Raw genomic sequence first — 113073 nt, 5'->3', positions numbered from 1 at the left:
TCCCAATCGTGCGGATGGGGCATTCCAAGAGGTTCCATGGTTCTTTTCTTAGCTGGATATGCAACCGAGCCAGGAGAAATCTCAGGCTTGGTGTCCATCCAGTTCTGACTTGGCATATCGTAGCTGATTTTAATCAGCTCTTCTGGTGAAGGTACTTTGGCCATAACTGCTCCTTATTCTTCCGGCTGCTTTACGACCGGGAGTCCTGCCTCAACCATAGGTACCCTGAATTCATCTTCATATGCTTCGTACGTGCGGTAAACTTTTTCCGGGTTCCATGGGTTAACGTGCAGCTTCATACGGCTGTCGTTTGCCATGTTACGAGTCGGGCTAAAGAATACGCCAGCAGCATGCATAAGCTTACTGAACGGGAAGTACATAAGGAGTACTACAAGGAAGAACATGTGCACGTAGAAAATGCTGCCGATTTTTGCAAGAGCAGCTGTGTCCGGTGCGAAATGGAGCAAGCTCAATACAAAGATTTTTACAGTAGCAATGTCAACTTTCCAGAAGTAGCGCATTGCGATGCCGGTAGCACACAGGCCGAAAATCAAGAAAAGTGGGAAGTAATCGCTCAAAAGAGAGATGTAACGCACTTTCTGACTAAAGATACGGCGGCCGATCAGGTATGCCAACGCTATGAGAATTAGTGGACCAGTCATAAACAGACGTGGTGCACCAATCTGCAGAATGCCGTCGAACATTTCGATAGCATTCACAAAGAATGGTACCGGCTCAGCAAAGAACCTGAAATGACGCACAAAAATAATAAGGAAAGAGTAGTGGAAGATGAGCGCGAAAAGCCACAGGAACTTAGAGGACCAGTAGACCACGCGGTCGCCTTCAATTGAAACGTTAGTGTTGCGGAACAGGGAGCGAAACAAAAGTACTTCAAGGATCATGCGTCCCCAAACACCCGCCATATTGGTCGGGTTGTCGAGAGTGGCAGGCTTGATCCAGGGAAGAGACTTCTGTTGGCCACCTGTGGTAGGAATGCTGAACGGAACCGGGCGCTTTGCCCAGTCAATTATCCGCCATGCGAAACCTACAAGGAATACGGTTATTGCTGTGTAGGGTAAACAAACTGCCAGAACATATTGGAATCCCATCATTGATCCCATCCAGGCCAGTATACCCAAGGCGATAACCGCGAGAAGTGAAATTATCATTCCGTTACCTCGCTGCTAGGCTATTGGTTGTTACGATTCCGATTCCCCAACCGGTTTCTCCAATATACGTTCTGCTCTTTTCAAGAGCTGAAAGTGCTTCCTTTTGAATTCATCAACGCGCATTCTCTGAACCTTATCGCGACATTCCGAATAAATACGGAATCCCACAAGAGCCAGAGAATCTATCTTTGATTCTAGTTCCAGAAGATCAGCAAATTCTTCGGACTTAGAAAGTTTGGGGACAGTGTGTTTTCGGATGATGTTTTTTAAAACGAAGAGAACAGACATTGCCTGATCGGCTTCGAATTTTTGAATAGCGCGTACCTGAATCAGTTCATTAACTGCAGGAGTTACAACATCGCTGTCCAAATTATCATCCACGAGTGCATCGATAAGAATAGCAGTTGCTTTTTTTGTCTTGTTCCCTACCGGGTTAGCAAAAGCATTATCCTGACTGCGCAGGAATCCTACTGTATCGATCTCGTAGGTACCGAATATGGCTGAAACCCATTCTTCGGTAATTTTTTGTTTATGTTCAGATAAAATAGCTTGTAACTGGTGTCGCATAGACTTACTTCGCTTGGTCTAAAAGGATTCCAGCGGGAGACCCTATAAAGCGTTTTTCACTATTTGTCCAAGAAAATTGCCATAAAAAAGTGTGACAACAAGAGGCAATAGTGCGCGCCCGCCGGTCCTCGGTTTCAAATGATTTTTTTCACATAATGTGATTATATGGTTGCGTCAACACATTCAATCAAATTGGTTGGACAACCAGCCTGCCAAAAAAAGAAAATAACTAGAGAATGTTACCTACTCACAAGGCTCTGTGCTGTCGTCTGTACAGCCGGAAAAGTCGTCGTTAAAATCTAGTTCATCCCCCTTGGTTCCTTGCTTTTCTTCGTTAGAAAGCAAAGAGCTTGGTACACCGTTGGTGATGAGAACTGGAATGCGTGTAACTCCCATGGAGGCGAGTTTTGACTTGTTTCTAAAAAGATTCCACTGAAGTTGCAAACGAGTCCTGAGCGGCACCGAAATTGAATCTGCTGTGCCGCGAATGGCACGATTGAACGCAACGTACATAGAACTTTCGTCATTGATTGCGTTCTGCATCAGAAAGATTCTTTCTATGTCTTCATCGGTTTCAGCAATTGGATAGTAGGCAATATTGCCGGAATCTTTTTTGGATAGTTTCGGAATAAGGCTTTTGCAGGCAGTACAGCTTGGAGAAAAGAAGACTTGAACATCTGCTTGCTGGTTGCCATAAATAGCCCATGTGCCTATTTGTTCGTTTATAGTTGAAAAAATATTCGGCGTGAAAAGTAATGTCCAAATTATTAAAATAGGCAGAACTAATATGGCAGGGCGTTTGAGCACGGAGCATTGCATGAAGAATAGTACAAAAAGAATAGCTGCAAATGCGAGGCAAGGAACGCAGGGTGCTGTGAAGATCATTAAGAGTAAGAACCCTAAATCTATGATAACAGCGCTTAAAGCAAGTAGCAGGGCAGTTTTTTGATAGTTCAAGAGGTTCAGTAGAGCGAGGGTGAGAAACAACGCTGTTCCAAACCACCATAACGAAATTCCAAATACCGAAATGTCTTTGAAGATTTCGCAGCCTGTTGTTATGCAGATTACGTCTAGATTTTGTGTGGCATTAAGTGCGCAAAAAATTGCTCCAGCAAAGGCAAATAAGGCAGTGCCATATGCAGATCGCTTTGAAAGGGACATGCAAGAAACTCCAGTGGGTTGCAGTCGATCGTTGTCTTGGGCTGGCAAGCTGCATAGATAGCTTGGTGAGGCTGTGAACCTGATTAGCCGCCAGTTTTTCGGAGACTGTACTGTGATTGCAAATGCGGGTAAAGGGGTTAGCTCGATTTTTATGTTTAAGGAGTTCCAGTTTTGATTTTTAAAGATGATGGCACTATCGAATATACACTTACTCGCAGTAAGCGAGCCAAATATGTCCGTTTAAAAATTACGCGGACAAAAGGACTTGAGGTTGTGGTGCCGCAGACATTTAAAAAGGCGTGGCTTCCTCCAATTTTGAAAAAGCGTACAGAATGGATTCGCAAGGCAGCAAAGCGGCTGGAACTTCCAGCAAAAGTCGACGACCTGCCAGCTTTGATTCCTGATAAAATTGTATTGTCTGCTATTGATCGCGAGTATTCTGTTCAAAAAGTCGCGGCTGCTAGTATTGCAGCGAAGTTGATTGAAGCTGAAAAAATTATACGCACCGCGTCCGGATTGCTCTCTATTGAAATTGACGGCGAAATATTGCTGCCGGATGATGTGACTGAAGAGGAACAAGCTGAGCTGTTGTCCTGCTGGCTTGTGCGATGCGGGAAAGAGTATTTGCCTGAATTTTTGGAAGAGGCATCGCAAGAAGTTGGGATTCCCTATAAAAAAGTCCAAATTCGTCTTCAAAAAAGTCGGTGGGGTAGTTGTTCAGGCCATGGAACAATCTCCTTGAATGCACGTTTATTGCTTTTGCCTGTAGAATCTTTGCACTATATTTTACTACACGAATTGGCACATGTACGGCACCCCAATCATTCGGCTTCTTACTGGAATTTTTTGATAACGCTGGATGCCAAAGCGCTGGAGCACGATGTTGCGATGCAGGATGCGTGGAAACACATTCCCTTTTGTTTCTCTATGTAATTGTCTGATTTTACAATGAGTATTTCGGTGCTTAGAACGTATATATACAGCAGCTACCTATATATAATGTTTATGAACGTAAGAGCTCTTTTAAATAAAAAAAAGGGGATCGGTTACCCGATCCCCTTTTATAATCTGCGTAGCTAAAATTACATGGAATCGCCGGAAGCAGCGTTCTGCATTTTAACTTCAACTTTTTCGGTAAGACCTTCGTAGTATTCGCGAAGGATAACGAGAACTTCGTCACGACCGAAGTGATCAGGTACATCAGCGCCGTCAGACAAAGCTTTACGGAGTTTTGTACCGGAAAGGATAACACGATCTTCTTTGCTGTGTGGGCAAGTACGCAGGGAAGCCATACCGTCACACTTGTAGCAGTAGAAGGTCCAGTCAATTTTCATTGGCTTACAAAGCAGTGCTTTGCCTTCATCTGCTGGAGTAGGGATACGATCAAAGATTTCCTGTGCTTCAAATAAACCGTAGAAATCACCAACGCCAGCGTGGTCACGACCGATGAGCATGTTGTTTACGCCGTAGTTCTGGCGGAAAGTTGCGTGGAGCAGACCTTCACGTGGACCAGCGTAACGCATGTCAAGTGGGTAGCCAGCCTGAATTACGTTGTCGTTTACAAAGTAGTGTTCAACAAGTGCATCGATAGCTTTTACGCGAACGTCTGCAGGAATGTCTCCTGGCTTGAGGTTACCGATGAGAGAGTGAATGAGTACGCCGTCGCAAACTTCGATAGCGATTTTTGCAAGGAATTCGTGGGAACGGTGCATTGGGTTACGCAACTGCAGTGCAGCAACTTCAGACCAACCACGTTCTTCGAACATTGCACGAACTTCTGCAGGGCGGAGATAAACACCTTCGTATTCTGATGGGTATTCGCCTTCAGAGAGAACCTTAACTGGACCAGCAAGGTTAACTTCTTTCTGAGCCATAACCATTTTTACGCCTGGGTGATCTTCAAGGGCGATCTTCCAGAATACGTCATCAGCAGACTCTTCGCCTTCGCCTTTGAATACTTTTTCGCATTCCCATTTTTTGTCAGCTTCGGTCATTTCGAATTTTTCTTCTATTTTCATAGTAGCAAATACGATACCGTTGCGAACGAGAGCGATTTCTTCACCAACTGCGATTGCGCCAGCTTCTTCTTTGGAAGCGTCAAGAGTAACTGGTACTGGCCAGAAAGTGCCGTCTGCAAGAGTTAAGTTCTCACATACGCTCTTCCAGTCTTTTTTGCCCATGAAACCGTTCAGTGGGGAGAAGCCACCGATACCCATCATGATAAGGTCGCCTTTTGCGCGGCCGGAAATGTCGAGCTTTTTCAGGCCTTCAGCTTTTTTAATTTCAGCTTCGAGTTCTGCGCCTTCGAGCAGGCAACAAACGAGACCTTTACCACCATGTGGGGCTACCAGTTTAGACATAACTTCCTTCCTCCGGAATATAAAAGTTTGTAACTTGTGAATTACCGATTTGGTTTTTCATAAAGCCAATCTTGTAATCGCACTAAATAGAGAGACGATTGCGCTTGTGTCTGTAAAAAAACTATTTAGTGCTTGAGAATGGTTTGTGAAAAATTAGACAAAAAGTCAAGGGCAAATAATTACCTTTTTTTAGTTAGTAAAAACAATAGATTACGTAGGTGTCTTCATGTCAAGCAAAATTAAAATAACAGGCAAAATGCCACCGCTTGAGAATAATAGTACAAATGAAGACAGAATTTTGGGTGTTTTGGGGTAGTTGGGTGATTAGAATCTTTGTGAAAAAGAGTACAAGTATGGTTGAAGAGTAAAAAATAGATATTTGATCAGTTAGTAACATTATTATATTTGAGAAAAATATCAAAAATCACTTGTACCCTCTGAAAAAAAAGACGTAAGTAGCTGATTCGAAATTTCACGGGTCTGACTGACGATGCCGAGCGGGCTGCTGGGCTGCATCGGGTCCCCGTTTGGAATAGATGAGCTGCCAACCAGCCTTTAGTTCTCCACTAAATGTCGGATGGTACTTTGTTGTGATTTGAGTTGCACCTCAGACCGGGGCCGCTCATCCTGTACTAAGCGAACGACTTTGATAAATTCCTTTGGAGGAAAAATGCCCACTATCAACCAACTTATCCGCAAGGAACGTAAGAAGGTTGTAAAACGTAAGAAAACACCAGCGCTGCAGGCTTGCCCACAGCGTCGTGGCGTTTGTACTCGTGTTTACACCACTACACCTAAGAAACCTAACTCCGCGCTGCGTAAAGTAGCTCGTGTACGCCTCACCAACGGCATCGAAGTAACTGCCTACATCCCTGGTGAAGGTCATAACTTGCAGGAACACTCCGTAGTTATGATTCGTGGCGGTCGTGTAAAAGATTTACCAGGTGTACGTTATCATATCGTACGTGGTACCCTCGACACCGCTGGTGTTGCAGATCGTCGCCAGGGCCGTTCCAAATACGGCGCTAAGCGTCCTAAGTAAGCAGTTAATGGAGTAATATAGATATGCCTCGTAAAGGACCCGTACCTAAGCGTGAGATTTTGCCAGATCCAGTATATGGAAGCCGTCTGGCAGCTCGTTTTGTAAACCGTCTTATGCTTGACGGTAAAAAGAGCACCGCAGAAAAAATCTTCTACAAAGCACTCGATGTACTCGCTGAAAAAACCAGCGAAGATGCAATCCGCGCTTTCGAAAAAGCTATTGAAAATGTAAAACCTCATCTGGAAGTTAAGTCTCGCCGCGTTGGTGGTGCAACTTACCAGGTTCCAGTTGAAGTTCGTCCAGACCGTCAGGTTTCTCTCTCTATCCGTTGGATCATCACCTACGCTCGCGGTCGCGGTGAGCAGGGTATGGTTGCACGTCTGTCCGGCGAATTGCTTGACGCGTTCAACAGTCGTGGTGGTGCCGTTAAGAAGAAAGAAGACACCCATCGTATGGCAGAAGCTAACAAAGCTTTTGCTCATTTCCGTTGGTAATCTGAGGAGCTTGCTGTGTCTGCTAAAATATCTGTAGATAAACAGAGAAACATCGGTATTATGGCCCACATTGATGCGGGTAAAACTACTACTACTGAACGTATTCTCTACTACACTGGTGTATCTCACAAAATTGGTGAGACTCATACCGGTGAGTCCACAATGGACTGGATGGAGCAGGAAAAAGAGCGTGGTATTACTATTACCTCTGCTGCAACTACCTGTTTCTGGAAAGATTACCGCGTTAACATCATTGATACACCGGGCCACGTTGACTTCACTATGGAAGTTGAACGTTCCCTTCGTGTTCTTGATGGTACCGTGTGTGTATTTGATGCTGTTGCTGGTGTTGAGCCTCAGTCTGAGACTGTATGGCGTCAGGCAGACCGTTACGGTGTGCCTCGCATCTGCTTCATCAACAAAATGGACCGTATCGGTTCCGACTACTGGCGTGCAGTAGGCATGATCTCCGATCGTCTCGGTGCTAAGCCTATTTCTCTCCAGATTCCAATCGGTGCTGAAGATCATTTTGAAGGCATTATCGACCTCGTATCCGGCGAAGCTATCTACTATGATAAAGCTACCAAAGGTGCTGAGTTCGAAATCAAAGCTGTTCCTGCAGATCTGCAGGACCTCTTCGATGAAAAACGCCTTGAAATGATGGAAGCTGCAGCAGAAGAAGACGAAGCTCTCTTCGAAAAATACCTCGGTGGCGAAGAACTCTCCGCTGAAGAGATTAAAGCTGCATTGCGTAAAGCTACAATCGCACGTTCAATCGTGCCTGTATTCTGTGGCTCCGCATTCCGTAACATGGGTGTTCAGCCTTTGCTTGACGCGGTAATTGATTACCTCCCAAGCCCGGTTGATATCCCAGCAATGGAAGGTTCTGATCCTGATAACGAAGAAGTGAAAATTCCTTGTCCATGTGATGACAAAGAACCTTTCTCCGCTCTCGTATTCAAGCTCGCTTCTGACCCATACATCGGTCACCTTTCCTTCAGCCGCATCTACTCCGGTAAAATTGAAACTGGCATGACCATTTTCAACGCAACTACCGGCAAAAAAGAGCGTGTTGGTCGTCTTCTTAAGATGCATGCTAACAAGCGTGAGGATATTAAAGAAGCATTTGCTGGCGACATCGTAGCTGTTGTTGGTCTGAAAAACGTATCTACTGGTGACACCATCTGCGCGTTGGATCGTCCAGTAATTCTCGAGTCTCTCGATATTCCAGACCCAGTTATCGAAGTTGCTATTGAGCCTAAAACAAAAGCTGACCGTGACGCTCTGTCCGCAGCTCTTGCTAAGCTCGCTAAAGAAGATCCATCCTTCCGTGTAAAAGGTGATGACGAAACTGGTCAGACCCTTATTTCCGGTATGGGTGAACTTCACCTCGACATCATTGTTGACCGTCTTACCCGCGAATTTAGCGTTAACGCTAACGTTGGTAAGCCTCAGGTAGCCTACCGTGAAACTATCACGAAGGTTGCTAAAGAAGATCACAAGTACGCTAAGCAGTCTGGTGGTCGTGGTCAGTATGGTCATGTTGTTATTGAAATCGAACCTAACCCAGAGAAAGGTTACGAATTCGCTAACTCCATTAGTGGTGGTGTTATTCCTAGAGAATACATCCCAGCTGTTGACAAAGGTATTCAGGAAGCACTCAAAAGTGGTGTTTATGCTGGATTCCCAACAGTTGACGTTAAGGTAAAACTCATTTGGGGTTCTTACCATGACGTTGACTCCTCTGAACAGGCATTCTACATCGCTGGTTCTATGGCGATTAAAGCTGCTTGTAAGAAAGCTGGTCCTCAGATCCTCGAACCTATCATGGGTGTAGAGGTTGTAACTCCTGAGGAATACCTTGGCGACGTAATGGGTGACCTTAACGGTCGTCGTGGTCGCGTACAGGGTATGGACACCCGTGCTAACGCTCAGGTTATTGATGCAATGGTTCCGCTTTCCGAAATGTTCGGTTACGCAACAGACCTTCGCTCAAAAACCCAGGGTCGTGCGAACTTCACTATGCAGTTCGATCACTACGAGCCTGTACCTAACTCTATTGCTGAAGAAATTGTAAGCAGTAAAGGTTAGTTCCTGAGTTATCAGGTGATATAATGCTCCGGTCATCGTAAGATGGCCGGAGCTTTTCCGGGTAGAAAGGGTAGAGTAAGTATAATTCAACACATCGTAAAAAAAATACGAAAAAGGTGTTGACGTTAGAGCTTGTCTCACATATAAGTCTTTCTCGCTTGAGACGAACAACTGTTTGCTCACAAGCACAAAAACTCCTCCTCACAAATTTGGAGGTTAAGAATGGGTCGAGCCCATTCTGCTGTTTTTTGACATTTGCAGGCGTTTCTAGATGCTGCATTATGTCGTGCCGTTCCAGTAAGGACCATGTTTTACTGTAAGGTGCACATACAAATTTAAGTGTTAATCACTTGCATCTTTGAACCCCTGCGGGCCCCCTGCGTATATTGTGTCTATACAATAATACTCAGGCTAGGCTGACGACATTTGGGCGTTCTTCGCAAGTAGTGGAGTAGAGGCTTTATTGATGTTGTCAGGCATGGCTGGTTTGTCACACATCACATTTCCCTCTCATATATTCTCCATTATTTACGAAAAACAACTTTGGAACTCATCTTGAGTTCACCTGCCTCTGTCGTTACTAGGGCAAGATGCATCTGTTCAGCCGTTACTTTACAGAGATTTCATCTTGTACCGTCGTGAGGAAATTTCTGCTTATTGCAGTTTGGATCATTCCCCTCACGGAATGATCACAGGTAAGGGTCTCGTATCCCTAATATGGAGTAATAAACTATGACAACTGTTAGCAGTGATCGTATCAGAATAAAGCTTAAAGCTTACGATTACCGCATCCTTGATAAGGCTGTGGCAGAGATCGTTGATACGGCGCGCAACACGGGCGCCGGGGTTGCTGGTCCAATCCCACTCCCGACAAACATTCACAAGTTCACGGTCAACCGTTCCGTACACGTAGACAAAAAGTCTCGTGAACAGTTCGAAATGCGCATCCACAAGCGTCTTATGGATATCCTCGAGCCTACTCAACAAACTGTTGATGCTCTTGGAAAGCTCAGTCTACCCGCTGGCGTGGACGTTGAGATTAAACTCTAGCGAGAGGTAATCATGACTGAGAAATTAGGAATCTTGGGCCGCAAAGTTGGCATGACCCGTATCTTCGCTAACGATGGTTCTGCTGTTGCAGTTACCGTTATCGAAGCAGGTCCGTGTCCTGTTATCCAGAAAAAAGATGCAGCTACTGACGGATATAATGCAGTACAGATTGCATTTGGTGAAGCTAAAGAAAAGCACGTAACCAAAGCAATGCGTGGTCATTTTGCAAAAGCTGACCGCGGTTTGTTCCGCAATACTTGCGAAATTCGTCTCGAGGAAGCACCAACACTGGAAGTCGGACAGGAACTTTCTGCAGAGATCTTTGCTGCAGGCGAAAAAGTTCGTGTTACAGGCACTACAATTGGTAAAGGTTTCCAGGGCGTAATGAAGCGCTGGAACTTCGCTGGTATGCCTGCATCCCATGGTCACGAAAAAGTGCACCGTGCGCCGGGCTCCATTGGTCACGCAACATTCCCTGGTAAAGTGTTCAAAGGCAAGAAAATGCCTGGTCACATGGGTAATGTTCGCCAGACTACATCTAACCTCGAAGTCGTCGCTATTCGCGCCGATGAGAACCTCATCCTGGTTAAGGGTGCAGTACCTGGTCCTAAGAACGGCCTTGTACTGGTACGTAAGCAGTAAAGGGGTACTACAGTGGCTGTTGTAAAATTATACGATCAGAACAAAGCAGAAGCTGGTGAAATCACCTTGGCTCCTGAAGTGTTCGAGGTCGAGGTAAAACCCGAGATCCTGAACCTTGTTGTACGCGCTCAGCGTGCAGCTAAGCGTGCAGGCACCCACTCTGTTAAGGGCCGCTCCGATATTCGTGGCGGTGGCGCTAAACCTTGGCGCCAGAAGGGTACTGGCCGTGCACGTGCTGGTTCTTCCCGTTCCCCAATTTGGCGTGGTGGTGCTGTGACCTTTGGTCCGCAGCCCCGTGACTATGGGTTTAAGGTAAATAAAAAGGTTCGTCGCCTTGCTATTAAAATGGCTTTGTCTTCCCGCCTTTCCGGTGAGAATCTCATGGTTGTTAATGGCATCGAACTTCCTGAAGTAAAGACTAAGCTCATGGCTGGTGTTACTGAGGCGCTCGGTTTGAACAAAGCACTCATCGTGGCAAAAGACCTCGAAGAAAAGCTCGTTCTTTCCGCACGTAACCTCCCAGGTATCACAGTACAGTCTGTAGAGCAGCTGAACGTATACGATGTGCTCCGTCACAAGCAGCTTGTTCTGCTTGAAGGTGCTGTTGAATCCGTTCAGGAACGACTGAAGTAGAGGTAGGGTCACATGAATTATACAAAGATCCTCATCAAGCCGCTTGTATCTGAAAAAGCTACCTTCCTTAAGGAAGCAGCACAGCAGGTTACATTTTTTGTAGCACCATCTGCTAATAAAATTGAGATCAAGAAGGCTGTAGAAGAAGCCTACAATGTAAAAGTTGCAGGTGTTAACGTAGTGAAACGTCGCCCACAAGCAAGAGTCCGTAATGGCCGCACTGTCGGTCAGATTCCTGGCTTCAAAAAGGCGTACGTTACTCTGGCCGCTGGCGAAAAAATCGAATTCTTCGAGGGAGTGTAAGCAATGGCTGTTCGTAAGCTTAAGCCTACTTCTCCGGGTCGTCGCTCCCAGACTATTTCCCTCTTCGAGGAAATCACTCGTAGCACCCCAGAGAAGTCTTTGACTGAAGGCCTGTCCAAAAAAGCAGGTCGCAACAACTACGGTCGTATTACTCAGCGTCGTCGTGGCGGTGGACACAAACGTCTTTACCGTATAATCGATTTTAAGCGTAATAAGTTCGATATCCCGGCAACTATTGCTCATATCGAATACGACCCGAACCGTTCCGCTCGTATCGCTCTTCTGCATTACGTAGATGGCGAGAAGCGTTACATTATTGCTCCAGTTGGCGTAAAACAGGGTGATGTTCTTATCGCAGGTGAAACTGCTGACATCAAACCTGGTAACGCTCTTCCTATGAGCAAAATTCCGGTTGGTACCATCATTCACAACATCGAGCTTGCTCCAGGCCGTGGCGGACAGTTCTGTCGTGCTGCTGGCGCATACGCACAGCTCGTTGCTAAAGAAGGCAAATACGCATTGTTGCGCATGCCTTCCGGTGAAGTTCGTAAGGTTCTTTTGACCTGTATCGCAACAGTTGGTCAGGTTGGTAACGTAACTCATGAAAAAATTCGCATCGGTAAAGCTGGCCGTAATCGCTGGCTCGGTAACCGTCCGAAAGTTCGTGGTGTTGCAATGAACCCTATCGATCACCCATTGGGTGGTGGTGAAGGTCGTAGCTCTGGTGGTCGCCATCCGGTTACCCCTTGGGGCGTCCCTACCAAAGGCTACAAGACTCGCGACAAGAAGAAAGCTTCCAGTAAGCTTATCGTCAAGCGTCGCGGTCAGAAGTAGGAGTAGAAAATGCCTAGGTCTCTTAAAAAAGGTCCTTTTGTCGACGACCATCTTCTCCGAAAAGTTGAGAAGGCTCAGGAAAGTGGCGATCGCCGCGTAATCAAGACTTGGTCCCGCCGGTCCATGATTCTTCCTGAAATGGTAGGCCTTACCTTTGCGGTTCATAACGGTAAGAAATTCATCCCAGTATTCGTGACCGAGAACATGGTTGGTCACAAATTCGGTGAATTCTCTCCGACCCGCACCTATTACGGCCATGCTGCCGACAAAAAGAGCAAGGCTAAACGCTAGGGCAGGTGAATTAATATGCAAGCTCAAGCTACCGCTAAGTTCGTACGCGTTTCTACACGCAAAACCCGTCTTGTTGCTAAAAACATCGTGGGTCTGCCAGTAGAAGACGCTGTAAATATCCTGAAGTTCACCCCGAACAAAGGTGCAGCAGTTATTTTTAAAGTGCTGCACTCTGCAATCGCCAACGCCGAACAGGTGCCTGGCTCTGATGTGGATGCTCTCGTGGTGAAACAGGTTATAGTCAACGAGGGTCCAACCTGGAAACGTTTTATGCCTCGTGCACAGGGTCGCGCAACTCGCATCCTGAAACGTACCAGCCATATCACTGTCATTCTCGAAGAAAGTTAGGATACAGTTATGGGACAAAAAGTACATCCATATGGTTTCCGTCTTGGTTTTAACAAGAACTGGAGATCTCGCTGGTTCAGCAAAAAAGATTATCCTGCCTTTGTATTCGAAGATAGCAAAATTCGTAAGTACGTAAAAAAGGCCCTGTTTCATGCAGGTATTGCTGACATTGAAATCGAACGTGCAGGCGGGAAAGTTCGTCTTATCCTTAGCACAGCACGTCCGGGTATCGTCATCGGCCGTAAGGGCGTAGAAATCGAAAAGCTTCGTGCTGAACTCCGTGGTCAATTCCAGCGTGAATTCTCCATCGAAGTTAACGAAATCCGTCGCCCTGAAACCAATGCACAGCTTGTAGCTGAAAACATTGCGATGCAGTTGGAACGCCGAGTTGCTTTCCGCCGCGCTATGAAACGTACTGTTTCTATGGCACGCAAGTTTGGCGCAGAAGGTATTAAAGTATCTTGTGCCGGTCGTTTAGCGGGCGCTGAAATCGCACGTAACGAATGGTACCGCGAAGGTCGCGTTCCGCTTCAGACTTTGCGCGCTGATATCGACTACGGTTTTGCAGAAGCTTCCACCACTTACGGTATTATCGGTGTTAAAGTCTGGATCTATAAAGGTGAAATCCTTGACAGTGAGGTAGGGCAGTAATGCTTCAGCCTAGAAAGACTAAATACCGCAAGCAACAGACTGGCCGCCTTAAAGGCAAAGCCACTCGTGGTAATACCATTGCTTTCGGTGACATCGGTTTGAAAGCACTCGAACATGGCAAACTCACCAGTCAGCAGATTGAATCTGCTCGTATTGCGATGATTCGTCACATTCGACGTGGTGGTCAGGTTTGGATCCGTATTTTTCCGGATCGTGTGAAAACCTCTAAGCCTCTTGAAGTTCGTCAGGGTAAAGGTAAAGGCGCCCCTTGTGGTTGGTTCGCACCTGTAAAGCCTGGCCGCATCTTGTACGAAATCAAGGGTGTTGATATCGAGCTTGCAAAAGAAGCACTGAAACGCGCATCTTACAAGCTTCCTATCAAGACCACTATTGTGGTTAAGGAGGGGCTCTAGAATGAAAGCCGCAGAACTAAAAAAACTTAGTGTTGAAGAACTCAACGCTAAGCTGGAAGAAACACGCAAGGAACTTTTTGACCTGCGTTTCAAGCATGCAACTGCACAGCTTGATAATACTTCCGGTATTCCTGCTACAAAACGTGCTATTGCACGTATTATGACCATTTTGAAGGAAAAGGGAGCGTAAAATGTCCGAAGCTATTGAACAGCGGAAGGGTCGCGCGCTCGTTGGTACTGTTGTGAGTGACAAGAACGACAAAACTATTGTTGTTCGCGTCGAGACACTCGTTAAACACCCGCTTCTTAAGAAGTACATTCGTCGTCGTAAGAAATTCACAGCTCACGACCCAAACAACGAATGCGCAATGGGTGATAAAGTGAAAATTATCGAGTTTCGTCCACTCAGTCGCAACAAACGCTGGCATCTCGTTTCTGTTTTGGAAAAAGCCGTTTAGGGGTTTGCTATGATTCAGGTAGAATCTACTCTTGAAGTAGCGGACAACTCCGGTGCCAAAAAAGTTGCTTGTATTAAAGTACTCGGCGGTTCAAAACGCCGTTATGCTTCTGTAGGCGACATCATCGTAGTATCCGTGAAAGAGGCTATGCCTCATTCTAAGGTGAAAAAAGGTGACGTGATGAAAGCTGTTGTTGTGCGCACGAAGAAAGAAATTCGTCGCGTAGATGGCACTTACATCAAGTTCGACAGTAACGCAGCCGTAGTGCTGAACAAACAGGGCGAACCAGTAGGTACACGTATCTTTGGTCCAGTTGCACGCGAACTCCGCGGCAAAGGGTTCATGAAGATCGTATCTCTCGCACCTGAGGTATTGTAGGAGTAACCATGAAACAGTATCGTATCCATAAAGACGACAAGGTCATGGTTACCTCCGGTAAGGACAAAGGCAAAATCGGCAAAGTTACAAAGATTCTTCGTAAGAAAGATCGCGTAGTTGTCGAGGGTGCTAATATGGTTAAACGCCACACTAAGGCGAATCCATATGCACAGCAGCCTGGTGGAATCGTCGAAAAAGAGATGCCTATTCACGTTTCTAACGTGATGGTCATGTGCGGTGCATGTGCTGAACCTACTCGCGTAGGCTATCGCCACACCGAAGACGGTAAAAAAGTGCGCTTCTGCAAGAAGTGTAACGAAATCCTTGGGTAGGGTGAAAGACGATGACCCGTCTGAATAAGATCTATAATGAAAACGTGGTGCCGGCCTTGCAGAAAGAGTTCCAGTACAAAGGACCTATGCAGGTTCCCGGGCTGGAAAAGATCTCCCTCAATATCGGCCTTGGTGAAGCAAGCACAAACAACAAGATCCTCGAAGATGCTGTTGTAGCGCTTACCGCCATTGCTGGTCAGAAGGCCGTTGTTACTCGTGCTAAGAAGTCTATCGCTGCATTCAAACTGCGTGAAGGTATGCCAATTGGCTGCCGAGTAACACTTCGCGGTGCGGTAATGTGGGATTTCCTCGATAAGCTCGTTAACTTTGCACTGCCTCGTGTACGTGACTTCCGCGGTATCCCTGATCGTGGTTTTGATGGTCGTGGTAACTTTACCCTTGGTATTAAAGAACACACCATCTTCCCTGAAATGGAAGCTGATCGTGTTGATAATGCCTTTGGTATGAACATCACCATCGTTACTACCGCTTCCTCTGACAAAGAAGGCAAATTCCTGCTTGATCAGCTCGGAATGCCTTTCAAGAAGTAAGGAGAACCAAAGATGTCTCGTAAATCTCTAGAAGTTAAAGCCGCGCGTAAACCTAAGTTTAGCGCGCGTGCATACAATCGTTGTCCAATTTGTGGACGCCCACGCGCTTTCATGCGTCGTTTCGGCATTTGCCGTATTTGCTTCCGCCAGATGTCTCTGCGCGGTGAGCTCCCAGGCGTTCGTAAATCGAGCTGGTAAGTCAACAAGGAGTTTTAGATGCTGACTGATCCTATTGCTGACATGCTTACACGTGTCCGCAACGCGCACTTGGCCCTTCATAAGGAAGTGAGTGTGCCGCGCTCGAAGATGAAGGAATCCATTGCCTCCATCCTCAAGGCTGAGGGTTACGTAAACGACTTCTCCGTAGAAGATCGTGAAATCAAGATCACTTTGAAATACGTAAAAGGTAAAGCTGTAATCGCTGGCCTCAAACGTATCTCTAAGCCGGGTCGTCGTGTTTACGTAGGTGCACAGGACGTTCCGGCCGTACAAAACGGTCTTGGTATATGTATCCTGTCCACATCCCGTGGTGTACTAGAAGGAATCGCAGCCAAAGCAGCTAATGCTGGCGGCGAAATCCTCTGCGAAATCTGGTAGCGGGTGCAGTCATGTCACGTATTGGTAAGCAGCCTGTAGCAATCCCTTCTGGTATTGAAGTTAAGATTGCGGGCGAAGTTATTAATGTAAAGGGCCCTAAGGGCAGTATTTCTACTCCGGTAGAAGCTACTCTCAATTACGAAATTGCTGATGGCAACGTAGTAATTACCCGCAAAGATGAGTCCCGCGTAGCACGTGCACAGCACGGCCTGCGTCGTACTCTCGTTGCTAACTGCATCGAAGGTGTAAGCAAAGGCTTCTCCAAGACTCTCGAAGTCAACGGTGTTGGTTACAAAGTTGCGGTAAAGGGAAAAAATGTTGAACTTGCAGTTGGGTTCTCCCACCCAGTAGTTATGCCTCTTCCGGAAGGAATCGAGGCAAAAGCTGAGGGTAACAAGCTGACAGTAAACGGCATCGATAAGCAGCTCGTAGGCGAGTTTGCAGCTACCGTTCGCCGTGTACGTCCGCCGGAACCTTACAAAGGCAAGGGCATTAAATATGATAATGAGCAGATCCGCCGCAAAGCCGGTAAATCTGCAGGTAAATAGGCAGGTCTAGACAGATGAAGTCCAAGAACGAAAAAAGGTTGCGTCGTAAAGTTCGCATCCGGAAAAAGATTTCAGGCTCTGCTGAATGTCCGCGTCTCGTTGTCTTCAGGTCTAACCTGCATATCTACGCTCAGCTTGTAGACGACTGCGAAGGTTCTACCATCGTAGCCGCTTCTACACTGACTCTTAGCAAAGACGGCGAAGCTCTTAAATCCAACAAGGCTTCTGCAGCCAAGGTTGGCACAGAAATCGCTCGCCTTGCTAAGGAACAGAAGATCGAGCGCGTAGTGTTCGACCGTAATGGCTACATCTATCACGGCCGCATTCAAGCTATCGCTGATGCTGCTCGTGAAGCAGGCCTGAAATTTTAACAGGTATGGGTATAGTCATGGAACAAAACGAACTCGGTTTGATTGAAAAGATTGTCTATCTCAACCGCGTAGCGAAAGTTGTAAAGGGCGGTCGCCGTTTCAGCTTTTCAGCATTGGTTGTTGTTGGCGACGGTCAGGGCAACGTAGGCTTCGGCCTCGGTAAAGCTCAGGAAGTTCCTGAAGCTTTACGTAAAGCCTCTGAGCGTGCTAAAAGAGACATGGTTCAGATCTCATTGGTTGACGGTACATTACCTTATGAGGTATTAGGTCGTTTCGGCGCTGGTCGTGTAGTTTTGAAGCCTGCTTCAAAAGGTACTGGTATCATCGCTGGTGGCCCGGTACGTGCGATCATGGAAGCTGTTGGTGTTACTGATATTCTTGCAAAAGCTATCGGCACTAACAACCCACATAACGTACTCCGTGCAACCATGGCTGGTCTGACATCCCTGCGCAGTGCTGACTATGTCGGTTCATTGCGTGGTAAGAAGCTCGAAGCTCCTAGGAAGTAGGTATAGCCATGATCAAGATTAAACTTGTACGTAGCCGGATCGGCACTCTCCCTAAACAGCGTGCAGTATTGGACGCATTAGGTTTGAGAAAGATCCGTCAGGAAAAACAGTTTAAGGACAATGCTGCAGTACGCGGTATGATTGCTAAAGTTTCTCATATGGTGGAGGTTACGGAGTAATGCAACTTCATGAACTTTACCCATTCCCAGAGGAACGTAAGCAACGTCGTCGTATCGGTCGTGGCTCCGGCTCAGGCTGGGGTAAGACTGCAGCGAAAGGTCATAAAGGCCAGAATGCTCGCTCAGGCGGCGGCGTTCGTCCAGGTTTTGAAGGTGGCCAGATGCCTCTGGCCCGTCGTTTGCCTAAGCGTGGGTTCTCCAACGCTAAGTTTAAAGCAGTATACGACGTGATCAACCTTGATCGCCTTGCAGAATCATTCGAGGGACAGAGTAACATCACCCTTGAGGACATCTACGCACGCGGTCTCGCTAAGAACGGTGCAGCTGTTAAAATTCTCGGACGTGGCGAAATTTCCGCTGCGCTGACTATTGAAGCTCACAAGTTCACTGCTTCTGCACTTGAAAAAATCCAAAACGCCGGCGGCGAAGCCAAGGCGCTTGAAGGGTAGGTAAAACGTGGCGCTCAGTGGTGTTGATAATCTGGCGAAACAGCCAGAACTGAAAAAGAAATTGTTGTGGACCTTCTTCCTACTCGCTGTATACCGTATCGGTATTCATGTACCTGTTCCAGGTGTTGACACGGCAGCGTTGTCTGATTTCTTTGCCAGCGTTCAAAACACCCTGTTCGGCCTGTTTGACATGTTTTCCGGGGGCGGACTTCGTAATTTGTCGATCTTCGCCCTCGGTATCATGCCCTATATTTCTGCCTCTATTATCGTACAGCTTTTGCAGGTAGTTTCACCTGATCTTAAGCGTATGGCAAAAGAGGAGGGGGCTTCTGGTCGTCAGAAGATTACCCAGTACACTCGTTATGGTACTGTTCTCATTACCATCATTCAGGGTCTGGGTATTGCTGTTGGTCTGGAAAGTATGACCAGTCCAATTGGCGCACCAGTTGTACTAACAGCCGGATGGGCTTTCCGACTCACCACTATCATTACGCTTACCGCAGGTACCGTTTTGATTATGTGGATAGGCGAGCAAATTACTGAAAAGGGTGTAGGAAATGGTATTTCCTTAATCATCTTTGCCGGTATTATTGCTGGTCTTCCGGGTGCCCTTTTTAGATCCTTTAACCTTGTTGGCGCGGGTGAACTCAGCATTTTTGTTGGTCTTCTCATCCTCGTCGTCATGGCAGCAGTTTTAGCATTCATTGTCTTCATGGAGCGTGGTCAACGCCGTATCCCTATTCATTACGCTAAGCGTCAAATGGGTAGAAAAATGGTTGGCGGACAGACTACACACCTTCCACTGCGAATTAACACAGCTGGTGTTATTCCTCCAATTTTTGCATCTTCTTTGCTCATGTTCCCGGCTACAATCGGCACATTTGCACCAGATGTAGAGTGGATTCAGCAGTTCTCAGCATGGTTTGCTCCTCAGACAATTGTATATAACATCATTTTCATCGCTCTCATTGTATTCTTCTGTTTCTTCTACACTGCTATTGTCTTTGATCCAAAAGACATTGCAGAGAATCTGAAGAACTCAGGCGGCTTTATTCCTGGTATTCGGCCAGGCATGAAGACGAAAGAGTACATTGATAAAGTACTTTCCAGGATTACTCTCTGGGGTGCTTTTTACATCGCAGCTATCTGTGTTCTTCCCATGCTTCTCATTGCAAAGCTTAACGTTCCGTTCTATTTTGGCGGAACAAGCCTCTTGATTATCGTTGGGGTAGCAATGGACTTTATGTCACAGGTAGAGTCTCACATGATCTCTCGCCAGTATGAAGGACTTATGAATAAGTCTAAAAAAAGGTAGAAAGCTGAAGTGAAAAAATACCGCGGTGTATTTTTAAAAAATGAGAAAGAAATTGGCCTCCTTCGGGAGGCCAATCGAATTGGTGCTATCATTCTTGACGTTCTGGGTGAACACGTTCGCCCAGGCGTTAAGACTATATTTTTCCATGAGCTGACAATGAACTTGTGTAAACAGTTCAATGTTAAACCAGCGTTCCTTGGTCTCTATGGATTCCCGTATTCTTTATGCTGTTCGATTAACGAAGAAATCGTTCACGGTTTCCCGTCAGATCGCGAGCTTAAAGAGGGCGATATAGTTTCTTTTGATGTTGGGGTCCTATTTGAAGGTTTTTATGGTGACAACGCCAGGACTTTTGCTGTAGGTAGTGTATCGGAAAAAGCTCAAAAGCTTATCGATGTTACTCGTGAGTCTCTCATGAAAGGTATCGAGCAAGCTTGCCCAGGGAATAATCTTAATGATGTTTCCAGAGCAATTCAGGAACATGCTGAATCTCATGGATTTGGTATTGTCCGTCGTTTCGTAGGACACGGCATCGGCCGTAAACTTCATGAAAAGCCGGAAGTTCCTAACTTTGTTCCGCAGGGTAATGCGGGACTCCCACTGAAAGCTGGGATGGCAATAGCTATTGAGCCTATGGTCACTGAAGGGTCCTTTGAAGTCGATATTCTCGACGACCAATGGACTGCAGTAACCAAAGACAGAAAGCTTTCTGCTCATTTTGAGCATTCTATTGCTATTACATCAGATGGACCAGTTATTCTGAGTTTGTCTGATTAATTGAGTCAATACATGTTATTTGTATTGACTTCTTGTGGAACTTGGTGTTACTGACCTCAGTTCTGGGCTTATTCAGCTCAGTTTTTGTTGTGTCAGAAGATCCAGACTATGGAGTCAAAGATGAAAGTCAGGCCTTCAGTTAAGAAAATGTGCTCTAAGTGCAAGGTTATCCGGCGCAAGGGCATCCTGAGAGTCATTTGCGAAAATCCCCGACATAAACAGCGTCAGGGCTAAGCATACCAGGAGTAAATTGTGGCTCGAATTGCAGGTGTAGATCTCCCAAGAGGTAAGCGTGCTGATATCGCCCTTACCTACATTTTCGGCATTGGTCGTCATACCGCTCTCCAGATCCTCGACACCGTAGGTGTTGACTGGACACGTAATATTGACGATGTCACTGCGGAAGAAGTTAACGAGATCCGTAAAGTTATTGAGCAGGACTACAAGGTAGAGGGCGACCTCCGCCGCGAAGTATCTTCCAACATCAAACGTCTTATGGACTCCGGTTGTTACCGTGGTCTGCGTCACCGTCGCGGTCTTCCTGTGAACGGTCAGCGTACTAAGACAAACGCACGTACCCGTAAAGGTCCACGTCGCGCTGTTGTTGGTAAGAAGAAGAAGTAAGTCCATCCTCATGTAGGATCAGGCGTGGAATCTCTCCCGAGCCTAAGGATGCTTTCATATGATGCAACTCCTTAGACCCGGCGTATCACGGCTTAGTCGTACTAAGCTCGTATGAGGTTCCCAACCCCATCTATCAATTAATCTAGTTGAGAGAGTATAGTTATGGCTAGACCCAAGCGTACGGGCAAGAAGAAAGAAAGAAAGAATATTCCCGTAGGGATCGCCCATATCCAGGCTACCTTCAACAATACCATTATTACCTTTACCGACACTCGTGGTAACGCAGTAAGTTGGGGATCCGCAGGCCAGGCTGGCTTTAAGGGTTCCCGTAAGTCTACTCCGTTTGCTGCTCAGGTTGCAGCTGATGCTGCTGCCAAGAAAGCACAAGACAACGGAATGCGTACTGTCGGTATCTACGTCAAAGGTCCAGGTACCGGTCGCGAAGCCGCCATGCGTGCTATCAACGCTGCTGGATTTAAGGTTGCGTTCATTCGTGACGTTACCCCGATCCCTCACAATGGCTGCCGTCCACCTAAGAGACGTCGCGTCTAATACAAGAGGAGATTGTTTTGGCTAAATATAATGGTGCTAAGTGTCGCATTTGTCGACGCGAAGGTTCAAAGTTATTCCTGAAAGGCGATCGCTGTTACACTGATAAATGCGCGTTCGACCGCCGTCCATACGCACCTGGACAGGCAGGCCGTTCCCGCAAAAAAGTAAGCGATTACGCAGTTATGTTGCGCGAAAAACAGAAAGTTCGTCGTATGTACGGCATTCTTGAAAAACAGTTCCGCAGCTACTTTAAAAAAGGCTGACATGCAGAAAGGCGTTACTGGTGAAAACCTGCTCGCACTTCTCGAACGTCGCCTCGATAACGCGGTGTTCCGTCTCGGCTTTGCTAACTCACGTCAGCAAGCTCGTCAGATGGTTCGTCACGGCGTATTTACACTCAACAACCGTCAGGCAAACATTCCTTCTATGCAGGTGAAAGTTGGCGACGAGATCGTTGTTGTAGAAAAACATCGTAAAGATCCAGTTCTGGCGGAAGCTCAGGAAGTTATCGCTCGACGCGGTTGTCCAAATTGGCTGGAAGTTGACGCCCCTAACTTCAAGGGTTCCGTTAAGGCTCTGCCTCAACGCGAAGACATTCAGTTCCCAATCAACGAACAGCTGATTGTCGAGCTCTACTCCAAATAAGCGGGTTTAAAGCATGCTCATCAAACAAGGCGACAGAACTATTAATACTCGCAACTGGTCTGAGTTGGTTAAACCGGACACCATTGCGCGTATCGGCGAAGGCAACACGCAGTACGGTAAGTTTGTATGCGAGCCTCTTGAACGTGGATATGGTAACACCATCGGCAACTCGTTGCGTCGCGTGTTACTTGCCTCCCTTCAGGGTGCTGCCGCTGTTGCAGTAAAAATGTCAGATGTACATCACGAGTTCACCACTATTGAGGGCGTTCTTGAGGATGTTACTGATATTGTACTGAATCTTAAGTCAGTACGTTTTGCTATGGACACGGAAGAACCTCAACGTATTGAGTTCACCGCGAACAAGCAGGGCGCTGTAACTGCCGAAGCCATTAAAGGCAACCAGCACGTGATGGTTCTTAATCCGGACCAGCCGTTATTCACTCTGACCGAGGACAAAGAAGTCACTTTTGAACTCGAGATCAGAATGGGTAAAGGTTACGTGCCAGCAGACACGCATGAAGGACTTAGCGATGAGATTGGTCTTATCAAGCTTGACGCAAGTTTTTCACCAGTTCGCAAGGTTGCCTACACTGTTGAGCAGGCCCGTGTTGGCCAGATGACCAACTATGACAAGCTCATCCTTGAAGTGTGGACTGATGGTTCAGTTTCACCAGAGGATGCCATTGCCTACAGTGCAAAGATCATTAAAGAACAGATCTCTGTTTTCATCAACTTTGACGAACGCATCTCTGAAGAAGAAAACGAACAGGCGTCTGCTGATAGCGGCCTGAACGAAAATCTCTTCAAAGGTATCGATGAACTCGAACTTTCAGTTCGTGCTACTAACTGCCTTAAGAGTGCAAATGTTGCATTAGTTGGTGAACTTGTTCAGCGTACTGAATCTGAAATGCTTAAAACCAAGAACTTTGGCCGTAAGTCACTCGACGAAATTCGTCGCGTGCTTGGCGAAATGGAACTTGATTTTGGCATGCAAGTTGATGGCTTTGAGAAGAAATACCAGGACTGGTTGAAGAGGAAGCAGCAAAATGAGGCATAGAAAATCTGGAAAGAAATTCAGCAGAACACCTTCACATCGTAAGGCTATGTTTCGCAACATGGCGAAGTCTCTGCTGACTCATTACTCTCTTCGTACCACCGTGGTTAAAGCTAAAAGCCTGCGTGGCGTTATTGAGCCGCTGATTACTCTTGCTAAACGCAATGATCTTCACGCTCGCCGTCAGGCTTACAAAGTTCTTGGTTCTCACCAGCTCGTTAAGTTTTTGTTCGATGAAATCGGACCGCTTTTCGAAGGTGTACCAGGCGGCTACTCACGTGTTATCAAGCTCTCTACTCCACGTAAGGGCGATAACGCACCAATGGCTGTGATTGAACTTATCCGCAAGCCCGGTGTAGAAGAATCTGACTCCGCTGCTCCTATGAGCAAGGATCAGAAAGACGAAGCAGTTAAACAGGCTGTAGAAGCTGCTAACGCAGCTGAATAGTCGATTTACCTGTCTCGCACTATGCATATTAAGGCCGTTGTTTTTACAACGGCCTTTTTTTGTGTCTATTGCAGTATTTCATTTTTCGATGTATTCAATAGATATGATTGATTACAGAAAGTTAGAAGCGTTTTGCAAGGTCTATGAGTTACAAAGTTTTTCCCGAGCAGGGAAAGATCTTTTTTTATCGCAACCGACCATCAGCGCACATGTTTCCGCGCTTGAGTCAGAGTTAACCGTCCCACTTCTTGATAGAATGGGGCGCATTGTTTTGCCTACAGAAGCAGGTACAATTCTGTATAAATATGCCAAAAAAGCTTTTTCATCTATTAATGCAGCGAAAGCAGAAATAGCGCAGCTGCATGATGAAATTGCCGGTGAAATAGTCATAGGTGGCAGTACGATTCCCGCCCATTATCTACTCCCCCGTGTGATGGCCAAGTACATGTTAAAAAACACGAATGTGGATGTTTCACTGAAAGTAGCAGATTCAGAAGCAATTATTCAAAAATTATCTGATGGTGATCTTTCGATTGGTGTTGTTGGCGCATTCGAAAATGATCCAGAACTGACATTTATTCCTATTGTTGACGATGAATTGGTGGTTATTGCTCCCCCTTCATATGCTTCAATGAAGGAGCCATTGTCAGCTGAAACTCTTGCGGAGCACAGCTGGGTAATGCGTGAGCGAGGCTCCGGTACACGTAAGTCTTTCGCCAATGCACTTGCGGAGCAGAATGTCGATATCCGCTCCCTTCCGTCTGTTGTGCAGGTTGAATCTACCAATGCAGTTATTCAATTTGTTAAAGCTGGTATGGGGCTTTCAATTACATCCAGACTTGCAGTTTCAGCAGAAGTTGAACGCGGTGAGCTTGTAATTCTTCCTGTCTCAAATATGAAACTGAGTAGACAGTTCTTCTGTGTGTATCACAACCGTCGTCACTATTTTCCAGCTATTCATAGCTTTATTCAATTTTTAAAGGATGAAACTCGTTCAATGCGGGTTAATGCAGGTATTGTGCATGAGTAAGCCTACAATTAAAATGGTGGATACTGTTAAGGCGGCTGGTTGAGCTGCTAAAATTGCTCCAGGGGACCTGGAGGAGATTTTACAGTCACTGCCACGGGCTACAGAGAGAGAGCAGGGCAGAGTGCTTACCGGTACGACTAATAATGAAGATGCAGCAATCTTGTCTTTTCCGGCAGGTAAGGCCATTGTGCAGACTCTTGATTTTTTCACGCCTATTGTGAACGATCCATATCGGTTCGGGCAAATTGCTGCCGCGAATTCGTTATCTGATGTGTACGCAATGGGGGGCACTCCGTGGTGCGCTATGAATATTGTTTGTTTTCCCGTTAAAAGCATGCCTAAAAGTATGTTGAGTGAAATTATTCGAGGCGGGTACGATAAGATCGTCGAGGCAGGCGCGGTGCTGGCTGGCGGACATAGTGTTGAAGATGCGGAAATAAAATACGGCCTTTCTGTGACAGGGTACGTTGAGCCGGACGGGTATGCCTCTAATGCTGGTTTGCAGCAGGGCGATGTCCTGATTCTCACAAAGCCGGTTGGTACCGGTGTGCTTGCTACTGGTGTTAAAGCCAGCTGGGATGGCTGTGAGGAAATGGAAGAACTATTATATAGATGGTCAGCTCGGTTAAATAATATTGGGGCTGAGCTTATTCGTCAATTTAAACTGAAAGCCGCTACAGATGTTACCGGATTCGGACTTGGCGGACATATTTTAGAGATGGCACAGGCATCAAAAGCACTCGTTGCTATTGACTCCGAGGCCGTACCTGTGCTTGATAAGGCGCTGGAGTTGGCAAGTATGGGATTAGTGCCTGAGGGCAGCCATGCAAACAAGCTTCACTGTAAAAACGCAACAGAAGTTGCTGAGGGTGTTGACTCTTTGCGGGTTGATCTTATATTTGACGCTCAGACATCAGGCGGGCTTGTCTTGGCTGTGCCTGAAGCACGTGTCGAAGAGGCTGTTTCCTTCCTTTCAGAAAGGGGCGAGATGGCTGTTGTGATCGGAGAAGTACTAAAAAGCGGTACAGAGTGCGGAACATTGCTTATTCGTTAGTAATAGTGACGTAAAAATGTTTGTAAGTAGCTTCGTCTACTTAGAGCTTTTTTTCACAAGAAATGTAATTTAATTGCATTTTAATGCTTGAACTCTGTGCGTAGCAATGGTAAATGTCTGCGCCTTCGACATGTTACCAAGTAAGCAAGCAAGGACATATAAATCCTTATTGCGGTAACAGTCGTACATATGAATGAATGCGAGAGTGGCGGAATTGGTAGACGCACCAGATTTAGGATCTGGCGGTTAATCCCGTGAGAGTTCGAGTCTCTCCTTTCGCACCATATATTTCTATCCGGTACTTCACTTTATTGATGGCCGGAGAATTTTTCTAATTTTCCACTGGACAAGAAGGAGCGTGAGCCATGGAATATAAAGTAGAAGATCTGTCTCCGGTTAAGAAGCAGATTAATATTACTGTTCCTGTGGACGAGGTTAATGCTGCACTTGCTGCAACAATCGCAATGTACCGTACCAACGTAGACCTCAAAGGTTTCCGTAAAGGTAAAGTACCTACCAGCGTAATCGAAGGTCGCTTTAAGAAAGAAGTTTATTCTGAAGCAACTCAGGACCTCGTTAACGTTCACATCAACGAAGTAATCGGCGAAGGTGAACTTTCCCCGGTTTCTCGTATCGACTTTGACGGCGGCGAACTCGTTCGTGACGAAGAGTTCACCTACTCTATCTCCTTCGAAGTTATGCCAGCTTTTGACCTTCCAAACTACGAAGGCATCGAAGTTGAAGAAGAAAAAGTTGTTGTAGACGAAAAAGAAGTTGACGAAGTACTCGACCGCATCCGTGGTAACATGGCTGAAAACGTAGTAATCGCGGAAAACCGCGCTGCTAAAGACGGTGAGATTGCTGTAATCGACTTTGCTGCTTACGAAAATGGTGAGCCTCTTGAAGGTGTATCCGCTGAAAACTTCCAGATGACTCTTGGTGACAAGCAGGCTCTCGAAGATTTCGAAACACTCGTAAAATCAATCACTGTTGGCGAAGCTGGCGAAGGCGAAGTTACCTTCCCTGAAGACTTCATCAACCCTGAGTTCGCAGGTAAAACTGTGACCATGAAAGTGACTGTACACGGCATTCAGGAGAAAAAACTTCCTGAACTCAACGACGAACTCGCTAAGAAAGCTGGCGGTTTCGATTCCATTGAGAAAATGCGTGAAGCAGTTGTAGAATCCTACAAAAGCAGCCGCCTGCAGCTTAACAAATCTCAGGCTCAGAAAACCATGCTTGATTCCCTTCTGAAAACTGTCGACTTCCCGATCCCAGCCACTATGGTTGACGGTCACGTAGACAGCCTCATTCAGGAACGTATCGAACGTCTCGAGCGTCAGGGCAAGTCTGTTGAATCTCTTGGTAAGACTCCGGAAGAGCTTCAGGCAGAAGTTCGTCCAGAAGCAGAAGAGATCGCAAAAACTCAGGTTTTCCTTATTGCAGTAGCTAAGAAAGAAGGCGTTGAAGTAGCTGATCAGGAAGTTGATATGCAGCTTCACCAGATTGCACAGCGTGCAGGTCAGGAATTCAACGTTGTTAAAGAATACTACTCCAAAAACAATCTTCTCTTTAGCCTTCGTGACCGTCTCCTTGCTGATAAAGCAATGGACGCAATCTACGAAAAAGCTAACGTTACTGAAGTTGAGCCAAAGAAAGAAGAAGAAAAAGAAGACTAAGTTCTCTTTTACTTTCTTCAGATTAGACAATATAAACGGGGCGGCATAAATGCTAGCCCCGTTTTTTTGCTTTATATTGTAAGTTATCACAAATAGAGTCTCTTTGCTTCTTGAGCAGTTGGGTAAACTTCTGCTAGGTTGCTATAAGTCCGTTTGTAAGAACGGGTAGTGCACATCTGTTATATTTGATGCGTACATTCGCTGCCCTTTTTTTTTCAAGCCTACAAAATATACTTTTTTACCACTGTTAGGAGTGCGTTATGGCAGTGCCTATTGTTATCGAAACCACCGGTCGGTCTGAACGTGCCTACGATATTTACTCCCGTTTGCTTAAAGACCGGATTATTCTCCTCGGAACTCCAATTGATGATCAGATCGCTTCATTGATTTGTGCACAGCTTTTGTTCCTGGAATCAGAGAATCCTGAAAAAGAAATTTACATGTATATCAACTCTCCTGGCGGATCAGTTACCGCAGGGATGGCAATTTATGATACCATGCAGTATATTTCTTCTCCTGTTGCGACGCTGTGCATGGGACAAGCTGCAAGCATGGGTGCGTTATTGCTGGCTGCCGGTGCCGAAGGTAAACGTTTCTCTTTGCCTCACAGCCGTATTATGATTCATCAGCCGCTTGGTGGAATTCAGGGGCAGGCTACGGATATTGAAATCCACGCCAAAGAAATTCTGCGGTTAAAAGATTCCTTGAACGGTATTCTTGCACATCACTCAGGGAAACCGATTAAAACTGTTGTTGAACACACAGAACGTGATTACTTCATGGGTGCGGAGCAAGCAAAGGACTTTGGCCTTATCGACGAAATCCTCGTATCCCGTAATGACATTCTCAAAACAGAGAAGTAGTGGAATACCATATGGATAAAAACTCTATCGAACAAAACGAAGAGCTCAATTGTACTTTCTGCGGTAAAGGACAGGAGCAGGTTGCTCGTCTTATCGCAGGTCCAGAAGTCTACATTTGTGACGAGTGTATCGCTCTTTGTAACGAGATTATCGCGCAGGAAAGTGTTGAAGCCATAGAAGATGGCGATCAGCTTCTTACACCTGAGGAAATTAAAAGTAAGCTCGACGAGTATGTTATCGGTCAGCATCAGGCTAAAAAGATTTTGTCTGTTGCTGTACACAACCACTACAAGCGTGTGTTCTTTGAGCACAAGCTTGGTGATGTTGAGCTTGAAAAAAGCAACATTCTTCTTGCCGGTCCTTCCGGTAGCGGTAAAACCCTGCTGGCAAAAACTCTTGCACGCGTTCTTAACGTTCCGTTTGCTATTGCAGATGCGACAACCCTCACTGAAGCAGGGTATGTTGGTGAAGACGTAGAGAACATTCTTGTGCAGCTTTTGCAGAATGCTGATTACGACATCGAATCCGCTGCAAAAGGTATTATCTACATCGATGAGATTGATAAAATCTCCCGCAAAGGTGACGGCCCGTCCATCACCCGTGACGTGTCCGGTGAAGGTGTACAGCAGGCACTTCTTAAAATTATTGAAGGTACTGTAGCTAACATTCCACCTAAAGGTGGCCGTAAGCATCCTCAGCAAGAGTTTATCCGCATGGATACCTCTAACATCCTGTTTATTGTCGGCGGCGCGTTCATTGGTCTTGATAAGATCATTGAAACACGTATGAGCGGCAAGGCAATGGGCTTTGGTGCAAAAATTACGGTTAAGGAAGAGATGTCCCTCTCCTCCTTGTTGTCACAAGTACAGCCTAACGACCTTGTAAAGTTTGGTCTTATTCCTGAATTTATCGGGCGTATTCCTGTCATTACTTGTGTTGAAGAGCTTGGCGAAGACGACCTTGTACGTATTCTTTCTGAGCCTAAAAACGCGCTTGTACGTCAGTACCAGAAGCTTTTTGAATTCGACAAAGTTTCATTACGTATTACCACTAACGCCCTTAAAGCGATTGCCCGTCAGGCCATTGAACGCAAGACTGGTGCCAGGGGACTGCGTAACGTAATGGAATCTATCATGCTTGAAATTATGTACCATCTTCCTTCCCTTAAGGGTGTTAAGGAGTGCGTAGTCAACAGAGCGGTAGTTGAAGAAGGAAAAGAGCCTATGCTTATTTATGAGAATGAGGCAAAGACTGCTTCTTAATTAGATAGTTATCAAAATGCATCACATGAATGTGTGATGCATTTTGAGTATATTCAGCTGAAGCAATTGACAATTCGGCACCGAGACTTAAATATCTCGTTGTGCCTCTTGTCTTCCTTGCGGAAGAGTGCACGGCACGAAACGAGGAGGATATATGACTGAGATTGGAACAAGCGACGAAAAGCGTCTTGCTACCATTCAACTCCCACTGATGTCCCTGCGGGAAGTAGTAATGTTTCCGCGTTCGATTATTCCTTTGTTTGTTGGTCGTGAGGCCTCCATCAAAGCTATCGAGCATGCTATTGCTGATAGCAGTAAAGAGATTTTTCTTGTTGCCCAACGTGAGCCGGAAATGGAAGTTCCTGAAGCAGACGATCTCTTCGAGATTGGTACTGTTTCTAAAGTGCTCCAGATGCTCAGACTGCCTGACGGTACCATAAAGGTATTGTTTGAAGGTCTGTATCGTGCACGCTGGACTTCTGCTGGTGTTGAAAAACTCGAAACAGAAGAAGAGGGCGAAGAAGAAGTAACTTTTGTTCTCGCCAACATAGCTCCTATAGAAGAAAATGATATTGAAGGTACGGAAGCAGAAGCGCTTGCCCGTGCTTGTCATGACTCTCTAGAAGAGTATGCAAAAATTAATAAAAAACTCGCTCAGGAAACCCTGCTCGCTATCAACGCGGTAAGCTCTGTTGGCAAATTGGCAGACGCCATTATGCCGCACCTTAAAGTTGATTACCGAATGAAGCAGGAAGTTCTTGAGCTTACAGATCCTGTTCAGCGACTTGAGAAAGTATACGAACTCCTTCAGGGCGAAATTGCGATTACATCAATGGAAAAACGCATTAAAAACCGCGTTAAACATCAGATGGAACGTAACCAGAAAGAGTACTATCTTAACGAGCAGATCAAAGCGATCAATAAAGAAATGGGTCGCGACGATGATCCGCAGGAAGAGCTTAACGAACTTGAGGCAATTCTTAACAGCAAAGATATGCCAGATGAAGCTCGTGACCGAGGCATGCGGGAGCTGAAAAAGCTGCGTGCTATGCCTGCTTCTTCCGCAGAATACACCGTTGTTCGCAACTACATCGACTGGATTGTAGACCTGCCTTGGAACAAGCTGAAAGAAACTCCGATTGATATTGATGGAGCACGCTCTATTTTGGATGAAGACCATTTTGGTCTTGAAAAGCCGAAAGAACGTATTCTTGAATTTCTCGCAGTGCAGAAGCTTGCAACAAAGCTGAAGGGTCCTATCCTTTGCCTTGTAGGCCCTCCGGGTGTTGGTAAAACATCACTTGCTCGTTCTATTGCACGTGCAACAAACCGCGATTTTGTTCGTCTGTCTCTTGGCGGCGTACGTGATGAAGCGGAAGTTCGCGGACATAGACGTACCTATGTTGGTGCGTTGCCGGGTAAAATTATTCAGTCTCTCAAGCGAGTGGATTTCAATAACCCGCTCTTCTGCCTTGATGAAATTGATAAAATGAGTACTGACTTTAGAGGCGACCCTTCCGCGGCGTTGCTCGAAGTACTTGATCCGGAACAGAACAGCACATTTAATGATCACTACCTTGATTTAGACTATGATCTGTCTCAGGTGTTTTTCATCACAACAGCCAACAGCTTGCAGTCCATTCCACTTCCGCTTCAGGATAGAATGGAAATTATTCAGCTGCCGGGCTACCTTGAAACTGAGAAAAAACGCATCGCTCGTGATTTCTTGCTGCCAAAACAAATTGATCAGCACGGCATTAAGAGTGATAACCTGCGAATGTCTGATAACGTGATTATGGATATTATCCGTCACTACACCCGTGAAGCAGGTGTACGTAGCCTTGAACGCGAAATTGCATCTATCTGCCGTAAGGCCGCAATGCGTGTTGTAGAAGCGGATGATATGAACAAGCTTATTTCTGTAACAACTCAGAGTCTCTCCAGCATGCTCGGTGTTAAACGATACCGTTATGGCGAAAGAGAAGATGAGGCGCAGATTGGTGTAACAACCGGTCTTGCTTGGACAGAGATGGGTGGCGAGTTACTGTTGGTCGAAACTGCAATTATGCCGGGTACCGGCAAAGTTTCCACCACTGGTAAACTTGGTGAAGTTATGACTGAGTCTGCACAGGCAGCTCTTTCATACATTCGCTCTCGTTCCGGTCTGTTTGGTTTAAAGCCGGACTTCCATAAGACCATCGACATTCACGTTCACGTACCGGAAGGCGCAACTCCTAAAGATGGACCTTCTGCCGGTATTACCCTTTGCACCTCTATGGTATCAGCACTGCTTGGTATTCCTGTACGTAACGATATTGCCATGACTGGTGAGATTACTCTGCGTGGTCGTGTTCTGCCGATTGGCGGTTTACGTGAAAAGCTTCTGGCTGCCCGTCGTGGACTCATCACCACTGTGCTTATCCCTAAAGATAACGAAAAAGATCTTAAAGATATTCCAGCAGACGTTCTTAGAGGTATGACTATTGTACCTGTTGAGAATGTAGATGAAGTGCTTCCATACGCACTTGCAGTCGACTCTGCGGAGATCTACCAGGGAAAGTGTCAGACTAGGGAGCTTCTTGACTCTCTAAAGATTTGTGAGCCTGATGCCGCACAAGTTACGCATTAAGCGCTCATAAAAAATATAGAATAAAAAAGACCGTCCTTAGGGCGGTCTTTTTTTTTGGTCTGTATATCCGAATGATATTCTATTTAAGTTTTCCATGCCAACGCCGATAGTGAATGTAACTCGGCAAATAATGAACGCACCAGAATTGGTACGAACTGATATGGAGGACTGGCATGTCTAATGCTTTTCGCGGCGTAGGTATTGCGCTCTTGGTTATTATGGTTGGCGTCCCGAAAGTATGGGCAGAACAACAGCCACAGAAGAAAGTGTATGGTGCTGTAGAAAGTATGGTTCCTGAATCGGCGGATGCCCTTTATCAGGAAGACACATCACTCACTTCGGTCACAACAGTTATCAATTATGATAACGGCGTAATGCTTCCGGACGGAGCTGGCGGAATGTTGTGGCGTAAAGGCAATATGCAGTCCGATGTGCCGGCAGTTGATAATGCGCGTGAAGTCAAACTTAAAGTTCGTGAGCTCGCCAATCAGTTGTTAAGCAATCTTGATTGGGAAGCATTCAAGAATGCAAGCATACTTCCTGTCACATTTGTAGAGCAGAATAATTTTGAACAAAGTTCAGCCTTCGGTCGTTACATTACAGAAGCACTTATTTACGAACTCAACCAGCGTAATGTGCCTGTAAAAGAATACCGAATCGGCAATGAGATTAAAGGACGTAAGGGCGAGGGCGAGTTCATGTTAACCCGCAATCATCGTACTTATGTAAAGAATAGACGAGCCTTGGCAATTGTCGGCACCTATTATCAGGTAAAGGGAAATGTCTTTGTGAATGCGCGCATGGTGCGTGTGAAAGATAATGCAGTACTGCGTACCGCGCAGCTTGTGTTTCGGCAGACAGATGTCATTCGTAGAATGTTGGCAGATACCGGACCTAAGTTAAGTTCAGGCTTTGTTTCAATGCGCGATTTTGAAACCATGACCAGAGCAAATGATCTGACAGCCATCGACCTTGGCGAAGACTTGCACTAGGAGCTGACATGAAACGCGTATTGGTACTTTTAGTAATGGTTGCTCTCTCCGGGTGTAGCGCTCTGGAATGTAAGAAGTCGACTGCTGTACAGCGTCCTGCTGCATATCAGGTCGTAGCATCTCCCTACAGCAGTAACTCAATGCAAAATTTATATATTGGCAGACAGTATATCTCTCAACAGCGGTATGAGTTGGCAAAAGAGCACTTCCTGCTCGGGCTTGCTTCTGCAGAACATGAAAATATGCGCGAACAGCTCGTTTCTGAAATTACAGCTGTAAACCGCCTACTCGAAACACTTCGGTAGAGGAGAGTAAAATGATTCGTTGTATTCTTACCACACTGGTTATGTTTGTGTGCTTGCTGCTCCCGTTTGCTGCTTCTGCCGGAACATATGAAGATTTTATTGCCGCAAAACAAAAAGAGGCTGAAAAATGCGCTCCTGTTGTGCGGAAAAACATCCCTGTTGTTGCAAACACTCTTGCAGCTCAGCTTGATGCTCAACTGCGCCGGAAACTTGATTTAGATGAAGGTGACGTTGAAGGGTATGGTGTTATTGTAACAACTCCTGTTGCACTTGGAGATCTGGAAGAAACCAGCTCCCTTGCTCGGCAGATGAGTGAAGAAGTCTCCCGCTGGCTCGTTACCTCCGGCTATAAAGTACAGGAAATCCGTAAAGGACGTTCCATTCTTTTTGAGCCACGCGGTGGCGAATTTGTACTGAGTCGTCGTACACATGTTCTTGCTAATGAAAACGTACGTGCAACCATTATTGTTGCCGGAACGTACACACAGACAATGAACCGTGTACGTTTCAACATGCGCTTCATTCATGCTCCTACAAACGAGGTGCTCGCAATGGCAACGCAGACCTTGCCGCTGAATGCAGAAATGCGTTTGCTTACAGTCGGCAGCAATGAAAAACGTGGGGTTATCCCAAGCGTTGGCACCAGTTTCTAATAATTTGATAGTAGACTGTAAAAAAAGCCCCTGCACTGTGTTGTGCAGGGGCTTTTTTTTGTTTTTCTGAAAGTCACTTGTCGAGAATAGTTCCAAATTGACTAGGGCTTCTGACAATAATTAGGGCGAGTAGTTATTTGCGGAGTTGTTCAAAACCAACCACGAGAAAGAACGTAATGGATGCTACTGCAATAATGCTGGCACCTGAAGTTAGGTTGAACCAGAATGCGAAGAATAGTCCCAAGAGGCAGAAAAGCATGCTCCACAAAACGGCAGCGCCCATCATTGTCGCAAGGTTGCGTGCTTTTCGTTCTGCAATAAAAGGCGGAATAGTAAGCAATGCAATGACGAGAATAAGCCCTACGACTCGAATGATCATAACAATTGATAATGCCGCCATGCACACGAGCAAGGTGTGCAAAAGCGATGCAGGCAAGCCTCGGGATTCAGCATATTCCGCATCAAACGAGATACTGAGTAGGCCGGGGTATGCAATAATGGTTGCGGCTAAAATAAAAATATCCAGTCCGAACATGAGCCAGAGATCAAACGAGGATACGGTGAGAATAGAGCCGAAAAGGAAGCTCATAAGATCAACGTTGTACCCCGGCGTGAGATCAATAAGAATTATACCGAATGCCATCCCTGCAGCCCAGAGAACGCCGATTACGGCGTCTGACTTTTCTTTATATTTTCTGGCAATGGTAGACATAACAACGGAAGAGCCAAGGGTGAATCCCAATGTACATGGCAGTACAGGAAGTCCGAAGAAAAAGGCTAAGCCGACGCCGCCATAAGCTGCATGGGCAACTCCGCCAGCAAGAAATACAAGACGATTAAGAACAACAAGCGTGCCGACGATACCGCAGGCAATGGATGCTAGTAAAGACGCTGCAATAGCGTTTTGCATGAAGGGGAGTGTGAGTATGTCCATTACACTTATTCCTCAGAATCCGATGAACTAGTAGTTTCAGAGAAAGGCTTGAAAGAAAGCATTTGCGGCACATTATGCATAAAAGCACCCATTGGGCATGTGCTGTCATGTGTTCCATATAGATGAGCAAGGAACTCAGGAGTAAGGTCATTTCCTTCATGATACGACAGATTGTGATTTACAACGGCGATGCCGGTAAACGGTGATGCTGCAATAGAAATGTCGTGACTTACAACTATGGTTGTAATGTCGTCCGGAAGTTCTGCAAGGAATTCGTAAAAGCAGAACTTACCGCTTGGATCAAAGTTCGCGGTTGGTTCATCCAAAAGCAGAAGTTTCGGGTCAGACATAAGCGCCCGAGCCACGATTACGCGTTGTCGTTGTCCACCGGAAAGATTGCAAAGCCTCTCTTTTTCTTTTCCAGCAAGACCTACTTTGTGCAATGCATCAACAGCCTTTGCTTCATTTTTCTGGCGCTGGTTTCTTGAAAACGGGAAAAGAAGCGGGTTGGTAATGGAGCCCATCATTACAACATCAAGAAGCGTAGCCGGAAACAAATCTTTTGTTGTGGCGTACTGTGGAACGTACCCAATATATCGTACGCTTTCCGATGGTTTTCTTCCAAAGACCTTGATATTGCCGGATTGCGGAGTCAACAGCCCAAGAATGCACTTGAGCAGCGTTGTTTTTCCGCCGCCGTTAGGGCCCAAAATAGCTATGTACGCACCTTGCGTTACCGTGAAATTCAGGTTGTCCAACACTTTGAAGCGTGAAGTATCAGGGTAGCTGTAGGTGATTCCAGATATGTCGATAACAGGTTGGTTCATGACTACTCAAAGAGGATAAATGATGCTGCGAGTTTTTTAGAAACATCGCGTAAGTTTTCTTCCCAGTTTTCAGCAAGCGGGTTGACCACGATTACGGTACCGTCAATTGAATTTGCAATTGTTGTTGCGCTTGATTGTGAAAATTGAGGTTGTATAAAAATAGTTTTAAGATTTCGTTTTTTTGCAATGGATATAATCTGCTCAAGAGTTTTTGGTGTCGGCGATTTACCTTCAAACTCAATTGGAATCTGAATAAGGTTGTAGGTCATGGCGTAATAGCCCCACGACGGATGGAAGGTCATGAATACACGTTTTTCTGCCGGAATTGGTTTAAAGATTGTATGAATTTCTTCATCCAGTTCGTCCAGTCTCTTAGTGAATGCTCGTGTATTAATGCGGTACTGCTTGGCGTGTTCCGGTGCGATTTTGCTTATGGATAAACGTATTGGCTTTGCCATTGTTTTTACCCAGCGTGGAGAAAGCCATACGTGCGGATCGAGCATGTTGGCATGATCATGTTTTTCATGTCCGGCATGGTCGTGATCTTCGTGCTCTTTGTGTCCGGTTTCGGCAGCGTGGTGTTCATGTTCGCTTTCAGTAGCGTGATGTTCATGTTCATCTTCGGTAGCATGATGTTCATGCTCGTCTTTGGTGCCATGTACTTCGCGTTCAGCCTCTGTTTCTCGATAGTCGTGCAGAATCGCTCCGCGTGGGCTGGCATCAATCTCCATTGGATTTGCGGCCATGGGAAGCTTGCGTAGTTTTTTGTCTAGATGAACAATAGTAAGGTTGGGGTTTGTCGCCTTAATACGTGGAAGCCATGTGCGTTCAAACGGCACACCAATGGCAAGGTACACATCAGCCTTGGCGAGCATAGCCATCTGAAGAGGTCGAGGTTCGTATGTAGCGGGGCTTGCACCGGGCATAACCATTACTTCTACATCAACAGTGTCACCTGCGATTTGTTCAACGAAATATTTTTGTGGAAGAATGCTGACAAACACAACAGGCTTTTTCGCCAATGCTGTACCTGTGAACGGAATGGGAAACAAAAGTGCAAGAAATAGAAATACTAATCCTTTTTTATATAACTGCATATGGGCTCACTTTCAGGTGTAGGGAATTAAAAAGATTGTTGGCTCAAATGGTTAGCGTATTGTAACGTATTTTTCAGGTACAAGGCAATGTGGAGCTAGAACCTATAACTCTAGTATTGATGACTAAAATATGTGTTGCCTCCTGTGGTTGATGGCTTTGTGCCGGTTCATGCTTTACGTGATAGCCGTGAGTACGACTTTAGTAACTTGCTTGTGAACCCTATAAGTCTTCAAGCGTAAGATTGAAGACAAGTGGAAATAACATATCTTCCTTATTGTGTTTTAATCCACAGAAGAATTACCCTGATAATAGTATTCAGTCCTGTTTTGTCAATACAAAATCATCATGGCATTACGCTTGGCTTGCCATATGAAATGCAGTAATGAAGATGAATTGTTTTTGAAACATTCCTTGGGAAATTACGATAGTAAAGCAGAGCATGTAAAATAGAACAGTTGTTTTTTTTGTAAGCTTTTGTATTTCTGTCATTGGGTTGTTTTTTTGATTACAATCAACTGTTTTCGCAAGCTTGTTGTATAGTGTAAGGCGGGGGGAAAGTGAGTTGCTGACGTATTTGTTACGTTACATTTATTTTTCAAACGATGACGCCGATTGTTGCTGCCGAAAGCATGAGATTAAAAGATAAAACAACCCTGAAAGCGCAGATAGAAATACGCGTAAGCATAACAACGTGTTTGTTTTTGAACAGCCCTGCATAGGAAGGAGTAAAAGGAAGCTATGTCCTTAGAAAGAAGAAAGACTCGGGAAGTGACCGTAGGGTCACTTAAAATCGGTAGTGAGCATCCCGTGGTTGTGCAGAGCATGACTAACACAGATACTCGCGACGTAGAGTCAACCGTTGCTCAGATTGAAGAACTTGTAGTAGGCGGGTGCGAACTCGTACGTGTTGCAGTTCTTGATGAGCAGGCAGCATGGGCAATTTCTCGAATTAAGGAGCAGGTTTCTGTTCCTCTTATTGCTGATATTCATTTTGACCACAGGCTGGCAATCAAGTCGTTGGAAGCTGGTGTTGATGCGTTGCGCATTAACCCGGGTAACATTGGCGGCGCGTCAAACGTGGATAAAGTGGTAGATGCTGCTAAAGCACATAATGCTGCTATCAGAGTTGGAGTCAACAGCGGCTCTGTAGAGAAAGCATTATTGGACAAATTTGGTGGTCCAACTCCTGAAGCAATGGTAGAAAGTGCTATGCACCATGTTGCCATGCTCGAAAAACGTGAATTTTATAACACCAAGATTTCTTTGAAGTCTTCCTCAGTACTGCACACAATTGATTCCTACAGGTTACTCGCTGGCAGATGCGATTATCCTTTGCACATCGGCGTAACAGAAGCTGGCACTTTGTTACGTGGCGCAATAAAATCTTCAGTAGGTCTTGGTGTATTGCTCTGGCAGGGCATTGGTGATACTTTGCGCGTTTCCCTGACGGACGATCCTGTTCAGGAGATGACTGTCGCTTGGGAACTTTTGCGCGCTCTTGGTTTACGTAATCGTGGACCGGAGATTATTTCTTGCCCAACATGCGGTAGAACCGAAATCGGTCTTATTAATCTTGTTGAAGTCGTTGAAAAACGTCTTGAGGGCGTTGTCGACCCGATCAAAGTTGCCGTTATGGGTTGCGTTGTTAACGGGCCGGGCGAAGCTCGCGAGGCTGATATCGGTATTGCCGGTGGCAGAGATAAAGGCATTATTTTCCGTAAAGGAAAAGTTATTAGAACGGTAAAAGGCGGAGCAAATTTGCTTAACGCTTTTATGGAAGAATTAGATAATTTTCTTATAGAACGAAATAAAGGATAGCTATGCGCTGGAGTCGTTTCTACATTCCTACGCTTAAGGAAGCACCTGCTGACGCTGAAGTTGTCAGTCATAAGCTGCTTACCCGTGCGGGTATGATCCGTAAACTTACATCCGGTATCTATACATACATGCCGCTTGGTTTACGTTCCATCACTAAGGCTGCTGCTATTGTCCGTGAAGAAATGGACAAAGCTGGCGGTAACGAAGTGAGTATGCCAATGGTGCAGCCTGCCGATTTGTGGCAGGAATCTGGACGCTGGGACTTTTATGGCAAAGAATTACTTCGTCTGAGAGACCGTCACAACCGTGAATACTGTCTTGGACCAACACACGAAGAAGTTATTACTGATATCGTGCGTGGCGAAGTACGTTCATACCGTCAGCTGCCTATGAATCTGTACCAGATTCAGACTAAATTCCGCGATGAGGTTCGTCCTCGTTTCGGTCTTATGCGTGGCCGTGAGTTCATCATGAAAGATGCTTATTCTTTCGATAAAGACCAAGAAGGTCTGGATGAAAGCTACGATGCCATGTACGCAGCGTACAACGCTATTTTCACCCGTATGGGACTTGAGTACCGTCCGGTTGAAGCAGACAGCGGCTCCATCGGCGGCAGTTTCTCTCACGAATTTATGGTGCTTGCAGAAACAGGCGAAGATACTATTGTAGTATGTGACTCTTGTTCTTATGCAGCAAACGTAGAACGTGCAGAAATTCTGTGCTCTGGTGAAGAGTGCGAAGCACTCGAGACTCCTATGGAAGAGATTTCTACCCCGAACGCACATACGATTGAAGAAGTTTCAAACTTCCTTAATGTACCTGCAACTGCATTCATCAAGACTCTTCTTTTTGATGCAGACGGTGAACCTGTTGTTGCGCTTGTTCGTGGTGACAGAGAGCTTAACGATGTTAAACTCAAAAACCTGATTCAGGCAGATACTCTTGAGATGGCAACTCCAGAGCAGGTTCGTGAATGGACCGATGCTCCAGTTGGTTTCGCAGGTCCTGTGAAACTAAACGTAAAACGTATCTACGCAGATAATGAATTACGTTTGGCTACTGATTGGGTTGTTGGTGCAAACAAAGCGGATGCACACCTCAAACATGTTTGTCTGAAGCGTGATGTTGAGCTTACCGGTTACGCAGACCTTCGCGTTATTACCGAAAACGACGTATGTCCTAAGTGTGGCAAAGAAATTGCCCTTACTAAAGGCATCGAAGTTGGTCACGTATTTAAGCTTGGTACCAAATACTCTGAAACTCTTGGCTGTACTTTCCTTGATGAGAACGGCAAAGATAAAGTTATGCTCATGGGCTGTTACGGCATCGGTGTTTCCCGTGTTGTTGCTTCCTGTATTGAGCAGAACCATGACGAAAACGGTATATGCTTCCCGCCTCCGCTTGCTCCTTTCGAAGCACTTGTTGTAAACCTCGACATTAAGAGTGACGAAGTGAACGACAAGGTAGATGAAATCTACACATTCCTGAAAGAGCAGGGTCTCGACGTACTCGTTGATGACCGTAAAGAGCGTCCAGGCGTTAAGTTTAAAGATGCTGACCTCATCGGTATTCCAATGCAGATTGTAGTTGGTGGCCGTGGTCTTAAAAATGGCATCCTAGAAGCTAAAGATCGTCGCACCGGTGAAAAAACCGAACTTCCTGTTGAAGGCTTCGCAGAAGCTTTCAAAGAATGGAAAGAGAAAGTATACGCAGGGTGGAACATCGCTTAGTTCGTCGTTCCCCGTCTATGCATCTACTCTCTGACTTACTTGCGCAGTAAGCAGAACCAGTACCTGCTAGCTGTTACCTGAGTAAATAATAATGCTCCTGTTGCGCCTATGCGCAGCAGGAGCGTTTTTCTAGCAGAAGTCCCCGACGGCTCTCCGAGGGGCAAGGGCGCTGCCCTGCACCCGCAAGAGGGACGCCCTCTTGACTGCGTTTATGTTAGAGTTAGTTTGTGGTAGTACAGCCTCTTTAGTGTTTAACGTATTTCTATTGTATGAATGTCTAAAAAGCCTCGCCTAATTGGGGTCAAGGGGACAGTGTCCCTTTGCGGATGCAAGGCGGAGCCTGCCCGTCGGAGACCCGCCGGAGGCAATATAGTATGAGCCAGATTTTTACAGTCCGAGAATTAACAGACGCCCTTAAGAAGACTCTTGAGGGTGCATTTCCGTTTGTGTGGGTACGCGGTCAGGTGTCTAACCTTTCGCGTCCAGCTTCCGGTCATATGTATTTTTCTCTCAAAGACACGGACGCGGTGCTGAACTGCGTCTGGTTTAAGGGGAACCAACGCGGCGATGAGCGGTTCGATCCCCTTACTGGTGAAGTTTTTGAGGATGGCCCGCGTCCTAGTCTTGCCCGTACTATGCAAAATGGTACCGAGATTATGTGCGCTGGCAGACTGAACGTGTACCCGCCGCGCGGTAGCTATCAACTGGTTGTTGAGCTGGCGCAGGATGTTGGGCTCGGTAAGCTCTTTATGGAATTTGAAGAGCTGAAGAAAAAGCTGAGCGCAAAAGGATTCTTTGAATCCATGCGAAAACGTTCGTTGCCGTATCACCCTGAGAAAGTAGCTGTTATTACGGCTCCGTCCGGTGCGGCGATACAGGACTTTTTGCGCATATCCGGTGCCCGTGGCTGGGGTGCCCAGATTCGTATCTATCCTGCCTTGGTGCAGGGCGATCTTGCTGCAGGGCAGCTTGTAAAGCAGATGGATAAGATCAACGCTGAGGAATGGGCAGATGTTATCGTGCTCATTCGTGGTGGTGGTTCTATTGAAGATTTGTGGGCGTTTAATGATGAAACGCTTGCTGAAAAAATTTTTGGTTCTAAAATTCCAGTTATTGCTGGTGTGGGACATGAAGTCGATACTACTATCGCTGATATGACTGCGGATGTCCGCGCTGCCACACCAAGCCATGCCGCTCAGTTGCTGTGGCCTGAACGTTCCATGTTGATTCAATCTCTTGATGAACTTGAGATTCGACTGGCTCGTAAGATGGAACATCAACTGGGTACAAAAGAGCATAGCTTGAGTACTCTCGAACGTGGGCTCGGCTGGCTGTCACCTGTGCAGCGTTTAGGGCGTCTGGATGAGCAGTTTGTCGGACTGACCGATCGTCTCGATAGGGCTATGACGCTGAAGCTGGAACATACTGAGCGTGTTGTAAAATACAGCGAAGAGCGAATTAAGCGAGCGTTTGGTGAAGATGCAATAAGCTACCAATTGCAGAAAGTGCATAGCTTGGAAAGCCGACTGCAATGGGCAGGTGACGGAATGCTTACAACTGCGGAACGTTCACTTGATCGTGCAGCTATTATGTTGGAAAGCCTTGATCCGCGTAAACCGTTGGAGCGAGGATACAGTCTGGTACAAAAAGCTGATGGTAAATTTGTTCGCAGCGTCGATGACGTTGCAAAGGGTGAGCACCTGAACGTGATGGTTGCAGATGGTTCTGTGGGCGTACAGGTTAACTCAATGGAAAAAAATGGGAGTGAAGGATGATTCGTCGTGTTGTTTTATTGATCTGTTTTGTTCTGCTCAGTGCTGTTCCGGCATTGGGGGCACTCCGCATTGATTTACCAGAAAGTGCTATGAACGGCAGGGCATTTCTTGTCACAGTGCATGCAGATGCCCAAGCCCCTGTTAAGGTAACGTGGGGCGATAAAAATATTTCTATCTCTGTCGTAAAAACTGACAACGAGTATAAGGGCGTAGCCTTGGTATCGCTCCCTCGTGATTTTGCGAAGAAGACGCTCCAAATTTCTGCTGTGGAAGAAACTCCGGCGGGTGTTAATACTGTCTCCCGTACTATTCCGGTAGAACACAAAAAATACCGTGAGCAGCATCTTAAAGTAGACAGAAAATATGTTGAGTTGAGCAAGAAGAGTTTGGATAGACATTACGCAGAGCGGGCAACGGTTCGAAGCATGATGGAATCCCTTGCTGCTGAGCGTATGTGGGATGCTGATTTTCTTCGTCCTATCCCCGGTGGTATAAGCAGTGAGTTTGGTGTTCAACGCTTTTTTAATGGTAAACCGCGTCAGCCGCATAGCGGTATTGATTTGCGTGGAAAAAAGGGAACACCGATTAAGGCATGTGCAGACGGCATGGTGCGCATTGCTATCCCGCATTTTTTTTCCGGCCAATCTATTTATATTGATCACGGGCAGGGCGTTGTGAGCATGTACTTTCACATGTCAAAAGTGCTTGTGCGTGAAGGCGAAACTGTTAAAAAAGGGCAGGTCATCGGTAAGGTTGGAGCAACTGGCCGTGTAACAGGACCGCATCTGCATTTTGGATTGAATGTTTCAGGTGTGGCTGTTGACCCGATTCCGCTTTTCTCAGAAAAGAAATAAGAGAGTAACTCATGGCAGTAAAAAAGAAAAATTTTGAAACGCAGTTAAAGCGACTTCAGGCCATTGTTGATTCTTTAGAAAATGGTGAACTTGCTTTGGAAAAAAGCGTAGCATTGTATAAGGAAGGCATGACGCTTTCTAAAGAATGTCGTACGCAACTTGAGAATGCCCGTAATGAAATCCGCCTTTTCACAGAAGAAGGCGAAGCTCCGTTTGAAGAAGAAACAACCGTTGCAACCATAGCAGACTAGGTGGAACAGAGAATGACGATGATGAGTGTGCAGGAGTTTAAATCCGTGCTGAAGACTGAGGCTGCTTCTGTTGAAAACTACCTTTCGACCTGTCTGCACAATAGAAATATTCCACAGCGATTACTGGATTCTATGGAGTACAGCTTACTTGCTGGTGGCAAGCGGTTGCGTCCCGTGCTGTGTATTGCTGTTGCGGCTATGTTTGGCGCAAAGAAAGAGCAGGTTATGTCGTTTGCTTCCGCCATTGAGTGCATCCATTCTTACTCGCTTGTACACGATGATCTGCCAGCAATGGACGACGATGATTTGCGTCGTGGTAAGCCGTCCAACCATAAAGCTTTCGACGAAGCTACAGCGATTCTTGCTGGCGACGGGCTGTTAACAGAAGCTTTTGTTCTGATGACAGAAACAGTGAAGAATATTCCAGCTGCTTCCGTTTTGGCTGCTCTGAACACTATGGCTACTGCGGCTGGTTCCGGCGGTATGGTCGGTGGACAGCAGCTCGATATGGATTTTACTGGCCGTGATGATGTTTCGCTTGAAGAATTGCAGACAATGCACGCAATGAAAACTGGTGCCCTGATTCGATGCTCTTGTGAGAGCGGTGCGATTTTGGGTGGTGCCAGCACAGAAGATCTGGATCGCATTCGTACTTACGGCGCAAACATTGGTGCAGCGTTTCAGATTGTAGATGATATTTTAGACGAAACCGGAACTGAAGAAGAACTTGGAAAGCCAGTAGGCAGCGATATTGAGCAGGGTAAAAATACATACCCAAGTATGCTTGGTATTGACAAAAGCCGTGAGCTTGCTCAGGCACTGACAGATGATGCGGTAGCGCAGATCGCAGTGTATGACGGGGCAGAAGCACAGTTTTTGCGTAGGCTTGCCCAGTACATTGTTGACAGAGTTACATAAAGAGTACACTACCTTTGTCAGCATGGTTTGACGCTTCATTCCTAACTAATAGCACCCGGATTTATAATGCCAGATAAGAGCCAATCTTCTCCTCGCCTATTGGACAGCATCAATTTGCCGTCCGATGTACGTAAGCTTGATCAAGCTCAGCTTGAGCAGCTTGCCGAGGAGTTGCGCGAAGAGATAATTTCCACAGTTTCCCAGACAGGTGGTCACCTTGCCCCTTCTCTTGGAGTGGTTGAATTGACCCTTGCATTGATGTCAGTTTTTGATTTTGATCATGACAAATTGGTATGGGATGTCGGGCATCAAGCGTATGCATGGAAACTGCTTACTGGACGTAAGGATAATTTTCATACACTGAGAAAAAAAGACGGTGTAAGTGGTTTTCCTAAGATTGCAGAAAGTGAGTACGATCATTTTGGCGTAGGGCATTCTTCTACTTCCATTTCCGCTGCATTAGGCATGGCTGTTGCTCGCGATCTTTCCGGCAAAAAGAATGAAGTAATCTCCATTATCGGAGATGGCTCCATGACCGCTGGTCTTGCCTTTGAAGGGCTTAATCTGGCGGGGCATACAGATAAAAAAATGCTCGTTATCCTCAACGATAATGAGATGTCCATTTCCAAAAACGTCGGGGCAATGTCCCACTTTATGTCTCGCAACTTGTCTTCTCGCTGGGTGCGTCGATTTAAGAAAGATGTTGAGACAATCCTCAATGCGGTTCCTGCCATTGGCGAAGAAATGCTTAACTATGCTCGCAAAAGTGAACTTAGTTTAAAGAGTTTCTTTACGCCCGGAATGCTGTTTGAAGCATTCGAATTTAACTACATGGGACCGATTGACGGACACGATATTAAAGCGCTGCAACGTGCATTCAGACTTTATCAGGATTTGGATGAGCCAGTGCTGCTGCATGTTCTCACCAAAAAGGGCAAGGGCTATGCTCCTGCTGAATCCAACCCGACATTTTTCCACGGTGTAGGGCAGTTTGAACCGGAAACCGGTCAGGCGAAAAAAGTCGCTAAGGTTAATTCTGTACCGACGTACACAGATGTGTTTGGCGATACGTTGTGCCAGTTAGCAAAGCAGGATGATCGCATTATGGCGATTACTGCGGCAATGCCTGAAGGTACTGGAACAGCTTGTTTTGAAAAGAAATTTCCTGATCGCTTCATTGATGTAGGCATCTGTGAACAGCATGCTGTAACATTTGCAGCAGGGCTTGCTACACAGGGATATCGTCCGTTTGTGGCGATTTATTCTACATTTATGCAGCGAGCATATGATCAGATTGTTCATGATGTCTGTTTACAGAATCTGCCAGTAACATTCTGTCTGGATCGTGGTGGTCTTGTGGGTGAAGATGGACCTACGCATCATGGTGTGTTTGATTTGAGCTTCATGCGCCATATTCCGAATATGACGGTGCTTGTTCCTTCAAGCGAGGCTGAATTGGCAGATTGCATGGCGACTGCGCTTACTCATGACGGCCCTGTTGCTATTCGCTACCCGCGTGGTGCTGGATACGGTGTTCCGTTGAAAGCGAAACCGGAACCGTTTGTTCTTGGTACTGGCGAAATAATGATTCAGGGCGAAGGGGTCGCTGTTATTTCCGTCGGTTCCCGCACATATCCTGCCATTGAAGCAGTGAAAGAACTTGCGGCAGAAACTGGAAAGCAGGCAACCGTGTTTAATGCGCGTTGTGTAAAACCTTTGCCGGAAAAACAGTTGCTTGAGCTTGCTAAGACGCATGATTCATTGTTGCTGTTGGAAGAAAACGTTCTTCAGGGCGGTTTTTCTTCTGCGGTGCTCGAATTTTTGTCAGACAGTGATGCCTTGGGTAACTGTAGAATCAAGCGTCTGGGAATTCCTGACGAATGGATTGAGCACGGGACTCAGGTTGAATTGCGCGAGCAGTTGGGGATCAATACTAGCGGCATTAAAAAAGCTGTTCAGGAATTGTTCGATAAGAAGTAAAATAGCAGCTGTTGTTACAAGACGTGTCGGAACAGAAATGTTTCCGGCAGGGCAAGTTGTGACAGAAGCCAATGAGCTTTTGCAGCGGTGACAGAATATAGATAAGAAGAAAGCCGGAGCATTGTGCTTCGGCTTTTTTTTATGCGAAAAAGCCAGAGATGGATGTCTCTGGCTTTTTGCGTGGATAAGGCATCGTGTCTGGGGATGCCTGATGCTTATTTGTCGCTAAGGAGGGTTAGCGTTTCTCAAGGAGGTTTTTAGCACGCGCGATGCGAGGGGATGGGAAGCCATAGCAGCCGTGGTACTTGTATGCGAAGTATGTGTCGTAATCGCTTCCAGTTTCAGTGAGGCTTTCTTCACTGGTAGGGGATATGGAAGGGGTTTGAACACGTCTAGGTGCTGGATTTGTGAGTTTAGCGGAAAGCACTTGCTGTAAGAGACGATCCATCTCTTTGCGTTCCATCCAGACTCCGTTGCAGACAGTACAGCACTCTATATCAACACCTTTACGGTTAACGATAGTAAGTTCTAAGTTGCAGTTTGGGCATGTCATGATATTCTCCTTAAAGGCACTGCAGTAGGGATATGCAATGCTAATAAATGTATATATTTTTTTACGATATTAAATTTTGATTGTGTAACTACTGTTTCAGTAGCCTCTCAAAATATGTTTTTATTATTACTGTTATGTGAACCATGAGTCATCTTGCATCGATTCGTTCTTGTGGTTCGTATTTTTGTATAAGCAATGCGCGTGCCAAAAATGAAAGTATATGAAGATTGGTGTGTTATCTGTAGATGGCTGACGGTAGATATGAATAGTGTTTAAAAATCACTCGTGGTGGCTGTTTCTTGTGCATGTTTTTTAAACGCCTTTACTGAAAGTGGCTAAAAATTGCACATGTGCGCTATGATGTGTCAGTAAAAATGAAATACGGAAATGGAATATGGAAATAGAAAAGGGTGAGTTCGTTAGAACTCACCCTTTTATGCTTAGGATCGTACGATTTGCTCTTCTTTTTTCAGGAGGAAAGAAGTTCAATTATGCTCTGCCTCACGCGGCTGAGTTCCGCGTGGTTGAAGGGGCTCCTTACCCCGTCGGCTAAGATGTTAGATTCATCCTGCATAGCATCCTTAGAAAGTGACTGTATTGCTATGCGGGGATATGAGCTTTCGAAGTTATCAAATTGAGCCACATAGTCTGCTGCCGAAGAGTATTTGCGGCTCTAAGCGATCACCTTCGTATAACTGACTGGGGGGCTGTTATACGGCTTACTTGATAACAACTGCTGCTTTTCATCATAGAGGTATATGCAAAATTTTTTAGTCGAATAGTTCCATGAACCATGGCTTACGGCTTTTTTTGTGTCCGTATTGCTCGTGTCCGTGTCCGTGTTTATGCTTTCCATGTTTGTAATTGTGCGAATCATAATCTTTGCGTTGCTGCGCATCTGGAAAACCGGATGAGGTGGGCTGCATGACTTGCTGTGACGCCTGCGGCCTGCTGTATTCCTGTTCTTCGGCGATACTTTTTTCTAAAATTTTATCCAGCTCGCCCCTGTCGAGCCATACGCCTCGACAGTCTGGACAGAAATCAATTTCAATGCCTTTTCGTTCCGTCATATGCAGTTTTGTGCTGCAATTTGGACAATTCATAATTATCCTCGCCATACATGATGATCTTATGTGCATAACTGCATAAATCTCATCTTATGTGCATATTCTTTATTTAATAACTGAGTGTTTGAGTACATGATGACTGCATTATAAATGCACAATGCATTGGATAGTTAACGGATAGAGTAAAAAACGATCTACATAGTAGTAGTGAAGTTTCCTCATTATAATGCAGCCATCATGTCACGTGTAAAATGCATCACACGTACTTTGGATATAGCAATAGATGTACCAAAAAAACGTGTACAGTATTTCAGCTACTTGCAGTTGTGCAGTTTTTATATAAGCAAATTGTGTACAAAATATATACATGTATGTGTCTATAATTGCACATGTTGTGTGGATGACAGCATCTCCTTCACGCTGTTCCAAGAGAATATTAAATGAACATAGGTTGTTATTTACTGGCGTGTGTGCAGTTTTGTGTGCAAAAGAGTTCTTAAGGTTTAGAGTAGTTGTGTGTGTGGCGCGAGGACGGAGATGGGTAGATAGAGCGGAATCATGAATTTTTTTTACAAAGCGTTATCGGTGAATCATTGGTGATGATCACATTAACACTTGCAAAGGCAGAACATGCTGCCTTTGGTGGTCAGATTGACAGAGGATATAAGGTATGCTCCAGTCATTATTAATTTAAGAAAAATAGAAATAATTATGTGCTCTAACTGGAGGTAACTAATGAATATAGCGATTTTAACCTTTGATGGATTTAACGAGCTGGACTCATTTATAGCTCTAGGTATCTTAAACCGAATGAAAGAATTTGGATGGAATGTACAGATTACATGTCCTAAAGAGACTGTAACATCAATGAACGGAGTAACCGTTACAGCGCAGCAGCCTTTGGAGTTCGCAAATAGTGCAGATGTCGTTATTTTCGGTAGCGGTGTATGTACTCGTGATGTTGCAAAGGATGATGAGATACTGGGTAGATTGAGTTTAGATTCGCAAAGGCAAGTGATCTGCGCTCAGTGCTCGGGCACGTTGCTTTTGGGAGTATTGGGGTTGCTTGATGGTATACCTGCTTGTACAGATTTAACAACTAAGCCTTGGGTGATGGATGCTGGAATCAAGGTCTTAGATGATCCATTTTTTGCAAAAGGCAATATAGCTACAGCAGGTGGCTGTATGGCTTCTCAATATTTGGCTACTTGGATTATAGCAAAGATTGCAGGCAGAGAATCAGCTGAATCTGCAATACACTATGTCGCGCCTACCGGTGAAAAAGAATCTAGTGTAGAGCATTCTCTTTCCGTTGTACTGCCCTTTATTTGAGAGCAGAAAGGGTAACAGTGCTTATTTTGAATTTTCCAGATTAGAACGTAGAGCTCATTTTCAAAAAGTTTGTGTGTCGTGAATATGTGATATTCATTCGAGTTTTTGGATCAATATTTTTTATAGTGTGCTGACTTTAGTCTAAAAAAACGGCCATCTTTATTCGATAAAGTATCGAAAAAAGATGGCCGTTTAATGTCTTTAAAAAGACGTATGGCACACGGGGCGCTGTAGTCTTCTAAAATGTTTCTACAAACATGCGGATGCCGTCTTCAAGCATTTGAACGGCCATAAAAATCAGAATGAGTCCCATGAGACGTTCTGTTGCCCGCAAACCCCGGTGCCCTAATATTTTGGTAAGGGACGAGGAGCAGAGCAGGATAATGGCGGTAACAAGCCATGACAAAAAGATAGCTGTTAACAGTTCTGTGTTGCCATGCGGGCTCTCTTGAGATCGTGCTGCATACAGCATGACTGCTGCCAGCAAGGATGGTCCAGCGAGGAGCGGGACAGCAATAGGCACAATAAACGGATCTTTCTCAAGATCTGTTGAAGAACCATTACCCTGTGGGAATACCATTTTCATGGAAATGATGAGCAGGATAATACCACCGGCAATACGTAGTGTAGAGTGATGAATGTTAAGCAAACCGAGCAGGTTGTCACCAAGGTACATGAACGAAAGAATGATTCCGAGTGCGATAACGAGCTCTCGCAGCATAATGCGTCGCTGTTGCTTGGGCGTAAAAGCGCCCAGCATAGGTAGACACATGGCGGCGTTGCCAAGCGGATCGAAAATCAAAAATAATGTGACAGAGATTTCAAAAATGACCTGCCAGTTCAAATCCATCATGTCCTATAACTCCAGATAGGTCGCAGACTGTGCAGCTTTTTCAGACACAGTCACGGAGTGAACGCGTACGCCGTATGATTCAATTCGCTTACCCAGTTCCTGATAAATGAAACGGGAAAGGTTTTCAGATGAAGGGTTCATTTTGTCAAACGGAGCTGTACAGTTCAAATCTTTATGATCGATAAGCTCGGTGACTTCTTTCAGTTTACTTTTCATTACTTTGAAGTCGAGAAGAATTTCAACGTCTTCAGAAAGCTTGTCACCTTCTACAACAGCTTCAACAGCAAAGTTGTGTCCGTGAATATTTTCGCACTTACCATCGTAGTTGCGAAGTGCGTGTGCGGCTGCAAAATCGGAACGCACAGTTAGCCGCCAGATACCATTAGCCATGGACAACTCCTTTCCATTTGGCAAAGTCTTTTTCGAATTGAGGTCCCGGATGAATAGAGTATGCTTCATCCAGACTGAAAATTGCATCAGAGTCACTGATCATGGCTCGTACATAAACTGGTACTGGACCATTATGTTTTACTAAAACCTCTTTAAGATCTGTGATGGCCTGCATGCATAATCTGTTATATGGTATGTCAATTGTTGTCGGCTCAAGATTGCATTGACATGCTTCGGTGAGTGACTCAACCTTCTCACATAACAACTTAATTTCTTTTACAGCGTCTTCGTCGTCACCATCTTCGTTGTTTTGTTGATCACTGATTTTGGCTGTTAACAACAGTGGTTGTTCGCTTAAAAACAGCTCTTTTCCTTCGGCATATGCTTCTGGAAAAACAACAAGCTCGCCGGAAGCGGTGAGATCTTCAATGTCCATAAAAGCCATCTTGTTGCCTTTCTTGGTAACGTGCTCTTTCATAGCTGTTACCAGAATGGCGCATTTAATTTCTCCACCCGGCTCAAGGTCCGCAGCTTCTTCCAATGGCTGCAAATGCAGTCGGTGTAGCTCGCGGCGGAATGGCTGCAAAGGGTGACTTGTTAAGTAGAAGCCAAGCGCATCTTTTTCAAAACGCAGTTTCTGCTCGTCATCAAATTCTTCAAGAGTCTGTTCTTCGCACTCAAACCCGATGCCGCCGATAACTTTTGGTTCTTCCGCGATCATGGTGAATAAAGAAACCTGATTGGAATCTTTATCCTTAGCTTTCTTCTGAGCTTTAGCAACGACGCTGTCCAAAGCAGCAAGCATACCTCGGCGGGAAACGCCAAAGCAGTCCATTGCGCCACCTTTAATCAGATTCTCAATTACTCGTTTGGTTACCTTGCGTAATCCTACACGGCTGGCAAGGTCGAGCATGGATGGAAATTCGCCGTCAGCCTCGCGAGCTTCCACGATTTCGCGGATAGCTTCATCACCTACAGTTTTAATAGCTCCGAGGCCGAAGATAACTTCGCCTTCGTGTACGGTGAACTGGCGGCGTGATGCCTGAACATTTGCTTGTTTTACAGAAACATCCATGTCGCGACATGCCGCAACATATTTAAGAACCTTATCCTGGTTGCCCATCTCAGAAGTCATGAGGGCAGCCATAAATTCTACCGGATAATGAACTTTGAGATATGCGGTCCAGTAGGAAATAAGTGCGTATGCAGCGGAGTGGGATTTGTTGAAGCCATATGCTGCAAACTGTTCCATAAGGTCAAAGATTTCTTCGGCCTTTTCTTTTGGAATGTCGTTTTCAGATGCACCGGCGACAAATTTAGTACGCTCCTGCGCCATTGCTTCAGCGTTCTTTTTACCCATTGCACGACGCAGTAAATCCGCACCGCCAAGGGTGTAATTACCGACAATCTGTGCAATCTGCATTACCTGTTCCTGATATACGATAACACCGTATGTAGGCTTCAGGCAGTCTTCCAATGACGGAAGCGGGTACACAACAGGAACTTCGCCGTGCTTACGCTTAATAAATTCATCAACCATACCGGAGTTCAATGGACCCGGACGGTAGAGGGCGAGCATCGCAATAATATCGTCGAAACAACTCGGTTTGAGCATACGAAGGTACGTACGCATACCGGAGGATTCTACCTGAAAAATACCGTCAGTATCGCCGCGTTGATAGAGCTCGTACGTTGCTGCATCATCAAATGCCAGTGTGTCGAGATCTGGTTGTGGTTTACCGACTAATCCGATGTTGTCTACAGCATCCTGAATAACCGTCATGGTTCGCAGACCGAGGAAGTCGAATTTTACAAGACCGACTTCTTCAACCTTTTTCATGTCGAACTGGGTTACCCTGCCGCCTTTTTTATCTCGGTACAGTGGCAGGTATTCAACCATCGGCTTGTCAGAGATAACAACACCAGCAGCATGAGTGGATGCATGGCGACAAAGACCCTCGAGGCGCTGGGAAATATCAATAAGTTTTTTAACAGTTGCATCGTTACGATAAAGATCTGCAAGCTCAGGTTCTGCCGCTAACGCTTTTTGAATGGTTATATTCATTTCATCAGGGATAAGCTTTGAGATCCTATCGCCTTCCTGAAATGTGAGACCCTGAGCACGGGCAACGTCTTTAATTACTGCTTTTGCCTTCATTTTACCGAAGGTAGTAATCTGCGCAACTTTGTCTTCGCCATACTGTTCCATGGTATAGCGGATAACTTCGCCTCGACGGCGTTCACAGAAGTCGACGTCGATATCCGGCATGGATACACGTTCTACGTTCAGGAACCGTTCGAAGAGTAGATCATACGGGATTGGGTCAAGGTTGGTAATACGCAGTGCCCATGCGACAATTGAGCCCGCAGCAGAACCACGCCCCGGTCCGACAGGAATACCGTTGTCTTTTGCCCAGTTAATAAAGTCCTGCACGATGAGGAAGTAGGCCGGAAAGCCCATGTCGTTAATAACTTTCAGCTCAAGCTCAAGTCTGTCCCAGTAAATTTTTTCGTCGATTTCGTACGGGATAATATCAATACGTTTTTGAAGACCCTCACGACACATACGGCTGAATTCATCAGCCATGGTCACGCCTTCAGGCAACTCGTATTCAGGGAAGTAGTATTCACCTAATGTGAGTTCAATATCGATTTGATCAGCAATTTTTACGGTGTTGGAAATAGCTTCCGGTACATGTGCAAACGCAGCCTTCATTTCTTCCGGAGATTTGTAGTACAGCTCCGTTGTGTTGAAACGCATGCGTTTTTCATCCTGAACTTTTGCACCGGTCTGGATACAAAGCAGGGTGTCGTGCGCTTCAACGTCTGATGCATTCAGGTAGTGGCAGTCGTTTGTTGCCACAAGAGGAAGCCCTGTGCGTTTGGACAGTTCAATGAGCTTATCGTTTAGCTCTTCCTGTTCTTTCAATCCGTTGGATTGTAGCTCTAGGTAGAATTTGTCCGGGAAAATTTCAGCGTATTCTCGTGCTATTTCTTCTGCTTCGTCCATGGAGTGGTTCAGCAGGTACCGAGGAACTTCACCGGCAAGACATGCGGAAAGAGCAATAAGTCCTTCGCTATGCTCGCGTAAAACCTCTTTGCTGACACGAGGCTTATAGTGGAAGCCGTTAACGCAACCTTCCGTTACGATTTTACAAAGATTTTTGTACCCTTCTTCGTTTTGGGCAAGAAGCACTAAGTGGTAGCGCTTTTTGGCAAAGTCACCGGTTTTTTCTGTATGATCACCGTGTGAAATATACACTTCACACCCGATAATTGGCTTGAGACCGGCTTTTTTAGCAATAAGATAAAAATAGACAGCACCGTACATGTTACCGTGGTCAGTAATGGCTACGGCAGGCATGTTGAAATCAGAAGCCTTTTGACAAAGGTCTTCTAAACGGATAGCGCCATCAAGAAGGCTGTATTCTGTATGGCAGTGTAAATGTACAAAATCTGACATGGTTCGCAACTAATGTGGAAGGTTTCTGAACAGTATTTATAGAATCAGTTTTACGGAATGACTGGTACTATTTAGTATCAAATGAACTTAGCAGAATCAAAACATTGGGACAACCGGATTTCCCTGTCCCCATCTGTACTCTTTTGAAAAAATAGAAGAATATTTTTCGCGCGTACTTTTTTGATATTGCATGACGATAATCCCGCTCCGGACATATTCGGAGAGCAGGTGTAATACCGGAGGTTCTAGTGTTTGAAAAGATTTCATCATGGGCTCAGACCGTTGTTGAATCGAAGACCTTTGACGAAGCCGTAAATAATTTTATTTCAACGAAATATGGGCAATATGCTCTTATATTTGTTTTTTTTTATGTTCATCATCATCTACCTGCGTGTCCTCTTTGGCCCTAAAGGGTTTTTTAGAGAAAAACAGTGGGATGAATGGAATGATGAAGCGAAAGCAACGCGTAATGCGGAAAAGGCAGCACGTAAAGCTGAGGCGAAAATTCAGGCAGAAAAAAAAATCCGACACACTACAGAAGTAGCTATGACTCCAGATCTTACATCGTATCAAAAATGGTTTGCAGAGTATGTTGAAGGCTATGCACAAGCTGATCAACACGATCAACAATACATTGATTTAAAACGTGAACATACATTGCGGGTCTTTGGCAACGCGAAGCAAATTACTGCTTCGCTGTCGTTAGATTCATCAACAATGAATGTTGCGTTGCTCGGCGCATTGTTTCACGATGTCGGACGGTTTGAGCAGTACAACATATATAAAACCTACAGTGATCAGAATTCTGTAAACCACGGCTTGCTAGGTTGCCGAATTTTAAAACAGGAAAGCATCCTGGAGCATGAACCGAAAGAAATACAGCATGCAGTAAGAGCAACGGTTGCGTTGCACAATAAATATGCGCTTCCGTCAGCACTTCCAAAACATATCCGTATTGCAACGCACATTGTGCGCGACAGTGACAAACTGGATATTTTTCCAGTGCTTGTATCTAATTTTACGCATGACGGTTCTAAGAGTGATGTCATTACCATGGGGCTTGAAGATTGCCCGACTGAGTATACCTATAAGATCTTGCAGAATGTCCTGAATGGCGAGTCTGTACGATATGGTGATATGCGGTACATAAACGATTTTAAGCTGCTTCTTTCAAGCTGGGTCTTTGGTTTAGAGTACCGTGCTTCTATGCAATTGCTGCATGACCGCGGTGTGATGGAACGTTTGCTTAACACCTTGCCAGCTTTGCCGGATATGGAAGAGGTGAAGCTTGTTGTGCGTGAAGAAATGCAGCGAGTTTTGACAAGTAATATTTCTGAAGAAGAGGGGACATAGCGTGAATGCCATAACCACTTTTTTATGGAAGAAGATTGTTGCTAGTACGGTGGAACAGTCCGTAAGACTTGTGCGAAAATCTCGGGCGCGGAACGTCCTTGTTATTGGCGAGAATACGACTTCTTTGTCTCATGCTTTGGATGGGTATGTTGATCGCCTTGAGGTTCTCAATCACAACACCCTGCACACGGTGTTGGCTCATTCACAAAGAGAGATACATGAAGGGCAGTCTTTTTTAGATGCTAAAGACGGTTCCTTCGACTTATGCATTGTGAGTTTCGGTTTGCATCAGGTTGATCCGGAAGTTGCAGAACAGATTGTCCGTGAATGTATGCGCATTGCCCCTAATGCTTTGCTTATCGATTTTGCCCTTGCTGAAAGAAATATAGAGCTGCCTTCCCAGTATGTATGTTCGCTTGCGGAACAGTTTCTTCATAGGGGACATTGGGATGTGTATAAAAAGTATATTCGAGTTGGTGCGCTGCATGGCATTGCTCATCGGGCGCAGACGAGTGAATTTTCCAATGTAACCATTTGGGGCGGCGGCATACGCCTGCTGTTGGTTGGATAGCAACTCTAGGTGATATTCCCGTCTAAAAGAGAGCCATATCTTTTTTAGACACTGATGCCCCCACGTACAAGAAACTTCCCGTCCACCATAACAATAACTCAAAATAATCGGGGTCAAGGGGCAAGCCCCTTGCGGGTGGAGGGCGGAGCCCTTCCTCCTCGAAGAGTCGCCGAAGGCAAGCATGTTGAAGACTTTTCGAAGGCATGAAAATTTACAAAAAGAAAGGCACGACATTTACGTCGTGCCTTTTCTTTTTGTATTAGTTTTTAGACTGCGGTGCGTTTGGCGTAACGATGTTAAACCAGAACGGGAAGTTGTCGAGCATGCCCAAAAGAGCATGGATTTTTTTCTCATCACCGTCTGCTGTTATATCTTTCGTTTTCAACGCGTCGGCCAGTGTGGTTTCTTTGAGGAATATTTTGTTAAGAAGGGCTCGCGTCATTTCAAGAGTGAGGTCTGCGTTATCAATGGTGCCATGGCGGTTAGAGAGTGCTGAGTTTCGAAGTTCCAGAACAAATTTTTCTGATGTGTCGGTGAGTATCAAATTGATAGTAATGTCCTGTCCAGCTGCTTTCTGTGGATTAAGGCGCACTCCTGTGTAGTCCAACAGCATCGTCGTATCTACGGCTTTAATAAAATCCGGTGAGGATGTGTTTGGAGCAGGCAGTTCTTTGATGCCGTCCCGTAATTCCTGTGCACCTGTTAAATAGAAGTTACGCCATGGGCCGGATTCAGCTTGATATCCCATCTGCTCCAGAGCGTCTGCCACCAGCATGCGGGCTTCTTTGTTGGAAGGGTCCGCAAACACGATATGGTTGCCCACTTCGGCTACCCAACGGTATTCACCGTTCTCGTATGCTTTGCGCGCTTTAGTGATGATTGCTTTTGCGCCGCCCATATATTCAACATATTTTTTTGCTGCTTTTACAGGGGGAAGCACATGCAGGGTAGACGGGTTGCCATCAAACCAACCGAGGTAGAATACGTAGGTCGCTTTTACGTTGTGGTATACAGAGCCGTAGTAGCCGCGCATTGCCCAATGTTGAGCTAAGTTCTCTGGGAAATGGACTTGTTCTGCAATTTGATCCGGTGTGTATCCCATATTGGCAAGACGCAGTGTTTGATCGTTAATAAAACGGTACCCGTCACGAGCCATCTTTAAATTCTCGACGACAGCTTTTCCCCATACAGGCCAGTGATGCATGCCGTAGAGGACTTCTGCATTTTCCCCCCACATCTGGATAGTTTCGTTGAGATATTTTGACCATGCAAGTGGATTACGAATTTTTGCACCGCGAAGTGTGTACGTATTATGTAGTGTATGGGTGCAGTTTTCTGCGGCTGAGACGGCTTTAAGCTGTTTAACGTACCAATGCATTTCTGCTGGTGCTTCAGAGCCTGGAGCCATGAGGAATTCAAAGTCCAGTCCGTCAATTTTTACTTTCTGACCGGTTTCTTTGATGAGATCTGTCGGGAGGATAAGTGTGACAGTGCCAGTGGATGTAGTGGTGCCGAGACCTGCACCGACTTGTCCTTGCGGGGATGGTGGAAGAAGGTTGCCGTACATATATGTAGCCCTTCGGCTCATTGCGTTACCGGCATACACGTTTTCTGAAACGGCAGCTTCGGTAAAACCTTCTGGAGCAAAAATTTTAATTTTGCCATCTGTGACATCTTTTTCATCAATTATGCCGCGTACTCCACCAAAGTGGTCTACATGGCTATGTGAATAAAACACTGCCACGATCTGTTTCTTAGGGCGATGCGCGAAATAAAGGTCAAGAGCTGCCTTTGCTGTTTCTGTTGAGATAAGCGGGTCGATGACAATAATGCCAGTGTCCCCTTCAATGATGGTCATATTTGAAAGGTCAGCATTGCGTATTTGGTAGATTCTGTCACAAACTTTAAATAAGCCACCCTGCATGACAAGCTGCATTTGACGCCACAAGCTAGGGTTGACGGTGTCGGGGGCTTTTTTCTGTTCAGTAATAAATTTGAATGCTTTCATGTCCCATACAACACGCCCCTCGGCATTTTTAATTATGCCGTCGTTGGGTAGTGGGGCAATGAAGCCTTTTGCGGCATCTTTAAAATCCTGCTCATTGGCAAACGGCAGAATTTTTAACCACTGGGCGTTAGCAGCTTTGGTTGTGTCGGATGCAGCGTTGGGTGAAACAGCTGCAAAAGCTGGGCTTGAAAGAAAAGAAATGGCCAGCCAGATAAAAAACGATAGCCGAATGCCTTTCATGTTACTCTCCTGATAAACTTTAACTAGGTTACTGCGTGATTGTAACGTGTTGAGTTTACCAGTCAGTGATTATTTGGCACCTGTATCGGCTATGATTTTTCTGTAACAGCTGAGAATTGTTCTCTTAACGCGCGGTCATTTGCAGGAAGAGATCCCAGCAGTCTGTTGCAATAAAATCTGGATTTTCTGCTTCAAATTCTTCGCGTGTGGCTTCTCCGGTGCATACACCAGCTGTTAGTGTGCCTGCAGCTTTACCTGTGTGAATATCCATCAGGTGGTCGCCAGTCATAATAGCTTCTTCTGGCTGGCAGCCGACAAGTGCAAGTGCTCTATGCAGATGGTCAGGGTCAGGCTTTACAATGGGAACATCATCGCGGGTAAGGATGACCGGGCAGTATTCATCTACATCCGGAAAAACAATGCGAACAGCCTCTGTGCAGTTACGGGTAACGATACAGGGAGTAATGTCTCTCTTAAGTAATTCAGAAAGCAGTGTGCGAGCCCATGCAAAAACGTCACTGCGTGCTGCAGCTTCAAGCTCAACATCTTTTGCGGCGCTGATGGCTGCTTCGTCCATTGCATCTAGAATAGACAGTCTTTCCTTAGTTGCCTGTTCTTTTGCCATATCAAGCCATTCAAGGAGTGGGAGACCATTAAGATCTGGAAGGTTCGGGTATACGATCTTTACAGCATCGTGCGCTCGTTGCTTCATCTCGTTAAAATCGATGGTCGGAATAGCTAGTGTGCCGTCGAAATCGAAAACAACAGCTTTAAGTGAATGTATCATGTTTTTCCTTGTACCTGAGTGATGATCTCTCGAGGTTGCGTATAGCTGATTATGAGCCAGAACCTCTGTATTTTTATAGGTCACTCTCAGTAAGGTCAATATGTCAGTTGCGGTGGGAATTGATACTATATTGATGGCTCGGTCAGCCGGAATGAAGAGGGATTAATAGGCTGACAAAAGCCTGTTAACTTTGTAGCGTTATGGCAAGTATGGGAATTTCAGGAAAAATTGAATAGAGCGTAGTGCCTAAGAATACTAAAAGACGTGAATGGCGAGAGCGTATATTCTACGAGAAGTGTGCGATCAAAAAAAAGACCCTTTAAAAGGGTCGTGAATTTCAGGAAAGCAAGAGCGTGAGGGACTATTGTTTTAGATAACGATACCGTCCTAAGCGCGAGCCTGAACAAATAGTTTTTTGGGGATTGCTAGTCGTTGATAATGATTACACCTGGTTCGTTGTAGTCCTTGACGTAAATGACGTCCGGTTCGTCGTTCTCGATATAGATTACATCCGGCTCATTGTTTTGAATGATCACAACATCCGGTTCATCGTCTTCGATATAAACAATGTCAGGTCTTCTTTTTTGGATGACCATAACGTCCGGTTCATCTTCTTCGAATAGGAAGTCGATAAACCGTTCTTCATCGGATCTGTCATCAATGATGATAAAATCAGGTTCGTTGTCTTCGACGATAATAATTTGTTCAGCAAAAGCCATGCTTGGAATGCTCAGTGCTATCAGAATAAAAAGAATGTATCTCATTTTTTCTCCATACGTTTGTATCAAAAGCTTTTATACAGTCGCATGTTAAATTTGAGTAAAGAGATCACCCTGAGTATTCTGTTGTTGCTGTGCTCTGGACATAAAAAAAGGATCATAGACATACATCTATGATCCAAGTTTCCTTATTGGTAGCGAGAGAGAGAATTGAACTCCCGACACTGCGGATATGAGCCGCATGCTCTAACCAACTGAGCTATCTCGCCATCAAATGCAAGTAGAAACCAAGTCGTGAAAAACGTGATCGCTAAGTGCGAGATGTTTTTTGAATAAAACAGCCGGGAAAGTCAAGCGAAAAAATAAAAAAGTACGAAAAGTATGCTTTGTTTACGTGGGCTGAAGGCCGCGTACAGACACGGTTTACTGCGTACTTCCAAACAACACCCAGAGGGATATTATGGAATTTTTTATTGATACCGCTAGTATAGAAGACATTAAGACAGCAACAGAACAGGGTTTAATTGACGGTGTTACCACCAACCCTACATTACTTTCGCGCGAAGGCGGAGATTGGCGCGTACGCGCAAGAGAAATTTTAGAAGTAGTAAAAGGGCCTGTAAGTCTCGAAGTTGTAGCAGAAGATGCACCGGGCATGATTGCACAGGCGCATGATCTGAAAAAAATGGGCGACAACGTTGTTGTTAAAATCCCTATGACGTCAGAAGGGCTGAAAGCTATCAAGGCTCTTTCCAGTGAAGGTATTCATACAAACGTTACATTGATCTTTTCACCGTTACAGGCGTTGCTTGCTGCAAAAGCAGGCGGAACTTATGTAAGTCCGTTTATTGGTCGTCTTGATGCCATTGGCGATAACGGTATGAATTTGGTTGAAGAAATCCGCACTATTTTTGATAACTACGGATACACTACAAAGATTCTTGTAGCGAGTGTCCGTCATCCTATGCATGTGCTTGAGGCTGCTTTGGTCGGTGCAGATGTGGCGACTGTTCCTTTTAGTGTTCTGCAGCAGTTTGTACATCATCCACTTACTGATAAAGGGCTTGCCAGTTTCCTTGGGGACTGGAAGAAGCTGACAGGCGGTAAATGGTAATAACTAAGAGTAGCCAAAAAATGATCGGCAGGGCTGAGCTCTGTTTGAATAGAAAATTTGGTGAATTTGTAGTACTGATGTGACGCAGTGCGTTACCCTATGAGTTTTGTAATACAGTGCTCAGTTGCTTTTGCGGCTGAGCACTTTCTTTTTTCTGTGTGAAGAGAATTGCTCCGATGCACGCGGTAAACGGCGCAACAAGCACAAGGCCGAAACTGCCCACTAGCGTTTTGACTACCTCAGCGGCGACATAGAGCATGTTGAACATATTGATGACGGGAATACCTTGAGCCATGAAAGCCATAAGCAAGGTTACATAGCCGCCTGAATATGCAAGTAGCAGAGTAGTCGTCATGGTACCCACCACAGCGCGTCCGACTCTGAGACCGGAGAACAATGCCTCTTTTCTGCTGATTGACGGGTGAGTGTCCACGACTTCCTGCAAGCTTGCCGCCACATCCATTGCTAAATCCATAACGGCACCGGATGCTGCTACAAAAATGGCTGCCACGTAAATCTGCGTAATATTCAAGTGAGCATACCCTGCGTAGAGCAACGTTTCTGCGAAGGGCATTATGGCACCGTGAAGTTTGAAGGCACTTGTTGCCCATACTGCCAGACCACAACTACTTGCTACCCCGAGCATTGCTCCCAGAAAAGCCACTGTTCCCATACGGCTTAGTCCTGCCACAAGAAAAATGATTGTACCCGTGAGACTTGCTACAATTGCGAGTGCAAGCCATATGGGATCAACACCGAGAAGCAGAGACGGAATAAAAATTTTCCACAATACAAGTCCCGTAAAAATGAAACTGAGTAATGCTTTTGCCCCCGTTTTGCCGCCGAAGAGAATTAACAGCAGGGCAAACAAGAAAAGCAAACCTAGCTCAAGATCTATGCGGTAGTGATCCTGAGGGACAATTGTATCTATTGCCCCTTCCGGTGTATGGGTGACAACGAGTAAGGCCGTATCACCTACGGAGAAAGCCTTGTCGATGTCGAGTCGACCCATGAGTTGGTTACTGACCGTAAAAGTTTCCCCTTTGCGTGCGCCTTCCAGCATTGTGACATCAAGAATCTGTACACCAACAGTTACCAGCGAATGTCGTTGGAGCTGGCTGTTATCAACTGAAAGAATTTCGCCTTTAAATTGTTCGGCAGTGTCGTCTATTCTGTCATCAAACGGTGTTGGAACATTCCAGAGAACAATAGAGAGAAGTAAAAAAACACCAATGAGAATGTTGTCTCGTGTTGTCGATTTTGTACGCACAGTCTTCACCTTATTTTGCAGCTGGATAAGAGCAGAAATGAAATGGCGGTACGAGGGGAAACGTACCGCCATTTCTGGGGCCATAGACTAATGCTACTTAGATGCTACGCTTACAGCAGGGGCAATGCCCATTACCGCCATAATTTTTTTAGCAATTTCGGACTGATGGTAATTGTTTCTAAAGCTTTCTGCACCGACACCAATTGCACTGGTTACAATAGGAGTGCCTGTGTGTTTGAAGGACGTCCACGCAAGACCGGCTTTGTTGTTTACAGTGTGGGTTACAGCCACAACAAGCGGGTCGTAACTACCGTACAGAATGGCTGCCTGTGGAGAATTGTTTTTGATGAGTTGTCCAGCCATAGACTGAATGAATGCTTCTTGAAGTTTGGCAACTTCATACGGCTTAAGCACCATGGTATCTTTTTTAGGGTTACCTTCAAACTTGAGACCAAAGTATTTTGTAATCTGCGGTTTGATGTCTTCGAACGTATTTTTGCCGTGAGCTGCTTTTTTGAAAGGCTCCATGACTTCCTGAGTGAATTTTTCAAAAGAGACAGTCTGTGCATCAAGCACATTAAAATGGCTTTCGTATTTGGTTCCGGCAAAGCCGAGAGTCATGCCACCAGTTTCGTGGTCACCAGTGACGACTATCAACGTATCGTTAGGATGTTTTTTATAGAACGCCACGGCTTCTTTTACGGCGTTGTTGAAAGCTACGGTGTCCATGACTGCGGCTTTTGCATCGTTTGCATGGCAAGCCCAGTCAATTTTACCGCCTTCAACCATCAGGAAGAAACCTTCTGGGTTGTCGAGCAGGGCAATGCCTTTTGCAGTAAATTCGGCCAGAGAGATATCCTGTGTGCGGCGATCAATTTCGTATGGTGTTGCGCCGGAATCCTGCAACCACTCGTTGTACGCAAGCACTTTGCCGCTACTCTTTGAAAGTTTTTCAAATCCGCTGCGGTTGGATATTATTTTGTATCCGGCTTTTTTAATGGCTGTTACTGCGTTGCCGCGAGCTTCAATGCCTTTGCGTGTGCCTTTGGGATCTTTAAGACCGCCACCTGCAAAGTAGTCAAAATTGGAAGCTGCGAGAGCATGATCAATATAGTGATACTGTGAGCGCTTTGGAACGTGAGCATAGAATGCGGCAGGAGTTGCGTGGTCAATGGATACGCTTGAAACAATGCCGACTTTTTGGCCGTTATCACGCGCCATTTCTGCAATTGTTTTTACGCTTTTTCCGTTTGGAGACATACCGATCATGCCGATATTTGTAATTTGACCAGAGCTCATGGCAGTTGCGGCGGCAGCTGATCCAACAATAAATCTGTTGTTGGCCTGTGTGGTCGTGATGCCTTGAACAGGGAAGTCGTCAAAGACAAGTTGTTCACCAGTGACTGCTTCGGTAGACATTTTTTGAGCAATGCCCATGCCGTCACCGATGAAGAGAAACACATACTTAGCTGGAGTGCCGGAGTAGTATTCTTCGGCATGGGTAATACAGACAGAACCGGTAAGCACGATAAGTGCACATAACATTGCTGAAACAGAACGTAGTCCTAAGAAACGCATCACGTACTCCTTAAGCTTGTTGGCAGGCTGCGAGAAATATTTCTGTCACCTGTTGTAAACTTGTTGGAAACTATTGGATTCATGCTCGGGGCATTTTGTTTGGCGCATACGGCGCAACCTCTAAAAGTATTGCGACCTTTTTGCAGTGTGCCTGTTACTTCGTGATGACGGCTTGAAATCTTTTTAGCGAATCATGTTAAGCTATTGTGACGTTGGTTATTTCGTGTGAACAAAAAAAGAGAGAAGCTATTAGGCTTCTCTCTAAAATTGGAAATGTGAGTGTTGTCGGCTTAGTGATTCAGAATCTGTTCAAGGAATGCTTTACAGCGTTCTTCACGCGGGTTGGAGAAAAATTCCTTCGCAGGAGCATATTCTACAATCTGACCCTGATCCATGAACACCATGGTGTCGGCAACTTCACGGGCAAAACCCATTTCGTGTGTAACACAGATCATGGTCATACCCTGATCCGCAAGCTCGCGCATTACGTCGAGAACTTCTTTAATCATTTCAGGATCAAGTGCGGATGTAGGCTCGTCAAAAAGCATAATTTTTGGCTGCATGGCAAGAGCGCGGGCGATAGCTACGCGCTGCTGCTGACCGCCGGAGAGCTGACCGGGGAATTTGTTTGCCTGTTCGCCGATGCCAACGCGTTCGAGAAATGTGTACGCAATTTCCTCTGCCTGTTTACGAGGCATTTTGCGCACCCAGATCGGGCCGATTGTTACGTTGTCCAGAATAGACAAGTGCGGAAACAGGTTGAACTGCTGGAACACCATGCCTACTTCGCGGCGAATTACTTCAATATGTTTGGTGTCGTTTGTCAGGGTAGTGCCATCAACAATGATGTCGCCTTCCTGATGCTCTTCAAGACGGTTCAGTGTACGGATAAGGGTAGACTTACCGGAACCTGAAGGGCCGCAGATTACCACTTTTTCCTGCTGGCGAACCTGCAGGTTAATATCTTTTAAAACATGGAACTGATCGTACCATTTGTTTACGCCGTCCATCTCTATAATGACCTGATTACCAGCAAGATGGGTTGCAGTATGAATCTGACTCATAATTATATCCTTACCTGTCTACTTGGACGCGTATTTCTTTTCGAGGTGCTGACTGTAGCGGGACAGTGAGTAGCAAAGAATCCAGTACCAAAGTGCTACGAATACATATGCTTCTTCCAGCCTACCGAACCACTTGGGGTTGGAGGTAGTTGCAAAGGCAATCTGCAACAGATCAACCAGACCTACAATACCAACCAGTGATGTGTCTTTAAGAATACCGATAAAGTTGTTAACCATCGGCGGAATTACAATGCGTAGCGCTTGCGGCAGAACAATCAGTAATGTCTTCTGCCAGTATCCCATGCCGATGGCATCGGCTGCTTCGTATTGTCCGTTACCGAGACCTTGTAAGCCGCCTCGAATGTTTTCTGCAAGGTAGGCAGAGAAGAACATGGTGATACCCACCATAGCACGCAATACCTTATCCAGCTCCATATCTGTTGGAAGGAACAGCGGAAGCACTACAGATGCCATAAACAGAATGGTAATAAGCGGAACCCCGCGAACCAGCTCAATATATGCCACGCAGAAGGACTTGATAATCGGCATGTCGGAAGTACGTCCGAGAGCCAGTAATACACTGATAGGGAATGAAAACAGCATTGCTACGGAAGCGAGAATAAGCGTAAGCATAAGCCCGCCCCAGTAATGCGTGTCTACAACTTCCAGTCCGGTGAAGAAGCCACCGTGGATAACAAGGTAGACAGCAACAGGAGAGAGTCCCCACAGAGTATAGAGCCACTTTGTGCCACGGAATTTGCGGACAAGAGTCAGCATAATAAGTGCAAGCACAATCAGTAATGCTACTGCCGGACGCCACCGGTGTTCTTCCGGATAGATGCCCACCATGAAGACAGGCCACATGTCGCGGACAAATCCCCATGCTGCGCCAGAATATTGCTTAGCAACGGTTGGATCAAGTGTAATCGATGCGTTAAGGATTGCCCATTGGACAAAAGGCTTAACCGCAGAGAAAATTGCCCAGCCCGCAACAACAGTAAGAAGCGCGTTGTACCACGGGAATAGCAGGTTTGAGCGTATCCAGCCGAGAACACCAGTTTTAGTGACGGGTGGACGGCGGTCTTTGATTATTTCTGCCATGTTACCGCTCCACAAGTTTTATTTTGGCGTTATACCAGTTCATACCAAGAGAAATGACGAGGGATAAGGATAGGTATACGCCCATCCATATGCCTACAATTTCTACAGCCTGACCGGACTGGTTGAGAATTGTGCCGCCGACGCTGACAAAATCAGGGTAACCGATGGCAACAGCTAGAGAACTGTTTTTTGCGATAGCAAGGTATTCACTGGTCATTGGCGGTACAATAATGCGCATGGCTTGCGGCAGGATAACAAGACGCATTACATGGCGCTCTTTAAGGGCAATTGCACGGGCAGCTTCTCGTTGACCGTTGGAAACGGCCTGAATGCCGGAGCGGATAATTTCTGCGTTAAAAGCAGAAACATACACGGTTAGGCCTACAAGCAGTGCAGTGAATTCAGGTGTAAAATCGATGCCGCCACGGTAGTTGAATCCTTTGAGTTCTGGGTATTCCAGTGTGAAAGGAGTTCCCGCGATAAGCCACACAAGTGCGGGCAGGCCGATCAGTAAGGCAATAGAGGGCAATACAATCTTACCCGGAGTGCCACGTTCGTTCAGCAGTCGCATTGAGCGGCGGCAGATGAAATAAATTCCGATAAGGGCAGCGCCGATAGCAAGGCAGAAAGGCCATGCACCGGACTGGGCTATTGGTGCGGGTAAAAATAGACCGCGATTGTTAAGAATTAACCAGCCGCCTACATCGATGGATTGTCGCACGGAAGGCAGCTGCTGCAGTACGATGAAATACCAGAAGAACAGTTGCAACAACACTGGCAGGTTTCGGTTTAATTCTACATACCAGCTGCATAGTTTACTAATGAGCCAGTTAGGGGAAAGTCTACCGAGCGCAATAATTAATCCGAGGATTGTAGAAAAAATGCAGCCAAGAATTGTTATCTTAATGGTGTTTGCAAAACCGGTAAGAAGGGCTGTTACGTAGCTGGAGGATTCAGTGTAACGAGTAAAAGCGATGGAGTCGCTGCCAAGGAAGAGGACAAGAACCGGAATAATGCCGACGAGTGTTATGACGGCAAAAACAGTTTTGTCACTTGCGGTAATGGCGGTGCCTTTTTTCTTAAGCCAGACTGCGATTGCTCGTGACGCAAACAGTCCTACAATAAGAGCAGCAATAAACCAGAGGAATCCGCCCTGAAGAACAGGGATCGGAGGAGTCTCGCCGATGTTGAAACCCGCTTCGTTCTGTAAGAATCCGAAGCCGGAACCGATGCCGCGTTTTTCAAGGTTCGCCAATGTATTTTGATACATGATGAACGCAACCCATAACAAGCCCCCGAGCATGATACTTTGGTATAACCATGCACGAATCTGTGGGTTTCGCCAGAAAGGTACGCGAGCATTTTCGTGTGCGTGTTGTGACATAATATTTCGAAGAGATTGTGTGTCGGAAGCAAGAAAAACTGCATGAGCGTGTCAGTTTTTCAGCGGAACCAGCGGTATTGAGTACGGTCGATACGTGGAGTCCGGTATCAAATTGAAAATCTGCCGAAGCAGAAACAGCGCGGTGCTGTTTCTGTCCGGCAGTGAGTTACAATCGACCTAGCGGAAAGGAGGAGCGTAAATAAGGCCGCCCTTGTTCCACTGGTTATTGTAGCCGCGCTCGAGTCGAAGCGGGGTGTTAGTACCAAGGTTGCGATCAAAGATGTTGCCGTAGTTGCCAACCATTTTGATAATGCGGATAGGTGCGTCTTTATCAAGACCAAGGTTGCTCCAGAGAGTGCCGGTAACACCGAGCATACGCTGAACTTCTGGGTCTTTAGTTTCTTTTGCTACCTGTTCTACGTTTTCAGCAGTAATGCCTTTTTTCGTCAGCAGCCATGGTGAGCCAGATGGTCCAACGAACAATGTCGCCCCACTGGTTGTCGCCGTGGCGTACTACAGGAGCAAGAGGCTCTTTGGAAATGAGTTCTGGAAGAATGATGTGTTCTTCAGGATTTTCCATAAGGGAGCGCTGTGCAGCAAGACCGGAAACGTCGGTTGTATGCACGTCACAACGACCGGTGTCGTATGCTTTACGAACGTCTGGCTGTTTGTCGAAAACAACCGGAGTAAATTTCATGTTGTGCTTACGGAAGTAGTCAGCAACGTTGAGTTCTGTAGTGGAACCAGTCTGCAGGCAGATGGTAGCGCCGTCGAGTTCGCTTGCTTTGGTGATGCCGAGCTCTTTACGAACCATAAGGCCCTGACCATCGTACAAAGTAACAACGGTGAAATCGAGACCAAGGTTAGTATCGCGGCTCATGGTCTGAGTAGTTGTACGGGAAAGCAGGTCAATTTCGCCGGACTGAAGGGCAGGAAGGCGCTCTTTGGAGGTGAGCGGTGTGTACTTTACATTAACGTTGGTTGCTGCGCCAACAGCACGGCAGAAATCAACGTCAAAGCCAAGACGCTTACCGGAGCTATCCAGTGCGGAGAAGCCCGGGTTTTCAATGTGAGTACCACACTTAAGGTAGCCACGCTTAGTTACGTCTTCAAGAGTAGACGCAAGTGCGCATGAAGCAGTGAGAACAAAAGCAAGAACGAGAGCAAGAGTGCGTGTTGTACGCATAGTAAAAACCTCCCATAAAAGAAACATTAGAGCAGGCCACGAGTGAACACTGTTCATTAAAAATGTGGCAGCTTACCTATACCTGTATGTGAAAGTCCGTAACGCATCGGAGCAGATTACAGACTCTTCATCATCATGCGATTCGAACTGCTAGGGGCAGAAGATACCGTAAGGAAAAATAATGAAGATTGCGTGAGAAAAGAAAAGCCCTTCGCATCATTTAATAGAAAGGCTTCACTCTTTTTGAAAAATGTCAGGGTATATAATTGGGAATTATATGCAGTGGCAATGCAAATAGCCTATTGCAGGCATTCAAAGAAAGACTGCAATAGTGAAGGCGCTTCTATAGAAACAATTGCCGTAGATTACTAAAGAAATATTCTCCGTGCAATAGGTTTAATAAAAACGGAGTGTTACATCGTTACTGAAACAATGTAAGTCATTAATTATCTTGATTGTGAGTCTTAAAGTGGCTGTGCAGAGTTGTCTAGATGGTTTGCATTTGAACTTGTTGTATAGAAAATGGAACATGCTTTAATGTTTTTGCGTTGTCACACTAAGAGGTTGAAGCATTTGTTCCATTCTATGTAAGTGCATTTCCAAATTATTGTCTGCTTTGAAACACATTAATCAACAATATGGAGTTGGGATTGAGATGCTTCAATTCACGTTAATGGCTCAATATCAACTGTAACCGTACCGATACAGTAAATATACCGTCTCGATGTAATGGCCTTGTCGGAAAAAATCAGGCTCATTTGTTATTGAAACGCCGGACTGTATGCAAATCATTTTCAGCAACCACAGGTTTTGTATGCTTGAAATGTAGATAGGAGGGCGCCAATGATACGTGATGTACTATGGGCAATCGTGACGGTTTGTTTTCTTGCGGCTGTCTTTTTTGCGGGGCTTGTAGCCTTATGGGTTCTTCCCTTTGTATTGTTATTTATGTTGTTAACTCGACGATATTAACATGTATAAAAACTACCGAGAATGCTTGGTAGCTTAGATTCTGACAATTCTGCTCCTTGCGGATTGTTTTAAAAAAGCCAAACTTTTGTATACCTATGTATACTTAAAGTTTGGCTTTTTATGGTGTTTTAGCAGGTGTGGTTTAATCTGTAATAAAGAGTCTGTCAGCAGTTTCAGCAATAGTGATCTCGCCGTGGCTGTTTTTATTTAACATTGCAGGTGGTAATGACTTTATTAAAAGTGAATTTAGTTTTCTGCGTATACGTATGCTCTGGTGTCAGTACTGTTGTAGGAAAATCTGGTCTGTTAGGTGAGTTAGGAAAGTGCTGCGTTTCAAATGCAATAGCTCCGTGTTTTGGAACCACAATTCCATCACGGTATTTTGTTTTACCATCCAGACTGTTGGCTGTGTACACATGAATTCCCGGTTCTGAAGTCGCAATGCTGATGCTGCGCCCTGAATCAGGGTGTGTGAGCATTGCCGCCAACCGTACTATTTTATCGTGATCTTTTGAAAGAACATATGTGTGATCAAATCCACCTGCAAAAATGAGCTGCGGATCTTTTTCGTAGAGCTTGTCGCCAATGACACTAGGGAGTGTCAGATCCATTACCGTATCTTCAACTGGTTGCGGAGCTTCGGGAGTCGGGATGCCTTCTTCATTTATAGGAAGATAATCATCAGCATGGACGGTTATGACGTGGTCTGAAATGGGAGAGCCAATGTTGCCGGATAGGTTGAAGTAGGTATGGTTTGTCAGATTGAGTACTGTAGGTGCATCTGTGAATGCTGAATAATCAATGGTTAGGGTGTCCATTGTGTCCAAAGTGTAGGCAATCTGTACAGAAACCGTGCCCGGAAATCCCATGTCTCCATCAGGAGAAATGTGCTGCATGACGACGGAAGCACTTTCTTCATGCTCAATAACATGAGCGCTCCAGACATATTTATCAAACCCTCGAGATCCGCCATGGATATGGTTTTTCCCGTTGTTCTGCTCGAGATGATAGGTTGTTCCCCCAAGCCGGAAGGATGCACCTTCAATTCTATTCGCATATCTGCCAACAATTGAGCCAAAGTGGTGGTTCTTTTTCAGGTAATCTTCTATCGAATCAAACCCTATTGTAATGTCACTTCTATTTCCCCCGCAGTCAGGAGTTGCTATCTTTAAGATGGTCGCACCGTATGTAATTAAGTCTACGGTTATCCCCTTGCCGTTATCAAGAGTATACCGCTCTATGATCTCTCCAGAGGGGGTAATCCCAAAAGAATCAATTGTTACCTTCATACTTCCTCCAAAAAGTGCTGCCGAACTATGACTAAGAGCGTAAACAAGGATTCGGTTAGGAGTAAGGATTTTTCTTTCAGAAAGGAACAACGCAATCTGTTACATGAATATAAACAATTTTGTGATAAATGTAACAAGGTCTGCGAGTGCTTGCTGGGTAAGTATATTTTGGGAACTAGAAAGGTATAGAATTCCAGCATGTTGTTTGTGAATAAAATTACATTCTTCTGTACTTATGCAGTTCTTTTAAAGTGTGAAATGTTCCGTACTGTGAGTAATACCTTTTTATTTGTGAGCGACAGCTTCCGTGTGTATTCATATACTACGACACAGGTTATCTGCTTCGCGGCGTAGCGAATGTAATAACAATTTTCATACACTGATACTTACTACGGAGATGTGAAATGGCTGTACGTGAACAAGTGAATGGATTCTATATTCCAAGTGTTACCTTATTAGGTATTGGCGCTCATAAAGAAATTCCTGCAAAAATTCGTACGTTAGGCGGCAAAAAGCCTCTCTTAGTTACAGATAAAGGGATTACAGCTGTCGGTATGACGCAGCAAATCGTCGATTTGCTTGCTTCAGAAGATATGGAATGTGTAGTTTTTGACGAAACAATTCCAAACCCAACAGACACAAACGTTCATGACGGCGTTGATGTATATCGTAAATCAGGTTGTGATTCTCTTATTACCCTTGGTGGTGGTAGTGCTCATGATTGTGGTAAAGGTGTAGGCCTTGTTGTTGCAAATGGTGGTAAAATTCATGACTACGAGGGCGTAGATAAATCTACTAAACCAATGCCTCCATATGTAGCGGTTAACACTACAGCTGGTACAGCATCAGAAATGACTCGTTTCTGCATTATCACTGATACCTCCCGTAAAGTTAAAATGGCTATCGTTGACTGGCGTGTAACTCCTACCATTGCTTTGGATGACCCAATGCTTATGGTTGGTATGCCACCATCACTTACTGCTGCAACAGGTATGGACGCTTTGACTCACGCTGTTGAAGCATACGTTTCTACTGCCGCAACTCCACTTACAGATGCATGTGCAGAAAAAGCAATTAAACTTATTGCTATACATCTTCGCGCTGCTGTTGCAAACGGTCAGGACATCGAAGCCCGTGACGGCATGTGTTACGCTCAGTACCTTGCAGGCATGGCGTTCAACAACGCAAGCCTTGGTCATGTTCACGCAATGGCTCACCAGCTTGGTGGTTTCTACGATCTTCCACACGGCGAGTGCAATGCTATCCTTCTGCCACACGTTGAAGAATTCAACTTGATTGCTAAGATGGATCGTTTTGCAGATATGGCTGTTTGGATGGGCGAAAATATTGATGGTCTCAGTGATCGCGAAGCTGCTCAGAAGTGCTTGAAAGCTATCCGTGAACTTTCTTCAGATGTAGGTATCCCTAAAGGCTTAAAAGCTCTTGGCGAACGTTACGGTAAGAAAGTAAGTTCAGCTGATATTCCAACAATGACTGCCAACGCACAGAAAGATGCTTGCGGTCTCACTAACCCTCGCTGTCCTACCGATCAGGATGTAATGGAAATTTACGAAGCAGCTATGTAATTAGCTCTCGATACAAATCGAAATATAAAGCGGAGGGATTTTCCTCCGCTTTTTTTATGACTATTGTAATGTATTCAATAGAGTGTATTCTTAAAGAGTGAACACTTGTATGAAGTGCGTATACATTATATGGTAGATGTAAATCTAATGATATGCATGCACGTAAGGGAAAGGTTTAGCGAGCAGGTCGGACTAAAATATCCGGAGGCACTATGAAATTTGTAGCTGGAGACATTATTCAGTTAAAATCCGGTGGACCGGAAATGACTGTTGTTAAATTTGATGCCGTAAAAGGGCTGGTTAGCTGCAGCTGGTTTGTAGGTAGAGAGTTAAAAACTGCGTTATTTCCTGTGGAAGCCGTTGGTGAATGTAAACTGTTCGTAGATGGTGCATATTAACGGAAAAAAGCCTTGTCGTTCGACAAGGCTTTTTTTGTTTACTTAGGAGTAGGTAAGTACGCTGAATAGGATAGAAAAAACTAGAATGGTAAGCACGATGTAACGTTCCATACGATTTTCTCCTTGTTGCGTTTGAAGATTCTTCTTCTTACCATCCAATATAGCATAAAAATATTACTTTTCAGTTACCAATAGTAATGATCACAAAAAAACTCTTACCGTATATGTCGGTAAGAGTTTTTTTACATCCTGATGGAAGGAATATGTCGGTTGGGAATATACCTTCATTTTTTATTAAAAGTGGCGTGCGCATTATGAACGAATAATGAATTTAACTTATCCCAAAAGTTACCCCCGAGCACAAACAAGCTGGCTAAAAAGAGAGCGTCACCCACTAGAGCCCATGTGAAATTTGATGGTGCAAGGTCAGGGAAAAGAGCAAAAAGATATGGAGCAATCCAACCGACAATTAGTGGAATGCTGAACATAATTAGACCGATTGAGTAACGAAATTTACTAACGTCTCGTGGTGGAGTGTAAGATTTAACAAATCTTGAAAGCTTTTCTTTAAGATACGCATAGCCGTTCTTTCCCATGACGGCGATTGCAGCTAAGCCACAGACCTCAGCAAGGCCAAGAAGGAGAGCGACAGTAGAAGCTGCCGCGGTCGTAGATAACTCAATGGCTGCCACGATGGGGATGCTGGTTAAAGGTAGAATGATACTGAACGCGAAAAGTCCAATGCCTAATTTGACATTCCAGTCTGGTTTCTGTGGCTCCGTCGCTTTTTCTTTGTGTTCTTGCATGTCCAACCTCCTCCTTCTTTTTTCTTATCCCCTTCATATTCTATTCTGCGGTGCGAAAAAGTCTATAGTTGTCTCGGAAAACAGCCGTTCTATCAAAAGGACGGCTGAGTTGTTATAACAAATAGAAAAGAAGTAAGTTTGATTGTGTCCGTAACGCTGTGGGAGGAATGCGGTATCTTCTTAGTCTTAATTCTTCCACGGAGGTTATATAGAATTGTTAGGCAAATGGACTGCGGCGTTCGTTAATGCTGGTCGATGTATTCCTGCAATTGTTCATGCCACTTTATGGTGTCATATGTCTGTGGTTCGGTTGTCTCATTCATTAAAAGGTCAATTAAGTGTCTTGGAGTTTTTCCTCCAATATGCAGAGCCTTAATGCAGGAAACACAGTATACACAAACGTTATCGCAAGGCATGGAATCCGCGCGCTTTGTCATCATGGTATGAACTTTTTCTACAGGAAATTTCGGATACAAATCATCACCACAGCAAGCAGAGCGTGTTCCGTGAAGTTTAGTTTCAACAACTTCGATATTCATTTTTTTTAGTAGATTTCGGACAGCTTGATGTACTTGAGTTTTTTCACGTACTGGGCAAGCATCATGCACAGATATTTTTAATCCCTGATAATTCGGGTAGGCAAACGAATCAAGGCTATCAATTACTTCCCATACTGACAGTGTTGATACCCCTTCGTATAGGCTGCTAAATCGATTATCGCAGCCTGCGCATACATTAATTATCACGGCCCCTTTTTCAACTTGCGGATCATGTCGGCAGCAGATTTTATGCAACGTCGTTTCGCGATAGTTTTTGTTCAGGAAATCTAGAATAGTGTTTTCCATTTCGGGTTTGTATATGCTTAACGCGCAACCGGGGTTGAAGTATGTTTTTGGATTCATATGTTTTCCTTTTTTTGAACTGTATAAGCGATGGCAGGCCAAACCAACAACCCGAATCTTGCTGGATGTAGAATAGGTTGAGATCTTTCTTTATGGGAAAGGGTTCAGTCTGTTTAAAGAAATTTATGAGAAATTGTTTAGCGTGACAGAAGAGAGTTCACGTACCGTTGGAAATCATTTTTCATGAGATAGCCCTTCCTAAGTTCTCTTCCGTGGCGGGTGCTATGTAATGCTTGCTTTGCAGAATTGAGTATATACAAATTGTATATGTTCTGGGAATGTTAGCATGGTTAAGTGATAGAAATAAGCAATGCGTAAAGGAGAAAGCTTTATGAATCGATGTGAATGGGCGAATTCTAACTCTTTAGATACGCAGTATCATGACGAAGAATGGGGTGTTCCCGTTCACGATGATCGCCTTCTTTTTGAAATGCTAATCTTAGAGGGGGCGCAAGCGGGTTTGAGTTGGACTACTATTCTCAAAAAGCGAGAAGGCTATCGAAAAGCCTTCGACAATTTTGATGCTAAGGTCGTTTCAAAATATACAGAGAAGAAAGTAGAACAGTTGCTGACGAATCCGGAGATTATACGGCATAAGCTTAAGATCAACGCAGCTATTGTAAATGCAAAGTGCTTTCTTGAAATTCAAAAAGAACACGGAAGCTTTGATCGCTATATTTGGTCTTTTGTGGATGGCAAAACTATCACCAACAAATGGGACTCCATGTCAGACTTTCCTGTCAGTACTCCTGAATCAGAAGCAATGAGTAAGAGTCTGAAGAAGAAAGGCTTTAAGTTTGTTGGGCCTACAATTTGTTATGCATATATGCAGGCAGTAGGGATGGTAAATGATCATACTGTCTCATGTTTTAGATATTCTGAAGTGAAGAAGTTACAAGGTTAGGTACGTAGTAGTTTAATTTTCGGTCTGATATTTTTCGTAGATAAAGGGCTTCGGAATATTTTGAAATTTATTTGGATCTGTTAAGATATTTCGTGATTAATAGGCATAAAACAACACCCTAATCCTGTATGGATTAGGGTGTTGTTTTCATATTGGTGAAGACGGGGATATCTGTCTGAGGCCTTACAACTTATCCACTGTAGTGATTTGTTACTGGCTTGGAAGTATAAAAGACGACTCGTAGTCGTCTAGAATTTTTTTTTGGTTAAACTTTAACGAAAAATTAGATCGTAAAAAAAGCGAGTAGGATCTTCAAACCGAGCTTGCGCATAGAATTTTAGACCTTTGAACAGTTAGAGTAAAGTAATCTTGAGTGAAATGGCAGGAGTTCATTCTGTCTTAATCACAGCGCTCCTCGAGGATTGTGGTTTGACAGATGTAGCATCCAAGAACAGAGGCAACTGCTCCTAGAATAATGCCTACGTAGACAACAGTGTATGAATAGTTATCAGAAGCTGCTTTGTATAAAGAGAGGGTTGCGTTCAATACCACGACAGAAGTCATTATATTAAACATTGCTTTGATTGACGACCTAGGAACTACCTTTAGGGAGAAAAACATTGCTGCATAGGCACTACAGGCTGACATGGCAGAGTTAATGGCGACAGTTGTCCATAATATACCTGTAGTCTGGTAAATAGCGTTTCCAAGAAAGGTTCCTGCTCCCACAAATAGTAGTAAACAAATGAAGTAGGATGGAAGCGCAATGAGAATTGCTCCGACAGTGTACATGGCGTTCCTACTCAAATATTGAAGCAACAAGCCCAAGTAGCATCATTAGGGCAATTGGTGAGTAGCAAACAATAGCTGGTAACCAGTAGCCATCAGCAATACCAGCATAGATCGGCACAATAGAGTAAGTTGCAGGAAAGACGAAGAGACCAAGGAATGCCCCAACGGCTCCAACTTGTGCATAAAGGTATTGTGAAACTAAAAAAAAATCCCCAAAGACCTACTCCAATATATAAAATTGAAAGTGGTCCAGATAATAGACGTCCAAGCATTAACAGTCTCCCATTTTTGTCTGTAAATATTTACTAATGATGTGTGTGTCAACTATCTCCCAATGAATAAAGAAAGGTAAGATGCTGTTTAATGGGCGACGTGCGTTAGTTGCTATTCGTTTATTATGTCAAACCAGTTACTCCGACGAGGGGCGTGAGAGGACAATAAGCAGGTCATTAATATGCCCTTGGAGAAAGCCAGCCTCACAGATAGCAAGATAGTAATTCCATGTGCGTAGGAAGTAATTGTCAAAGCCTAGCGGTGCAATGGACTTCCATGAGGCGTTAAAGCGTTGTCTCCATTGATTGAGAGTGTTGGCGTAGTGCAGCCCTATAGCGTCCACCTGTTGAACGGAAAGCGTGGTGCTGTCTGAAGTAACCTCGCAGATTCTTGCAAGAGAAGGAAGTTCTCCGCCGGGGAAGATGTGCTTTCGTATCCAGTCTACGCTCCAGCGGTAGTGATTGTACTGGGCATCCTGAATAGTGATGGTCTGAATGACAGCCACGCCGGAAGGTTTAAGCAACTTGTCGATTTTGCAGAAGTATTCTTTATGAAAATTGTGACCAACTGCTTCAAGCATCTCAATAGAAACGATCTTGTCGTACTGTTTTGAAATATTGCGATAATCTTGTAGGCGGATATCTACCAAATGCTCCAGTTGGGCATCTTTAATACGTTTGGTTGCATAGTCGTATTGGTCGCGAGAAAGGGTGATACCTGTGATGCGACAGCCTCTTTCGCGCGCGGTTTGCTCGGCAAAGCCGCCCCATCCGCAACCCATTTCAAGCACATGATCATCAACACCGATATTAGCTTTGTCAGCCAATATTCTGTTCTTGCGAAGTTGCGCCGCTTCCAGATCTTCCGCGACGTCGTAGGGATCAAGAAACACTGCGCTGGAATACGTCATGGTGGGGTCGAGAAATTGCTTAAACAGCTCGTTAGAAAGATCATAATGTGCGGTAATATTTTCTTTGGAGCCAGCTTTGTCGTTCTTTGGTGCCTTTTGATGGCGATACCGTTGCATGGCCCCAAAAAGTTTTGCCTGAGTATTAGTTAACAGATTGCGGGTGCGTGTATGCACCTGACGGTTTTCAAGCAAGAAACGAATCAGTTTGACTAGATCTGAGGAATCCCACAATCCTTGTGCATAGCCTTCACCAAGCCCTATATTACCATTGAAGGCGGACATACTGAAAAATTTATCTGAATGAATAGTGAGATCGGCTGCTGTGTTCGTATGCTGCTCACCAAAGTGTTTGGTTGTGCCATCAGGCATGGTTAAGATTAGCTGTCCATGCTGCATCCGTTTCAGAAAGTTGAGCACTAACTTTTGAGCAAGGCGGTCTTTAAGTTTGGGCTGAGTGTTATGGCGTATGGTCATAGTACTTACTGGGGCTTGCTTAGGGTAATAACGTATGCCTTTGCCAAAATGAATTTTACCCGCTTCCCATAATATTCTAGGAATTGTGATGTGCGCTGTAAGCGGCCTACTGAGCGCTGTAGTTAACAGTGCTTTATCACTGAGCGGAACGCGGCGTTCTTCGGTGAGGTTGGCCTCAAAAAATTTTTTATCGTCATGAAAGAGCCCGACGGTGACATCCAGTTGTTTACGGATATCTTCAAAGGAAAAATGGTACTCCCCCGTGAGATCCATGAAAGGGGAGACGTGAAATTTCTTGGGGCTGCGGTATTTGGCTGGAAAGAAGGTGCTGCTGTTAGCGCTTAGACCGTCAAACTGTTTTGCGTTTGTAAGATCTTGGGGAATTCCAGTTCCAACTAATGGGTATACGTGTTTTTCTCCAAAGGTATTGTTCACCTCTGCCATGCAACCAAGCAGATTCCCTTCGCGAAAAATCCAGTAAAAGCAGACAGGATTAAAGGCATAATTCAAAAAACGAGCGGAGGTCACCAGATAGACAGTGTCCTCAGGCAACAGCTTCATATTTTGTTCTGCGAGCAAGCAGGTAAGTTTTGTTCGTATCCCTTCTGCCCCTTTTTCGAGATAGTCTTTGTCGTAAAAAGAGGCGAGGCGCAGGTTGTTGTATCCGAACAATGAGAGCTTGTTGTCGAGCTTTGGTAACTCGTCAATGTCGAGCATGTACGTATATAGCGGGTAGGCAAACGAGTGCTGTTTTGGAGCAAACCGCTTATGGCGTACCCTGCATGAAATGAGGCAACTGTTCACAGTGACTCTCCAAAGTGCTCTGCTACACGGGCACCTGATTTCGCACCATCTTCATGAAAACCATAACCTTGATATGCGCCGCAGAAGAATGTTCTGTTTACTCCGTTCAGTGTAAGAAACTTTTCTTGAGTTGCCATTGCCTTGAGCGAATATTGGGGATGAGCGAATTGTAAATCTTTGAGCAGGGTGTTGGGCGCAGGCTCCCGTACTGGATTCAGCGTTACAACATACTCTTTATTTGCTGTGATATTTTGTAGCCGGTTCATATGATAGCTCACGCCTACAGAGGTGTTCTGAGTACGTTTAGGATCGCGGATAAAGTTCCATGATGCTCTTGCGGCAACGCGTGGCGGTAGAAAGTTTGCGTCTGTGTGCAGAACTACGCGGTTGTCTGTATACCGCCATGGTGAAAGCAGTGTCCTTTCCTGTTCGCTAGGGTCTGTAAGAAGTCGTAAGGAAACATTCGCATGAGTAGCCAGCACAACGGCATCAAATGTTTCCATACCTTTGTCGGTGACGATCTGAACACCATCCTCAAGACGGGTGACAGATGACACGGGAGAGGAGGTGCGTACTTCTCCTGAGAACTGTTGCTTAAACGCTCGTACGTAGGTGTCACTGCCGCCTTTCACAAAATACCACTGTGGGCGATTTCGATGATCAAGTAGCATGTGATTTTCAAAAAAACGTACTAGTGCTTCGGCGGGGAACATATGTGTATCGCCTTCTGGAGCGGACCAGATGGCTCCTGTCATGGGGAGGAGGTAGTTCTCTTCAAAATATTTGTCATACCCTTTTTCTGTTAAGTACTCTCCAATGGTTTTTCCGGCCAATGCTCCGGTTTGCAAATCGTGTTTTGCTTCAGCACTGAACCGGTTAATGCCTTTGAGCATCCGCCAGAATACAGGGGAGAAAAGGTTGCGCTTACGGGCGAGCATGCCACGTATGCCTGTCCCCGCATACATGAACCCTGTTTCGGGGTCATGGAACGCAAAGGACATGTTTGATTTGGCTTTTTTCACCCCAAGGTTTTTGAGAAATGCAGTAAATGTTGGGTAATTGGGATCGTTAAAAACAATAAATCCCATATCGATAGGTAATTCACTTTCAGGCGCAGAACCTTCTGAAAGAGGTACTCGGGCGGTGTAGGTGTGTCCGCCAAGCTGAGGTTCCTTCTCAAAAAACGTTACATGGTTATGCCGTGAGATAAGATGCGCCGCGATAATGCCAGATATACCGCCGCCAATAATGGCCACACGGAGTGCACCTGAAGTGTATTCGATGGTTTGATGAGACATGCCCTAACCATACTACAGTAAATATTTTATGGGAAGTTAGGGATATTGTTCGGGGAAACGTTTCAGTGCTTCTTAGAGCATTTTAGGTGACGCATTTTTTTGCATCATGCGTTTAAGAAGATGTTTGGTAAGAAAATAGCAGGCGGGTCCCACAACAATCCATGTCACAATCCAGCCTAGAATAGCGTGCAATAACGGTATCCCCAAAATTGAAAACGAGCCGATTGGGTCGGTTACAACAATGGTGATAATTTTTGGTACTGAAGTTTCAAAATGGGGGAGGCCGAGCAGCGTTTCCCCTAGCCGTAGAAAAGGTATCATCAAGAGGTACTGAAGAAGGTTGAACACAATGCTTATGCCACTGGTGATGGCCTTATTGCAGCGAAATAGCCACGCGAGCAGTAGTGCCATGAGGGGGTTGGTTGCAATCTGAGGCCATGAGGCGGAAACAAGACCAAGTATGCAGGCCAGAGTGACCTTGGGCAGCGATGTTCCAAGGGTCAGTTCACGCATAATAGGTTCACGTACTTTGCGACGCCAGAAGCGTACTGGCCAGCTTGGCCTATTGGGTTCAGTAGAAGGCATGAAGATACCATAACCTTTTTTAAACCAAAAAAATATGCTACAGATTGGAGAGTGTCTTTACTATTCTGAACTAAGGGGCGCGGCGATGCAGCATGTGCAGACAATTTGGCTGACTGGTGCCACAAGCGGTATTGGGGAGGCTTTAGTGTCACGGTGTCTTGCAGGTGGAAAACGTGTGGCCATTACTGCTCGCAATGTGCAGAAACTTTATGACATGGCCAACAGGCTTAATGCTGGAGATCAGCTCGTACTTGTTCCGGCAGATGTCAGCAATGAAGAGGAACTTCAACAGGCGTATGAGCGCGTTCGTGAGATAATGGGTGTACCTGATCTGGTCATGGCCAACGCCGGCACGCACCTTAATATGCCCGCCAGTAAAATTACACTGGAAAAATGTCGTCACCTTTTTGAGGTGAATCTTTATGGAAGTGTGGCAACGTTGCTCGTGGCCTTACCGGATATGTTGGAGCGCGGTAGCGGGCATCTGGTGGGAGTTGGCTCCCTGTCTTCTTACCGTGGCCTCCCTTTGGCCGCTGCGTACGGGGCAACCAAATCCGGACTGAACAATTTTTTGCAGAGTCTCAGGTTTGATGTGGAAACCTACGGTCTGACGGTTACCGCTGTGAACCCGGGATTCGTAAAAACACCGCTTACAGATTTGAATGCTTACCCTATGCCGTTTATCATAAGTTCAGAGCGGGCAGCAGAGTATATCTGGAAAGGGCTGGCAAAGAAAAAGATGGAGATTCATTTTCCGCCGATCTTTTCATGGTCCTGCAAGCTGTTGCGAATTTTGCCTTACCCTGTGTACCACGCGCTGGTGCGGCGCATAACCGGAAGTCGAAACAGGAGAGGATGATGAGTAAACTTCTTTTACCGTTATGCGCCATGATGCTTGCGGGGTGCTCAAATATCCCTGCCAAGGACAACGCCGCTGGGGGGCACCCCTTTGTGCTGGAAGAATTTTTTGTTGGAGAATTGGGAGCCCATGGTGTGATTCTTGGACGTGGGGGTAAGGTGCGTCGTTCATTTAATGCTATTATGCGTGGTGAATGGCATGAAGAAGAAGGCGTTTTGAAAGGCGTGCTTACAGAAGAATTTGTTTTTGATGACGGTGAAGTGCTTCAGCGACGTTGGGAGTTTATCCGTGTGGGTGAAGGTCGTTTTGAGGGCATCGCATCAGATGTGGAGGGTCTGGCGACGTTGGAAGTATCCGGCAATGCCCTGCGTATGGACTACGCACTGATGGTACCTGTGCGTGACAGATCACTCACCGTACAGGTGGAGGACTGGCTGTGGCGTATGGAACCTGATGTTGTGGTGAATAAAAGTACCATGCGCAAGTGGGGTTTTCGACTCGGTGAAATAATTACCACTATTGTGCGTAAGCCCGCTGTCAGTCCGTAGGCCTTGAGTATTGAATGACAGGCAGGAAGAAGCTTTTTCAATGATTGAAAAGTGGCGTGAATTATGAAGTGGACATAGAAGTCGCTTCATTAGATGCTCTTGAGTTTTTTGTAGATCATTTTTCTTCTTGTTTGGCCTCATGTGCTTTCAGGTCTTTCAGTCGGATGTAGCGTAGTGCTTCCTCATGTGTGGCTTCAAGGATAACAGGTGGAGCCACATTGGCTTTGCGTGCTTCTTCCCAGCGCAGAGCACATAAACACCAGCGGTCACCCGGCACAAGGCCGGGAAAGTCCATATCTCGTGACGGACTGATAAGATCATTCCCTTGTGAGAGGGAGAATTCAAGAAACTCCTGCGTAACAATGGAGCAGACTGCGTGGCAACCACTGTCCTGCGGTTCGGTATCGCAGGAGCCACGACGGAAGAAGCCTGTCATAGGTCGCATGCAGCATGTCGCAAGCGATCCACCGAGTACATTCTTCGCAGTGCTAATTTTCTTTTCGTCGTCTTTTGTCTCTTCTATGATTACCAGTCCGCGAAAACCATCCACCATCAGTTGATCACCAGTCTGGATGTGTGAGGTGACGTCTGGAATACCTGTGACACATGGAATACCATATTCTCGGGCAATAATGGCTCCATGCACCAGCATGCCACCCCGTCGTTCTACTATGGCAGCTGCCATAGGAACTACAAAGGTCATGTTAGGGTCCAGTGCGTTGCATATTAAAACTTCCCCTTTTTGAAAGGTAAACAGGTCTTCCGGAGTGCTTACCACCCGTGCTTGGCCAAACGCAATTCCCATGGCCGCAGCCCATCCGTTGAAGCGTTGTTTATGACTTTCAGTGCTATCCTGCCCATTCCATGAAAGACCTTTCGGTGTGTGTTGCTTGGCTTCCGGCTTGTCGTTGTTTTTCGGGCGGATGCCACAGGCTTTGGCAAGCTCTAACGCTTCGTTATAACGAGCTTGAATTTTTCCAAGGTACAAGTTGTCATCATCACGCAGGCGGTACCCCACGCGGGCAAGGTTCAATACGGAGGTGGCAAAATCTCGCTTTTTTGACGGAACTGCATCTAAAAATGCATATTCCAGTGTTTTTGCCCGTTGTAGTGGCGCAGGGTGCGGAGAATCCGGCGTGTCCTTTAAGGTCAGACGTATAATTCCCCACGGGCCTTCGTTGCACCATGATGTGTTGCATGACAGGTCACCAAACCGTTCCATAAACTCATTGAGCAGAGTTGAGTAGCATCCCTTTTCCGGTAATATGTTGTTCCGAAGATTTTCTGCCAATTGGTCGTCCTTTTTGACTAACAGGGCAAGCTCTTCAATCATGGCGTTTCTGTCCAACGCCAAGAGGTGTTGCCCTGAAAGTAGCGTAGTGAACTCAAAGGGATCTTCGGGGGCGATTGTGTCGTTGTAGAGCATGCCAAACTGTCGCACTGTGTGAGCAAATGGGATGAGCTTATGCCAGTAGACATCCCGCCAATGGGTCAACAGGTCGTTGCGGCGGGCAAGCTCTTTTTCCAACTCCTCGCAGGACAGGACATTCAAGTCGATATTTTTCATGGCATCGCTATCTTCTGTCATGCCAGGGAGGATTTCACTTTCTATGTGCTCGCGAAGGTCTTCCAAATTTTTGTGGCTTCTGGTGAGACTAAGGTACCATGGACGTTTGTCATCAGCATCCCAGCCGTGAGCGTCTGATTCTGCAAATGTAGTGATGGGACGGGATTGCAGCACGGTAATGCCCTGATCCGTGGCAGTCCATTCAATGTCCTGCGGACTACCAAAAAATTGCTCTAAACGGGACCCGAGGTGGTAGAGTTCATCAATCAAGTAATCAGAAAGAACTACCTTTACTTCGTTTCCCTCTTGTCTTTTGCGCAGCAGCTGTTTTCCGTTGTCTCTACCAAGAAATAGCCTTTCTGTATCCCTGCTGTCATCCACCACTTCGCTGGCCGGCCCGTGCACGGCCTCTATCGTCATACGTGATTCGTCTGTTGGATCTCTGGTGAAAAGCACACCGGAGGTATGTCCCGGTATCATGGCTTGCAGAATAATCCCCATGGCAGAGCTTTTGGCATTAAGTCCCATTTCCTGCCTATACAGCACTGCACGATCTGTCCAGAGAGATGCCCAGACCTGCTGTACGGCTTTTAATATAGCCTCGTCGCCGGAAACATCCAGTACGGAGTCATGAACTCCGGCGTGAGAGAAACCTGAGTCTTCATGCAAAGCGCAAGAGCGGACGGCTAGCGGCGCTAATCCAAGGTGATGGTGTACAGCTGTTAAAAGTGGCTTAGCAATGTCTGTGGGCATAGGGTGACGCAGAAAGCTGTTACGTAAGGCCAGTGATGCATCCCAAATTTCTTCCCAACGTAGGATTCTTATATCTGCTTTTGCCAGTGCGTGTATCTGGTCTGTCAGCTTGTGCTGTTCCACAAAGTACGTATAGGCCGCAGGGGGTAAAAAGAGGGTGGGTGGTACGGTAAAGCCATCACGAGCAAGTCTCTGCAAATTGATGACTTTTCCACCGGAGCCGGAGGGGACGTCAGTGCCCGCATAAGGGGTTACTAGAATGGGGGATATTGCTGTGGATGCGGATGACTGTGACATAGGTTCTCGTAGGGTTTGGGTGAAAAATATCGAGTTACCTGAGATTGTTGCACCTGTTGGATAGACAATCTCGCAGTATCATATCACATCATCAGATAATCTGAATGATCTTTGCTTTATTAGTAAGAAGAGCGCGCGCCGCTTTGTTTTTTTGGATGCTGAGAGGTTGTGTCGCGAGGTGAAGAAAGGCTTCATGAGGGGGATGGCTTAGTAGTGTGTCCACAAGCTTGACGCGAGGTCAGTGAATATTTCCAGATAATGGTATCATGGAATTGTTAGTGAACTTAGCGAATGAAATGTATTGAAAGGAACTGGGCAATAAAAAAAGGGTTTCAGAAGATTTTGAAATCTACTGAAACCCTTTAAAAGTACCTCATGGTGGAGGCGGCGTCCATCGAACTGTAGGGTTAACATGTTGATTTTTATATTTTAAAGTTTGGAGTTGTAAGATGTGCCCCCAAAATGTGCCCCCAAACGGGGCGGGTTGTAATGAAATTGCATGGTGGCACAGGGAGTTTTTCGGCTCAAAAAAAGCCTGTATGGAAGATCATACAGGCTTTTTGTTTTTGTGCAGGCAATGTGTTTCTTGGCGTTACGTTACCAGTTGGCGAACTGCGTTTTCTACTTCTTCTTTTACCCAGAAAGCGCTGCGTCCTAGTTTTCTGGGTTCTGGAAATTTTCCTGCTTTTACATAACGCCAAAGTGTTGTCTTGCTGACTGGGAGAATTTCTTGAACCTGAGAGAGCTTTAAGAGTTGGATGCTGTATTCCGGCGAACTTTGTGGAGTTGAGTGTGCATGCATTTGCGTCTCCTTAGTCTATTTGTGTGGATAAGAGTAAGCCCCGCCTATCTTCCATCAGCGGGGCTTGTTTAGGAGTTGGCACAGATTGTTTTGTTTATGTCTTACTTGAGTGTAGAGTAGGGATTCGATCCCTATATGTCAATAGGGTTTTAGGGAGAAAATCCCGTTAAGCCTATTTCACGAGTGAAATGGAACTCCCTAGACGTTTCAATATCTTTGGTTGACGCGCGTAAAGCCGCAGAGTATCGGCGTAGAATGAGCGTAGAACAAAAAAAACATATTTTGGCGGGGACATGCATGAAAGAACTCGATGCAATCAGTGAGATTTATAAAGCTATCTCGGCAGTGCGTTTTTGCGCAACCAATGCACCGCTAGGCATGGGGGATATTTTGTTTGATCAATGCGAACGGTTGGAGGTTGCTTTAACAGCAATTGAACAGCAGGAAGCAGCTTCTTTAGCACAAGAGAAGCGCCGGTAGTAAACACGATAATAAAGAAAAAGCTCGAACCGTAATGGTTCGAGCTTTTTCTATTTCTGGTTAAATTCTTTTTCGACGTGCCAGAGCAGGGTGGGCAGATCTGTGCCCAGGACTTGCGCTATTTGGTAAGCTTCATGGATTGCAATCTTTCGGGGTTTCTTCTTTCCTTCCACTCCACGAACACTCCTCCATAGTCTCCCTCCATCTGGTGGACCGAATGCGCGTCTGCCAAATTCGTTATGTGAAATACCTATTTCATCTATTTTTTCACATACCACATCCACAAATTTCTTCTCAAAAGCCATGCTATTCTTCATTCCTTCTTTGTATGGGAATTTTTTCCCTAAGAAAAGTATAAAAAAGTCCCTTGACTAAAACGGGAAAAAATCCCTAACTTAAGCCGCATGAAAACACTAGCTTATGAAAAAAACATTGAGCGGCTTAAGGCAAGGTTTAGAACTTTCTCAAATGTGGCCCGTTACATGCGGATGGATATTCGCCATTTCCGCTATCAGCGACGCACTCCTAACAAGTTTGGGATGCATCGGGTTTCGCAGGCCATAAAGATATTGCGTCTTCGCACACTGCTTAACGTGCTTTGCGAAGAATACGGCATTACCCGCAAAACAATGGCTGAAGCCATGCGCAAAGCAGATGCCCGCATTATGTCCGGCAAGTCCTAACTACGGGCTTAGTCTAGGTTCTTTCACATTTTTCACACAGTTTTATGTCTTACTCTTAGGAGAAATATTATGAACGCTACTTACCCAGACGGCTCTATGGTTAGAGATAACAACTACGCACTGCATAACATTGGACCGGAGGACGCATTTAAGCTTGCGCTCGAGCGCTCCGGAATGACTTGGCAGAAACTTTCAAAAGCAATGGGCTGGGCAGAGTCTCACACAAAGCGTGTGTTTAGCCTGGAACGTTACTTTCCTACTTATGAAGATTTGCCAAAGTTTTGCAGCACAGTTGGCAATATGGTGATCATCAACTGGTTGCAGGTTCAGGCTATGCAGTACGGCATGGAGCATAAGCATGGTGATGTAGATTGCCAGAGCCTAGTTTTTAGAATTGGTAAACTTTTTGGAGAAACAAGTGACGTTGGACAAGAAGCACAGATCGCAGTTGCAGACGGCGTGCTGGAGCCGAAAGAGCTGCGTCGCATTATCGGAGAATTGAACGATGTGGTGAACACCTCGCTAGATATGATCGCAGATTTGCGTGAGCTCGAGCGAAAGCTGAAAACGGAGCCGTAAAGCTTATGACGGGTGTACCTCCTACTCAAAAATACAATGTAAGCGCGGATGTTATTGTCCGCGCCTTACTGGCTGATGCTCGGTTTAACCTTCAGATTAAGGGCGGCTACCTGCGTGGCGGCCCTTGTCCTGAATGTGGAAAGAATGAACTGTTTACTAGCATGGAAAAGCCTTGGATTTTAAAATGCAGCCGAGAAAATAGATGCGGGTGGGAAGAAAACACCATTGAGCTGCTTCCGGATCTGTTTGCTGACTTTGCTAAGAAATATAAACCAACAGAAGAAGAACCTAACCGTACTGCGGATGCCTACCTAGGGCTGCAGCGCGGGTTTGATCTTTCCAAGATTCGTGGCTGGTATGAGCAGGAGGCATTTCAGGATAGATCGAACGGACGGATGTATTCTACGATTCGCTTCTATTTGGACGAGGCAAAACGCACTTACTGGCAGCGATTAATCGACCCAGATGAGGGCGTGAAAAAAGCGCGCTTCCAAGGGTCCTACAAAGGGCAGGTGTGGACGCATCCAGATTTTACGCTTGAAGAAGGCGAGCGCTGCATGGTTGTGGAAGGAATTTTCCACGCCATTGCTTTGCATCATAAAGATATTAAGGCTGCAGCTGCACTTTCCTGTGTTAATTTTCCTGATGCTTTTATTGAACAGCACAAGGGAAAACGCATTCGTTGGACGATTGCCCTGGATGGGGACAAGGCTGGAAAAAAATACGCCAAAGCGCACATGAAAAAGCTGCACGCAATGGGCGAAAAGTGCGAGGTGTTGCTGCTTCCGGAAGGGCAGGATTGGGATGATCTTTACCGCGCTGGGAAGATAACAAAACGGTTTATAGACTACTGCCTGTACAATGGCAGATTGTTTTTGTCTGAAACGGTGAACGAAAAGGCGTACCACTATTATGCACGGAAACGCAGCCGGCGGTTCATTTTGGATTTCGACAACATGCTGTTTAGCATTAAGGTTGATGCCAAACTGGACAAAGAACTTTACGCCATTGCGGCCAACACCGAAGACGACGGCGACGAAAATAAAGACGACATAGCACTGTTTGAACTGGCGTTGCTTTCACCCAGAGGTAAAGACTTGTTCTACAGTTTTTGTGATGTGGATAAAGCCTGTAGCGTTGTGCCTGAGTTTTTGTACATGGAATACGATGAGGTGATGGATGAACAGTTTTATGTGTTCAAAGTGCGCTACGGCAACGGCTCTAAAGAAAAGATAATCTCCCTTGAAGGGACGAGTATTTCCAGCCCCGATGCCTTCCATAAAACATTACTCAGCAAAACCAACGGCGGCACCTTTTATGGTGACTCCCGTTGCCTTAAGATTTTGTGTGAGCGCTGGCTGGATGATGATATGCTTACTGTCTCCTCCATACCGTTTGTGGGCTACCATAAACAGTTGGGGGCATACGTGTACCAGAACCACGCCTACAGCAACGGTAAAGAAATACCGCTTAACGATCATGGTTATTTTCAGCTTGGTAAGCAGGGCATTAAAACAAGTCTCTCCGGTGTAAGTGTAAATACCAGTGGCAGCTTTTCTCCGGATTGGCTGGAGAACTACGTAAAGGTGTTTAACTGGCAGGGACTGGCCTTGCTTGCGTACTGGCTCGGCACTCTTTTCGCGCAGCAGATCCGCGCGGAGCAGAAGACCTTTCCTTTTTTAGAATTCACCGGCGAGCCTGGTGCAGGTAAATCTACCGCACTTGAGTTTTGTTGGAAGCTTGTGGGGCGCGACGACTACGAAGGCTTTGACATTATGAAAGCTTCGATGGCGGGACGCAGGCGTGCGTTTAACCAGTTATCCAACCTTCCTGTTGTTCTTATTGAATCAGACCGCGACGGCGGCGATAGGGACGCAAAAGCACGGCAGCTGAACTGGGACGAGCTCAAAGCATTCTACAACGGTCGTAGTACCGGTACGCTTGGCATAGCAAAGCGTGGTAACGATGTTGAAGAGCACCAGTTTCAAGCATCGTTAGTAATAAGCCAGAACGCAGAAGTGGACGGCAGCGAGGCGCTGCTGCAGCGCATAGTGCACTGCCATGTGGATAAGCGACACCATAAGGCAGGAACAAGAGATTTAGCCCGATGGTTTGAGAGACAGACCTCCGACACAGTCGGCGGTTTTTTGCGTGCCGCCCTGCAGAACGAACAGAAGATTTTGAAGACTTATTTTGAAGCCTTCGCCCGCCTAGAACAACAATACACATCAACAGACCTAAAGTTAGAGCGTGTGGTTAAGAACCATGCGCAAATTGCTGCCTGCGGCTACGCACTGGCAGAACTCTTCCCCGCCATGACGCAGGAACGCTGCCAGAAGCTTACCCAGTATCTTTATGAACGAGCAACAGACAGGGAAGACCGCCTTGCTGCAGATCATCCGCTAGTCGCTCAGTTCTGGGAAACCTATCAGTACCTGAATGAGGAAAGATCAACGAGTGCAAAGGATGGCTGGTTGAACCATAGCAACGAACCAACACGTATTGCTATTAACCTTAACCAGTATCGCGATCTTTGTGTTTCTAACGGACAGGAATTGCCGGATATGAAGGCGCTGAAAAAGCTTCTTCAGAATTCAAGAAAGCATAAGTTTTTATCTAAATCAGAATCAATCTATAGCCCCCATTTGAGCAAAACAATCAGATGCTGGGTGTTTGAATGTAACTATTTCAAATAGTTGTATATACACGCATATGTGCGTGCGCGTTAGGAATAAGGACTACGTCCTCTTCTGTTGAAAGCGGAAAAGTGTGAGATCGGTGAGGTTTTAAAAGAAATGTATATAATTACCTAATAATATTAATTTAAATTCTTAAAAAAAGAGTGAGAAAAATGTGAGAACTTGTATGAATCTCACACAATTTTCATAGAGAAAAGTGTGAGATTTCAAAAAATTAATATACTGATTTTATTGAATTAATACATTTGTCATTCAATATCTCACACTTTGTTGTGAGGTGTTAATGTTAATAAAAACAGATTGTTATGTTTTTAAAGCTATAGACCTCACTCCCTCACACTTTTCCGCGGCAGGTCGAGAAAAAGTGAAAAAAGGAGATGAACATGAATCAGGTAAAAACAGTCGATACCGTGGACAAAATGCTGTTGGAAAGAATTGCGAAAGAGTGGAAGGTGTATACGGATGGTTACCTGTTGGCACCACAAAATGTGATGGATATGCTGCACTGGGTAGATGTTGTTCATGGAAGGTCTGAAGGGCATTGGCCTGAGCATTGGAGCGTTCAGTTTTTTTGGGATAGAGTAGAAAAGATTGGATTGGAGAATATTGATGTTTCGCCTAATCCAGATCGAATAGCCATTAGCTTGAGCCAGTTCAGGGACAAGTGCAGAGCTAATGGACTGGGAGACCCCCCGATCAATTTGTTGCGAACATATCTTAAAGAGTCAAAAGATCCTGCTTATATTGAAAACAATATTCCGGTGAAAAGCAGAAGAAGCGGTAAGCGAGTTGTTTGTTGGTTGTTCCATCCTAAAAAGGAAGAGTAGTTAAAAAGAGTCCCTCCCCAACGACTGTTGAGGAGGGACTTTGTATTTGTAGATCCGTCTGGTGAATTGCTAGCGGCGATACCTGTTACGTAACGCAAAACCAAGCAGGGTGGCTTGGAAGGTTATTAGGGCTTGCCAGAAGAGTTGAAGGAAACGTGGCCAGCTTCCAGACACAGGAGTTCTGGTGGCAAGAGGGATGTAATCTAGCCCCTGTTTAGCAATACTAGCCACTTCTATTCCCGAGGCAGGCAGAGGTAGCTGGGATAAATAAGAAAAAAGTAGCGGCGTAAGAATGAAAATAAGTAGCCAGCATGAAGCTTTTCCAACGCTCTCACCGTAGTCACTAAGCAGTCTGTATAGTCGCAATATAAGCCATTCTATAGCGGTTCCTTCCGTGAATAGCTTTTTTTCACAAAAGTATTTTTCCCAGTAGTGCCAGTCTGATGCAAGAAGTCGTGCCTCATCGTCTTGAGCGCGTTTTTTTAGCCTTCGGTATAAGTCTTCACGTTCTTTAAATTTTTCTTTTTTGGTAATTGTACGCAAGTTTAGAGCAGTGCTGTCCGAGATAACACTGCGTTTTTGCTTTTGAGGGAAAGAACAGTTTATAAATTCAAGTCGTTTGAGGTGGTAGGCGGTGAAGCTTAAGTGATTAAATGAACAGGCGTCAAATAATGCAGGAGCATCAATATATATTTCTAGTGTATCAAGTGAGTTGATGTCGCAGCCTTGGATGTGTATTGGAGCATTTATGCTATAGGCGAAAGATAGTTGGTCAATTGCTAAATTTGATAGCGTTAATTCAGCATCTTTGTTTGGGGAATCCAGAATAAAGTATATACTTTCGACGTGATATTTTATTTCTTTACTGATGATAGAGATTGTAGGGAAGGAGAAGTCTTCCATAGCAAATGTAAGGTTTTTAAAATCTTGTTCAATATAAGCAAGTACCCCAGTGCCAAGGTCGCTGTCTATAAATTCTATATCTTGCGTGAGGTCGTTATAGCCCAGTAGCGTCCCGAGTGCTAATGTACAGTTAGTGAAGTAAAGTGAGTTTGAAAATGTGCAGTTAAGGATTTTAAAACCGAGGCTTGTTGAAATTTTATTGAAGATTAAGTTTTCAGAAAATTGGCAATTGGAGAAAGCAACAGATCCGTGAAATGTTGAATAGGAAAGTTGTATGGTTTTGAAAATTTTTTCTTTAAGTTTTAGGGAAGCTGTAAAAATTGATCCTTCTAAGTTAACACAACCATCTTGAGTCTTGATTTTGTAATCAACGTAGCGTTCAATTATGTGCTCATTCATCCACTTATGCTCTGCCGGAGCATGAAATAAGCAGTATTCTTCTCCTGTTTCTGGGTCTGTCCAGACGATATTTACGTCCTCACACCAATTTCCATATTCCTCTCCCTTACAACACGCCATAAAGCATCTCTCCCCGTTTCCTAACGTTTCAATTTGTTTAGCAATCGTGTAAAGGGAATTCAAGTGGTGTGAAGACTAACTTACAATTTTCATTAATTCTTTTTTCACATCACTCAAGGGAGTGGATGTGAAAAAAGAGGAAGTTTATAGCTTTGTACTCAATCACTATAGAAAAATTGCGAAGTGGCTCTTCCTATTAATTGGAGGAACATTTTTGGGCTTAGCTTGGGCGGACAAGGGCGATTCTGTTTCGAATATGATGCTTGTTTTGCTAACGGCTGTAGCTGTTGGGCTTAATATCGAGGCACTACGTGAAGCGCGGCGAGTTAGGGCTTGGGAAGCGAATAAGGATCTGCTGCTTGGGCTTAAGAAAGAGCTAGTTCAAGTTCATAAAATCTATGAGCAGCAGCTTGAAGTAGAAGAGTATCAAGAATATTTGAGTGGTGTTCAATCGCAGGATGACCAAGAACCCGAAATGGAAAAGCCAGAGGACGTTGCAGATTGGAGTCCTGTTGTTAAGCTGAATGATAGACTTAATGGTGTGCTTTTTGTGTTTGCAGAGGTGTTACCAGCTGAAGTGGTTAATAGTGCTCGAAAGTATGTTGAAGATTCAAAAGAGCTTGATAGAGATGTTGATGATGGGGCTTTTTATGGATGCCAACTCTATGACGAGGCTTTAAAACAGATATGTGATTTAGAGAAAGAGATATCGCTTTTGATACGAAAGTTATCTGGCGTAGACGCATTGAAGCTTTAAGCTAACATTACTATATCCTTCCCCCGATCTCTTGATGAGGTTGGGGGAGTTTTTTATTTCCGACCAATTCACTCATCTATTTAGAATAGCTTAACATCTGTTTCCTGCGGTGCTATGAGGTTTCACCGTGCAATTAATGGGAGGCAGCATGTTGTTTGATCGCATAAAAGGAATTTGGTGTCGTCAGCCAGATAGGGTTGGGTGCAAAGGAGGGCAGCAGCCTCTATGGAAAAGGTTCCACGTACAGGCAGCGTTTGCTGTTGGCGGGATTGCTCTGGCACTGGCCTTGGTAGATCATTACTGCTTGGAAAATTCGTATTTAGATTACATTGCTGGCCTTGTAACGGAGTTTGCCGGTGTTGCCGTTACTATTCTGTTAGTAGACATGGCGCTTGAGCAGCGTAGTAAGAAAACAGAAGTGCGGCGTATGGCTGATGAGCTGTTGTTTCAGGTGGATTACTTAGTGTGGATCTGGCTGGGGGGAGACAGAGTTTTTAGCTATCCAGAGATGATGGCATTACTCGACAGCGTTAAGAATGAAGATATTCTGCATGCTACTACAGAAACGCAGTTTCAGAATTTTGGAAACGAGGCTGGGAAGATCCTGCGTATTCAACTTGAGATGGTGAAAACAAATAAAGATCTAAAAGCAGCTTTGGAAAAACTGGAACGCTTGGCAAGTGTTCGAGCGTCACATGCTTCCATGTTACCTATTGAGTTGCGTGGCTTAATTTTAGAAGCCTTGGGTTCTTTAGATTGTGTACTTAAATATACCGAAAATGATTCTACCACCCCTTGGGATTGTAAAGAGTATACGAGCCTAAAACAAAGTAGCGAATACTATCAGTATTACCGTTATACAGGGATGTTCGATCCTGCCCTTGAAGTAAGCAAAAGAGTAGGCGAAGAATTAAAATTTGCTAGCTAAAACTATCACTTCCTCAACGGTTGTAGAGAAATGGTTTTGGATTTTTTTTTGGAGTTTAAATGTTTTTTGGTCTTGCTTGGAAAAATAAAAAGAATACCGCGATAGTTGCTCACTATGGAATAAAGTCTGATCAGTATCGTGACTACTTGAAGGTAACTTATAGAAGGCCTCCCCAAACGATCGATGTATATTTGCATGAACTAAACAAACAAATAAAATGTAATTTGACCCAAAGTTTTTGGGGAAGTTCTCCTGTTATACGTCATTCAATTTTTCCATTTTATATTTCTCATGCAAATAAAGGATTGCTTTGGTGGCCTAAAGGTTCTCCCATTGAATTTGTGATAATTCCGACCAAGTCGGGATGTAGAATAAATATAAAATAAGAAGGGCTTATGTTTCGTCGTCCACCTAAGTTTGTAGCTACACCTGAAGCGCCTTTTGAAAACGATAAGCTTGGTCGTGAGAAGTCTATCCGTAATTTAACTACGTTGATGGAAGGCACAGATACGCCAATGGTGATGACTGTTAGTGCTCCGTGGGGGAGTGGTAAGAGCTCATTTGTAAAGATGTGGAAAGCGCATCTGGAGAGTGAAAAGGGCGGAAGGCATCCTTGCATTATGTTTGATGCTTGGAAACATGACTTTCATAAAGAGCCATTATTGGCGGTGATGGGTGAGATTGGGAGTTATCTAGCTTCACAGAAGAAAGATTCATCCAACTGCTCAAAGGCAGTCGATGCATGTTTGAACCACTTACCTTTTTTGCTTCGCATTGGAGAAAAGGCACTGAAGCTTTATTCTACTGTTGACCCTACAGCTGCTATTGGCGGGGCTGCATTGGCTAAAGGTGGTGACTTTGCTGAAGCAGTAAAGAAATATGTTTCTCAAGAGCATAGTGATGTTAAAACGCGAATGATCAAGTTTAAAAATGCTCTAAAAGCGTTTGTAAAAGAGGCAACAAAAGCTCCTAATAGTGATCCACTTTATTTCTTCGTAGATGAACTTGATCGTTGTGATCCAGAATATGCGATTAGACTTCTTGAAAGCGTAAAGCACTTCTTTGATGTAGAAGGGATTGTGTTTGTGCTTTCTGTTGATCGCAAGAAGCTCGGCTCTATGGTTAAAGTCCGGTACGGTGAAGGATTTAATGCAGAGGGCTATTTAAAACGATTTGTGGATGTTGATTATCAAATTAAAGCTCCAGAGCATGAAGAGTTTATTCTTTTGTTGAGTGAGCAGTTAGTGCCGAGCCTTGGTGATGAGACTAGGGCTAGTCGTGTTGCTGCATTAGCAACAGAACTGGCAATGAGTTTTACCATGGCACCTCGAGATGTCGAGAAAGCTTTTTTAAAAGTTCCTGTCTTGTTGGCCACTCCTAATGATGTGACTAGTGATGATGTTTTACCATTAAATGAACGAAGTCTGTCTTGGATAAACCAAAGAGTTCGCCGAGATACTACTCATTACGTATCAAGGACTATGGTGAAAGATTTTTTTCATCCTATTTTAATTCTGTTGTTTATTAAGGAAGCTTCTGAGAGGCATTATTCAAATTTTGAAGAAGCCTATGATTATAGGAACGAGCAAAATAGAAAGGAATGGAGACAAGGTAGGCCAGAGTCTCGTTATGTAAACCTGATACGGGAATCAAAGGGGTATGCCGCTCATTCAGATAGGAACCTAGATAATAAATTAGTAATGAGCCCAGACTCATATAGCGAAGTCAAAAACCTAATGTATATGCTCAGTGCTAAAACAGACTATTGGACTGCACAGTATGATAAACTCCGTGGGCAGCTTGATAGCTTAGATAACATTGTTTTTCTGAGTACAGAGTAAGAAGATAGTGGTGAAAACATAGCATAAAAGAATTCCCCTAACTATTAGGTTGGGGGAATTCTTTTATTTTTTTCCGTGTTGTAGGTTCTACTTTTCTGTACAAAATATCTATGTTCTGAAATGGTTAGGGTCTGTTTGAAATAACGTGAAACTATTTGGAGATGTGTATGCGACTTTTCCCACCAGAGCCAGTGATTGCGCCAGATGAAGGTTTTACCTTAGAGAAAGATATTTTTGGCTACGCAAAATTCGGTGAGCAACTTGAAAAATTTTATGCAAGCTTTGACGACCCGCTTGTAGGTGTACTTGATGCTCCGTGGGGAAGTGGTAAGAGTACATTCATCAAGATGTGGTGCGGGCACATGCGCAATGAGGGGTATCCGGTAATTGAGTTTGATGCATTTAAGAATGACTACACGGATGATGCTTTTATGGCGTTGGCTGGCGAAGTTCTTTTGCTTGCTGAAGAACTGAATGGTGATGCTGAAGAAGTGCGGAAAGAGTTTGTAGAGAAAGCTACAAATGTGATTGTTGCAGCTGGGAAAGGTGGACTGAAGGCTCTTGCTCGAAAAGCTTTTACAGAAGAGGGCGCTGATGAAATTGGTGAAGCTTTAGCTGGGGCTGCTGATGGTGCAATAGATAGCTTAGAAGCTGCCGTGAAAGAAAAGCTCCTTAGTCGAAAGCAAGAAAAGGCTGCATTTGATTCTTTTGCCGAGGCATTATCAACGTTAAGTGAACAGCTTGGGAAGCCCGAGGGTGAAGGTGAAGAAGGTAAGCCGCTCATTTTCGTTATTGATGAGCTAGACCGTTGTAAGCCTACTTTTGCGTTAGCCTTGCTTGAAAAGATAAAACATTTCTTTTCTGTTCCTAATGTTCAATTTTTGCTGGTGACAAATCTCGAGCAACTTGGAGAGGTTGTGAAGTGCGAGTATGGAGAGGGAATAAACGGCACAGCTTACTTGCAAAAATTTTATGATATGTATTTCTCTTTGCCTGTTGCATTGAATCATGGACTTACAAGTGTTCAAGAGTCTTTTGCTGGCTATCTATTAAGAACCTGCGAAAGCCATGTGAACGGGGATTGGTTTGTTCCACTAGCAGAAAATAAGAATTTGTCTTTTCGCGAGATGCTTAAAGTTCATGCTTATGCAGCGGCTATGGTGGCAGGAAGAAATAGCATAACCTTTGGGTATGAAGTGGTATTTATTGGGTTAGCTTGTATGAGACTTCGTGAACCTGATTTGTTTGCAAAAGCCATTGATGGGGCGTTATCTTCCGACGATTTGGAATCGTTTTTTATTCCCACAGATGACTGTATGAGATTTTATTTGCAAGCTTTTTTTGTTTGGGATTGATCAGCTTCCGGGTGATAAGGTGCCAGATATGCGTCAGCAGTTTGGTGTGTATGGAGGAAGTCTAAGTTTAAAAAAAGTGGCTTCTGAAATGGCTCAACTGACGTTTACGACTTACAACAATTAGTTTGCTTGTCGCATAGCAATCATAGGGAAAGTTCCGTCCCATTTGACAGATGGTTAAAAAAACAACATAATTCTCCCAAGGTGCTTCAACACGCCTGAGATTTTTTATTATCAACCAGCGGACATCCGCTCCCGTAAGAAGTGGTTTTTTTGCGTCTATCGCATGGATTCACGGATTCCTAGGATACGTGTATCTGGCAGAAATAGCGCATCAAATTTACATCTACCAATATTTGGTCGGGAGTACGAAGGTTATACAATACCCGTAAGGGGAAAGCCTTCTGGCTGTGTCTGGTTGAACAGCTGTTGAAGCTCCCGATCTTTTTTTTGCGCGAACTCAACAATAGCGCAGATTCAACATATTTATTCAACCAGGAGTTGCCTCATGGCACAGAACAACACTTTCCTTACTGTAGATCCCATCACTCAGTTGTACGATGTAGCAAGCACCTTACGAATGCTGCACGAAAAGCTCGGCGAAGAGTACCCAGAGCTTAAGCACACATGGTACTCGCTAGAACGCTCCCTCAATGACTGCATAGACGTACTAGATTCTGACGCAGTAGATGCAGCGCTGAAAAAGCCTGAGTAAGATAAAAGTAGAAGATACAAAAAAAGCCCCGCTAAGCGGGGCTTTTTTGTTGTTAGTGAGGTGGTTGGAAGCTAGAGTGATTCTGTAAGGAGTTTATATGATACATGAAAGTTGGTATTGGAAAGAGCCGTTATTAAAAAGTGCTGAACATTTTATTGAGTGGCAGCATCTGAATGATATTGATGACGAACTTTTCGTAGAAATTGAGCAAGCAATTCTTATAGGTTTTTACTCAATTCGAAAGCTATTTGAATCATACAAATTGTCAGATGAAATGGAAGAAAAAAGAGTTCATTTAGAGCTACACCCGTTTGTGGGATATGAGGTTACTTGGCGAAATGATCATAAGTTTGATGAACATTATGATTTTTCACGAACAAACTGTGAAACTAAGGGGTATAGATTTCTATGTAATCTTTTTATTCATAGCTTTGTTTTTGTAACAAGTATCAACGATCATGGCGGCTTTGATGGTGTATTTATTTCGTCGGATAAGACTAAGGAATCAAAGTTATATGCTGTTTCTGTTGAACAGCTAATTGATATTTTCCAATCTGTTGGAAACGACGAAATAGTACGTTCTGAGTGGCGAAAAGGATTCAATGGTGAGAAGGATACAGTAATACGATTAAGCCCTTCACAGTGCATTGAGAAGGGCTTGAGAGTTTATCCAACTCTTGATGAATGCGGAATTGATATTAATAAACTGTAAAAATGAAAAAGTGGGAGTTTGGGATAGCTGCTTAGTAACTTATTACAGTTTATCTTTAAATTCAGTTGCGACTTTGCCGTTGATAATACCCAACACGCGCAAAGAAAATGGTGTGTCAATTTTATTGAGTTTATCAAGTAATATTTCATAGTTGGCATTGATAAGTCTTTCAAAGTATTCCCAGTCCTCAACAGAGTGTTTGTCAAATTTACGTGCAAATAACAGAAGGTAGTAGCTTTGCATGATAGCTTCATGGACTTTGCGGTCTTCACACCAGATTAGGAGCTGTTCATAATCTTTTTTTAAGCCTTCTAAGAATGCATTTATAAGGCGCTCTAGTGGGATGTCAGATTGTTCCGTTTTTAATTGAATAGTTCGAGATTTTGCCCCAAACATGATTTTAAATATTCCGTATGCAACATTTTCTGTGCTTTCAGTAAATCGTGTGCATTGTGGGAGATATATGTTGATAAAATAGAAAATGTATGAAGCTAAATATCCGTAGGAGAGGTTGTAGATAATTTTAAACGTAGGAAGTTGCCAAGCCTCATTTCCCTTCGGGTGTCCTGTAGTAAACCAACTAAATATGACGCCAAGTGCAATAAATGCAATTGCAGTTAACTGAATAAACATTTCTACAAAATCTCCTCAATAAGTATTTTTTAACATACCTTAATAATTAGTAAGTTGGATTTTTATGTTGTTCAGGCCAAGAATGCATCTCCTTTAGTTCCATTCGAAGGTTTGCACATATTTTTTGAGCAAGCGGAGATCTTGTGCTTTTCTGTAAGTAGCTTAAGAATCCCAGAAGAGCGCAGGAAACAAGCTCATAGCTAGTTTTGTGGGTTGTATCGCGAGAATCTAGAAAAAGGTAAGCATTGGCTAAAGCTAGTTGTAGGTCAGGATCCTCTGCCAGCTTGTCAATTTTTTTAAATTTCAGTTTTGATCAAAATGTTGATGTTTCCATAGGTGTTATTATTGGTAGGGTCGTTAAAGACTTCTTCTCCAAGATCGGCATATTTTTTGATGTCGCGAATGGAAGTAGCGATTAGATCAGCATGGCGAACTAGTTTTTTTTGTTCGGGAAGGTAGATGTTGACGCAGTAGAAGACATAGGATGCACCATAACTGTAGGCAAAATTAACAAGCAGTAAAAATGATCGTCCGCCTAATGACTTTAATTGCCTGCTGTCAAAGAGTAATCCAATCAAAATGATTAGGACTGCAATAATAAAGATGTCGGTCAGTGCCTTAAACATCTTGTCTCTTCCAAACTCATCAAGTCGATAGTCCATTTCTAACAAACTCCCCCAAACAGATTCTGTTGCTGCGCTGGCGGCACAGTCTTAACTTTTTCGCGTAATTCTTCCGGTAGCTTTAGCGCTGAAGGGCTTAAGGTGTGGGAGAATTCTAAGTTCATTACCCATGTGTGGCCGCAGGTTGGATCTTTGCAGCCGCAGTAGAGCAGTTTGAGCTTGTCGGAAATAATTTTGCTGGATTCTACGCGCGCTTCATGCCCGCATACGCAGCAGCGCTGAACAACAGATCTACTCATAATGTGTCTTCCTTATTGAATAATCACCATTATAAAGTGGGCACCTCTACGGTGTCAAAGCTTACTTGTGCAACGTTCGGTAAATACTGATTTATCTCCAAAATATCTTCTCGAACTGGCGCAATCTCGTTGCGCTGGTAGACTGCGTCTATCTTTTCTATGTCGCCAAAGGAGCCTGTTTGGTTCTCTGGAATAATGGCTGCCAGAGCAGGGGGCATGCGGTGGGCTGCAATGATGTCGTCGCGGGAGATGTTTTTAATCTTTTCCAGATCGTCCTTGGTGCTGAAGTCGCCCACGGGCTTGATCTGGATGGCGTCTTTGTCTGCTCCGCCAATGTGAAGGAACATGTTTTTAAAGTTGCCAATACCTTTTGACTCTTCAATCGCCTTTTTGATGCGTGCGCGTGTTTGCTCCTCCAGTCCTGCAGCAGTCGAATAAAAAATGTAGCCCACGTGTGCGCCGTTCTTGTAATATCTACGGCGGAACAGCGTAGCGTCCTCATTAAGCAGCATTGACTGGATCGCGCCCAAGTAGCCTGGCTGACCATAAATTTTCTGGCTCACATCATAATTCAATATATGCACCACTTCGCCCGCAGCGAATTCCACAAGCTGCCCCGTAGTGGTAAGCATTCCGTAGCGTCCCGCATCCTTAAGTCTGCGCATGTTCACCGCCTGCAAGTGCCTTACGCCGATGATCTCCCCATAAAAGTTTCTCACCAGTTGAAAATAGCAGTTAGCAAACACGTTATAGTCCATAACCGCGCATTTCATATCTCTACGCGACAGCAGTGCGTTGCCGTTAAAGCCGCGCATAACCATATTCGTTTTAAACTCCAGAATCGGCCCATGGTAGGCGTTAGCCTTAGCAGTTTCGCCAGACCCAACATTGAGACCGGAGTGCTATAGTAGCGTCCGTTGTCCATCAGCCAGATGCCCAAGCTGTCCATCATAGAATGCCCGTCTAGCACAGCCTCAGGATCACCAAAGCTAAATGCTTCTACGTCTGTATTTACTTCTTCTGCGTTCATTTTTGTTTCCTTTTGTGTCTCCGACGGCTGGGGAAAACCTTTCTGTAGAAAGGTTCTTCCCCAGACCCCTTTCCAAAGACTTTTAACTGCGAGGTAAGCTTGTTGTTTGATGTTCTCTCGCGGCTTATGCGCCACTACCTTTCTGTTATGTCCGTGGTTTGGTCGTAACCATTAAGCTCTCCAACTTGTTTGGTGACGGGCTGACCTCGCTAGTAAAAGTTTTTGGAGAGTCCAGAGAAGCCTTTTTTCAAAAAGGTTCTCTGGCCGCCGGAGGCATCTCCCTTTCTACGCACTCATTGCAAAGTCGCTGCCGCCGCTCGGTAACGTTGCTAGCGGCTCGTTGTGTAGGGCATGCATTATTGCCCAAGCTACGTCTGCGTGTCCGGTTTCGGCGGTTCTGTTTGCTGAGTAGGTTATGTGCCCGTTGGCGGTTGAGGTTTGCTTTACTGTTAGGAACGCTCCGGCGATGTCGGTTAGTGATGCGTCCCAGTGGATGCGGTTTGTGTTGATTACGTCTTGGGTTTTTAGGACGAGGTGCGTTTTTGTTTTTAGCCCGTAATGGATTGGAGTTACTTGCGGATAGAAGGCCTGCACCATTTCGAGCACACCTAATCCGGGGCCGGTTGTGTCCATGCCTATGTAGGTGAAGTTGTAGCGCTGGGTGAGGAGCTTTATCTGCTCTGCCTGCCAGCGCAGTGATTGACCTATCCACTTGTAGCGGGCGAGCACGCGGAAGGTGCCTTGCGGTTCTAGCGGCGGCGCTACTATGACGAACGATGCATCGTCGCGGCTGCGGGATGGATCGTACCCGCCCCATACGGGCATGTTGCCGAAGGGGCGCAGGATGTCTGCCCTGTAGTCATGCCAGTCGCTGCTGTCTGCGTAGCATTGCTCTAGTGCTGAGAGTTTGAATACGCCTAGGCTGCCGTCTATGAACTTGCAGGCGAAGAGGTTGGCGAAATCTTCGGGGCTGTATTCCAGCTTGAGCTGCTTTATGTCGAAGAGATCGCAGCCGCCCGCCATTGCGTCTTGGATGGTGATGATTTTGCGCCAGATTTTGTCGGCACATTCTACGCCGCTTTGCATTTCCTCGAATGATGGGAACTGTACGCGCTTTGTTTTGAAACGCTTGTTGTATAGCTCGCCTGCCCAGAGGGGGTATGCCTCGTGACTGACGCATGACGGGGTGGAGAATATGGTGCGGCGCCACTTTTTGTGCGTTGCCATGCCGGTGGCGACTTTGTAGAGCTCGCTGAATTTGTTGATCCAGAAACATTCATCAATGTACACGTGCCCGTGGTAGGACTGCGCGCTTTTTGAGTTGTTGGAAAGGAAGTAGAGCGTGGCTGTGCCGTGGGCTGTGTGTAGCTCCAGCTTGTCTTTGCCTTTTAGCTCGATGCCGAATTTTTGCTCGGCTATGGCGATTATGTAACAGCGGAAAACGTCTGCCTGTGCGCGTGTGGCGGAAAGGAAAATTTGGTTGTCGCCTGTTAGGCACGCGTCTTCAAATGCTTCTTGCGCAAAATACCATGTGGCACCTATTTGGCGTGATTTAAGAATGAAGCGCTTGGCTTCGCGCAGCTCGTGCTGATAGACGAAATAGTCGCCGTGGAGGTGTGCTGCAAAGTCCTCTGCTGTTAGATGCGATACATCGTTTTTGATTTTCTTTTTGGGCTTTTTCTTGCCCTTTGTGCGGGTTGGCTTGTTGCCTTCTTCTTGCGGATCAGCTTCGTATGCTTCCTGCTGCGCTTTGAATCTGCGCTCGTCGAGCTTTTGCAGACGCTCTAAAATATTTACAAGCGTGTTCAGCTCTGCAAGGTCGGTCTTGTCCTTGTCTTCCTTACCTGTAAGTAGCACTAGGCGGCGCTTGGTAGCGTGTATTGTGCTTTCGTGCTGTAGCAGGTTGTCCCAACCGTCTTTATCACGCCAATGGTAGAGCGTGCGTTTAGACAGGTTGAGCATTTTGTGTATTTCTGCAATGGTGTGCTTACGCAGAAACAAGTCACGCGCTGCTATTTTTACTTCTTCTGGATACTGCGGCATGCCGCTACAGTACATATCCTTTCTTTATATCTCCCCATTCTACAGTCCTATACTAGTCTTTTAGGACTCTATTACGTTGTAACATGCATTTATACGTGTATGTTTGCTTCATGTTATACACAGAGTTTATCAAAGTTGCACAGTCCGGCGCCACTATGGACGGGCGCGAGATAGCGCCGCAGGATTTACGCGATATTGCGGAATCCTACAGCCCTAGCACGTACGAGGCCGTTATTTGGCCGGAGCACGAGCGCTTTTTTGGCAACCACGGAACCGTAACCGCAGTGGAAGCACGCGAGAACGGTGAGCTGGTGGAACTGTACGCCAAGTTTAAGCCAGGGTGGCGTTTTCTGGAGAAGAATAAGGAAGGGCAGAAGCTCTATTCTTCCATAGAAATCTGGGACAACTTTGGTAAATCCGGCAAGGCGTACCTTGCAGGTATTGCCATTACCGATACTCCTGCCTCGCTCGGAACCGAGCAGATTCGCCTGTTCACCGCACAGCGTACCAAGCAAAGCGAGCAAGCCGGTAATTTTTACACCGGTGTAGAGCTACCATCCTTTTTTGCTGCCGCAGCGCAGCCGGACGAACAAAAACCAGAAGCCTATTCTTTATTCCAGCGTCTGGGCGCTGCGCTGTTCGGCAGCAATTCTACAGAACCAGAAACACAAGAGGAAAGCATGACCGAAGAACAGTTTAATCAGCTGCTCGGTGCCTTAACCGATACCAAAAGTGCAGTTGATGGCTTGGCAGGTAAGTTTGACAGCCAGCAGGCCGCGCCGGAACCAGAGCCGGAACCCGCAAAAGCCGAGCCGGAGAACAATTTTTCCGCGCAGCTGGAGCCGCTTGTAAGCAGCATGACCAAGCTTTCCGAGCAGTTTGGCAGCATGGCGCAGCGTATGGAAGGCGCAGCCGGCGGAACCAATGTTCCGGAGAACGCTAACCCTGCCAGCGGCAACGCACTAATCTAGGGGGCGCGCTTGAATACATTAACAAGACAAGCCTTCAACGCCCTGTGCAAAGCCTACTGCGAAGGCTACGGCGTTGCTTCCGTGCAGGAGCAGTTCTCGCTTGCTCCTTCTGTTCAGCAAAGATTGCAGGATAAGATTGTAGAGCAATCCTCCTTCCTGCCGAAGATTAACGTTATCCCTGTGCTCGAGCTGCAGGGGCAGAATATTTTAGGCTGCGTTACCGGCCCTGTGTCCGGCAGAACCGACACAAGCGTTGACGGTAAAGAACGCATGCCGCGCGATGTGCTTGGTCTGGAACCATACGAGTACCAGCTGCACCAAGTGAACAGCGATGTGTACATGACCTACCGAACCATGGACGTGTGGGCGAAGTTCCCAGATTTTCACGATCGCTACACCAGCAACGTACAAGCGCAGATCGCAAACGATCGCGAAATTGTTGGCTGGTACGGTACACATGCCGCCAAGGATACCGATCTTTCAAAATTCCCGCTCATGCAGGATGTTCTCCCGGGCTGGGTGCAGTACATGCGCGACCGCAAGCCGGAAAACATTATCTCTCAAGGTGCAACAGCCGACGAGATCCGAATCGGTGAAGGCGGCGACTACGAGAACCTTGATCTTGCCGTTAACGACATGCTGCAGGGCATCCCGAAATGGAAGCGCAAAGGGTTAGTCGTAATGGTCGGTGACGAGCTGATTGCACGCGAACGCGCTGCATTGCTCATAGCCGTTAAAGGCACGCCAACAGAAAAGAACGCCATGAACACAGCCATGGCAACCTTAGGCGGTTTGCCGTGGGAGACTCCATCCAACTTCCCAGGGCGCGGGCTGGTAATCACCAATCACAAAAACCTCTCCATCTATTTCCAAGACGGCAAGTGGCGTCGGCACATCAAAGACAAGCCTGAAAAAGATCGCGTTGAAGATTTCAACAGTCGCAACGAGGGCTATGTCGTCGAAGATGTAGAACAGCTTGTTGCAGTTGAGTTTGACAACGTTCGTCTTCCGAATGCGGCAGGTACTGGTTGGCAGTAAGACTGTTTTGATGCCTCCGGCGGCTGGGGGAAACCCTTTTGGAAAAGGGTTCTCCCCCAGACCCCCTTCCTAAAACTTTTATTAGGGGATCGTTATGAGTTTGATGCTCACATATCAGCAAAAAGTACGAGCGCAGAAAGAGCGTGCGAAGGCGGGGCAGCCTGAGCCGGAGAAGCCGGACACGCTGAAGGTTGCGCCTTCGGGCTTGATTGGGAATCAGCAACTTGGTGCTTTGTTGGACAAGGCGCTTGAGCAGGATTTGAAGAGCCTGAAGGGGATTAATTCTCGCGAACGCAAGGCAGATGTTAAGCGCACTTTGGTGGACAAGTACGCTGGGTATGTTGAGCGACTGCGTGCGAGTTCCGTTAAGCATGAGCTGCTTGGCTGGTATTTGGTTTGGCTGTTTGACACTGGCGAACTGGATTCTGCTGTTACGTATGCTTTGTGGTGCATTGAAGCGGGCGTTGCTTTGCCGGAGCGGTTTAATAGAACCGTTGAGATTTTTGTAGCGGATGCAATTTTAGAATGGGCAGATGCTGAATACGATGCAGGCCGTAGCGTGCAGCCGTATTTTGCAACGGTGTTTAACCATGCAGACGGTGTTTGCTGTCAGCCGTGGGATTTGCCGGACGAAGTGACCGCGAAGTTTTATCGACAGCAGGGGCTTAATCTTGCCCGTGCAGAAAAATTTACAGCAGCAGTGGACGTGCTGGAAGAGGCGCTTTCTCTGGGAGCCAAGGTCAAAACTGCCTTGGCAGATTGTAGGAAGCGCGCCACACGAGACGTAAGCTAGGTACTCCTCGACCCCCGAGAAGACTGGCTTTTCAAAAACTGGATACCGACGTGTACGCCGAGCTTTTGAAAAAGCCAGTCTCTCTAAAAAGGATGACGAAATGACAGCATTCTCCGGACACACTTCTACATCTTCTACTGTTGTTATACGCAATGACGGTTTCTGGCCGGACGTTACCGTTGCCGAGTTTCAAGCAATCTATCGACTGCCGCAGGATTATGCAGAGCAGCTGTTGGTGGATCACCTGAAGCTAGGCGTTGTGTGGACGAATCGCCAGTTGGTTGAATGGAAGCGTGACATGATAATGCGTGGGTGTGGCTCCCTTTCCTCCGTTCCGGAGGATGAGCAGGGCGGCGCCTTGGGAGACGAAACAGCGGCGTTGCTACATTACAAGCGGGCTGTGTTTACGTACTCCAAGGCGCTGCTTCTACCTCAGTTTGCCACAATCAACCGCAGGGAAGCAGCCAGAAATGAAGCGCGGGAAAGCGAAGAGACAACGGAAAACTTTCTTGCCTATGCAGCACAAGCCATTGCCGATTTTTTTAGGCAGCGGGCGTGTTGATGTGGAGCTAATTTAATGAAGAAGCTTACAGCGCTCACCTCCTTTTTACTGCAAGCAGCGAACTTGACCAAAGAGCAAGTGCTGAGTGTGGCAGACAGGGGCGAGACAATCCCCACTGGTCGCGATTTGGGGCACGGTGTGGAGCTTGGCGTGTTTAAGTATGACGCGCTTATTCAGGTGGAAGCGTTTAACGGGAGCAGTAGCGAATTGCTGCTTTTAGTTATGAGCTGGCTGCATGACCACGACAAAGACCGTGACCATGTTGGACTCGCTGATCCGGAAGTAGATGCAAGTCTGAATGACGATTTTACCGCTGACGTTGATCTAGCCATAGAGTTTGAAGAACCGTTGCAGATGGTGCCGGATGAGCAAGGGCCTATTCTGTTTAATGGCAGAAAATGGCGTGTGGCAGATGTGCCAGTTGATGTGGCTGAAGAGCTAGCCGGTATGGACGGTAAGGCGCATGGCGAACAATAGTGCGCTAAAATTTTCTGTAGATAGAAAATCTCTTCTTAGCTTTAAAGAGCAGCTGGGTATTTTAGCCATGCCGCCACGAGAGCAGCGCAAAATTATTATGACCATGGCGCGTGCTGTGCGTAAGCAGGCCATGTTGAATATTCGGCAGCAGCGTACAGTTGAAGGTTTGCCAATGGCACCGCGTAAGGATGCACGCAATAAGCGGCGTTTGCTGCGGGGGCTGGCAAAAGCCAAGGTTGGTAAGAGCAAAGGTTTAACCGTTTACGGGCGCGGGTCTGATTCTGCGGAAGTTACTTACGAGAACAAAATTGCTGGGCAGATTGCCAACAGGCACCAGAAGGGTATTCCCGAACCTTGGAGCAAGAAAAAGGCTGAAAAAGTGTACGGGCGGCCAGATTACAACAAACCTGCTACCCGTGCTCAAGCCAAGTCTCTTATTGATGCCGGATATCGTGTGCGGGTGAAGCGAAAACGCGGCAAGGGGACACTGCTAAAGCGTGTTTCCGTAAAGTGGATTCGTGAACATATGACGCTAGGACAGGCCGGACGGATACTGCGATTTATGCGCGGTACAGGGCTTAGCAAAGCACGATGGGATGTAGAGACGCCCGCGCGACCTTTCCTTGGTGCAACGCCAGACGATGCAAAAGAAATGTTACAAGACTTGGCTCGCCAGACCATAGAAAAACTCAAGAAATAAGAGGTGCAAATGGCAACTCCTGTAGTGCAAGTTAACCGCCTTAACCGGAACCAAGGGCCGTTTAAAGAAGTAGAACGCTTTTTCTGCTTTATCGGGCTGGGAGAAACCGGACGCGGCAGCTTGCATATGGTGAATACAGACACCGACCTCGATGCCGTACTTGGCGAGGCTGAAAGCGTACTGAAAACTCAGGTTGAAGCGGCAAAAGTTAATGCCGGACAAAACTGGAATGCCTGCGTGTTTGTGCTCGATGGTGTGCTTACATGGAAAGAAGCAGTTGATTACGTGATGGAGCAAAAAAGCGTTGAAGGCTTTGTGATTGCAGATCCCGTAACCAAAACCACAGAGCTTGAAGCCATGCAGACAAAGCAGGCCGAAGTGATGGCAGAATATATGCGTCCAACGCTGTTTCTTGCCGCCTTCCGCAAGCTTGATCCAGTAGCAGATTCTTGGGCCACATACACAGAAGCAGCCATTGCTGTACTGACAGGACTGCGCGCGGATACCGTATCCGTTGTTCCATACTTATGGGGACACGAGCTAGGCACCTATGCAGGACGCTTGGCCAACAGAGCTGTAACCGTGGCGGATTCTCCAATGCGAGTAGCAACCGGTAATCTCCTCGGCGAATGGTCCAACAAACCGCAAGACAAGCTTGGCAGACCTGTTGACCGTTCCATCCTCAAAGCGCTTGCAGATGCACGCTACTCCGTGCCGTGGTGGTATCCAGATTACGAGGGCATGTACTGGACAGACGGGCATCTTCTCGATGTTTCCGGCGGCGATTACCAAGTAATCGAAAATCTGCGTGTGGTGCAAAAAGCCATGCGTCAAGTTTATCCGCTAGCAGTGTCCCGCATTGCCGATCGCAAATTGAATTCTACCCCTTCTTCCATTGTCTCCAATCAATCCTATTTTATGCGACCGCTCTTTGAGATGGCCAAGGCCGTTGAAATTCTCGGTGAGGTTTTCCCTGGAGAAATTGAGCCGCCTAAAGATGGCGACATTGTCATAAGTTGGCCGACCAAAAACAAGGTTGAAATCTACATGGCAGCGCGACCGTACAACAGCCCCAAGGATATTACCTGTAATCTGCTCCTTGATTTGAAGAACTATGCGTAGGGATGCCTCCCCCAGACCCCCTTCCTAAAATTTTTACCTGCGAGTTAGTTTTGTTGCTTAAGCTTTATCGCGGCTTACGCACCACCACCTTTCTCTGATTGAGCAGGGTTGTTCCCATAAAGCTTTCCAACATGTTTGGTGACGGGCTGACCTCGCAAGTAAAAGTTTTTGGAGAGTCCAGAGAAGCCTTTTTTCAAAAAGGTTCTCTGGCCGTCGGAGACATCCCGCTGCGAAGCGCCGTCGGAGACAAAAAAAGAAGGGACTTTAATGCAAAGACTAAGCGGAAAAAATATTGATGTAACGGTTGGCGATATGCGCGTGCGTGTTGCTAAGGCCACGCTGGACATTACGGACAACACGGCTGTTGCTTCTGACGGCGGCGTACCGAACGGGCATGTGGACGGTGATGTTTCTGCCAGTGGTGAGCTTGAGTTGGACATTGCTAACTTTAAGCTGATTAAGGAAGCGGCTAAGGCTGCGGGTTCGTATCGCGGTTTAAAGCCTTTTGACTTGTTGTTTTACGGCAAAACTGCTGATGGCGAAGAAGACAAGGTGGAGGCGTTTGGCTGTAAACTTAAACTGAGCTCTATTTTAGATGTGGACTCTAAGGGCGGCGAAAAGCTGCTGCGTAAGGTGAGCTTTGACGTTACTTCGCCTAACTTTGTGCGCATTGGCGGTGTTCCTTATTTGCGTAAGGACGAGACAGAGGGGCTGCTGTAGGTGGACCAGTTTGATAGAGCGTCTGAGATTGAACAGCGGATTATTCAATCTGCCATTGCAGAGGCACAGGCTGCACGTGGCTGCGGGGAAAGCTTAACGCATTGTGACGAGTGCGGGGAGGCTATTCCGGAAGCTAGGCGTGAGGCAGTTGTGGGTTGCAGGCTGTGTATTGAATGCCAAACAGAACAGGAGGCAGCGTATGGGTAGAGCACCACGTGGGATTCGTAATAACAACCCGGGAAACATTCGGCACGGTGCTGACTGGAAGGGCTTGGCGGAAGATCAATTGGACGACGATTTTTGTACGTTTGTAGATCCGCAGCATGGCGTTCGCGCTATGGGCAGAACTTTGCTTACGTATGAGCGCAAGCATGGGATTAATACGGTTGAAGGGATTGTTAACCGCTGGGCACCGCCGGTGGAAAACGACACAGATTCGTATGTGGAGCATGTGGCGCAGCGTGTGGGTGTTGACGTGGATGAAGTTATTCGCGTTGCTGACCATTTGGAAGACTTGGTTGCAGTGATCATTGTGCATGAAAATGGCGTTAATCCGTATGATCCGGAAGTGATTATGGAAGGCTGCCAGCTGGCGCGGGTGTAGTATGCTTGGAGATTTAATCAACCTTGGCGATACGCTGATTAAACGCATTTTTCCTGACCCTGCACAACAGGCGAAGGCAACAAGCGAACTGCGGCAGATGGAGCAGAATGGCGAGCTTGCGCAGCTTAACGCGCGGTATTCTGCAATTGTTGCTGAGGCACAGAGCAAGGATAAGTGGACAAGCAGAGCGCGGCCTATGTTTTTGTATGTGATGTACGGGGTAATATTGCTTGTGGTGCTTGGGAGCATTGTGGGCGTTTGGTGGCCGGTACAGATGAAACAGGCGGCGGCTAATTTGAAGCTTATGTTTGAGGCAATTCCGGAACCGTTGTGGGTGTTGTTTGGCTCCGGCTACCTTGGATACTCTGCCTCCCGTTCGTACGATAAAAAGCAGCAGGTAAAAGCAGGGCTGTAGATGGAAGGAGCAGAAATTTTTGAGTGGATTGCGCGTTACGTGTGGCCGTTTGTGCTTATGTGGAATGTTTATTTGTTCCAGTACGCGCAGTCGAGTCGTAGCCAGTTGCAGGACTTTAAGCTGTATGTGGCGCGCAATTACACTTCCAAACAGGATTTAGAAAAAATGCTGGCAGGCTTTGAGGATCGTTTTGATAAGCGGTTTGAACAGCTCTTTCAGCTTATTAATACCAAATAGGTGGAGCGTACCGTGGATAAAACTATTTCTCTTACTGTTAATGGAACTGACCTTGCCTTTGATGTGACGCTGGATGCGTTTAACACCTACGCAAACGAGATGCAGCCAACGGACAAGATTAACCCGTGTCACAATTTTCTCATGCGTACGGTGAAGACTGAATGCAAAGACGCGCTTCGGGATCAGCTTGAACAGCCAGGCGTTGCCATTGAGTTGGCCGCAGCAGTTCTTAGCAGCTACAAGCCGAAGGTTACGATTACGTTGGGAAAGTAGAAAGCATTGCAGAGGGCATGGAACATAATGCCTTGGAGCAGATGCTTGCACTGACGCGTAAATGGTTTCCGGAGCGTGAAGTTACAGAGCGCTGTATGGGCGAGGCCATGTTTTTAGAAAAAGACTACTGGCACAAAATGGAAATAGCTGTGTGCAACGGCATAGCAAAGGCATTTGGTGGTTAGCACGTGTGGATGGAAAAACTTTGGTTTAAGCTTGGACTTAAAGATGATGTTACCGGCCCTGTAGGCAAAATCCAAAAGAAACTGGATGGCCTTGCAGGGCACGCACGTAAGTCATTTACGCAAATTGGTGTTGGCGCTGCGGGCATGTGGGGTGCTGGGCAGGGGCTTGATGCCATGCTTTCCCCAGCGCGGGACTTGAATAGGGCACTGGCGGAAGTTGGCAGCCTTGATGTTGATAGCGCAGCGCTCGGCAAATTGAACCGTGCAGCACTTGGTTTTTCCATAGATTATGGAGTGGCTGCGGATGCTGTTGCGGCTTCTGCGTATGATATTCAATCTTCCATTTCCGGCTTAACAGGCAACGAGCTGGCAAGTTTTACCAGGGCTTCCAACGTGCTTGCAAAAGCAACCAAAGCAGATGCTGCTACCATTACCGATTACACCGGTACAATGTTCGGCATTTTTAAAGCGCAAGCAAACGAGATGGGCAAGGCCACGTGGGTAGAGCAGCTTGCGGGTAAAACTGCAACGGCTGTTCAGATGTTTAAAACCACGGGTTCGCAAATGTCTGCCGCGTTTACTGCCATTGGTGCCAACGCTACTGCTGCCGGAATTGATATGGCAGAGCAGATGGCGGTTATGGGCAGCCTGCAGGCGACTATGTCCGGCAGTGAAGCTGGTACTAAGTACAAGTCGTTTCTTTCCGGTATTGGCGGCGCACAGGAAAAGCTTGGGCTGGATTTTACAGACGCCAACGGCAACATGCTCGGCATGATGGATATTCTTACCAAGCTTAAAGGCAAGTTTGGCGATACGCTGGACGTTGCAGAAGGTGATGAGCTTAAAAAAGCGTTTGGATCGGATGAGGCAGTTTCTCTTATTAAGCTGCTTATGTCGGACACTGACAGTCTTAGCGAATCTATTGCAAAGCTTGGTAACGTGAATGGCATGAGCAAGGCGGAGCAGATGGCAAAGGGAATGGTTGATCCGTTCGACAGACTTTCTGCCGGTGGGCGTGCTCTTACAACTGTTCTGGGACAGGCTTTGCTGCCTGCAATTAATCCTATTATTGATGCCTTTGCGAATGGATCTGCAACAATGCTTGGCTGGTCGCAGGAGTTTCCAAACCTTACGCGCTGGGTTGGGTATGGTGCGGTTGTGCTTATCGGCTTTGCTGGCATTCTTGGTGCTGCAGCTGCAGCCTCTGGACTTATGAGTATTGCTACGCTGGGACTAAGTACAATTTTTGGCCCGTTAGGTAAAGCTGTTGCATGGAGTAAAGGTATATGGACCGCGTATTCCGGTTCCCAGTGGCTTGCTAACTTTGCGTTGTGGGGTTTCCCTGGCACATGGATTATTGCTGCAATTATTGGTGTTGTAGCCGCAGTTGGTGCGTTGATTTACTGGTGGGACGATCTGGCAGCAGCGTTTACTGATGCCGGATGGAGCGAAGCCCTGTATGCCGCTTTTGACTTTGTAAAGCTGTTTACGCCTATCGGGCTGCTTTTCACCTTTTTTGATGAAGGTTTTGAGGGCGTGTTCAAGTCCATTCTTAAATGGTTTGATTCGCTCGGTGGTGCAGTACATTGGGTTTTGGAAAAAATGAATCTGCTCCCCGGGGTGGATATTTCCACAACGCAGGAGATTTCAGAAGTTGCTGCACCGGTTGCTCCCATGCCTGAGCTTGCAATGGCTCAACAAGAAGCCGTTGCGCCTATGTCTGAGTTTACAGTGGCAGCTACACCAGTTGCACCAATGCCGGAACTTATGGTGCCTCAGCAGGAGGCGGTAGCTCCAGTAATGCCTACCCCTTCTTCCTCTCCTTCTCTTGAAGCGCCGCGTACTGCCAAAGTTCCTGCAGGTGGCGTACAGCAAAAAATTATTAACGCACAGTCCAACAGCCAGAGCCGAACTCAGACGATTGGCAAGGTGATTATTACCACGGAAGGCAAGCAGGATGCACAATCCATCCGTGAACATTTGCTTATGGCCGGTGCGTAATGCCTAAAT

The 113073-nt window shown here is 45.7% G+C and carries 123 protein-coding genes, 2 tRNA genes and 1 pseudogene (1 of these 126 only partly in view); 86 read left to right on the top strand and 40 right to left on the bottom strand.

What is annotated here, in order from left to right; genetic code table 11:
• The 4 genes from dsrK to MKHDV_RS13325 all read right to left on the bottom strand — a co-directional run.
• Positions 1-164, bottom strand: the 5' portion of a protein-coding gene (dsrK, locus tag MKHDV_RS13340; protein ID WP_160716097.1) for a sulfate reduction electron transfer complex DsrMKJOP subunit DsrK. The gene continues 1447 nt to the left of window position 1, outside the view; only the first 164 of its 1611 coding nucleotides appear in the window; it begins with the start codon at positions 162-164; its stop codon lies beyond the left edge, outside the window.
• 9 nt (positions 165-173) lie between these two features.
• A complete protein-coding gene (dsrM, locus tag MKHDV_RS13335) occupies positions 174-1169 on the bottom strand; it encodes a sulfate reduction electron transfer complex DsrMKJOP subunit DsrM (RefSeq protein WP_160716095.1) in 996 nt (331 codons plus the stop codon).
• A gap of 30 nt (positions 1170-1199) precedes the next feature.
• Complete coding sequence (locus MKHDV_RS13330; RefSeq protein WP_160716093.1) at positions 1200-1736, bottom strand: RsbRD N-terminal domain-containing protein; 537 nt, start codon at positions 1734-1736, stop codon at positions 1200-1202.
• 243 nt (positions 1737-1979) lie between these two features.
• On the bottom strand, positions 1980-2897 hold the full coding sequence (locus MKHDV_RS13325; protein ID WP_160716091.1) for a hypothetical protein: 918 nt from the start codon (positions 2895-2897) through the stop codon (positions 1980-1982).
• Positions 2898-3068: 171 nt separating this feature from the next.
• On the opposite strand from MKHDV_RS13325, the gene MKHDV_RS13320 reads away from it, so the two are divergent.
• A complete protein-coding gene (locus tag MKHDV_RS13320) occupies positions 3069-3830 on the top strand; it encodes a M48 family metallopeptidase (protein WP_160716089.1) in 762 nt (253 codons plus the stop codon).
• Between the two features lie 149 nt (positions 3831-3979).
• On the opposite strand, the gene sat is transcribed toward MKHDV_RS13320, so the two are convergent.
• On the bottom strand, positions 3980-5257 hold the full coding sequence (sat, locus tag MKHDV_RS13315) for a sulfate adenylyltransferase (RefSeq protein ID WP_160716087.1): 1278 nt from the start codon (positions 5255-5257) through the stop codon (positions 3980-3982).
• A 670-nt stretch (positions 5258-5927) separates the two neighbouring features.
• Between sat and rpsL the strand changes: the two genes are divergently transcribed.
• From rpsL to MKHDV_RS13105, 42 genes and pseudogenes are all read left to right on the top strand, one after another.
• A complete protein-coding gene (gene rpsL, locus MKHDV_RS13310) occupies positions 5928-6299 on the top strand; it encodes a 30S ribosomal protein S12 (RefSeq protein ID WP_020001415.1) in 372 nt (123 codons plus the stop codon).
• 23 nt (positions 6300-6322) lie between these two features.
• Entirely contained in the window at positions 6323-6793 is a 471-nt protein-coding gene (gene rpsG / locus MKHDV_RS13305; RefSeq protein ID WP_160716085.1) for a 30S ribosomal protein S7, read from the top strand.
• 15 nt (positions 6794-6808) lie between these two features.
• On the top strand, positions 6809-8884 hold the full coding sequence (gene fusA / locus MKHDV_RS13300; protein ID WP_160716083.1) for an elongation factor G: 2076 nt from the start codon (positions 6809-6811) through the stop codon (positions 8882-8884).
• A 732-nt stretch (positions 8885-9616) separates the two neighbouring features.
• Entirely contained in the window at positions 9617-9934 is a 318-nt protein-coding gene (rpsJ, locus tag MKHDV_RS13295; RefSeq protein ID WP_010938597.1) for a 30S ribosomal protein S10, read from the top strand.
• A gap of 12 nt (positions 9935-9946) precedes the next feature.
• On the top strand, positions 9947-10576 hold the full coding sequence (gene rplC / locus MKHDV_RS13290; RefSeq protein ID WP_160716081.1) for a 50S ribosomal protein L3: 630 nt from the start codon (positions 9947-9949) through the stop codon (positions 10574-10576).
• A gap of 12 nt (positions 10577-10588) precedes the next feature.
• Positions 10589-11209 carry a 50S ribosomal protein L4 gene (gene rplD / locus MKHDV_RS13285; RefSeq protein WP_160716079.1) on the top strand — a complete coding sequence of 207 codons (621 nt, stop codon included), beginning with the start codon at positions 10589-10591 and terminating at the stop codon, positions 11207-11209.
• Positions 11210-11221: 12 nt separating this feature from the next.
• A complete protein-coding gene (rplW, locus tag MKHDV_RS13280; RefSeq protein ID WP_160716077.1) occupies positions 11222-11512 on the top strand; it encodes a 50S ribosomal protein L23 in 291 nt (96 codons plus the stop codon).
• A 3-nt stretch (positions 11513-11515) separates the two neighbouring features.
• Positions 11516-12346, top strand: a complete 831-nt coding sequence (gene rplB, locus MKHDV_RS13275; RefSeq protein WP_160716075.1) for a 50S ribosomal protein L2 — start codon at positions 11516-11518, stop codon at positions 12344-12346.
• A 9-nt stretch (positions 12347-12355) separates the two neighbouring features.
• On the top strand, positions 12356-12637 hold the full coding sequence (rpsS, locus tag MKHDV_RS13270) for a 30S ribosomal protein S19 (RefSeq protein ID WP_020001422.1): 282 nt from the start codon (positions 12356-12358) through the stop codon (positions 12635-12637).
• A gap of 15 nt (positions 12638-12652) precedes the next feature.
• Positions 12653-12985 carry a 50S ribosomal protein L22 gene (gene rplV / locus MKHDV_RS13265; RefSeq protein ID WP_020001423.1) on the top strand — a complete coding sequence of 111 codons (333 nt, stop codon included), beginning with the start codon at positions 12653-12655 and terminating at the stop codon, positions 12983-12985.
• Between the two features lie 9 nt (positions 12986-12994).
• Positions 12995-13636 carry a 30S ribosomal protein S3 gene (gene rpsC / locus MKHDV_RS13260; RefSeq protein ID WP_160716073.1) on the top strand — a complete coding sequence of 214 codons (642 nt, stop codon included), beginning with the start codon at positions 12995-12997 and terminating at the stop codon, positions 13634-13636.
• Positions 13636-14049: a 50S ribosomal protein L16 gene (rplP, locus tag MKHDV_RS13255; protein ID WP_160716071.1), complete on the top strand. Its 414-nt coding sequence runs from the start codon at positions 13636-13638 to the stop codon at positions 14047-14049. Before rpsC ends, rplP begins: the two co-directional genes overlap by 1 nt.
• Before the next feature lies 1 nt (position 14050).
• Positions 14051-14239, top strand: a complete 189-nt coding sequence (gene rpmC / locus MKHDV_RS13250; RefSeq protein ID WP_160716069.1) for a 50S ribosomal protein L29 — start codon at positions 14051-14053, stop codon at positions 14237-14239.
• Position 14240: 1 nt separating this feature from the next.
• A complete protein-coding gene (gene rpsQ / locus MKHDV_RS13245) occupies positions 14241-14507 on the top strand; it encodes a 30S ribosomal protein S17 (protein ID WP_020001427.1) in 267 nt (88 codons plus the stop codon).
• Positions 14508-14516: 9 nt separating this feature from the next.
• Positions 14517-14885: a 50S ribosomal protein L14 gene (rplN, locus tag MKHDV_RS13240; RefSeq protein ID WP_160716067.1), complete on the top strand. Its 369-nt coding sequence runs from the start codon at positions 14517-14519 to the stop codon at positions 14883-14885.
• 8 nt (positions 14886-14893) lie between these two features.
• A complete protein-coding gene (rplX, locus tag MKHDV_RS13235) occupies positions 14894-15217 on the top strand; it encodes a 50S ribosomal protein L24 (protein WP_160716065.1) in 324 nt (107 codons plus the stop codon).
• Positions 15218-15228: 11 nt separating this feature from the next.
• Positions 15229-15768, top strand: coding sequence for a 50S ribosomal protein L5 (gene rplE, locus MKHDV_RS13230; protein WP_160716063.1), 540 nt, complete (start codon positions 15229-15231; stop codon positions 15766-15768).
• Positions 15769-15780: 12 nt separating this feature from the next.
• The gene (locus MKHDV_RS13225) at positions 15781-15966 is read left to right on the top strand and encodes a type Z 30S ribosomal protein S14 (RefSeq protein ID WP_020001431.1); all 186 of its coding nucleotides are present in this window, start codon (positions 15781-15783) and stop codon (positions 15964-15966) included.
• Between the two features lie 18 nt (positions 15967-15984).
• Positions 15985-16365, top strand: coding sequence for a 30S ribosomal protein S8 (gene rpsH, locus MKHDV_RS13220; RefSeq protein ID WP_160716061.1), 381 nt, complete (start codon positions 15985-15987; stop codon positions 16363-16365).
• Between the two features lie 11 nt (positions 16366-16376).
• Positions 16377-16913, top strand: coding sequence for a 50S ribosomal protein L6 (gene rplF / locus MKHDV_RS13215; protein ID WP_160716059.1), 537 nt, complete (start codon positions 16377-16379; stop codon positions 16911-16913).
• A 14-nt stretch (positions 16914-16927) separates the two neighbouring features.
• On the top strand, positions 16928-17284 hold the full coding sequence (rplR, locus tag MKHDV_RS13210) for a 50S ribosomal protein L18 (protein ID WP_160716057.1): 357 nt from the start codon (positions 16928-16930) through the stop codon (positions 17282-17284).
• Positions 17285-17301: 17 nt separating this feature from the next.
• Positions 17302-17793, top strand: coding sequence for a 30S ribosomal protein S5 (rpsE, locus tag MKHDV_RS13205; protein WP_160716055.1), 492 nt, complete (start codon positions 17302-17304; stop codon positions 17791-17793).
• 8 nt (positions 17794-17801) lie between these two features.
• Positions 17802-17972, top strand: coding sequence for a 50S ribosomal protein L30 (rpmD, locus tag MKHDV_RS13200; protein WP_160716053.1), 171 nt, complete (start codon positions 17802-17804; stop codon positions 17970-17972).
• Positions 17972-18421, top strand: coding sequence for a 50S ribosomal protein L15 (gene rplO, locus MKHDV_RS13195; RefSeq protein WP_160716051.1), 450 nt, complete (start codon positions 17972-17974; stop codon positions 18419-18421). Before rpmD ends, rplO begins: the two co-directional genes overlap by 1 nt.
• Before the next feature lie 7 nt (positions 18422-18428).
• Positions 18429-19736, top strand: coding sequence for a preprotein translocase subunit SecY (gene secY, locus MKHDV_RS13190; protein WP_160716049.1), 1308 nt, complete (start codon positions 18429-18431; stop codon positions 19734-19736).
• Positions 19737-19745: 9 nt separating this feature from the next.
• The gene (map, locus tag MKHDV_RS13185; RefSeq protein ID WP_160716047.1) at positions 19746-20513 is read left to right on the top strand and encodes a type I methionyl aminopeptidase; all 768 of its coding nucleotides are present in this window, start codon (positions 19746-19748) and stop codon (positions 20511-20513) included.
• 120 nt (positions 20514-20633) lie between these two features.
• Positions 20634-20747 carry a 50S ribosomal protein L36 gene (gene rpmJ / locus MKHDV_RS13180; RefSeq protein WP_020001440.1) on the top strand — a complete coding sequence of 38 codons (114 nt, stop codon included), beginning with the start codon at positions 20634-20636 and terminating at the stop codon, positions 20745-20747.
• A gap of 18 nt (positions 20748-20765) precedes the next feature.
• The gene (rpsM, locus tag MKHDV_RS13175; protein WP_160716045.1) at positions 20766-21137 is read left to right on the top strand and encodes a 30S ribosomal protein S13; all 372 of its coding nucleotides are present in this window, start codon (positions 20766-20768) and stop codon (positions 21135-21137) included.
• A gap of 162 nt (positions 21138-21299) precedes the next feature.
• The gene (rpsK, locus tag MKHDV_RS13170; RefSeq protein ID WP_160716043.1) at positions 21300-21689 is read left to right on the top strand and encodes a 30S ribosomal protein S11; all 390 of its coding nucleotides are present in this window, start codon (positions 21300-21302) and stop codon (positions 21687-21689) included.
• A 17-nt stretch (positions 21690-21706) separates the two neighbouring features.
• Positions 21707-22334: pseudogene (rpsD, locus tag MKHDV_RS13165) on the top strand (30S ribosomal protein S4).
• Positions 22335-22347: 13 nt separating this feature from the next.
• Positions 22348-23391 carry a DNA-directed RNA polymerase subunit alpha gene (locus tag MKHDV_RS13160; RefSeq protein ID WP_160716041.1) on the top strand — a complete coding sequence of 348 codons (1044 nt, stop codon included), beginning with the start codon at positions 22348-22350 and terminating at the stop codon, positions 23389-23391.
• Positions 23381-23836, top strand: a complete 456-nt coding sequence (gene rplQ, locus MKHDV_RS13155; protein ID WP_160716039.1) for a 50S ribosomal protein L17 — start codon at positions 23381-23383, stop codon at positions 23834-23836. Before MKHDV_RS13160 ends, rplQ begins: the two co-directional genes overlap by 11 nt.
• Before the next feature lie 103 nt (positions 23837-23939).
• Entirely contained in the window at positions 23940-24866 is a 927-nt protein-coding gene (locus MKHDV_RS13150) for a selenium metabolism-associated LysR family transcriptional regulator (protein ID WP_160716037.1), read from the top strand.
• Positions 24859-25920, top strand: a complete 1062-nt coding sequence (selD, locus tag MKHDV_RS13145; RefSeq protein ID WP_160716035.1) for a selenide, water dikinase SelD — start codon at positions 24859-24861, stop codon at positions 25918-25920. The genes MKHDV_RS13150 and selD overlap by 8 nt, the downstream gene beginning before the upstream one ends.
• A gap of 199 nt (positions 25921-26119) precedes the next feature.
• Positions 26120-26204 (top strand) — tRNA-Leu (locus MKHDV_RS13140).
• Positions 26205-26285: 81 nt separating this feature from the next.
• Positions 26286-27599, top strand: a complete 1314-nt coding sequence (tig, locus tag MKHDV_RS13135) for a trigger factor (RefSeq protein ID WP_160716033.1) — start codon at positions 26286-26288, stop codon at positions 27597-27599.
• Between the two features lie 260 nt (positions 27600-27859).
• Positions 27860-28462, top strand: a complete 603-nt coding sequence (clpP, locus tag MKHDV_RS13130) for an ATP-dependent Clp endopeptidase proteolytic subunit ClpP (protein WP_160716031.1) — start codon at positions 27860-27862, stop codon at positions 28460-28462.
• A gap of 11 nt (positions 28463-28473) precedes the next feature.
• Positions 28474-29724, top strand: a complete 1251-nt coding sequence (clpX, locus tag MKHDV_RS13125; protein ID WP_160716029.1) for an ATP-dependent Clp protease ATP-binding subunit ClpX — start codon at positions 28474-28476, stop codon at positions 29722-29724.
• A 154-nt stretch (positions 29725-29878) separates the two neighbouring features.
• The gene (lon, locus tag MKHDV_RS13120; RefSeq protein WP_160716027.1) at positions 29879-32353 is read left to right on the top strand and encodes an endopeptidase La; all 2475 of its coding nucleotides are present in this window, start codon (positions 29879-29881) and stop codon (positions 32351-32353) included.
• A gap of 173 nt (positions 32354-32526) precedes the next feature.
• Entirely contained in the window at positions 32527-33345 is an 819-nt protein-coding gene (locus MKHDV_RS13115; RefSeq protein WP_160716025.1) for a FlgO family outer membrane protein, read from the top strand.
• 8 nt (positions 33346-33353) lie between these two features.
• Positions 33354-33650: a hypothetical protein gene (locus tag MKHDV_RS13110; RefSeq protein ID WP_160716023.1), complete on the top strand. Its 297-nt coding sequence runs from the start codon at positions 33354-33356 to the stop codon at positions 33648-33650.
• 11 nt (positions 33651-33661) lie between these two features.
• Positions 33662-34303, top strand: a complete 642-nt coding sequence (locus MKHDV_RS13105; RefSeq protein WP_160716021.1) for a FlgO family outer membrane protein — start codon at positions 33662-33664, stop codon at positions 34301-34303.
• A 133-nt stretch (positions 34304-34436) separates the two neighbouring features.
• On the opposite strand, the gene MKHDV_RS13100 is transcribed toward MKHDV_RS13105, so the two are convergent.
• From MKHDV_RS13100 to MKHDV_RS13090, 3 genes are read right to left on the bottom strand one after another with little or no spacing between them, the layout of a single operon-like run.
• On the bottom strand, positions 34437-35237 hold the full coding sequence (locus MKHDV_RS13100) for a metal ABC transporter permease (RefSeq protein ID WP_160716019.1): 801 nt from the start codon (positions 35235-35237) through the stop codon (positions 34437-34439).
• 5 nt (positions 35238-35242) lie between these two features.
• Positions 35243-36064: a metal ABC transporter ATP-binding protein gene (locus MKHDV_RS13095; protein WP_160716017.1), complete on the bottom strand. Its 822-nt coding sequence runs from the start codon at positions 36062-36064 to the stop codon at positions 35243-35245.
• Positions 36065-36066: 2 nt separating this feature from the next.
• The gene (locus MKHDV_RS13090; RefSeq protein WP_160716015.1) at positions 36067-37161 is read right to left on the bottom strand and encodes a metal ABC transporter solute-binding protein, Zn/Mn family; all 1095 of its coding nucleotides are present in this window, start codon (positions 37159-37161) and stop codon (positions 36067-36069) included.
• Positions 37162-37900: 739 nt separating this feature from the next.
• Here MKHDV_RS13090 and ispG point away from each other — a divergent pair.
• The 7 genes from ispG (at position 37901) to dxs (ending at position 46488) form a co-directional block, all read left to right on the top strand.
• Complete coding sequence (ispG, locus tag MKHDV_RS13085) at positions 37901-38980, top strand: flavodoxin-dependent (E)-4-hydroxy-3-methylbut-2-enyl-diphosphate synthase (protein WP_160716013.1); 1080 nt, start codon at positions 37901-37903, stop codon at positions 38978-38980.
• Positions 38981-38982: 2 nt separating this feature from the next.
• The gene (locus MKHDV_RS13080; RefSeq protein ID WP_160716011.1) at positions 38983-40710 is read left to right on the top strand and encodes a proline--tRNA ligase; all 1728 of its coding nucleotides are present in this window, start codon (positions 38983-38985) and stop codon (positions 40708-40710) included.
• Between the two features lie 374 nt (positions 40711-41084).
• Positions 41085-42485, top strand: a complete 1401-nt coding sequence (gene xseA, locus MKHDV_RS13075) for an exodeoxyribonuclease VII large subunit (protein ID WP_160716009.1) — start codon at positions 41085-41087, stop codon at positions 42483-42485.
• Complete coding sequence (locus tag MKHDV_RS13070; protein WP_160716007.1) at positions 42482-43339, top strand: M23 family metallopeptidase; 858 nt, start codon at positions 42482-42484, stop codon at positions 43337-43339. Before xseA ends, MKHDV_RS13070 begins: the two co-directional genes overlap by 4 nt.
• 11 nt (positions 43340-43350) lie before the next feature.
• Positions 43351-43590, top strand: a complete 240-nt coding sequence (gene xseB, locus MKHDV_RS13065; protein ID WP_160716005.1) for an exodeoxyribonuclease VII small subunit — start codon at positions 43351-43353, stop codon at positions 43588-43590.
• An 18-nt stretch (positions 43591-43608) separates the two neighbouring features.
• The gene (locus MKHDV_RS13060) at positions 43609-44508 is read left to right on the top strand and encodes a polyprenyl synthetase family protein (protein WP_162859866.1); all 900 of its coding nucleotides are present in this window, start codon (positions 43609-43611) and stop codon (positions 44506-44508) included.
• 66 nt (positions 44509-44574) lie between these two features.
• Positions 44575-46488 carry a 1-deoxy-D-xylulose-5-phosphate synthase gene (gene dxs, locus MKHDV_RS13055; RefSeq protein ID WP_160716001.1) on the top strand — a complete coding sequence of 638 codons (1914 nt, stop codon included), beginning with the start codon at positions 44575-44577 and terminating at the stop codon, positions 46486-46488.
• A gap of 235 nt (positions 46489-46723) precedes the next feature.
• Here the strand turns inward: dxs and MKHDV_RS13050 are convergent, their stop codons facing one another.
• Both MKHDV_RS13050 and MKHDV_RS13045 read right to left on the bottom strand, forming a co-directional pair.
• A complete protein-coding gene (locus MKHDV_RS13050) occupies positions 46724-47041 on the bottom strand; it encodes a zf-TFIIB domain-containing protein (protein ID WP_160715999.1) in 318 nt (105 codons plus the stop codon).
• Positions 47042-47811: 770 nt separating this feature from the next.
• The gene (locus MKHDV_RS13045; protein ID WP_174239243.1) at positions 47812-48144 is read right to left on the bottom strand and encodes a zf-TFIIB domain-containing protein; all 333 of its coding nucleotides are present in this window, start codon (positions 48142-48144) and stop codon (positions 47812-47814) included.
• A 699-nt stretch (positions 48145-48843) separates the two neighbouring features.
• Here MKHDV_RS13045 and MKHDV_RS13040 point away from each other — a divergent pair.
• The gene (locus tag MKHDV_RS13040; protein WP_160715995.1) at positions 48844-49440 is read left to right on the top strand and encodes a DJ-1/PfpI family protein; all 597 of its coding nucleotides are present in this window, start codon (positions 48844-48846) and stop codon (positions 49438-49440) included.
• A 238-nt stretch (positions 49441-49678) separates the two neighbouring features.
• Here the strand turns inward: MKHDV_RS13040 and MKHDV_RS13035 are convergent, their stop codons facing one another.
• From MKHDV_RS13035 to dnaE, 3 genes are read right to left on the bottom strand one after another with little or no spacing between them, the layout of a single operon-like run.
• A complete protein-coding gene (locus MKHDV_RS13035) occupies positions 49679-50293 on the bottom strand; it encodes a MarC family protein (RefSeq protein ID WP_160715993.1) in 615 nt (204 codons plus the stop codon).
• Between the two features lie 3 nt (positions 50294-50296).
• Positions 50297-50683 carry a 6-carboxytetrahydropterin synthase gene (locus MKHDV_RS13030; RefSeq protein ID WP_160715991.1) on the bottom strand — a complete coding sequence of 129 codons (387 nt, stop codon included), beginning with the start codon at positions 50681-50683 and terminating at the stop codon, positions 50297-50299.
• On the bottom strand, positions 50676-54146 hold the full coding sequence (gene dnaE, locus MKHDV_RS13025) for a DNA polymerase III subunit alpha (protein WP_160715989.1): 3471 nt from the start codon (positions 54144-54146) through the stop codon (positions 50676-50678). The genes MKHDV_RS13030 and dnaE overlap by 8 nt, the downstream gene beginning before the upstream one ends.
• A 345-nt stretch (positions 54147-54491) precedes the next feature.
• Between dnaE and MKHDV_RS13020 the strand changes: the two genes are divergently transcribed.
• Positions 54492-55499 carry an HD domain-containing protein gene (locus MKHDV_RS13020; protein ID WP_216846928.1) on the top strand — a complete coding sequence of 336 codons (1008 nt, stop codon included), beginning with the start codon at positions 54492-54494 and terminating at the stop codon, positions 55497-55499.
• A gap of 1 nt (position 55500) precedes the next feature.
• Positions 55501-56070 carry a class I SAM-dependent methyltransferase gene (locus MKHDV_RS13015; protein WP_160715985.1) on the top strand — a complete coding sequence of 190 codons (570 nt, stop codon included), beginning with the start codon at positions 55501-55503 and terminating at the stop codon, positions 56068-56070.
• A gap of 259 nt (positions 56071-56329) precedes the next feature.
• Here the strand turns inward: MKHDV_RS13015 and MKHDV_RS13010 are convergent, their stop codons facing one another.
• The 4 genes from MKHDV_RS13010 to MKHDV_RS12995 all read right to left on the bottom strand — a co-directional run bounded on the left by MKHDV_RS13010 (position 56330) and on the right by MKHDV_RS12995 (position 60093).
• Entirely contained in the window at positions 56330-58318 is a 1989-nt protein-coding gene (locus tag MKHDV_RS13010; RefSeq protein ID WP_160715983.1) for an alkyl/aryl-sulfatase, read from the bottom strand.
• A gap of 124 nt (positions 58319-58442) precedes the next feature.
• Entirely contained in the window at positions 58443-59105 is a 663-nt protein-coding gene (locus MKHDV_RS13005; RefSeq protein WP_160715981.1) for an HAD family hydrolase, read from the bottom strand.
• Positions 59106-59530: 425 nt separating this feature from the next.
• On the bottom strand, positions 59531-59869 hold the full coding sequence (locus MKHDV_RS13000) for a hypothetical protein (protein ID WP_160715979.1): 339 nt from the start codon (positions 59867-59869) through the stop codon (positions 59531-59533).
• A gap of 147 nt (positions 59870-60016) precedes the next feature.
• A tRNA-Met gene (locus MKHDV_RS12995) sits at positions 60017-60093 on the bottom strand.
• Positions 60094-60284: 191 nt separating this feature from the next.
• Between MKHDV_RS12995 and fsa the strand changes: the two genes are divergently transcribed.
• Positions 60285-60938: a fructose-6-phosphate aldolase gene (gene fsa, locus MKHDV_RS12990; RefSeq protein ID WP_160715977.1), complete on the top strand. Its 654-nt coding sequence runs from the start codon at positions 60285-60287 to the stop codon at positions 60936-60938.
• Positions 60939-61035: 97 nt separating this feature from the next.
• Here the strand turns inward: fsa and MKHDV_RS12985 are convergent, their stop codons facing one another.
• The 8 genes from MKHDV_RS12985 to MKHDV_RS12950 all read right to left on the bottom strand — a co-directional run bounded on the left by MKHDV_RS12985 (position 61036) and on the right by MKHDV_RS12950 (position 70782).
• Positions 61036-62208 (bottom strand): YibE/F family protein, encoded by a 1173-nt coding sequence (locus tag MKHDV_RS12985; protein WP_160715975.1) that lies wholly within the window; start codon positions 62206-62208, stop codon positions 61036-61038.
• A 93-nt stretch (positions 62209-62301) separates the two neighbouring features.
• Entirely contained in the window at positions 62302-63786 is a 1485-nt protein-coding gene (locus MKHDV_RS12980) for an alkaline phosphatase (RefSeq protein ID WP_160716129.1), read from the bottom strand.
• A 290-nt stretch (positions 63787-64076) separates the two neighbouring features.
• A complete protein-coding gene (locus tag MKHDV_RS12975; protein ID WP_160715973.1) occupies positions 64077-64850 on the bottom strand; it encodes an amino acid ABC transporter ATP-binding protein in 774 nt (257 codons plus the stop codon).
• Positions 64851-64868: 18 nt separating this feature from the next.
• Complete coding sequence (locus MKHDV_RS12970; RefSeq protein WP_160715961.1) at positions 64869-65951, bottom strand: amino acid ABC transporter permease; 1083 nt, start codon at positions 65949-65951, stop codon at positions 64869-64871.
• 1 nt (position 65952) lies between these two features.
• Entirely contained in the window at positions 65953-67335 is a 1383-nt protein-coding gene (locus MKHDV_RS12965) for an amino acid ABC transporter permease (RefSeq protein ID WP_160715959.1), read from the bottom strand.
• Positions 67336-67512: 177 nt separating this feature from the next.
• Positions 67513-67818 (bottom strand): hypothetical protein, encoded by a 306-nt coding sequence (locus MKHDV_RS18985; RefSeq protein ID WP_254060485.1) that lies wholly within the window; start codon positions 67816-67818, stop codon positions 67513-67515.
• Entirely contained in the window at positions 67760-68521 is a 762-nt protein-coding gene (locus tag MKHDV_RS12960; protein WP_254060484.1) for an amino acid ABC transporter substrate-binding protein, read from the bottom strand. Before MKHDV_RS12960 ends, MKHDV_RS18985 begins: the two co-directional genes overlap by 59 nt.
• 1175 nt (positions 68522-69696) lie before the next feature.
• Positions 69697-70782: an aldose epimerase family protein gene (locus tag MKHDV_RS12950; RefSeq protein WP_160715955.1), complete on the bottom strand. Its 1086-nt coding sequence runs from the start codon at positions 70780-70782 to the stop codon at positions 69697-69699.
• Positions 70783-71186: 404 nt separating this feature from the next.
• Between MKHDV_RS12950 and MKHDV_RS12945 the strand changes: the two genes are divergently transcribed.
• Together MKHDV_RS12945 and MKHDV_RS12940 are read left to right on the top strand one after the other, a co-directional pair.
• Positions 71187-72368, top strand: coding sequence for an iron-containing alcohol dehydrogenase (locus tag MKHDV_RS12945; RefSeq protein ID WP_160715953.1), 1182 nt, complete (start codon positions 71187-71189; stop codon positions 72366-72368).
• A 212-nt stretch (positions 72369-72580) separates the two neighbouring features.
• Positions 72581-72766, top strand: a complete 186-nt coding sequence (locus MKHDV_RS12940; RefSeq protein ID WP_160715951.1) for a YodC family protein — start codon at positions 72581-72583, stop codon at positions 72764-72766.
• Positions 72767-73050: 284 nt separating this feature from the next.
• Here the strand turns inward: MKHDV_RS12940 and MKHDV_RS12935 are convergent, their stop codons facing one another.
• Together MKHDV_RS12935 and MKHDV_RS12930 are read right to left on the bottom strand one after the other, a co-directional pair.
• Positions 73051-73572 (bottom strand): transporter suffix domain-containing protein, encoded by a 522-nt coding sequence (locus MKHDV_RS12935; RefSeq protein ID WP_160715949.1) that lies wholly within the window; start codon positions 73570-73572, stop codon positions 73051-73053.
• 242 nt (positions 73573-73814) lie between these two features.
• Positions 73815-74474, bottom strand: coding sequence for a (Fe-S)-binding protein (locus MKHDV_RS12930; RefSeq protein ID WP_160715947.1), 660 nt, complete (start codon positions 74472-74474; stop codon positions 73815-73817).
• Between the two features lie 310 nt (positions 74475-74784).
• On the opposite strand from MKHDV_RS12930, the gene MKHDV_RS12925 reads away from it, so the two are divergent.
• Positions 74785-75378, top strand: coding sequence for a DNA-3-methyladenine glycosylase I (locus MKHDV_RS12925; RefSeq protein ID WP_254060483.1), 594 nt, complete (start codon positions 74785-74787; stop codon positions 75376-75378).
• 399 nt (positions 75379-75777) lie between these two features.
• On the opposite strand, the gene MKHDV_RS12920 is transcribed toward MKHDV_RS12925, so the two are convergent.
• From MKHDV_RS12920 to MKHDV_RS12905, 4 genes are all read right to left on the bottom strand, one after another.
• Positions 75778-76170 (bottom strand): hypothetical protein, encoded by a 393-nt coding sequence (locus MKHDV_RS12920; RefSeq protein WP_160715945.1) that lies wholly within the window; start codon positions 76168-76170, stop codon positions 75778-75780.
• 409 nt (positions 76171-76579) lie between these two features.
• Positions 76580-78631, bottom strand: coding sequence for a DUF1365 family protein (locus MKHDV_RS12915; protein WP_160715943.1), 2052 nt, complete (start codon positions 78629-78631; stop codon positions 76580-76582).
• Entirely contained in the window at positions 78628-79929 is a 1302-nt protein-coding gene (locus MKHDV_RS12910; protein ID WP_160715941.1) for an NAD(P)/FAD-dependent oxidoreductase, read from the bottom strand. The genes MKHDV_RS12915 and MKHDV_RS12910 overlap by 4 nt, the downstream gene beginning before the upstream one ends.
• A 72-nt stretch (positions 79930-80001) precedes the next feature.
• Positions 80002-80514 (bottom strand): DUF2062 domain-containing protein, encoded by a 513-nt coding sequence (locus tag MKHDV_RS12905; protein WP_160715939.1) that lies wholly within the window; start codon positions 80512-80514, stop codon positions 80002-80004.
• Between the two features lie 34 nt (positions 80515-80548).
• Between MKHDV_RS12905 and MKHDV_RS12900 the strand changes: the two genes are divergently transcribed.
• Together MKHDV_RS12900 and MKHDV_RS12895 are read left to right on the top strand one after the other, a co-directional pair.
• Positions 80549-81373 (top strand): SDR family NAD(P)-dependent oxidoreductase, encoded by an 825-nt coding sequence (locus tag MKHDV_RS12900; protein ID WP_160715937.1) that lies wholly within the window; start codon positions 80549-80551, stop codon positions 81371-81373.
• A complete protein-coding gene (locus tag MKHDV_RS12895) occupies positions 81373-81921 on the top strand; it encodes a DUF3833 family protein (RefSeq protein WP_160715935.1) in 549 nt (182 codons plus the stop codon). Before MKHDV_RS12900 ends, MKHDV_RS12895 begins: the two co-directional genes overlap by 1 nt.
• Before the next feature lie 115 nt (positions 81922-82036).
• Here MKHDV_RS12895 and MKHDV_RS12890 read toward each other — a convergent pair whose 3' ends face one another.
• Both MKHDV_RS12890 and MKHDV_RS12885 read right to left on the bottom strand, forming a co-directional pair.
• On the bottom strand, positions 82037-84538 hold the full coding sequence (locus tag MKHDV_RS12890) for a DUF2237 family protein (RefSeq protein WP_160715933.1): 2502 nt from the start codon (positions 84536-84538) through the stop codon (positions 82037-82039).
• A gap of 592 nt (positions 84539-85130) precedes the next feature.
• The gene (locus MKHDV_RS12885; protein WP_160715931.1) at positions 85131-85340 is read right to left on the bottom strand and encodes an AlpA family transcriptional regulator; all 210 of its coding nucleotides are present in this window, start codon (positions 85338-85340) and stop codon (positions 85131-85133) included.
• Positions 85341-85637: 297 nt separating this feature from the next.
• On the opposite strand from MKHDV_RS12885, the gene MKHDV_RS12880 reads away from it, so the two are divergent.
• Complete coding sequence (locus MKHDV_RS12880; protein WP_160715929.1) at positions 85638-85820, top strand: hypothetical protein; 183 nt, start codon at positions 85638-85640, stop codon at positions 85818-85820.
• A 50-nt stretch (positions 85821-85870) separates the two neighbouring features.
• Here the strand turns inward: MKHDV_RS12880 and MKHDV_RS12875 are convergent, their stop codons facing one another.
• Complete coding sequence (locus MKHDV_RS12875) at positions 85871-86125, bottom strand: hypothetical protein (protein ID WP_216846926.1); 255 nt, start codon at positions 86123-86125, stop codon at positions 85871-85873.
• 177 nt (positions 86126-86302) lie between these two features.
• Here MKHDV_RS12875 and MKHDV_RS12870 point away from each other — a divergent pair, with 177 nt between their 5' ends.
• The 4 genes from MKHDV_RS12870 to MKHDV_RS12855 all read left to right on the top strand — a co-directional run bounded on the left by MKHDV_RS12870 (position 86303) and on the right by MKHDV_RS12855 (position 90608).
• Positions 86303-86503 (top strand): hypothetical protein, encoded by a 201-nt coding sequence (locus tag MKHDV_RS12870; RefSeq protein WP_216846925.1) that lies wholly within the window; start codon positions 86303-86305, stop codon positions 86501-86503.
• Between the two features lie 69 nt (positions 86504-86572).
• On the top strand, positions 86573-87082 hold the full coding sequence (locus tag MKHDV_RS12865; RefSeq protein WP_160715923.1) for a phage regulatory CII family protein: 510 nt from the start codon (positions 86573-86575) through the stop codon (positions 87080-87082).
• A 5-nt stretch (positions 87083-87087) separates the two neighbouring features.
• Positions 87088-89778: a toprim domain-containing protein gene (locus tag MKHDV_RS12860; protein WP_160715921.1), complete on the top strand. Its 2691-nt coding sequence runs from the start codon at positions 87088-87090 to the stop codon at positions 89776-89778.
• 386 nt (positions 89779-90164) lie between these two features.
• On the top strand, positions 90165-90608 hold the full coding sequence (locus MKHDV_RS12855; RefSeq protein WP_160715919.1) for a hypothetical protein: 444 nt from the start codon (positions 90165-90167) through the stop codon (positions 90606-90608).
• A 69-nt stretch (positions 90609-90677) separates the two neighbouring features.
• On the opposite strand, the gene MKHDV_RS12850 is transcribed toward MKHDV_RS12855, so the two are convergent.
• Positions 90678-92030 (bottom strand): hypothetical protein, encoded by a 1353-nt coding sequence (locus MKHDV_RS12850; RefSeq protein WP_160715917.1) that lies wholly within the window; start codon positions 92028-92030, stop codon positions 90678-90680.
• A 127-nt stretch (positions 92031-92157) separates the two neighbouring features.
• On the opposite strand from MKHDV_RS12850, the gene MKHDV_RS12845 reads away from it, so the two are divergent.
• The 7 genes from MKHDV_RS12845 (at position 92158) to MKHDV_RS12815 (ending at position 98338) form a co-directional block, all read left to right on the top strand.
• On the top strand, positions 92158-92787 hold the full coding sequence (locus tag MKHDV_RS12845; protein ID WP_160715915.1) for a hypothetical protein: 630 nt from the start codon (positions 92158-92160) through the stop codon (positions 92785-92787).
• A 148-nt stretch (positions 92788-92935) separates the two neighbouring features.
• Positions 92936-93715 (top strand): hypothetical protein, encoded by a 780-nt coding sequence (locus tag MKHDV_RS12840; RefSeq protein ID WP_160715913.1) that lies wholly within the window; start codon positions 92936-92938, stop codon positions 93713-93715.
• Between the two features lie 59 nt (positions 93716-93774).
• Complete coding sequence (locus MKHDV_RS12835) at positions 93775-94101, top strand: hypothetical protein (RefSeq protein ID WP_160715911.1); 327 nt, start codon at positions 93775-93777, stop codon at positions 94099-94101.
• 9 nt (positions 94102-94110) lie between these two features.
• Positions 94111-95556 (top strand): P-loop NTPase fold protein, encoded by a 1446-nt coding sequence (locus MKHDV_RS12830; protein ID WP_160715909.1) that lies wholly within the window; start codon positions 94111-94113, stop codon positions 95554-95556.
• A 191-nt stretch (positions 95557-95747) separates the two neighbouring features.
• Positions 95748-96911 carry a P-loop NTPase fold protein gene (locus MKHDV_RS12825; protein ID WP_160715907.1) on the top strand — a complete coding sequence of 388 codons (1164 nt, stop codon included), beginning with the start codon at positions 95748-95750 and terminating at the stop codon, positions 96909-96911.
• 508 nt (positions 96912-97419) lie between these two features.
• On the top strand, positions 97420-97626 hold the full coding sequence (locus tag MKHDV_RS12820; protein ID WP_160715905.1) for a hypothetical protein: 207 nt from the start codon (positions 97420-97422) through the stop codon (positions 97624-97626).
• A 97-nt stretch (positions 97627-97723) separates the two neighbouring features.
• The gene (locus tag MKHDV_RS12815) at positions 97724-98338 is read left to right on the top strand and encodes a hypothetical protein (RefSeq protein ID WP_160715903.1); all 615 of its coding nucleotides are present in this window, start codon (positions 97724-97726) and stop codon (positions 98336-98338) included.
• 42 nt (positions 98339-98380) lie between these two features.
• Here the strand turns inward: MKHDV_RS12815 and MKHDV_RS12810 are convergent, their stop codons facing one another.
• The 5 genes from MKHDV_RS12810 to MKHDV_RS12790 all read right to left on the bottom strand — a co-directional run bounded on the left by MKHDV_RS12810 (position 98381) and on the right by MKHDV_RS12790 (position 102981).
• Complete coding sequence (locus MKHDV_RS12810) at positions 98381-98971, bottom strand: hypothetical protein (protein WP_160715901.1); 591 nt, start codon at positions 98969-98971, stop codon at positions 98381-98383.
• A 296-nt stretch (positions 98972-99267) separates the two neighbouring features.
• Complete coding sequence (locus MKHDV_RS12805) at positions 99268-99633, bottom strand: hypothetical protein (protein ID WP_160715899.1); 366 nt, start codon at positions 99631-99633, stop codon at positions 99268-99270.
• Positions 99634-99635: 2 nt separating this feature from the next.
• The gene (locus tag MKHDV_RS12800; protein WP_160715897.1) at positions 99636-99893 is read right to left on the bottom strand and encodes an ogr/Delta-like zinc finger family protein; all 258 of its coding nucleotides are present in this window, start codon (positions 99891-99893) and stop codon (positions 99636-99638) included.
• Between the two features lie 29 nt (positions 99894-99922).
• Complete coding sequence (locus MKHDV_RS12795) at positions 99923-100708, bottom strand: phage portal protein (RefSeq protein WP_371416031.1); 786 nt, start codon at positions 100706-100708, stop codon at positions 99923-99925.
• A gap of 500 nt (positions 100709-101208) precedes the next feature.
• Complete coding sequence (locus tag MKHDV_RS12790; RefSeq protein WP_254060481.1) at positions 101209-102981, bottom strand: terminase large subunit domain-containing protein; 1773 nt, start codon at positions 102979-102981, stop codon at positions 101209-101211.
• Positions 102982-103076: 95 nt separating this feature from the next.
• On the opposite strand from MKHDV_RS12790, the gene MKHDV_RS12785 reads away from it, so the two are divergent.
• The 15 genes from MKHDV_RS12785 (at position 103077) to MKHDV_RS12715 (ending at position 113064) form a co-directional block, all read left to right on the top strand.
• Entirely contained in the window at positions 103077-103937 is an 861-nt protein-coding gene (locus tag MKHDV_RS12785) for a GPO family capsid scaffolding protein (protein WP_160715895.1), read from the top strand.
• A 9-nt stretch (positions 103938-103946) separates the two neighbouring features.
• Positions 103947-104975, top strand: coding sequence for a phage major capsid protein, P2 family (locus MKHDV_RS12780; protein WP_160715893.1), 1029 nt, complete (start codon positions 103947-103949; stop codon positions 104973-104975).
• A 94-nt stretch (positions 104976-105069) separates the two neighbouring features.
• Positions 105070-105768: a phage terminase small subunit gene (gene gpM, locus MKHDV_RS12775; protein ID WP_160715891.1), complete on the top strand. Its 699-nt coding sequence runs from the start codon at positions 105070-105072 to the stop codon at positions 105766-105768.
• Between the two features lie 100 nt (positions 105769-105868).
• The gene (locus tag MKHDV_RS12770; RefSeq protein WP_254060480.1) at positions 105869-106330 is read left to right on the top strand and encodes a head completion/stabilization protein; all 462 of its coding nucleotides are present in this window, start codon (positions 105869-105871) and stop codon (positions 106328-106330) included.
• A 15-nt stretch (positions 106331-106345) separates the two neighbouring features.
• On the top strand, positions 106346-106807 hold the full coding sequence (locus MKHDV_RS12765; protein WP_160715889.1) for a phage tail protein: 462 nt from the start codon (positions 106346-106348) through the stop codon (positions 106805-106807).
• A complete protein-coding gene (locus MKHDV_RS12760; RefSeq protein ID WP_160715887.1) occupies positions 106794-107507 on the top strand; it encodes a virion morphogenesis protein in 714 nt (237 codons plus the stop codon). Before MKHDV_RS12765 ends, MKHDV_RS12760 begins: the two co-directional genes overlap by 14 nt.
• Before the next feature lie 9 nt (positions 107508-107516).
• On the top strand, positions 107517-108629 hold the full coding sequence (locus tag MKHDV_RS12755; RefSeq protein WP_160715885.1) for a DUF2586 domain-containing protein: 1113 nt from the start codon (positions 107517-107519) through the stop codon (positions 108627-108629).
• A gap of 267 nt (positions 108630-108896) precedes the next feature.
• The gene (locus MKHDV_RS12750; protein ID WP_160715883.1) at positions 108897-109349 is read left to right on the top strand and encodes a phage protein; all 453 of its coding nucleotides are present in this window, start codon (positions 108897-108899) and stop codon (positions 109347-109349) included.
• Positions 109350-109556: a TraR/DksA C4-type zinc finger protein gene (locus MKHDV_RS12745; protein WP_160715881.1), complete on the top strand. Its 207-nt coding sequence runs from the start codon at positions 109350-109352 to the stop codon at positions 109554-109556.
• On the top strand, positions 109549-109953 hold the full coding sequence (locus tag MKHDV_RS12740) for a structural protein (RefSeq protein ID WP_160715879.1): 405 nt from the start codon (positions 109549-109551) through the stop codon (positions 109951-109953). Before MKHDV_RS12745 ends, MKHDV_RS12740 begins: the two co-directional genes overlap by 8 nt.
• Position 109954: 1 nt before the next feature.
• Positions 109955-110368 carry a holin family protein gene (locus MKHDV_RS12735; protein WP_160715877.1) on the top strand — a complete coding sequence of 138 codons (414 nt, stop codon included), beginning with the start codon at positions 109955-109957 and terminating at the stop codon, positions 110366-110368.
• Entirely contained in the window at positions 110369-110605 is a 237-nt protein-coding gene (locus MKHDV_RS12730; RefSeq protein WP_160715875.1) for a hypothetical protein, read from the top strand.
• Positions 110606-110617: 12 nt separating this feature from the next.
• Complete coding sequence (locus MKHDV_RS12725; protein WP_160715873.1) at positions 110618-110878, top strand: putative phage tail assembly chaperone; 261 nt, start codon at positions 110618-110620, stop codon at positions 110876-110878.
• A gap of 17 nt (positions 110879-110895) precedes the next feature.
• Complete coding sequence (locus tag MKHDV_RS12720; RefSeq protein ID WP_160715871.1) at positions 110896-111063, top strand: hypothetical protein; 168 nt, start codon at positions 110896-110898, stop codon at positions 111061-111063.
• Positions 111064-111072: 9 nt separating this feature from the next.
• Complete coding sequence (locus MKHDV_RS12715) at positions 111073-113064, top strand: phage tail tape measure protein (RefSeq protein WP_254060479.1); 1992 nt, start codon at positions 111073-111075, stop codon at positions 113062-113064.
• Positions 113065-113073 lie beyond the last annotated feature (9 nt).

This window comes from Halodesulfovibrio sp. MK-HDV, from assembly GCF_009914765.1.
Lineage (GTDB): Bacteria > Desulfobacterota > Desulfovibrionia > Desulfovibrionales > Desulfovibrionaceae > Halodesulfovibrio.
This window is presented reverse-complemented; position numbering and strand designations above follow the sequence as displayed.

Bases quoted from the DNA above. Each gene is read 5' to 3' on its own strand.
- MKHDV_RS12975 (WP_160715973.1), bottom strand. From the start codon at position 64,850: ATGAGTCAGATTCATACTGCAACCCATCTTGCTGGTAATCAGGTCATT.
- MKHDV_RS12880 (WP_160715929.1), top strand. From the start codon at position 85,638: ATGAAAGAACTCGATGCAATCAGTGAGATTTATAAAGCTATCTCGGCA.
- MKHDV_RS13090 (WP_160716015.1), bottom strand. From the start codon at position 37,161: ATGCAGTTATATAAAAAAGGATTAGTATTTCTATTTCTTGCACTTTTG.
- rplX (WP_160716065.1), top strand. From the start codon at position 14,894: ATGAAACAGTATCGTATCCATAAAGACGACAAGGTCATGGTTACCTCC.
- MKHDV_RS12960 (WP_254060484.1), bottom strand. From the start codon at position 68,521: ATGCGTACAACACGCACTCTTGCTCTCGTTCTTGCTTTTGTTCTCACT.
- rplP (WP_160716071.1), top strand. From the start codon at position 13,636: ATGCTTCAGCCTAGAAAGACTAAATACCGCAAGCAACAGACTGGCCGC.
- rplW (WP_160716077.1), top strand. From the start codon at position 11,222: ATGAATTATACAAAGATCCTCATCAAGCCGCTTGTATCTGAAAAAGCT.
- MKHDV_RS12835 (WP_160715911.1), top strand. From the start codon at position 93,775: ATGTTTTTTGGTCTTGCTTGGAAAAATAAAAAGAATACCGCGATAGTT.
- MKHDV_RS13030 (WP_160715991.1), bottom strand. From the start codon at position 50,683: ATGGCTAATGGTATCTGGCGGCTAACTGTGCGTTCCGATTTTGCAGCC.
- rpsK (WP_160716043.1), top strand. From the start codon at position 21,300: ATGGCTAGACCCAAGCGTACGGGCAAGAAGAAAGAAAGAAAGAATATT.
- rpsJ (WP_010938597.1), top strand. From the start codon at position 9,617: ATGACAACTGTTAGCAGTGATCGTATCAGAATAAAGCTTAAAGCTTAC.
- MKHDV_RS12790 (WP_254060481.1), bottom strand. From the start codon at position 102,981: ATGTACTGTAGCGGCATGCCGCAGTATCCAGAAGAAGTAAAAATAGCA.
- MKHDV_RS12875 (WP_216846926.1), bottom strand. From the start codon at position 86,125: ATGGCTTTTGAGAAGAAATTTGTGGATGTGGTATGTGAAAAAATAGAT.
- xseB (WP_160716005.1), top strand. From the start codon at position 43,351: ATGGCAGTAAAAAAGAAAAATTTTGAAACGCAGTTAAAGCGACTTCAG.
- MKHDV_RS12785 (WP_160715895.1), top strand. From the start codon at position 103,077: ATGTTATACACAGAGTTTATCAAAGTTGCACAGTCCGGCGCCACTATG.
- MKHDV_RS12940 (WP_160715951.1), top strand. From the start codon at position 72,581: ATGAAATTTGTAGCTGGAGACATTATTCAGTTAAAATCCGGTGGACCG.
- MKHDV_RS12945 (WP_160715953.1), top strand. From the start codon at position 71,187: ATGGCTGTACGTGAACAAGTGAATGGATTCTATATTCCAAGTGTTACC.
- MKHDV_RS13080 (WP_160716011.1), top strand. From the start codon at position 38,983: ATGCGCTGGAGTCGTTTCTACATTCCTACGCTTAAGGAAGCACCTGCT.
- rpsE (WP_160716055.1), top strand. From the start codon at position 17,302: ATGGAACAAAACGAACTCGGTTTGATTGAAAAGATTGTCTATCTCAAC.
- sat (WP_160716087.1), bottom strand. From the start codon at position 5,257: ATGTCTAAACTGGTAGCCCCACATGGTGGTAAAGGTCTCGTTTGTTGC.
- MKHDV_RS12905 (WP_160715939.1), bottom strand. From the start codon at position 80,514: ATGCCTTCTACTGAACCCAATAGGCCAAGCTGGCCAGTACGCTTCTGG.
- rpsH (WP_160716061.1), top strand. From the start codon at position 15,985: ATGCTGACTGATCCTATTGCTGACATGCTTACACGTGTCCGCAACGCG.
- MKHDV_RS13005 (WP_160715981.1), bottom strand. From the start codon at position 59,105: ATGATACATTCACTTAAAGCTGTTGTTTTCGATTTCGACGGCACACTA.
- MKHDV_RS12760 (WP_160715887.1), top strand. From the start codon at position 106,794: ATGGCGAACAATAGTGCGCTAAAATTTTCTGTAGATAGAAAATCTCTT.
- rplR (WP_160716057.1), top strand. From the start codon at position 16,928: ATGAAGTCCAAGAACGAAAAAAGGTTGCGTCGTAAAGTTCGCATCCGG.
- MKHDV_RS12865 (WP_160715923.1), top strand. From the start codon at position 86,573: ATGAACGCTACTTACCCAGACGGCTCTATGGTTAGAGATAACAACTAC.
- MKHDV_RS12970 (WP_160715961.1), bottom strand. From the start codon at position 65,951: ATGGCAGAAATAATCAAAGACCGCCGTCCACCCGTCACTAAAACTGGT.
- MKHDV_RS13095 (WP_160716017.1), bottom strand. From the start codon at position 36,064: ATGAACCAACCTGTTATCGACATATCTGGAATCACCTACAGCTACCCT.
- MKHDV_RS13020 (WP_216846928.1), top strand. From the start codon at position 54,492: ATGCTCTTATATTTGTTTTTTTTTATGTTCATCATCATCTACCTGCGT.
- MKHDV_RS13100 (WP_160716019.1), bottom strand. From the start codon at position 35,237: ATGGACATACTCACACTCCCCTTCATGCAAAACGCTATTGCAGCGTCT.
- MKHDV_RS13115 (WP_160716025.1), top strand. From the start codon at position 32,527: ATGTCTAATGCTTTTCGCGGCGTAGGTATTGCGCTCTTGGTTATTATG.
- MKHDV_RS13040 (WP_160715995.1), top strand. From the start codon at position 48,844: ATGAATATAGCGATTTTAACCTTTGATGGATTTAACGAGCTGGACTCA.
- MKHDV_RS13110 (WP_160716023.1), top strand. From the start codon at position 33,354: ATGAAACGCGTATTGGTACTTTTAGTAATGGTTGCTCTCTCCGGGTGT.
- rpsL (WP_020001415.1), top strand. From the start codon at position 5,928: ATGCCCACTATCAACCAACTTATCCGCAAGGAACGTAAGAAGGTTGTA.
- MKHDV_RS13160 (WP_160716041.1), top strand. From the start codon at position 22,348: ATGCTCATCAAACAAGGCGACAGAACTATTAATACTCGCAACTGGTCT.
- rpmJ (WP_020001440.1), top strand. From the start codon at position 20,634: ATGAAAGTCAGGCCTTCAGTTAAGAAAATGTGCTCTAAGTGCAAGGTT.
- MKHDV_RS12850 (WP_160715917.1), bottom strand. From the start codon at position 92,030: ATGGCGTGTTGTAAGGGAGAGGAATATGGAAATTGGTGTGAGGACGTA.
- MKHDV_RS12925 (WP_254060483.1), top strand. From the start codon at position 74,785: ATGCGTAAAGGAGAAAGCTTTATGAATCGATGTGAATGGGCGAATTCT.
- dxs (WP_160716001.1), top strand. From the start codon at position 44,575: ATGCCAGATAAGAGCCAATCTTCTCCTCGCCTATTGGACAGCATCAAT.
- MKHDV_RS13035 (WP_160715993.1), bottom strand. From the start codon at position 50,293: ATGATGGATTTGAACTGGCAGGTCATTTTTGAAATCTCTGTCACATTA.
- clpX (WP_160716029.1), top strand. From the start codon at position 28,474: ATGGATAAAAACTCTATCGAACAAAACGAAGAGCTCAATTGTACTTTC.
- MKHDV_RS12795 (WP_371416031.1), bottom strand. From the start codon at position 100,708: ATGCGCGGCTTTAACGGCAACGCACTGCTGTCGCGTAGAGATATGAAA.
- rpmD (WP_160716053.1), top strand. From the start codon at position 17,802: ATGATCAAGATTAAACTTGTACGTAGCCGGATCGGCACTCTCCCTAAA.
- fsa (WP_160715977.1), top strand. From the start codon at position 60,285: ATGGAATTTTTTATTGATACCGCTAGTATAGAAGACATTAAGACAGCA.
- MKHDV_RS13325 (WP_160716091.1), bottom strand. From the start codon at position 2,897: ATGTCCCTTTCAAAGCGATCTGCATATGGCACTGCCTTATTTGCCTTT.
- MKHDV_RS12935 (WP_160715949.1), bottom strand. From the start codon at position 73,572: ATGCAAGAACACAAAGAAAAAGCGACGGAGCCACAGAAACCAGACTGG.
- MKHDV_RS12895 (WP_160715935.1), top strand. From the start codon at position 81,373: ATGAGTAAACTTCTTTTACCGTTATGCGCCATGATGCTTGCGGGGTGC.
- MKHDV_RS12900 (WP_160715937.1), top strand. From the start codon at position 80,549: ATGCTACAGATTGGAGAGTGTCTTTACTATTCTGAACTAAGGGGCGCG.
- ispG (WP_160716013.1), top strand. From the start codon at position 37,901: ATGTCCTTAGAAAGAAGAAAGACTCGGGAAGTGACCGTAGGGTCACTT.
- MKHDV_RS12840 (WP_160715913.1), top strand. From the start codon at position 92,936: ATGTTGTTTGATCGCATAAAAGGAATTTGGTGTCGTCAGCCAGATAGG.
- dnaE (WP_160715989.1), bottom strand. From the start codon at position 54,146: ATGTCAGATTTTGTACATTTACACTGCCATACAGAATACAGCCTTCTT.
- MKHDV_RS12770 (WP_254060480.1), top strand. From the start codon at position 105,869: ATGACAGCATTCTCCGGACACACTTCTACATCTTCTACTGTTGTTATA.
- MKHDV_RS12890 (WP_160715933.1), bottom strand. From the start codon at position 84,538: ATGTCACAGTCATCCGCATCCACAGCAATATCCCCCATTCTAGTAACC.
- rpsS (WP_020001422.1), top strand. From the start codon at position 12,356: ATGCCTAGGTCTCTTAAAAAAGGTCCTTTTGTCGACGACCATCTTCTC.
- dsrM (WP_160716095.1), bottom strand. From the start codon at position 1,169: ATGATAATTTCACTTCTCGCGGTTATCGCCTTGGGTATACTGGCCTGG.
- MKHDV_RS12910 (WP_160715941.1), bottom strand. From the start codon at position 79,929: ATGTCTCATCAAACCATCGAATACACTTCAGGTGCACTCCGTGTGGCC.
- clpP (WP_160716031.1), top strand. From the start codon at position 27,860: ATGGCAGTGCCTATTGTTATCGAAACCACCGGTCGGTCTGAACGTGCC.
- rplQ (WP_160716039.1), top strand. From the start codon at position 23,381: ATGAGGCATAGAAAATCTGGAAAGAAATTCAGCAGAACACCTTCACAT.
- rplC (WP_160716081.1), top strand. From the start codon at position 9,947: ATGACTGAGAAATTAGGAATCTTGGGCCGCAAAGTTGGCATGACCCGT.
- MKHDV_RS12730 (WP_160715875.1), top strand. From the start codon at position 110,369: ATGGAAGGAGCAGAAATTTTTGAGTGGATTGCGCGTTACGTGTGGCCG.
- MKHDV_RS13105 (WP_160716021.1), top strand. From the start codon at position 33,662: ATGATTCGTTGTATTCTTACCACACTGGTTATGTTTGTGTGCTTGCTG.
- rpsG (WP_160716085.1), top strand. From the start codon at position 6,323: ATGCCTCGTAAAGGACCCGTACCTAAGCGTGAGATTTTGCCAGATCCA.
- rplV (WP_020001423.1), top strand. From the start codon at position 12,653: ATGCAAGCTCAAGCTACCGCTAAGTTCGTACGCGTTTCTACACGCAAA.
- MKHDV_RS12855 (WP_160715919.1), top strand. From the start codon at position 90,165: ATGAATCAGGTAAAAACAGTCGATACCGTGGACAAAATGCTGTTGGAA.
- rplB (WP_160716075.1), top strand. From the start codon at position 11,516: ATGGCTGTTCGTAAGCTTAAGCCTACTTCTCCGGGTCGTCGCTCCCAG.
- MKHDV_RS12870 (WP_216846925.1), top strand. From the start codon at position 86,303: ATGCGGATGGATATTCGCCATTTCCGCTATCAGCGACGCACTCCTAAC.
- MKHDV_RS13010 (WP_160715983.1), bottom strand. From the start codon at position 58,318: ATGAAAGGCATTCGGCTATCGTTTTTTATCTGGCTGGCCATTTCTTTT.
- gpM (WP_160715891.1), top strand. From the start codon at position 105,070: ATGAGTTTGATGCTCACATATCAGCAAAAAGTACGAGCGCAGAAAGAG.
- MKHDV_RS13000 (WP_160715979.1), bottom strand. From the start codon at position 59,869: ATGAGATACATTCTTTTTATTCTGATAGCACTGAGCATTCCAAGCATG.
- rplN (WP_160716067.1), top strand. From the start codon at position 14,517: ATGATTCAGGTAGAATCTACTCTTGAAGTAGCGGACAACTCCGGTGCC.
- MKHDV_RS12920 (WP_160715945.1), bottom strand. From the start codon at position 76,170: ATGTACACTGTCGGAGCAATTCTCATTGCGCTTCCATCCTACTTCATT.
- MKHDV_RS12980 (WP_160716129.1), bottom strand. From the start codon at position 63,786: ATGCGTTTCTTAGGACTACGTTCTGTTTCAGCAATGTTATGTGCACTT.
- MKHDV_RS12930 (WP_160715947.1), bottom strand. From the start codon at position 74,474: ATGAATCCAAAAACATACTTCAACCCCGGTTGCGCGTTAAGCATATAC.
- MKHDV_RS12765 (WP_160715889.1), top strand. From the start codon at position 106,346: ATGAAGAAGCTTACAGCGCTCACCTCCTTTTTACTGCAAGCAGCGAAC.
- MKHDV_RS13045 (WP_174239243.1), bottom strand. From the start codon at position 48,144: ATGAATTGTCCAAATTGCAGCACAAAACTGCATATGACGGAACGAAAA.
- MKHDV_RS13070 (WP_160716007.1), top strand. From the start codon at position 42,482: ATGATTCGTCGTGTTGTTTTATTGATCTGTTTTGTTCTGCTCAGTGCT.
- MKHDV_RS12805 (WP_160715899.1), bottom strand. From the start codon at position 99,633: ATGGACTATCGACTTGATGAGTTTGGAAGAGACAAGATGTTTAAGGCA.
- rpsC (WP_160716073.1), top strand. From the start codon at position 12,995: ATGGGACAAAAAGTACATCCATATGGTTTCCGTCTTGGTTTTAACAAG.
- MKHDV_RS12800 (WP_160715897.1), bottom strand. From the start codon at position 99,893: ATGAGTAGATCTGTTGTTCAGCGCTGCTGCGTATGCGGGCATGAAGCG.
- MKHDV_RS12820 (WP_160715905.1), top strand. From the start codon at position 97,420: ATGGCACAGAACAACACTTTCCTTACTGTAGATCCCATCACTCAGTTG.
- MKHDV_RS12830 (WP_160715909.1), top strand. From the start codon at position 94,111: ATGTTTCGTCGTCCACCTAAGTTTGTAGCTACACCTGAAGCGCCTTTT.
- MKHDV_RS12810 (WP_160715901.1), bottom strand. From the start codon at position 98,971: ATGTTTATTCAGTTAACTGCAATTGCATTTATTGCACTTGGCGTCATA.
- MKHDV_RS13050 (WP_160715999.1), bottom strand. From the start codon at position 47,041: ATGACATGCCCAAACTGCAACTTAGAACTTACTATCGTTAACCGTAAA.
- MKHDV_RS12740 (WP_160715879.1), top strand. From the start codon at position 109,549: ATGGGTAGAGCACCACGTGGGATTCGTAATAACAACCCGGGAAACATT.
- MKHDV_RS12755 (WP_160715885.1), top strand. From the start codon at position 107,517: ATGGCAACTCCTGTAGTGCAAGTTAACCGCCTTAACCGGAACCAAGGG.
- MKHDV_RS13150 (WP_160716037.1), top strand. From the start codon at position 23,940: ATGATTGATTACAGAAAGTTAGAAGCGTTTTGCAAGGTCTATGAGTTA.
- rplO (WP_160716051.1), top strand. From the start codon at position 17,972: ATGCAACTTCATGAACTTTACCCATTCCCAGAGGAACGTAAGCAACGT.
- MKHDV_RS12735 (WP_160715877.1), top strand. From the start codon at position 109,955: ATGCTTGGAGATTTAATCAACCTTGGCGATACGCTGATTAAACGCATT.
- MKHDV_RS12950 (WP_160715955.1), bottom strand. From the start codon at position 70,782: ATGAAGGTAACAATTGATTCTTTTGGGATTACCCCCTCTGGAGAGATC.
- rpsQ (WP_020001427.1), top strand. From the start codon at position 14,241: ATGTCCGAAGCTATTGAACAGCGGAAGGGTCGCGCGCTCGTTGGTACT.
- MKHDV_RS12965 (WP_160715959.1), bottom strand. From the start codon at position 67,335: ATGTCACAACACGCACACGAAAATGCTCGCGTACCTTTCTGGCGAAAC.
- MKHDV_RS13060 (WP_162859866.1), top strand. From the start codon at position 43,609: ATGATGAGTGTGCAGGAGTTTAAATCCGTGCTGAAGACTGAGGCTGCT.
- MKHDV_RS12885 (WP_160715931.1), bottom strand. From the start codon at position 85,340: ATGCATGCACACTCAACTCCACAAAGTTCGCCGGAATACAGCATCCAA.
- MKHDV_RS12750 (WP_160715883.1), top strand. From the start codon at position 108,897: ATGCAAAGACTAAGCGGAAAAAATATTGATGTAACGGTTGGCGATATG.
- MKHDV_RS12715 (WP_254060479.1), top strand. From the start codon at position 111,073: ATGGAAAAACTTTGGTTTAAGCTTGGACTTAAAGATGATGTTACCGGC.
- MKHDV_RS12815 (WP_160715903.1), top strand. From the start codon at position 97,724: ATGATACATGAAAGTTGGTATTGGAAAGAGCCGTTATTAAAAAGTGCT.
- rplF (WP_160716059.1), top strand. From the start codon at position 16,377: ATGTCACGTATTGGTAAGCAGCCTGTAGCAATCCCTTCTGGTATTGAA.
- rpmC (WP_160716069.1), top strand. From the start codon at position 14,051: ATGAAAGCCGCAGAACTAAAAAAACTTAGTGTTGAAGAACTCAACGCT.
- MKHDV_RS13225 (WP_020001431.1), top strand. From the start codon at position 15,781: ATGTCTCGTAAATCTCTAGAAGTTAAAGCCGCGCGTAAACCTAAGTTT.
- MKHDV_RS12860 (WP_160715921.1), top strand. From the start codon at position 87,088: ATGACGGGTGTACCTCCTACTCAAAAATACAATGTAAGCGCGGATGTT.
- MKHDV_RS13330 (WP_160716093.1), bottom strand. From the start codon at position 1,736: ATGCGACACCAGTTACAAGCTATTTTATCTGAACATAAACAAAAAATT.
- tig (WP_160716033.1), top strand. From the start codon at position 26,286: ATGGAATATAAAGTAGAAGATCTGTCTCCGGTTAAGAAGCAGATTAAT.
- MKHDV_RS12720 (WP_160715871.1), top strand. From the start codon at position 110,896: ATGGAACATAATGCCTTGGAGCAGATGCTTGCACTGACGCGTAAATGG.
- rplE (WP_160716063.1), top strand. From the start codon at position 15,229: ATGACCCGTCTGAATAAGATCTATAATGAAAACGTGGTGCCGGCCTTG.
- lon (WP_160716027.1), top strand. From the start codon at position 29,879: ATGACTGAGATTGGAACAAGCGACGAAAAGCGTCTTGCTACCATTCAA.
- xseA (WP_160716009.1), top strand. From the start codon at position 41,085: ATGAGCCAGATTTTTACAGTCCGAGAATTAACAGACGCCCTTAAGAAG.